Source organism: Paractinoplanes atraurantiacus (assembly GCF_900215205.1).
In the GTDB taxonomy this organism is placed as follows: Bacteria; Actinomycetota; Actinomycetes; order Mycobacteriales; family Micromonosporaceae; genus Actinoplanes; species Actinoplanes atraurantiacus.
Genome location: NZ_OBDY01000027.1, coordinates 1 through 111228 on the forward strand (window position 1 = coordinate 1; position 111228 = coordinate 111228).

Here is a 111228-nt window from a genome sequence, read left to right on the forward strand (position 1 = left end):
CTGCGCGCCCGCAACACCGCCCGCCGCTCCGTGTCCCGGATAACGGCGGATTTTCCCCCCTCACCACCTGCAACAAGCCCGTGAACACGCCTGGCACGAACTCGGCCGCCGCGTCCACGACCGACCCGGCAGATCAAGCCCCCGCGCCACCAAGCGCTACAGCCGCCGCTACCCCTCCCGCGGCGACCGACCCCCAGCCCGCCACGTCGAACACACCATCACCCTCCACCGGGTGAAACCCCTACCAGCCCAAACACCTTAAAGAAGCGCCATTGCATTTGAGTCCCCACCGCCGCCGCTCCACATGATCGCGCCGGAACTCCACCATCTCCGGCGAATGACTCGGCACTCCAGACCAATCCCGCATGCCAGCAATTTCAGACCTGGAAAAGAACCCTCGCTGCGCCATGAACCATTCTCCCGCACCGCGGAGATCGAGAACAATAAGACGATCATGCCACTCGCAGAAGAATATCCATCGCGAATGCGGCACGAGTGCGACAGTATATGAACATTCTCATGGCACGCCTCTGTGTCAGCAGAGGGTTGGGATCGGTGTTCCAGGCTGGGGTCGGCGGGTCCGGGAAACCGCGCCGGATCGCAGAGTCGCCCCCGATTGTCCTCCCCGATGGCGCCGCGCGTCGCGCTGAAGGAGCTCGAAGGTGATGCGGAGCGCGGGGCTGTGGTCGTACCGGATAGTAGCCGCGTCCGCCTCCGGGCGGGGGAGGTCGGCGTGCGTGTCAGGCCTGGTCGCCCGGCTACCATCCACCGGTGTTCGACGATGGTGAAGGCGGCGGGGGCTGACATGGCTGGTTACTCGGGCACGCCGCTGTATCGCAAGCTCGGCATCAAGCCGGGGCACCGGGTCGCGCTGCTCGACGCGCCTGCCGGGTTCGCGGCCACTCTGGAAGGGCTGCCCGAGGGGGTCGTCATCCTGCCTGGGCTGGCCCTCGATGCGCCGACGGACGTGGTCGTGTTGTTCGTGATCGAACGCCATGAGCTGCAGGCCCGGCTCGATGAGGTCAGAGGGGGCATGGCCCAGGACGGTGGCTTCTGGGTTGCCTGGCCGAAGCGGGCGTCGAAGGTACCCACCGACGTCACCGAGGACGTCATCCGCGAGGTCGCTCTGCCGACCGGGCTGGTCGACAACAAGGTCTGTGCGATCGACGAGGTCTGGTCGGGCTTGCGGCTGGTCATCCGCCGTGAGAACCGCCGGACTCGGACAAGGCCCAGGCCAGGTACGGATGGTCGGGCTTCTTGACGAAGTGGAAGCCGCCGAGTGCGGTGCTCGGTGGGGGCGGCAGCACGACCTGGCCGGCTCGCAGGGCGTCGTCGATCTGGCGGTAGTGGTCGAGGATCTTCTCGATCTGGGGCAGGATCCGGGCCGGCAGCGCCGCCGCGAGCAGGTCACCGCATCTCTTCGCCGCCTTGGGTGAGGTGAGCCGCCAGGTGTCCCGGCCGATGGGGAAGCCGGGTACCACGGCGTCGACGAAGTCGGGGGCGGCGTCGAGGCGGTTCCACCATTGGGACGGCATCGTCCGGGGCAGCCGGGGCGCCTCCACGAAGCCGCGTGTCGCCTGCCAGCGGAGGAAGCCGCCGGTGGAGGCCGCCATGTTGAGGTAGAAGAGGGACAGGTCGCCGCCGCTGCTGCCCGAGCCCTGGAACTCCAGCACGATCGCGTCGCCGTCGCCGGACCGCAGGCGGAACGTGCCGGACGAGCGTTTGAAGCCGGCGGCCTTGAGCGCGGGCCCGACCTGCTTGGAGATCATGTCGAGGTACGCGCGACGTACGGGCCGGTCCACGCCGAGATCATAGGCGGCGCCCAGGGTGGCCCCGCGAGACCCAGGATCGGCGGGGGACTCACTCCGCCGGCCGCCCGGAGCGAGATTCGTCGTATGGACATCACGCATCGCACCGTTCTCATCGTCGGGGGCAGCACGGGTATCGGGGCCGGGCTGGGCCGGCGCTTCGCCGCGGCCGGCAGCACCGTGGTCACCGCGGCTCGCAAGAACGCGGAAGTGGAGGTCGACGTCACCGATCCCGGGTCGGTTCTGAAGGCCCGCGACGCCGTGCTGGCGAGCCACCCGGAGCTCGACGTGGTCGTCGTCTCGGCCGGTCTCATGGCGACCGAGGATCTGCGCGACCCCGGGCACTTCGACACCGCCCGGACGACCGTCGAGACCAACCTGCTCGGCACGATCCGGGTCATCGACGCCTTCACCCCGCACCTGATCGGGCGGGGCGAAGGCGCCTTCGTCACGGTCACCTCGGGCATCGGGTTTCTGCCGTTCCCGCTCATGCCCACCTACGCCGCGTCCAAGGCCGGCGTGCACGCCTACTCGGAGGCGCTGCGGGCGCAGCTCGACGGCACCGGGGTCGAGGTGGCCGAGCTGGTCCCGCCGGCGGTCGCCACCGTGCCCGAGGCCAAGAGGATGAACCCGCACGCGCTCGACCTGGAGCCGTTCCTGGACGAGGTCATGGAGCAGCTCGGCCAGAGCCCGACCCCGCGCGAGATCCTGGTGAAGGGCGTGCTCATGCACCGGTGGGCCGAGCGCGACGGCACGTACGACGACCTGGTGCGGCAGCGGTCGGCCGCCCTCGCGATGCTGCCCGGCCGATCTTAGGGACGGGCCAACAGCTCGGCGTGGTTGGCCTTCACGAGACGCAGGCCCAGCCGGCGGAAGAGGAAGCGGCGCAGGACGCCGGGCAGGTTGCGGGCGTTGTCGCGGCGGCGGTTCTGCTCCAGCACGAACCGCACGCGCGGCGCCCGCCGCGAACGGTAGCGGCCGAGGTCGCCCAGTTCCTCGGCCAGCACGAGGGCGTCCTCGAGGGCCATCGCGCCGCCCTGGGTCATGCTGGGGGAGCAGGCGTGCGCGGCGTCGCCCCGCGGTAGCGGGCCAGCCGGACGGCGTTGCCGGGGAAGGTGGGTGGGCCGGCCGCGTCCAGCAGCAGCCCGTGCAGCGCGCCGCGGGAGATGGCCCGGCTCTCGCCGACATCGCCCCAGACTTAGTCGAGGCCGTGCGAGGTGAGCAGGCCGCCCGTACGGTCGCGGATGTCCAGCGGCCCGGCCAGGCCGAGATCACCCAGCGCCCGCACCGCGTTGGCCGGCAGATAGAGCCCGGTGCCGCCGTCGCGGGGCGCCGGGTCCCGCTCGGCCAGGCCGGCGTGGATGCCGCGGGCGGCCAGCGCGATCCGCGTGGCCAGTCCGGCAACCCCGGCGCCGGCGATGAGGACGCGGGTCACTTGCCGTCCTCGAAGGCCCGTGCGCCGTACTCCCACTCCACTATGGATCGGAACGCCGCCCGCACCGACCGGTCGTCGTCGAGGTCGACCAGGAAGCGGCGGTCGCGCTCCCTCTCGTAATCGGCCACGTTGGCCTCGCCGAGCGCGGCCAGCGCCTGCCACAGGTACATCGTCCAGCGGCCCATGTCGGTTCTCCCTCCGCACCGCGACTGCCTCACACCCGCTTGAACGCGCCCGCCGCGGCCCTGTTCAGTGGTGTGACGGGCGCCCCTGAAGACCCAGCTCGATGGCGCGCCGGGTCAGCTCGGCCTTGTTGCCGGCCTGCAACTTGGCCCGGATCCGCTTCACGTAGGTGTTGACGGTCGACTCGGTCAGGCCCATGCGGCGCCCGATCTGGCTGTGGGTCAGGCCCTGCGCCACCCAGCGGAGGGTCTCCACCTCGCGTTCGGTCAGCCGCGGCTCCTGAGCCGGTGCGGGCAGCGTGGCCAGCAGCTCGGCCGCCACGTAGGCGCCGCCGCGGCGCACCGCCTCCACGGCCAGCGGCAGGTCGCCGGCCACACCGCGCCGGGTGATCAGGCCGATCGCTCCGCCGCGCAGCACGGCCGGCAGGTCGGGCGGGTTCTGCGGCCGCACCAGGGCGACCACCCTCAGCTGGTGCCACGGCTCGGACGGCGTCCGGTCGTAGAGGTCGAGCACCACCAGCGACGGCGGCGAAACGGCGCGCAGGGCGGCCAGCTCGGCCAGATCGGCCAGCTCGTGGCGCACGGTCAGGCCGGGCGACGCGGTGAGCATGCGGGTCAGGCCGGCGCGGACGATCGGATCGGCCGCGACGACGGCGACTGTCTCTATGTGACTCACCTTCCACTGTGCAATCTGCTCTGCACTTCCCGGACGGCCGGGAGTCGCAGTTCGGCCAGGATCTCCAGGGCCGCCCGCCAGGCCGGGAGGGCGTCGCGGCCGGTGAGGGCGTCGCCGAGCGCGATCAGCGCCTCGGCCTCCTCGCCCCGGTGGCCGGCCTCGCGGTAGAGCTCGACCGAGCGGCGCAGCAGGTCGGCCGCGACCGCCCGCTCGCCGCGCCGGTGCCGCAGCCGGCCCAGGCCGAGCAGGCAGCTGCCGACGCCGCGCGGGTCGCCGAGGCGCAGATAGCCGGCCATGGCGCGCTCGTAGAGGTCGATCGCCGGCCGGTCGCGGCCCTGCGCGGCGTGCGAGAGCGCGAGGCCCTCGGTCGCGGCGACCGTGCCCCGGTCGTAGCCGGCCCGTTCGTACAACTCGAAAGCCTTGGTGAACGAGGCCTCGCCGGGCGGGCGCACCAGGCCCAGGTTGAGGTGGACGTGGGCCTGCTCGGCGAGGGCGCCGAGCTCGGTGAACAGGCGCAGCGCCCCGGTCAGACGGTCGCGCGCCTCGTCCCGATCGCCCAGCGCATGAAAGGCGCCGGCCAGGCACCGCTGCATGTGCGCCTCGCCGAGCCGGTCGGCGCCGCGCTCGGCCGAGGCCAGCGCCGCCCGCATCGTCGCCAGCCACTCGTGCCGCCGCCCGGTCCACTGGTAGAACGGCACCATCGTGGTGGCGAGCTGCCACACGCCCGGCCCGTCGCTCCGCTCGATCAGCGCCCGCAGCACGCGATGCTCGGCGCGGAACCACTGAAACGCTTCGCAGTAGTCGCCGAACTCCTCGACGGTCACCCCCTCCGGGCGTACACCCGGATCAAGGGGTTTGAGCAAAGGGCGCAGAAGCCGGTTCGCCTCGTACGCCGTGTGGCGGTAATGCCCGAACAGCCGCGCTCGCGCCGCGTCCGGCTCATCGTGCTCGTTCACAAGCTCTTGGGCGTACGCCTTCAGCAGCACATGCATGGTGAGCCGTTGCGACGGCGCGGCGCCGAGCAGGTGCTCGCCGGTGAGACGGGCCAGCAGCGGCGCGGTCTCCCGTTCGGGCCGCCCGATCAGGCTCGCCGCCGCGGCCGGCGTCAGATCGGGCCCCGGGTGCAGCGACAGCAGGCGGAACAGGCGGGCGGCGGGCTCGGGCAGCGCCTCGTACGACCCGGCGAAGGCCGTCCGCAGGCCGCCGAGCGCGTCCAGCCCGTCCAGGCGCCCGCCGGACTCGGTGGCGACCGCGGTCAGCGCGGCCGGCAGCCGCCCGCACGCCCCGACGATCGCGTCCAGCACCTCCCGTGCCGGTAGAGCACGGTCGCCGAGCGTGGCCGCCAGCCGCCGGGTCAGCAGCTGCCGCGCCTCGGCCGCGTCCGGCAGACCGAGGGTCACCAGGTGGGCGCCCTCGGCCGCGGCCAGCGCGGTGAGCCGCCGCCGGCTGGTGACCACGGTCAGGCACCCGGCCGCGCCCGGCAGCAGCGGGCGGGCCTGCTCGGCGCTCTCCGCGTTGTCCAGCAGCACCAGCATGCGCCGGCCGGCCAGATGGCTGCGGTAGAGGGCGGCCTTGGCGTTCAGGCTCGACGGCACGGCCGCCTCGGGCACCCCCAGCGTGCTCAGCAACGCCGTCAGCGCGGCCCCGGGGTCCTCGCCGCGCAGATCCAGGTAGATCTGCCCGTCCGGGAAGTGGGCCGCCACTTCGTGCGCCCAGTGCACCGCGAAGGTGGACTTGCCGGCGCCGGGCATGCCGTCGATCGCGACGATCGGCATGCCGCCGTCCCGTTCGCCCGCGCGGTGCAGGGCCGAGACCCGGTCCAGGTCGGCCCGGCGGCCGGTGAACAGCGGCAGATCGCGCGGCAGCTGGGCCGGGCTGACCCGCTCGATGCGGGCCGGGCTCGGCACCGCCAGCGGCCGCGGATGGAGCACTTCGTCGTACGCCGCCCGTAGCTCCGCCCCCGGATCCACGCCCAGCTCCCGGGCGAGCGCGTCGCGCACGGACTGGAACAGTGCGAACGCGTCGGCCTGCCGGCCGTCGGCGGCCAGCATCAGCATCAGGCGGGCCTGCAGCGACTCGTCGAGGGGGTTCATCTCGGCCGCCCGGCGCACGGCGGGCAGGAGGTCGCCGAGCCGGTCGAACGTCACGGCGGCGCGGGCCGCGTCCCGGGCCACCGTCGCGTATTCGGCGTCGATGGAGAGGAAGACGGCATAGCGGTGGGCGTCGCCGGCCCCGTCGTCGGCGCAGCGGCCGCTCGACCGGCGCAGCGCCTCGGCGTACCGGGCGACGGCCACGTCGCGCAGGCCCATGCTCTCCGCCTCCCGGGCCTCGTCGGCCAGCCGCCGGAACTCCATCAGGTCGATCGCGCCCTGCGGGGCCACCAGGCGGTAGGAGGCGTCGCGGCGCAGCAGCCAGCGGCCCTGCGACCGGGCCGGCAGATCGGGCTCGAGGATGCGCCGCAGGGCGCCGATGAACCGGTGCAGGCTGTTGACCGCGCTGGCGGGCGCCGCGTGCCCCCAGAGCATTTCGGCGAACTGGTGCACGGGGATGTCGCGCCCGGCGCGGATCAACAGGAGTCCGAGTACTTGCCGCTGCTGCCGGGGGCCGAGATTGAGCTCGCGATCCCCGCTGAACGCCCGCACCGGCCCGAGCACGGTGAATCGGATCGGGTTCTGGCTCACAACGGCGCCAAAGATAGCGCCACCACCAGGCGCTCCGAACTCTTCTGAGAGATAGTCGGCGCCCGGTGAACCCAGGGGGCTCGCGGGCCGTCGTGAGAGGTCTACCCGCGATCCGAAGGAGTTCTTCCCATGCGACACGCCCGGATAGCGCCGCTCGCGATCATCGCTAGCTTCGGCCTCGCCTTCGCGTCGGCCTGCGGCGGGGAGCGGACCGCGGCCGACGCGGCCGCCGTCACCGCGCCCGGCCCGGACAGCAAGCCGGCCCCCGACCGGCCCACCGTCCACCTTTACCGGCGCGGCGACTGAACTTTCGCCACCGCGCCCCGTCGGATGCTGCGACGGCCGCGGCGGCCGCCGTGGGTGCCGACCGCCTCTCCCCCCGACCGGCGGGGCGCGCCTCGCGCCGCCGCGGCCGTCCCCACTCGTACCCCACTGATTCTCCATCGCCGCGGCCTAGCTTTCGCCTCGTGGCCAACGAGAACAGTTCCCGGCTCAGCGCGCTGCACGCCGAGTACGGCGACGCCCTGCTGAGCTATCTGCGCGGCTTCACCCGGGGCGACCGGGAGTTCGCCGAGGACCTGCTGCAGGAGACGATGCTGCGGACCTGGCGCCGGATGGACGCCATGCCGGAGTGCGGCGAGCCGGCCCGGCGGTGGCTCTACACCGTCGCCCGCAACACCGCGATCGACGCCCTGCGCATGCGCAAGGCCCGCCCGGCCGAGGTGGACAGCCTCGACCTGGCCGCGATGCCGACGGCCGAGGACACGGCGGAGACGGCGGTCGCGGTCCAGCAGCTGCGGTACGGGCTGCGCGCGCTCAGCGAGGCGCACCGGACGATCCTCAACGAGCTGTACGTGAAGGGCCGTTCGGTGGCCGACATCGCCCGCAGCCTGGGCGTTCCGGCCGGAACGGTGAAGTCGCGGGCGCACTACGCCCTGCGGTCGCTGCGCGAGTCACTCGCCTGATGCCTCGGAGATCACATCGGCTCGGAGATCACATCGGTGAGCCGGGCCCCGGGCCGCCGCGTTGTACCGGGCATGGCCATTCACACCGTCGACGTCAACGGCGTCGAGCAGCGATATCACGTCTACGGGCAGGGTGCGGCGATCGTCGTGGCGATGCCCGGCGGCCCCGGCGTCTTCTGGGACTACCTGCGGATGCCCGCCCTCGAGGAGCACGTCCGGGTCGCGTACGTCGAGGCGCTGGGCACCGGCGAGTCGGGCCGGCTGCCGGCCCACCCCGACGGCTACACCCGCGAGCTCTACGCGACCGCCATCGACCGGATCGCCGACGACCTCGGCGCCGGCAAGGTCTTCCTGCTCGGGCACTCGTACGGCGGTTTCGTCGCCCAGTACTACGCGGCGACCCGCCCGCAGCGCCTGGCCGGCGTGATCCTCTACGACAGCGCCCCGGTCACCGGGGCCGAGCAGGGCGCCGAGGTGGCCCGTCAGGTCGAGCTGTTCGTCAAGCGCAACGAGGGCAACCCCGAGGTGCCGGCGGTGCTCCAGTCGCTGCAGGCGGTGGGCTCGATCACCGACGACGACCAGCTCACCCTGGCCCTGCGCGGACTGCTGCCGTCGTACCTGGCCGACTACTGGGGCCGCGAGGCCGAGTTCAAGCCGTTCCGCGAGCACATCCGGGTCAACTACATCTCGGGCCGCGACGCCGGCGGCCACGCCGAGCCGATCGACGACCGGGAGCTGCTGGCCGGCATCACCGTGCCCGCGCTGGTCATCGCCGGCCACTACGACATCATCTGCGGCGAGCGCTGGGCCCGCGAGATCCACGAGCTGATTCCGGGCTCGCGCCTGCTCATCCTCGAGCACAGCGGCCACCTGGGCAATGTCGAGGAGCCGGAGCGCTTCCAGGACAGCGTGCTGCGGTTCATCGCCGCCCAGCCGAGGTAGTGCGGAGCGCCGCCGGCCCGGCCGGCGGCGCGCTCCTCACGCCACGCGCATGAAGGACGGCTTGCGGTCCGGCAGGTTGGCCAGGACGCGGGCAACGCTGGTCAGCGCCGGCAGGTCGCGGCGGTCGAGCTGGTCGAGGACGTGGCGGTGCACGCTGGCCGCGTACGCCCGGTCGCCGCGCCGCAGCCACTCGATGCCGGCCTCGGTCAGCACCGCGTTCCAGCCGCGCCGGTCGTCCGGCACCTGTTCGCGGGTGACCAGGCCCTGCTGCTCGAGCTTTTCGACGATGCGGCTCATCCGGCTCAGCGACAGGAAGGCGGTCGCCGCCAGCTCGTTGATCCGCATCCGGCGGTCCGGCGCGTCACCCAGGCGGCGCAGCGTGATGTATTCGCTGAGGGTGCGGTTCTGCTCGCATTTGAGATCGGAGTCGAGGTTGCGCTGCACGGTCACCGCGGCGCTGAGGAAAGCGTCGAGGAACGCGATCTCCTCCGCCGACAGAGCCGGCGCCGCGGCCCTCGGTCCCTGGCGTTGCGGAAGCCAATTATCGGCCATTGTCCCGGTCCTTTCATTTGCGCGAGTCACCCATACGACGGCGGCTTTCCCGTGCCGGTTCAGGAAACGGGGTTGTTAAGGTGCGGACCGTGGCATGGGACACGCGGGAGCGCATCATCCGGGCGGCCGGGCGGCTTCTGGCCGAGCAGGGACGCGACGCGGTGACGACCCGGTCGGTGGCGTCGGCCGCCGGCGTGCAGCCGCCGGCCATCTACCGGCTGTTCGGCGACAAGGACAGCCTGCTCGACGCCGTGGCCGTGCACGGCATGCGCGACTATCTGGCCGACAAGGGCGCGCTGGGCGAGACCGATGACCCGGTGCACGACCTGGCCCGCGCCTGGGATTTGCACATCCGGTTCGGCCTGGCCGAGCCCGCCTGCTACCTGCTCGCGTTCGGCGAGCCCCGCCCGGGCCGGGCCGGCTCCGCCCGCCGGGAGGCCATCGCCCGCCTGCGCCACCTGGTCGAGCGGATCGCGGCGGCCGGCCGGCTGCGCACCAGCGTCGAGCGGGCCACCGAGATGCTGCACAGCGGCGGCGTGGGCGTGGTCGTCTCTCAGCTCGCGATCGAGCCGGACGAGCGCGATCCCGGTGTGCCGCAGGCGATGTGGGAGACCGTGCGGGCCGCGATCGTCACCGGGCGTCCCGCCCGGACCGGCAAAACGCTTTCGCAGTACGCCGGTGCGCTGCGCCAGGCGCTGCCCGGTGCCCCGGGCGGCGCTCTGACCGAGGCCGAGCGCCTTCTGCTCGTCGAGTGGCTGGGCCGTCTCTCCGACGCACGCTGACCCCTGAGGGTTCACTCCCGTGACGTTGTCGGCGTCAGCGGCATTCGGCCGCCCTCGTCGCTAACGTCGATACCAGATATACGTTTCCAATGGAAACAACACTGGGGAGGCGACATGAACACCTACGACGTGGTCCTGGTCGGCGGCGGAACGGCCGGTTCCGTCCTCGCGGCCCGGTTGTCCGAGCGCGACGACCTGCGCGTGCTGCTGCTGGAGGCGGGCGACGGCGTGCCGCTGCCGGCCATGTCCGACCCGCCGGCCTGGCCCACCCTGGTGCGCACCGTCGCCAACTGGGGCGAGCTGATCGTGCCGCAGGGCGCCGTGGGCGCGGTCACCCCGCTGCCGCGCGGCAAGGGCCTGGGCGGCGGCTCGTCCATCAACGCGATGCTGTTCACCCGCGGCCACCACACCAGCTACGAGCGCTGGGTGCAGGCGGGCGCCAAGAACTGGGGCTACTACGACCTGCTGCCCTACTTCAAGCGCAGCGAGAACGCGCCCGGCCGCGACCCGGTGCTGCGCGGCCGCGGCGGTCCGCTCACCGTGGCGCCGCCCGACCCGGTCAACCCGGTGCTGGCGGCCGCGCTCGGCGCCGCCGTCGAGGCCGGCCAGCGCCGCGCCGGCGACATCAGCGGCGGCCTCGAGGAGGGCTTCGCCCCGGTCGACGTGAACATTGTGGACGGACGCCGGCAGAGCGCCGCCGACGCCTACCTGAACCCGGTGCGCGAGCGCCCCAACCTGACCGTCGTCACCGGCGCGCTGGCCCACCGCCTCGTCATCGACAACGGCCGCTGCACCGGCGTCGTCTACAGCGCCGGCTCCGAGGTGGTGACGGTCTCGGCCGGCGAGGTGATCCTGACCGCCGGCACCATCGGCTCGGCCCAGCTGATGATGCTCAGCGGCCTCGGCCCCGCCGCCCACCTGCGCGAGCACGGCATCGAGGTGGTGGCCGACCTGCCCGGCGTGGGCTCCGGCCTGCAGGACCACCCGATCGCCAACGTGGTCTACCGCTCGTCGCGCCCGGTGCCCACCCCGCGCCACAACCACGGCGAGGTCATCGGCCTGGTCCGCAGCCGGGCCGATCTGCCCGGCCCCGACCTCCAGCTCATCTTCGTCGACCTGCCCCGGCCGGTGAACGGCCACGCCGGCCCCGATCAGGGCTACACGATCGGCGTCTCGTTGATGATGCCGCACAGCCGGGGCACCGTGCGGCTGGCCGGCGCCGCGCCCGGCAGCCACCCGCTGCTCGACCCGAACTACTACGGCGACCCGCGCGACCTCGACGCCGTCGTCGCCGGGATACGCCTGGCCCGCCGGATCGGGCGCGGCGCCGCGCTCGACGACTGGCGCGACACCGAGGTGATCCCCGGCCCGGCCACCGACGACGAGGACGCGCTGCGGGACTACGCCCGGCGGGCGGTCGCGTCCTACTGCCATCCGGTCGGCACCCTCGCCATGGGCGACGGCCCGGCCGCGGTGGTCGACACCGGCCTGCGCGTGCGTGGCTTCGCCGGGCTGTGGGTGGCCGACGCGTCGGTCATGCCGGCCATCCCGTCGGGCAACACCAACGCCACCGTCTACGCGATCGCCGAGCGGGCGGCCGAGCTGCTCCTCGACGGTCGCTGATCGACCCAGCCCAGGTGTTCGTAGAGCCGGGACGCGGCCGCGTCTCGGCTCTGCTGTGCGTCCTCGGTCTCGCTCAGGCCGGCCGCGTACGCGCGCAGCAGGTCGTGCAGCTGGTGGCGCCCGCCGCGCACCTGGGTCAGCATCTGCTGGGCCAGCTCGGCCAGCAGCGACCGGGCGGTCCGCTCGTCGGTGCCGGCGAGCGCGGCGGCCACGTCCACGGTGACCTCCGGGCCCGGATAGAGCGGCAGCAGCCGGAACAGGGCCGCCGCGGCGGGGGAGAGGGCCCGGTAGGACCACGAGAAGATGGCGGCCAGGTTGCCCTCGAAGCCGTCGAGGCGTTCCGGGCCGACGGCCAGGTCGGCCGCGATCTCGGTGAGCGGGGTGTCCGGCCGGGCCATCGCGCGGGCCGCCACCATGGCCAGGGCCAGCGGATGCCGGGCGCAGCGCTCGATCAGGGCCTGCACCGCTGTCGGCTCGGCGTCGACCCGGGCCCGGCCGAGGCGGCTGACCAGATTTTCCCGGGCCTCGGCGGTCGACGGCAGCTCGATCGGCAGCGGGTGGGCGCCGGCGGTGATCAGATCGGTGATCCGGGCCCGGCTGGTCAGCAGCACCAGGCTGCCCGGCGTGCCCGGCAGCAGGTGGCGCACCTGCTCGAAGTCGCGGACGTTGTCGAACACCAGCAGCATCCGGCGCCCGGCCAGCAGGCTGCGGAAAAGCCCGGCCGCGGCCTGGAGCTCGGCGGGCTGGTCGTCACCGCGTACACCCAAGGAGCTCAAGAGGCCCCGCAAGGCCTCGGCCGGAGTCATCGGGCCCTCCGTGGCGAAGCCGCGGAGATCGACGTAGAGCTGTCCGTCCGGATAGGACGGTGCGAGCCGGTGCGCGAGATGGACCGCGAAGGTGGTCTTGCCGACGCCGGGCATGCCGTCGAAGGCCAGGGCCACTGTCGGACGGCCCTGGCGGCGGTCGTCGGCCAGAATCGCCTCGGCCCGGGCGAGCACGTCGGCCCGGCCGGTGTAGTAGGGATGGTCGCCCGGCAACTGAGCGGGCACGAAGGCGCGCGGTGCCGGCGGCAGATCGTCCGGTGCCGGCGCGGCGGTGGATTGCTGGCGCAGCACGCGGTCACGGGCGTCGCGGAGCTCGGGACCGGGGTCGAGGCCCAGCTCGTCGGAGAGGCGGCGGCGGATCTCCTGGAAGGCGTCGAGGGCCTCGGCCTGACGGCCCTCAGCGGCCAGGGCCAGCATCACGCGGGTCTGCAGCGCCTCGTCGAACGGCCGCCACCCGCCGACGCGCCGCAGCGTGGGCAGGATCAGCTGGGCGTAGCCGGCGCGCAGGGCCACGTCACCCGCTTCGCGGACGGTCTGCGCCAGCTCCGCCTCGAGGGCGATGAAAGCCGGATGGGTACGGGAGACCGGCTCCAGCCCGGCCGCCGGCGGGCCCTGCCACAGCGACAGCGCCTCGGCGTAGTGATGCACCGCCTCGGCCTCGCCCGCCGCCTGCCGCGCGCGCCGCACGAGGGCCCGGAAGCGCAGCAGGTCGAGGGCGTCCTCGTCGACTTCGAGCCGGTAGCCGGCCGAATGCCGCACCAGGTGCTCGCCGACCGCCCGCACCGGCAGGTTGGGCTCGATCAGCCGGCGCAGCGTGCCGACCGCGCGGTGGATGCTGTTGACCGCGCTGACCGGCGGGTCGTCGCCCCAGATGGCGTCGACCAGCTCGCCCAGGCCGACCACCGTGCCGGCCCGGGCGAGCAGCAGCGCCAGCAGCAACCGCTGCTGGCGCCCGCCGAGCTCGAGGTCCACCGTGCCGTTGCGGACCCGCACCGGGCCCAGAACGCTGAACCGTAAAGTCGTCGCAGCCACGTTCGCCATTGAACCCCGGCTTGGCCTGACCAACCGGTTCAGGTGGTCTTTCTCCTTATTTACCGTACGGTCTCGCGCGCGGCCTTCTCGATGAACGAGGCCGTGGTGCCGGGGTGCGAGACGAAGACCGAGTGCGAGGCGCCCTTGACCGTCTCGACCTTGGCGCCGGCCCGCTTGGCCATCCACTGCTGGGCGGCCGGCGGGATGTTCCTGTCGGCGCCGCTGATCAGGTCATAGCTCGGGATGCTCTGCCAGGCCTGGGCGCCGGCGGCGTCCTCGGCCAGCGCGGCCTGGTCGATCGGGCGCTGCGAGACCGCGGACAGCTTGGCCTCGGAGAGCGGCACGTCGGCCGCGAACTGCTGCGGGTACTTGGCCTGGTCGATGTAGAGGTCGACGTGGCCGCCGGGCAGCGCGACCGACTTGAGGGTGTCGCCGAGGGTGCTGCCCGGGAACTTGCCGGACAGGTCGGCCGCGCTCTCGCCGGCCTTGGGCAGGAACGCCGCCACGTAGACGAGCGCCTTGACGTCCTTGTCGCCGGCCGCCGCCTTGGAGATCACGCTGCCGCCGTACGAGTGACCGACCAGCACGATCGGGCCGTCGATGCTGTCGAGCAGGGCGCGCACGGCGACGGCGTCGGAGGCGACGCCGCGCAGCGGGTTGGCCGCCGAGACGACCGGGTAGCCGTCCTTGCGCAGCCGCTGCACGACCGCGTTCCAGCCGCTCGAGTCGGCGAACGCGCCGTGGACGAGCACGACGGTCGGCTTCTTGGCGGTGTGGTGGTTGCCGCCGGCGTAGGCGGCGGTGCCGGTGAGGCCCGCGGCGAAGACCGCGCCGGCGCCGACGAGGCTGAGGACCTTCTTGTTCATCGCCTTCTCCTTCAGTGCTCACTGTGTTCCGGCCTGAAGCTAGGAATCGCCAGTGGACAGCGAGTGGCGAAAGAGTGCGTGGCCACGGCCACGTGTGCCCGCCCCCACATTCCGCGCAAGCGGACTCACAAGTCCGGTTACCGTTGCCGCCGTTGTCACCTCCGAAGGGACCTCGGCATGACCTCCATTCCGGACAACCTGGTCTGGGCCGCCCTCACGGGGCCGCAACGGGCGCACGCGGAGATCCGCGGCGGCGCCGCCCGCTACCTTTCCGGCTACTCGCCGCTGGCCGCGGTGCGCGACTGGGACGACGAGCGGGCGTGGGACGACCTCGCGGCGCTCGCCGGCCCGGGAATCGTCACGCTGGCCGGTGTCGGCGCCCGCGTCCCCGCCGGCTGGGAGCTGCTCGGCAGCGGCGACGGCTATCAGATGACGGCGCGCGACGTCGCCGCCGGAAGCCTCGACGGGGTCGAACGGCTCGGGCCCGGCGACGTGCCGGAGATGCTCGACCTCGTGGAGCGCACCAAACCCGGGCCGCTCGCCCCGCGCGCGGTCGAACTGGGCACGTTCCTGGGGGTCCGGCGCGGCGGCAAGCTCGCCGCGATGGCGGGGGAGCGGATCCGGGTACCGGGCTGGACCGAGATCGGCACGGTGTGCACCGACGACTCGTACCGGGGTCAGGGGCTGGCCGGCACGCTCGTGCGCGCGCTGACCGGGGTCGTCCGCGGCCGCGGCGACGAGGTGTTCCTGCACGTCAACCAGGGCAACACCGGGGCTTTGCGGTTGTACGAGAAGCTCGGCTTCCTGACCCGCGCGACCACCGGGTTCCTGGCCGCCCGCGTACCGGGAGATCGGCGTGAGTCAGACTGAGGGCGTGCATGGGGGCCGTCGCAAGGACGCCGTTCGCAACCACGAGCGGGTCCTCGCCGCGGCCCGGGAGCTCTTCACCGAGCAGGGCCTCGGGGTGACCGTGCCCCAGGTGGCCGAGCGGGCCGGCGTCGGGAAAGCGACCGTCTACCGCAGCTACCCGGCCAAGCAGGACCTGATCGTGGCGGTCGCCCGCGAGCAGTTCCAGCAGTTGGCGGCGCGCACCGAGGCCGCGCTTCAGGGCGAGGACGCGTACGCCCAATTGTGCCTTTATGTTCCTGACCTGTTCGCCGCCCTGGCCGCCGATCGCGTCTTGGGCGACGCGCTCTTCGACGGCCGCATCCTCCCCGCCACGATGATCCTGGCCCAGGTCGGTGAGCTGCTCGAACGGGCCGCCGAGGACGGCCCGATCCGCCCCGGCGCCACCGAGGCCGACGTCCGGGTCATGCTGTGCGGCCCCGTTCGCCAGCTGATCGTGCTCGGCGAGCAGGACCCGGCGGTCTGGCAGCGCTACGCCGAGATGGTCCTGAACGCCTTCCGGGTCTGAGCTGTCGTTTTTCAGACGTCGCCCTAGGTAGATCTCCGGATCCGCGAGGTGGCATCGAGGGTTCACTCTGAGTACCTCAGCAGATGCCACTCCGTTAGGGATGATCGACATGCGAAGCCAATTGCTCGCCGCCCGGGCCGCCGCCCTGTTCTCCAGCGACCTGCCGTCCGGCACCCGCCCCACCCCGGGCGCGGTGGACGCCGCCATCGCCCGCGCGGTCCGCACGCGCGGCACGCGTGGCTGCGTCGCCGACCTCGCCGCCGCCTACGGCGACTACCCCGAGAACGCGGCCACGCGCATGCGCTGGGCGCGCGGCGTCGTCGTCACCGTCTACGAACCCGCACCGGCCCGGGAGGCGGTCGCGGCCTGATCGGCTACGGTTGCGGCCGTGAGCAACGACCTGGCCAAACTGATCGCCGACCGCCTGCACGAGACGCTCGACCAGAGGGTCGCCGCCGAGATCCACGCTCCGCACGTCGAGCGCGGCCTCGCCGCCGGCGGCCCCGACGAGCCGATCATCGCCATCACGGTCGAGGAGGTCGCCCGCATCGCGGCCCGGGTCGCCCGCGACGCTCAGACCTCGTAGACCTCCAGCACGCGGGTGCTCGGGGCGGCCGGGCCCAGCTTCTCCCGTAAGGCGAGCCGCTCGGGGTCGACCATGAAGGCGTCGTAGCCCTCCCGCCCCGCGAAGCGGATCACGTGCACCTCGGCCGCGCCGTCGCCCTGGCGGAAGCGCCGCTCGATCACGCCGTCATGCCGCCCGAGCAGCGCCAGCACCGCGTCCTCGTACTGTTGGCCGGCCTCGGCCTGCCCATCGGCCATGTCCACGACGGCGATCAACAGAAGTCCCATGGTCACACCTCACCATCCTCGGCCCAGTCGTCCCACCGCAGTTCCCGCAATGCGGCCGGGGCCCGGTCGCCGGCCGGAAGCGACACCTCGTCCTGGAGCCACGCCACGACGAGCCGGGGAACGAGCGGCACCGGGTCGAGACCGACGCAGGTCACCGGTGCTAGGCGCTGGTGTGGGCCGAGCGGCCACCGCTCGCCGGGGTCGGCCTCGGTCTCCGTGCGGACCGGATTGATCACGTGGACGGGCCGCGGAAGAGGTGCTCGGCCCGGCGGGCCAGCCCGCCAACGATGTGGTCGTCGAGGCGAGGGCTGGGGGTGGATGCCGGACGAGTCGATGTCGCGGCCGGATGCAGGACCACGGTGGTCAAACTCATTTCAGGTGGCCCTCCGCGGCGAGGTGGGCGAAGAGGGTCTGGTTGTAGGGGTTCATGTCGGGCAGGTCGAGCGGGTCGAAGAACCTGAGGTCGGTGGTCTCCGGGTCGGTGAGGTCGAGGGTGCCCGACCATGAGTCGGCGCGGTAGGTCAGGGAGATGACCTGGCACTGGTCGCCGTTGGGATAGACCACGAAGCAGTCGGGGCCGGACCGGGCCGCGAGCAGGGTCAGGGCGCCGGCGATCAGGCCGGTCTCCTCGCGGAGCTCTCGGCGCGCGGCGTCCTCGAGGTGCTCGCCCGGCTCCACGGTGCCGCCCGGGATGCTCCAGGTGCCGTCGTCGGAGCGTTGCTGGAGGAGGACTCGCCGCCGGTCGTCCCACACCAGCACGCCGGCGCCCGCGAGCACCAGCGGCTCCCGGCCGACCAGCGCCCGCATGCGCTCCACATAGGTCATGGACCGCAGGATAGGCGAGGCTCAGCCGGTCCACCCGAGCCATTTCTCGCCGGCGGTCAGGGCCGCGTACCAGAAGGTGTAGGCCAGCAGCGCGACCGCCGGCACCCAGAGCGGCCGGCCGCCGCGCATCAGCCTGATGACCAGCACGAGCATGGCGAGCCAGGCGACCAGGAGCGGCACGATGGCCCAGGCGGGGGCGAGCAGTCCGCTCGCGGCGTAGAGCACCAGGGTGCCGAGGAACGCGGCGACGCCGATCCAGCCGATCAGCCAATGCCACCACGGGCGCGTCATGGGGTCACCGTACGGGTCTTGTAAAGGTCCCGAAACATGGTCTTGACACAGAGGACCCCGGACCGTTCGATGACAACGTTGTCATCGTCTCCTGGAGTCATCATGGTCGATTCACCGTCCGTGTCCCGCCGGGCGTTCCTCGGCGCGAGCAGTGGGCTGCTCGCCTCGGTCGCACTGCCCCCGGGCGCCGCCGGCGCCGCTTCCAGCGAAAGGACCCTCGCCATCACCAGCGAGAAGGCACCCGGCGGCAAGGGCGAGCTCGCCCTGCACCGGCCGGTCACCGCGTCGTCCACCGCGTACGGGCCGGCCCAGCCCTCGTTCGCCGTCGACCGGCTGGCGCAGACCGGCGTCAAAGGGTCCGGCTGGCGGGCCGCGGCGGGCGACCCGCAGTGGATCGCCGTGGATCTCCAGGGTCCCTGCGAGATCGAGCGGATCACGCTGACCTTCGAGGCGACGCTCGACGACAAGCCGTTCGACGGCAAGTACAACGCGACCGACGGTGACGAGATCCGGTCGAGCGCCGCCACCGCGTACAAAATCGAAGTCAGCTCGGACGGCACGACCTGGACCCTGGCTCATGCGACGGCCGAGGGCGCCGGCGGCGTCCAGCAGATCGCCCTGGCCAAGCCGGTGCGGGCGCGGCACGTCCGGCTCACCGTGCTCGAGCGGCACAACACCAACCCGGCGGGACTCAACGGCTTTCAGGTGTACGGGCGGACCCTCGGCCCCCGGCCCGAGGCGCGAGGGTGGACCGACTGGGCCGGCGGGAACACCAAGCCGGCGCCCGCGCTCGGCGTGGCCCCGGACGGCACGGTGCCGCTGGAGTCCGGGTGGGCGCTGACCATGGACGACTTCGCCGACTCGGCCCTTCGCGACTGGGTGCCGGCCACCGTCCCCGGCACGGTCCTGGCCAGCCTGGTCGAGCAGGGCCACCTGCCCGACCCGGTCGGCGGCTTCGAGAACCTGCGCATCCCCGAGGCGCTGTCGCGGCACGCGTGGTGGTACCGCCGCGAGTTCACGCTGCCGCGCGGCTTCGACACCTCACGCCGGGTCTGGCTCGAGTTCGACGGCGTCAACCACGCCGCCACCACCTGGGTCAACGGCGCCGAGGTGGGCACGCTGACCCACCCGTTCGCGCGGGCCGCGTACGACATCACCGAGGCGCTGAAGGCCCACTCCCGGCACACCGTCTCGGTGAAGATCACGCCGATGCCGCATCCGGGCACGCCCGGCGACAAGTCGCTGACCAGCTGGACGTTCCTGCACGGCGGCTCGATGTACAAGGACTCGCCGACCTACCTGGCGGTCTCCGGCTGGGATTGGATGCCGGCCGTGCGCGACCGCGTCTCCGGCATCTGGAACCACGTCCGGCTGCGCGGCACCGGCGACATCGTCATCGGCGACCCGCACATCGCGACCAAGGTGCCCGACCTCCGTACGGCCGAAGTCACTGTGACCGTCCCGGTCCGCAACGCCGCCGCCACCGCGACCACCGTGACCCTCAAGTCGTCGCTGGGCGGATCGAAAACGGTCACCGTGGCCGCCGGCGCGACCACCGACGTCGTGTTCGACACCGTCAAGGTGCGTAACCCCAAGCTCTGGTGGCCCAACGGGTACGGCGAGCCGCATCTGCACGACCTCATCGTGACGGCGACCGTCGGCCGTACGGTCAGTGACTCCCGCAAGGTCCGCCACGGCCTGCGTGAGTTCTCGTACGACACGTTCCAGCCGGTCGTGATCAGCCCGCCGGCCAAGCCGCCGCTGGAGTTCCAGAACGGCAAGGCGACCCAGACCGTCACCTTCGACCGGCAGCACAAGCGGTTCGTACGCCTGCAGATGGGCGCCCGGGCCACGGGCTGGGGCGTGTCGCTGTGGTCCCTTTCGGTCTCTGACGGCGACGGTGCCGACCTCGCCCTGCACCAGACGGCCACCGCGTCGTCGGCCGCCGACGGGACCGATCCGGGCGAGGTGACCGACGGCGACGCCGGCACCCGGTGGAGCTCGGACTACCGCGACAACGAGTGGATCCAGGTCGACCTCGGCGCGGCGGCCGATTTCGATCGGGTGACCGTGCAGTGGGAGCAGGCGTTCGCGCTCGACTACCGGGTGCAGGTGTCCGGCGACGGCGACGCCTGGGACGACGTCAAGGCCGTGAACAACGAGACGCCGCTGGGCAACTACGGCCCGCAGACCGTCGACGTGCCGTCGACCACCGCCCGCTACGTGCGCCTCCAGACCGGCCGCCGGGCCACGAGCTGGGGCGTGTCCCTCTGGACGCTTTCGGTCCTCGGCGGCGGCACCGATCTCGCCCTGAACAAGCCGGCGACCGCCTCGTCGAGCGAGTCGTCAAACCCGCCGGCCAACGTCACCGACGGCAACCCGCGTACCCGCTGGGCCTCCTCGGAGTACGCCGACGGCCAGTGGATCCAGGTCGACCTCGGCACGGCCGTCACCTTTGACCAGGTGAAGGTCGCGTGGGAGACCGCGTACGCCAAAGACTTTGTGATCCAAGCGTCCGCCGACGGCGAAAGCTGGACCGACGTCAAGGCCGTGGACAACACCGTGGTCGAGCTGAAGATCAGCGTGAACGGCGTGCCGGTGTTCTGCCGCGGCGGCAACTGGGGCTGGGACGAGCTGCTGCGGCGCACCCAGCCGCACCTGCTGCGCGAGGCGGTGGCGATGCACCGCGACATGAACTTCACGATGATCCGCAACTGGATCGGCAGCAGCACCCGCGAGGAGCTCTACGCGGCCTGCGACGAGTACGGCATCCTGGTGTGGAACGACTTCTGGGAGGCCGGCCCGTTCATCGACGCGTCCGAGACGTACGACGCGATCGTGGCCGACACCATCCGGCGCTACCGGCACCACCCCAGCATCGCCGTGTGGTGCGGGGCGAACGAGCAGTTCCCGCCGCCCGCGATCGACGCCGGCCTGCGCAAAGCCGTGGCCGAGCTCGACCCGGAGATCGCCTACGTGCCGTCGTCGAACGCCGGCATCGTCAGCGGCAACGGGCCGTGGCACTGGATCGATCCGGCGACGTACGCCGACCCGGACATCTACGTGGCCGGCGCGCTGGGCTTCCACACCGAGATCGGCATGCCGGTCATCCCGCACGCCGAGACGATGCGCAACCTGGCCGGCGGCGAGCCGGCCTGGCCGATCGGCGAGGTGTGGGGCTATCACGACTGGGCGACCAGCGGGAACCAGCACGTCGACGGCTACCAGCAGGCCATCGAGGACCGCCTCGGGGTGGCGTCGACGCTGGAGGAGTTCACCGCCCGCGCCCAGTTCGTCAACTACGAGAGCCACCGCGCGATGTTCGAGGCGTGGAACTCGCGGCTGTTCGACAACGCGTCCGGCCTGCTGCTGTGGATGTCGCATCCGGCCTGGTACAGCACGGTCTGGCAGACCTACGACTACGACCTGGACGTCAACGGCGCGTACTACGGCGCCCGCAAGAGCTGCGCGCCGCGTCACGTCCAGGCCGACCCGGGCACGTGGCGTGTCCGGGCGGTCAACCACACGCCGTCGGCATTGACCGGTGTCGTGGTCACGGCGCGTGCCTACGACCTGGCCGGCAAGCCGCTGGGAGCGGAACAGAAGCAGACACTGTCGGTGGCGCCGTCGGCGACGACGCCGGCCTTCACGGTGGCGGCCGTTTCCGGTCAACCGCTTCATCTCGTACGCCTGGAGATGCGCACCTCCAAGGGTGAGCTGCTGGCGGAGAACACGTATTGGAGATACGACAAGCCGTCCGACATGCGGGCCCTGTCGACGATGGCCCGCACGTCGCTCGACGTCCGCACCACACCGGCCGGGCCGGGCGTCACGGCGACGATCAGCAACCGCGGCCGGACGGTGGCGGCGCTGGTCCGGGTCGCGCTGCGCGACGGCGAGGGGGAACGGGTGCTGCCGGCCGAGTACACCGACAACTACTTCTGGCTGCTCCCCGGCGAAACCCGCAAGGTCGGCATCACGTGGCCGTCCCGGCTGGGCCGCCCGCACGGCCTGAAAGTCACGGCCGAGGCGTACAACTCCTGAAAGCCCCGCGGCCGGCGCCAAGCCCCCGAGCGCCGGCCGCGGCCCTACCCTCGTGCGGGTGACGATCGAGCTGATTCACCGGTTCCCCGTTGACGACCACGAGCTCAGCGCCTTGCACGCGCGCGCGTTCGGCGGCCCTGACCTCGTGCAGCCGTGGGCCCAGCGCCTGGAACGGCACGCCCTCACCTGGATCGGCGCCTTCGACGCGGGCGCCCTGATCGGTTTCGTGCAGGTCGGCTGGGACGGCGGCCGCCACGCGTTCCTGCTGGACACCGCCGTCGACTCCGCCCACCAGCACCGGGGGATCGGGGTCGCCCTGGTCGAAGCGGCCACCGCGGAGTCCCGCGCCGCCGGGTGCGAGTGGCTCCACGTCGACTTCGAGCCCCACCTGGCCCACTTCTACCTCGACCGCTGCGGCTTCCGCCCCACCCAGGCGGGCCTCATTCCCCTGCGATGATCTCGGCACCGTTACGGTCGTCCGGTGACTTCCGCCGCTCGCCCGCCGCTGCCGCCCGACGTCGATCCCGATCTGTGGTTCGACATCGAATGCGGGCGGCACTACCTGCTCGACGGCAACCCGCACACGCATCCCGGCCGGATGGACGCCTACTGTCCCGAACACGGCATCCGCACCCGGGTGTCGAAGGCGGAGATCGGCGCATGCTCCGAGCAGACCCGGTATTTCATCCGCGGCTTCCTCTCCGGCAGCGAGCCGGCCCCACCGGACTCCGCCGACGGCACCGACCCGGCCTGTCGGGCCTGGAGCGAGGCCGCCGCCCGCTTCCGCGACACCGGAGTTTGGCGCGACGAGACCCCGGAACCCGACGAGGACGAGCTTCCCGAAGAGCTGCTGGCTGAGATCCGGGAACAGCAGACGGCGCGGGTCTCCCTCGTCGTCGACCTGCCCACCAGCGACACGGACCGCGCGGTCGAGGTGGCCACCAAGCTCGCCCAGCGGGTCGGCCGCCGGGCCTGCGACGCCCCCGGCCCGGTCGAGGTCAGCGCCCCGATGTCGTTCACCCGGGTGTACGCGCTGGTCGGCGTTACCGGACACCGCCCCTGGGTCGCGGTGCACACCGCCATGACAGCGCTCGGCCGCAGCGGCTGGTCGCCCGCCACCGCGGTCGAGGGCGAGCAGTACGTGACGGCCGACTTCAAGGCCAACCGCGCCCTCAACCGGGGCCTCGACGCCCTGGGCGTGACCGCCCTGGAGATCCACGCCGCCTACGGCCTGGGCCACGACCCCTCCCGCACACCGGGCAGCCGCCCGCACGGCGGCTGACCCGGCACCACGCCAGCTGTGCGGGGTAGCCGATGTGGACCGGTGTCCAGGCGCCGCACCAGGCCTGGAGTGAGCGGCGACGAGGCGAAGACCCCTCGGACGGCACCGGCGCCGTCGGGGTGGGACCGGGCAGGGAACTTGATGGCGCCCGCGTGCCATCGGTCGTCGCCGGCGCGCTGCCGTAGCTGAACGCCGGCTTTGCGGCAAGCCGGCGCTTTCCCGGTCGTCAGGGTCGCTCTGGTCGGGGCAACGCCTGGGCCAGGCCGGTCAGGGCCTGGAGAGGGTCGGGCTCGGCGGGGATCATGATGACGCTTCCGGCGCCCGCGGCGTGGCGGGCGGCGATCTGGGCTCGCACCTCGGCGGGGGTTCCGGCCAGGGACAGCTCTCGCACCCAGGCGTCCGGCATCGTGGCTGCGAACTCCGCCGGGCCGGCCGCGGCCCGGCGGTGGGCGGCCAGGTCGGCGGCGAACGGCAGCGGGGCCAGGTGTGGCGCCCAGTCGGGTTCGCCGATCCCGGCCAGGCCGGGGCGGACCAGGTCGCGGGCCTTGTCGCCGTCGTCGTGGACGGCCGCGGCGTCGTAGGTGATGACCAGCGGGGATGATGACTCCAGGCGGGCGGCCGCCTCGGCGATGTAGGGCGGGGCGGCCGGCTCGGCCAGCAGCAGGCCGTCGGCGACCTGGCCGGCGACCGCTATCGACTTGGGGCCGCGGACGCCGAGCACGACCGGTGGCACCGTCTGCGGTGTCTCGCCGATGACGACGCCTTCGACGTCGACGTAGCGTCCGGCGGCCGGGCCGGGCTCCCCGCGGAGCAATGTGCGCACCGCCGTCGTGTATTCGCGGAGCAGGGTGAGCGGGCTGGCGGGCCAGGCGCCGACCGAGCGCATCCAGTCGGGCATGCCGTGTCCGATGCCGGCGATCAGGCGGCCGGGGAACAGCTGGGCGAGGGTGGCGAGCTCCATCGCCGTGAAGGCCGCGTTGCGGGCTCCGGCGGGCAGGATGCCGATGCCGACCATGATGTGGTCGGTGGCGGCGAGGACGGCACCGGCCTGGGCCACGCCGCCGCGGAATCCGAGGTCCTCGACCACCCACAGTTCGTCGAAGCCGAGCTGCTCGGCCCGGCGGGCGTAGGCGAGGACCTGGTTCGCGGGAAGGTCCCGCGGCAGCATCACTCCGACGTGCGTCATGTCGTGACTCCCTTGAGTCGAGCCGGGCCGGTGAACAGATGGGTGCGCATGCCGAGCCGTCCGGCGACGGCGATGTTCTCGGCGCGGTCGTCGATGAACAGGATGTGGCCGGGGTCGGCGCCGAGCTCGCGCGCGCACCACCGGAAGGCCTCGGGGTCGGGCTTGGCCCGGCCGATGCGGCAGGAGAAGGCGACGAGCTCGAAGTGCCGCATCCATCGGCGGTGGTGCTGCTCGTAATGGGCGGCGAGCTCTTCGGGGATGTTGGAGAGCAGGGCCAGCCGTACGCCGGAGGCCGCGGCCCGCTCGATCAGCGTGACCATGTCGTCGTCGACGGCGCCCCAGCTGTCGGTGTCGGCGGCGATCAGGTTGGCGATCCGGCTTGTGTCGAAGGTCGTGCCGAGATCGAGCGCGACCCGCTGCCAGTATGCGGTGGCCGTGCACTGCCCGCGGTCGTACGGGGGCCGGTGGCGCCAGTAGGCGTCCAGGAAGGCGGGCGCGGCGGCCCCGGCGATCTCGGTGAGGGCGTGCACGGCCTCGGGGGCCTGGTTGCGGGCGATGACGCCGAACAGGTCGAACAGCACGACCTCGGGCATGGCGTTCACACCGTCCGCACGATGGTGCCGGCGGCGGTCAGGGCGCCGAGGTGTTCGGGGCCGGCGTCGCCGGTGGTCACGATCATGTCGAGGGCGGAGACGGGCGCGACGAACGCGAGCGCGGTGCGGGTGAACTTGGCCGGGTCGGCGACGGCGACGACGCGGTGGGCCGAGGCGATGATCGCGCGCTTGACGGCGGCGTCGGCCAGGTCGTACGCGGTCAGGCCGTCGGCGGTGAGCCCGCAGCAGCCGAGGACCGCGGTGTCGAAGCGCAACGCGGCCAGGGAGGCCTCGGCCAGCGGCCCGGTGAGCGCCAGCTCGTTGGCCCGCAGCTCGCCGCCGGGCAGCAGCAGTCGCAGCTGGGGCGCGCCGGCCATGGCGTTGGCAGCGTGCATCGACAGCGGCATGACCGTGAGCCGGCGGCCGGTGAGCGCTCGGGCGACCTCGAGGCAGGTGGTGCCGCTGTCGACGACGACGGCCTCGCCGTCGGCGATCAGATCGGCGACCGCGGCGGCGATGCGGCGCTTGGCGCCGAGGTCGTCCTGGGTGCGCAGGGCGAAGGGCGGTTCCTCACCGCGCAGGACGAGGCTGCGGGCGCCGCCGCGGTAGCGCTCCAGCATGCCCTGCTCGGCCAGTTGCTCCAGGTCGCGGCGCACGGTCATCTCGGATGTGCCGGTCAGCGCGGCCAGCTCGGCGACGCCGGCCTGACCGGCGTGCTGCACGGCGTCGAGGATGCGCCGATGGCGTTCGCTGATCGTCACGACCGCTATTGAACACCATCGGCGTTAGAAATACCTAACTTCGAACACCAATCACGAGCAGAGGCGCAGGAGTTCGGCGCGGCCGGGGCCGGGCAGCGGGTACTGCGGGGCCGACACCCCCAAGGCCAGCACACGGTCGCGCACGCCGGGCTTGGCGAAGACCTCGTCCGGGGTCTCCAGGAAACCCGCCACCGTCAGGTAGGCGCGCAGCATGTCCGGGTCGCGCAGGGCCGCCGCGTACAAGGCCTTGGCGCCGATCCAGCGCAGGTCGTCGGTCCGGTAAGGAACGGCGGTCACGTCGCTGTCGATCTCGGCCAGGCGGTGTTTGTCGAAGCCGTTCGTGGCCCGGTACAGGGGCAGCACCGTGCGGGCCGTGGCCTCGTGGAAGCGGCGGGCCACCTTCTCGTGATCGGCCGGGTCGGTGTCGCGCAGGGTGTCGCGCAGCAGCCGGGCGTGGATCAGGGTGAAGGCGGCGCCGCGGCCCAGTGACGGATTGGTGCAGGCCCACGCGTCGCCGACCGGGACCATGCCGGTGACCAACGGGGTGCCGTCGGGGGCGTAGTGCCGCAGCCGGTCCTCGATGCCGGCCAGCGCGTCCACGCCGGTGATCGGGGTGGCGTCGATCCACGGCGCCACGAGCGGATACCGGCGAAGCACGTCCGTCCACACTGATGGGTCGCGCAGGACGCGCAAGGCGTGGTCGCGGGTGCTGGCCACCACCACGACGCTCCACGTGCCGTCGTCGCCGGGCAGGGTCAGCACCGACACCGACGCGTACTGCTGCTGCACCATCACTTGCAGGTCGGGCCGGTCACCGCGGAAGTGCCGGGAGTAGTACACGAAGCCGGCGTCGTCCTTCTCCTCGGCCGGCCGCGGGGCTCCGGCCGCCGCCAGCCAGTCCGGCATCGCCGAGCGGCGCCCCAGGCAGTCGATCACCAGGTCGGCCCGCACCGGGCCTTCGGCGGTGGTCACTCCGGTCACCCGGCCGCTTTCCAGGTGTACGCCGGTGAGCCGCACCCCGCGGCGCAGCACGACCCCGCTCGCCTCCGCGGCCCGGGCCAGGGCCGCCTCGATGACCGGCCGCCGGGCGGTGACCGTGTCGAAGAGCGCGTCGCCCTCCCGGTGCGGCGGCGGCACCAAGCTGAACCGGCTCCCACCGGCCGCCAGCACCTCGGACGCGGCGGTGGGCAGCTCCGTCGACAGCACCTGCCACCACCGGGGCAGCATGAAATGCGGCAGCCGGAACTGGTTGACCCCCGGCCGCTGCCAGGTCTCCCACGGCTCGGCGCCGGGCGGCGCGGGGTCTCGTTCGAGGACGGTCACGTCGTGGCCGTCGTTGCGCAGCATCATCGCGGTGCTCAGGCCGGCCAGGCCGGCACCCAGGATCGTCATGTTCGCCATGCCCGCAGCGTGCGCCGCCGGACTGTTCACTCTCCAGGTCGTTCGCTGCCCAATCGCTGCCCGGTCTCGGCCCGCCACAGCCGCTCGGTCAGCGCCTCGACCGCCTTGGCCAGGTGACGGCGATAGGTGCTGAACGGCAACCCCAGCGCCTCGGCGGCGGCTTCCTGCGAGGCCGCCGGTTTGAGGTACGTCCGGTAGAGCACCGCCCGCAGGCGCTCGCCCCGCGGCTCCTCGCCCAGCGCGTCCACCGCCCGCGCCACGGCGGCCCGGACCGCGGCCGGGTCACCGCCCAGCGACGTGCCGGCCAGGGCTGCGCCGCTGTCCGGGCGGTGCAGCACCGCCCGTACGGCCGAAGCGAATTGGTCCTTGCCCATCGGCGCCGGACGGGTCAGCTCGTGCGGCGGCGGGCCACTGCCCCCGGTCTGCTCGCGCTCGTTCATCATCTCGAGCCACGCCTCGACCGGGAAACGCCGCCAGTCGTTGCCGTAGACCACGTGCCGCCGCCCGTCGCAATCCACCGACAGCAGCTCGCGGAAGCCCAGGTAGTCGAAGAACGGCCCCCAGAACACGTGATCGGTGGTGGCCACGAACGCCCACGCCAGGGGCCGCCCGCACCATTCGACGATCGACGACACCGAGCCGGCGAAGACCGCGTTGCGGTCGCTCTGCGAGCCGTCCTCGCCGAGCAGGAACCGCGCGATGTCGACCTGCTCGCCCGGCCGCAGCGGAGCGGTGCGGCCGACGTGATCGAGGATCGCCCGTACGACCGGATCCTCCCGCTCCAGAGCCAGACCCGCCGGGCAGAGCGCGTGGTACGCGAAGCCGGACCCACCCGTCACCGTGCTCGCCCCCTCCGGGCGGGCCGCGAACCATTGGCGGGCCAGCGCCTCCGAGCGCGGGCCGAGCTGCCGCCCGATCTGCGCGGCCACCGCCGCCAGCTCCTCGGGCCGCGACGGCACCACCGCGATGGAGCCGTGCGCCCGTACGGCCCGGAACTCCGCACTGAAAGGCCCGCGCCGATGCAGATAGCCCAGCTGCTGGGCCAGCAGTTGCCGGTGCATGCCGGTCGCCGACCGCAGCCCGGCCACCACATAGTCGTGGATGATCCGGTGCAGCTCGCGGTAGCGGTCGGGGGAGCGGCGCTCGAACTCGGCGTCGAGCACCTCGCGGGTCAGGTCGTGCGGGAAGAGCCCCTGCGGCCGGGCGGCGACGAACGGCCGGTCGCCCAGCCACTGCCACACCGCGGGCGCGTCGGCGTCACCGACCGTGCGGCGCAACAGATCCTCGGTCGTCACCTGGGCCTTGGCGCAGGTGGCGAGACCGAGCAGATGCGCGTCGGACGGGGCGTCACGCATCACCGAGGCGGTCAGCGCCGAGATCAGATCGGGCGCCTCGGCCAGGCTCCCCGGCACCTCGCCGCCGGACGACACCACATCGGCCAGCAGCGCCAGCGCCAGCGGATGCCCCCGCCCCAGCCGCATGATCGCCTCGCGGTCCCCGGCGGCGACACCGGCCCGCTCGAGCAGAGCGTCACTGGCTTGGAGATCAAGAGCCGGCAATTGATGTACGGCGACGACGCCGCGCCAGCCCGGATCACACCGCCACGCCGCCACCGGCGGGTCGCGCCCGGCCAGCACCACGACCGCTTCCTCGGGCAGGGCCGGCATCAGGTCGCGCCGCAGCCAGCCGTCGAGCACGCCGAGATGCTCGTAGCCGTCGACGAGCAGGACCTGCGGCTCGGCCCCGCCGACGGCACCCACGAAGTCCTCGGCGGTGGGCCGCAGATCCTGCCCGTCGACCAGCACCACCCGGCGCCCGGCCCGGCGGCCCCGCTCCCGCAGATGCAGCAGCAGCGTGGTCTTGCCGATGCCGCCGGGCCCGTGCACGAACAGCACCCGCCGGGGCGTCCGGCCGGCCAGCGCCTCGTCGAACGAGGCCACCTCCGCGGCCCGCCCGGCGAAGCTCCGCCACCGCACGTCCTCGACCACATCGCCGAGCTTCGGCATCCCGCCAGTCTGCGGCCGGAGCCCGCCCGGCGCCGTCACCCAGCCGACAGGACCTTGGCCATGGTGCGGCCGGTCTCGGCGAAGCCCAGCTGCTCGTAGAGCGCCCGGGCCCCGGTGTTGTGGGCGAAGACGTGCAGGCCGATCCTGCTCAGCCCGCTGTCACGGCACCAGCGCTCGGCGGCCAGCATGATCGCGCGCCCGTACCCGCGCCGCCGCACCTCGGCCTCGACCGCCACGTTGTGGACCATCGCGGCGTCCCGCTCCACCTTGATCCAGAGGAAGCCGACCCGCCGGTCACCGTCATAGGCGTACCAGAAATGGTTGCCGGCGGTGGCGTACTCATCGGGCAGCAGCCGCGCATAGGTGTCGGCGGCGGCCCGTCTCGCGCCCGCCGCCGACTGCCCCGACGCTTCCGAACTGCGCGCGTAATGCGCCTCAGCCTCGGCCCGCCACGGCTTGTACTCGTCCTCGGTCATCGGCTCCAGCCGCACGTCCACCATGCGGCCAAGTTACCTAGAACGAGAAGGTGCACATCACCTTGACCCCACCGGTGAACTCGGTCGTCCGATCCGGCGCCGGGCCGATCCGGTAGATGAAGTTGAGCTTCTTGCTGATGATCCCGCAGTCGTCGGCGTACGAGGCGTCCTCGATCCACACCGACTGGCCGTTCTGCCCGAGGTAGGCGGTGTAGACGGCCGCACCGAGGAACTGCCAGACCCCCTTGCAGGCACCCTTGGTGTCGGCGATCTTCGCGCTGATCTCCCCCGACAGGGCGGCCACACCGGCCAGGCCACCCGCCTTCTTGGCCTTCTTCACCTTCTTGACGGCATCCGACACGAGGCAGTGCATCTTCGCCGCCGCCGAAGCGTTGGCGAAGTTCTCCACGATCTGATCGACATCACTCCCGCTGTAGTACCGGGCCGTACCGGCCTGAGCCGGCACCGCCAGGGCCAGCACCATCACCACGGCGGCCACCGCGGCCACGCCAACTTTCCTGAGCATTCGCGCTCCTCCGACAAGGGGTTTCACTGACCGCCTCACCGTAGAAACATCCGCCCTTCTCCGGCCATCACCGTAAATGCCCGACAAAACCACCACACCGGCCGATCCCGTACGGGGTCGTCAAACCGGCGACCGCTTCCGTGCGCCAAGGCCACATTCCGGCCACCGCGTTGGCTGAGGGACTGTCAAGAAAACGGCTCTGGCGCAGAAACGGTGGTGGTCGAGTTACGCGAGCAGAATTCGTTGGCGCAGGAGGGCGAAGCCAGCGCGGCCGTACATCTGCCGCTTCAGGTATTTAACCTTGGTGTTGGCGCCTTCGATCGGGCCGTTGCTGTAGGGCAGGGTCAGCCCGGCGACGACGGCGGGGAGGTCCATGCGCAGGCCGTGGACGAAGCCGTGCAGGGCAGGTAGATCGTCGGCTTCGACGCGGGTGGTCCAGGCGTCGAGGTCCTGGCCGCGGCGGGCGGTGAGCAGGCCTGCGAAGGTCCGGATGTGGCCGGCCAGGACCCGGAGGTAGGGGTAAGTCTCGAGAAGCGCGTCGAGATGATCTTCGTGGTGAGCGGGCAGTTTCTCCGGGCGGCTCATGAGCCAGGCGACCAGCCGCCGCGGGGACGGCGGGATGCGTTCGGTTTCGGCGCGTCCTTGGTTGAGGTAGCGGACCAGCAGGTTGGCGCTGCCGGTGTAGCCCTGTTCCCGGATCTCAGCCAGTAGTCGGGTCACCGCGACGCCGGGTTCTTCAGCGCGGCGGCGGCGCAGGTGATCACGGAACGCATCGACCAGCGTTTCGCGGTAACGGGGCGGTCGCTGCAACTGCTCGGCGCTCGCGGCGCGGGCATAGCGCTGGACCGTGTTCAACGCCCAGCCGAGCCGGCGAGCGCAGTCCATCAGGCCTACCCCTTGATCGAGCAGAGCGTGCACGGCGGTATGCCGCTCGCGGGTTCGTTCATCCAGCAGACACCGCGCCGAGGCGGAATCGGGCCGCCAGCAGCCGGAATGCGCGACCACTGTCTTCTCGACGGCCTTACCCAGGTTCGCCCACAGATGCCAGCGGTCGCTGACCTGCACCGCCTGCGGCGCACCGTCACGGATCGCCTCGGCATAGGTCGCTGAGCCGTCGCGGCAGATCACCGTGACGTCGGGGTGCTCCCGCAAACCAGGCTGCGAGCGTCTCGGCCTTGCGGTCGGGCAGGACATCGACCCGCCGATGGGTGACCGCGTCGAGCAGCAAGGTCGCATACCGGCGGCCGCGGCGCAGCGCGAAGTCATCCACGCTCAGCACGGCCGGCACCGGCAGCTGCGGGACTGGGGCTGCCATCAACACCCGCAGCACCGTGCTGCGCGAGATGCGCGCGCCGAGGCGTGCCAGCACCGCAGCACCGGCGCGGCCGGCGGTGACCACGGCCAGATCGGTGACCAGAGCGGTCAACTGCCGGGTCCGCCGAGCCCACCGCTGCGTCACGGCGGGCACCTGCTCCCGGAAGGTCCGCCGCGCGCAGGCCACCGCCAGGCAGACCAGCCGACGAACCCGCACCCGCACGACAACGGCCCGTCCACCGACCGGAAGATCGGCCAGCTGCCGCTGGTGATAGGCATGCACCCGTTCACTGAGCTGCCCACACTCGGGGCACGCCGCTGCGCCCGCCGCTGTCCGAGCCAAAACTCGCACGACGGTCCCGTGATCGAGGACCTGGTCAATGACCAGCGCGGAAAGGCCAGGGAACACCGTTTTAATCACGTCGCACGAGAGTCATGATCCACCGTCACAGTCCACAAAGGATGCCCGGGGTCGACCACCGTTTCTGTGCCAGAGCCGCTTTTCTTACAGTCCCTTGGCTGACGGTGGCGGCTTATCTCCTGCACGCCATGGGCCGCTGCGGCCAGTGCACGCTTTCGCGAGAGCGATGCTCGTGCCCGTCACCGAGCCGATCGAGGCCGTACGGTCGGAGGCGGTCGGTGCCTGAGTTGAGCGCAGTCTGCCACCGGTGCGGCGCACCCATGTCTGGCGGAAGTTGCTTCTGGTGCGATCTGGCCGACCGCTATCCCGGTGTTCCCGCGGGAGGCACCTATGAGTGGGACCCGATGTGGATATGCGACCGAGCAGTTTGGGGTACAAGGCTACGACGCTTGTCATCGCTGTGCTCGGCAGCGGCAGCATCGGTCTCGGCTGGTACATCCCGGGCGTTCTCTTGAGCACCATCGCGGTTGCTGCGGCAGCCGTGTACCTCACGGTCGTCGGGTATCGAGCGGCTATCGCGAACGGGCCTGACTTGTGGACAGCCTGGTTTCCGGTTTGAGGATGCTCAAGCGCCACGCCGGTGGCCGTGCCGGCGCGAAAAGAGTACTTTCCGACGCTGTCCTTCGAGGAAGCCTGCCTTGTCGCGATGGAGATTGACCTGCCCGGCTCGGAGCGGGCTGGGCAGGTCGCCGTCCCTGACCGTCGGAAGCGATGATCAGTCTGCGGACAAGGCGCGGTTCCAACGGTTCTCGTGGCGGGCCAGGTGCAGGGGGCGGCGGGTTCGCCAGCCGTGGCGTTCCAGGTCGGGGGTCTGCTCCACGTGGGTTACCGGGCCCAGGCAGAGCCAGGCGACCGGGCGGATGCCGGGCGGGATGCCGAGCAGGGCGCTCAGGAAGTCCTCGCGGTAGAAGGAGACCCAGCCCACGCCCAGGTTTTCGGCGGTGGCGGCCAGCCACAGGTTCTGGATGGCCAGGCAGACCGAGTACAGGCCGGCGTCGGCGATCGCATGGCGGCCCAGGACTGTGGGGCCGCCCCGGGACGGGTCGTAGGTGACCGCGATGGAGAGTGTGGACTCCAGGATGCCGTCGATTTTGATGCGGGCGAAGCGGGCGGCGGCGTCGGGATCGCCGGCGAGGGTGGCCGCGAAGACGTCGCGCTCCTGCTGGACGTGCCGGTGGAACGCCGTCCGCACATCAGGGTCGCGGATGACGATGAAGTCCCACGGCTGGGTCAGGCCGACGCTGGGGGCGGCGTGCGCGGCCGCCAGCACACGGTCGAGGGTGTCGTCCTCGACGGGTGCACCGGTGAACTGGCCGCGCACGTCGCGGCGGGTGTGTATGGCGTCGTACAGATTCATGGGCAGGCTCCCGCTGTGGTGGTCAGCGCGAGGCCGGTCTTCGGACTCCCGGATCGTCACCTCACCGCCCGCCTTCCCAGCCGTACGGCCAGTGGCTACGCGTCATGCGTGTGGGCGGCGGCTCCCCGGTCACCGCGGCCCCTCGCTCCTTGTTGCCACCGGGCACGCTACCGGCTACTTCTTGAGCGATCCCGTGGTGGTCCCGCTTCGTTGATGGGCGAAGCACAGGACGCCCGGGTCGCCGGTCTCGCCGATCTCCTCCATGCGGGCGGTGAACAGGATGTACTTGGCGTCGGCCGGGCGCTTGGCACCGGCGTACGAGACGAATTGCTTCTCGCAGGCCGCGTCGGCCTGTTCGGAGGTGGCCTTGGGCAGGTCGAACTTGGCGAACAGCTCGCTGCTGTGCGGGGACGAGCAGGGCAGCGCGTCGAGGTAGTCGCCGGTGTCGTTGATCAGGTCCTTGACGCAGTCGCCGGGGCGCATGTTGTCGATGCTCAGGGAGCGCTCGCCGCGCAGGACCCCGGTGGCGTCGCGGTCGGGGCCGTCGGCGACGTCACGGGCGATGGCGATGCCCGCGACCACCGCGATGGCCGAGATCCACAGGCCGCAGACGCACAGGGCGATGATGGCGAAGACCTTGCCGCGCTTGTCGCCGTTGCGCCGGCTCTGCCGCAGGCCGACGATGGCCAGGATGATGCTGATCAGGCCCACGCAGCCGAACAGCGACAGGGTCAGGGCGGCGATGGAGAAGCCGTTGGTCTTGCCGTTCCACGCGGGTTTGTACGGTGGCGCCGGATAGCTTTGAAGATCCACCGGCGCCACCGTACTGGTCATCGACGTGCGGCGCTGCCCCGCCAGAGCAGCCAGACGAAATAGGGTGCGCCGATCAGCGCGGTCACCAGTCCCGCCGCCAGTTGCGAGGGCGCGATGACCGTACGCCCGATGGTGTCGGCCACGCTCACCAGCACGGCACCCAGGCCCACGGCGACCGGGACGGCCCGGGCGCTGCGGGAGCCGACCAGGGCGCGGGCCGCGTGCGGCGCGACCAGGCCGACGAAGCCGAGCGCGCCCACCGCCGTGGCCGCGGCCGCGGTCAGCACCGCCGCCACCGTCAGCAGGCCGAGCCGGGACCGGTTGAGCGGCACGCCGAGCAGCCGCGGCACGTCCTCGTCGAGGGAGACCAGGTCGAGCGTACGGCTGGAGAGCAGGGTCAGCGGAAGCGCGACCAGCAGCACCAGCGCGACCGGGATCACCTGGCCGATGCTGCGGCCGTAGGTCGATCCGGAGAGCCAGGTCAGCGCGACGCTGACATTCCACGGCGAGATCACCACGACGATCAGCGTCGTGATGGCCGTGGCGGCCGCGCTGACGCCGACGCCGACCAGCACGATCCGGTCGGAGGCCAGGCCGCGGGCGGCGGCCAGCCAGTAGACCAGCGCGAACGTGGCCAGCGCGAAGACCGTGGCCACGGCCATCACCGGCCAGGCGCCGACGCCGGGGAAGAGCAGCACCACCGCGACCGCGCCGACGCTGGCGCCGGGCGTCACGCCGAGCAGGCTCGGCTCGGCCAGGGGGTTGCGGCAGACGGCCTGCACGATGGCGCCGGCCAGGGCGAGCGCGGCCCCGCCGAGCAGGGCCGCCAGCACGCGCGGCCAGCGCTGGTCGAGCACGAAGCCGACCTGTCGCCCGGCGTTGCCGCTGATCCAGTTCATGACGTCGCCGAGCAGCACGATCCGGTCGCCCAGCAGCAGACCGGCGATCACCGCGGCGACCAGCAGCACCCCGATCAGCACAGAGATGGTGATCACCCAGGTGCGGGAGTGGACCGTGCCGTGCGCGCCGCGGGCCGGGGCCGCGGCCGGGCCGCCGTCGCGCAGCTTGCGGGCCAGCCAGACCAGCACGATCGCGCCGGCCAGGGTGGTGACGATGCCGGTGGGCACCGAGATGGCCACGTCGGCCGGCAGGACGAGCCGCAGGAGCACGTCGGCCCCGACCACGATCAGCGCCCCGCACAGGCCGGTGAACGGCAGCAGCAGCAGGTGTTTGCCGAGGCCGGGCACGCGCCGGGCGACCAGGCGGGCAATCACCGGCGCGGACAGGCCGACGAAGCCGATCGGGCCGGCCACCGTCACCGCGATCGCGGCCAGCAGCACCGCCGTGACGACCGAGAGGACCCGGGTGCGGCGCACGTCGACGCCGAGCACGCGGGCCGAGTCGTCGCCGAGGCCGAGCACGTCGAGCCGGTGGGCCAGCAGCAGCGCGGCCAGCACGCCGATCGCGACCACCGGGGCCGTCAGCTTGACGTTCTCGCTGCCCGACTGGACGGTCGTGCCGCTGCCCCAGGCGAACAGGCCGACGGTGTTCTGCTGGAACAGCAGCAGGAGTACGGAGGTGAGCGCGTTCAGCGCGAGCGCGACGGCCGAGCCGGCCAGCACCAGCCGGGTCGGTCCCGAGGCGCCGCCGCGCGAGACGAGCAGGACGACACCGGCCGCGAGCAGGCCGCCCACGAAGGCGACCAGCCCGCCGACCACGAACGGCACCGCGATGCCGAAGGCGGCCACGGCCACCACGGCCACGTAGGCGCCGGCGTTGACGGCGAGCGTGTCGGGGGAGGCCAGCGGGTTGCGGGCCACCGATTGCAGGATCGCGCCGGCGATGCCGACCGCGATGCCGACGAGCAGGGCCGCGGCGAGCCGGGGCAGACGGCTGGCGACGAGCACCGCCACCGCCTCGTCGTTCTCGGCGGCCCACGGGTTGATCGCCTTGAGCAGTTCGCCGGCGCCCATGGCCGCGGTGCCCTGCGTGAGGTGCACCGCGGCCAGGACGGCGAGCAGCACGACCGCCACGGCGAAGACCGCTACCACGCCGTACACCTTTTTGAGCGGCGCCGCCGAGACCGGCGTCATCGTGCTGGTCATCGGTGGATCAGGCGGTCAGGGCGCTGGTGAGGGCGTCGATGTAGGCGTTGGCCGAGGCCGGGCCGCCGAACATCCAGATGCCGTCCGGGACGCGCTTGACGTTGTTGGCGGTGACGAACGGAAGCTGCTTCCACACCGCGTTGGTCTTCAGCGAGTCGGTGAAGTCGCCGCCGTCGGCGTCGTTCGCGACGTAGATGAAGGTGGTCGACGCGTCCTTGAGCTTGGTCAGCCCCTCGACGTCGGTCTGCGCCAGGCCGTAGTCCTTGTCGCCGCCGGTGGTCCACTGGTTCTTCAGGCCGAGCTCGCCGGCGATGGCGCCGAAGAACGAGGTGGGTGTGTAGAAGCGCAGCGACACGGTGCCGGCGTCGACCCAGCCGTCGGCCATGGCGAACGCGGCGCCCGACTTGTTGGCCTTGGCCAGCGCGTCCTTGCCCGCGGTGACCTTGGCGTCGAAGCCGGCGAGCAGCTCGGTGGCCTTGGCCTGGGTGCCGGTGGCCTTGGCGAGGGTGTCGACCGTCTTGCGCATGTAGCCGATCGGGTCGGCGCCGTCCGAGCCGCGCAGGGTCAGGACCGGCACCTGCTTGGCGATCGAGGCGATCACGTTCTCGGGCAGGTCCTTGGTGGTGACGACCAGGTCGGGCTTGAGCGCCACGATGGAGTCGAGGCTGGGCTCGCCGCGCTGGCCGACGTCCGGGGTGGAGGCGTCGATCGGGGCGCTCTTGTCCCAGTTGTTGTAGCCCTTGACGTCGGCCTGGCCGACCGGCTTCACGCCGAGCGCGACCAGGTTCTCGGTGAGGCCCCACTCCAGCGACACGACGTTCTTGGCCGGCGCGTCGAGGTGGACGGCGCCGCGCTCGTCGGTCAGGTCGACCGGGCCGCTCGAGACGGCGGGGGCCGCGGCGGCCTCGTCGGCCGGGTCCTCGGTGGTGCCGCAGGCCCCGGTGAGAAGAACCGCGGCCACGCCAACGGCGAAAGCTCGGCGAGTGAGAGCCATGAGAAAAATGTCCCTTTCCGAAGGAGCGAATCAGATGAGTGACCGGCTGGTGTGCCGGCCGATGGGGCGTGTGCGGACGTGGCCGTCGTCGCCGACGGACACCTCGATGCGCAGGCCGTAGATGTCGCTGAGCAGGTCGGCGGTGAGCACCTCGGCCGGACGGCCGTCGGCGCGCACGACGCCCTGACACATGAGCACGACCCGGTCGGCGACCGCGGCCGCCTGGTCGAGGTCGTGCAGCACCACGCCGACCGCCACGCCGTGCTCGTCGGCGAGCTCGCGCACGATGTCGAGGATCTCGACCTGGTAGCGCAGGTCGAGGAAGGTGGTGGGCTCGTCGAGCAGGATCACGCCGGTGTCCTGGGCCAGGCAGGTGGCCAGCCAGACGCGCTGGAGCTCGCCGCCGGACAGCTCGTCCACGGCGCGGTCGGCCATGGCGTCCACACCGGTCATGGCCATCGCCTTGTCCACGTGGGCCGGTCCGTCCGCGTCACCCGAGCCGAACCGCCCCCGGTAGGGGTGCCGGCCGTAGGCGACCACATCGCGTACGGAAACGCCTCCCGGGGTGGGCCTCGACTGGGTCAGCAGGGTGACCTTCCGCGCGAAGTCCTTCGGCCGCAGGCCGGAGGTGTCGTCACCGTCGAGCAGCACCGTGCCCGACTTCGGGGTGTGCAGCCGCGCGAGCGAGCGCAGCAGCGTCGACTTGCCGGAACCGTTGGGGCCCACGAGGGCCACGACGGTGCCCGCACGCAACTCGATGCCCGCGCCGTGCACGACGGTCCGGCCGTCGTAGGCGAGCGTCAGATCGGCTCCGGTGAGCGCCGCGTCCCTGGTCATGAAGGTGAGGCTAACCTAAATCCGAGCGCGGCTCGAATCACGGGTCATAACGAATCAAGATCATGTATGTGTTTAGGGTGAGGTCATGATCGCGCACCCCGGGCTCCGCTTCACCGACCACACCGTGACCGTGCCGCTCGACCACAGCGACGCCGGCCAGGGAACGATCGAGGTCTTCGCCCGCGAGGTCGTGGCCTCCGACAAGGCCGGCGACGACCTGCCCTGGCTGCTCTACCTGCAGGGCGGGCCGGGCGGCAAGTCGCCGCGGCCGCTGCGCTCGGGCAGCTGGATCGCCCGCGCGGTCAAGACCCACCGGGTGCTGCTGCTCGACCAGCGCGGCACGGGCCGCAGCACGCCGCTCGGCGCGCACCCCGTGAAGCACTTCCGGGCCGACAGCATCGTGGCCGACTGCGAGATCCTGCGGGCCCGGCTGGCCGGTGGGCAGCGCTGGGACACGCTCGGGCAGAGCTATGGCGGCTTCGTCACCATGACCTATCTGTCGCACGCGCCGCACGGTGTCCGCACGGCCTACGTGACCGGCGGCCTGCCGGGTCTGACCGCCACCGCCGACGAGGTCTACGCCCGTACGTATCCGCGCGTGGCCGCCAAGAACGCCGAGTACTACCGCGCGTTCCCGGACGACCGGGCCAAGGTCCGCGCGATCGCCGACCGGCTGGCCGCCGAGGACGTCCGGCTGCCCGACGGCGACCGGCTCACCGTCGAGCGTTTCCGGACGCTGGGCATGGCGTTCGGCATGAGCTACGGCTACGCCCAGGTGCACTGGCTGCTCGACGAGGCCTTCACCGACTCTTTCCGGTACGAGGTCATGCAGCTCACCGGCTTCGTCGACCAGCCGCTGTACGCGCTGCAGGAGTACATCTACGGCCAGGGCCCCGGCGCCACGAACTGGGCCGCCGACCGCGCCCTGTCCGCACGGCCGGAGTTCGCCGCGGACGCCGACCCGCTGCTGTTCACCGGCGAGATGATGTACCCCTGGATGTTCGAGCAGATCCGCTCGCTGAAGCCGTACGCCGCGGCCGCCGGGGAGCTGGCCGCCGCCGGCGACTGGCCCCTGCTGTACGACACCACGATCCTGGCCGCCAACGAGGTGCCGGTCTACGCGGCCGTCTACGCCGACGACATGTACGTCGACATGGGCCTGTCCTTGGAGACGGCGGCCGCGGTCGGCAACGTCCGCACCTGGATCACCAACGAGCACGAGCACGACGGCCTGCGCACCTCGGGCGAGGACGTGCTCGGCCATCTCATGGACATGGCCGCCTTCACCAGGTGAAACGGCCCGGATAGCTCACCTCGGCCAGCCGCGCCTGGCCCTCGGTGCTCGGGTGGAAATAGTCGATACGGTTGACCAGCTCGAGGTCGAAGCGCACGTTGTGCACCTCTCCGGAGTCCCAACGGCATTTCTTCCCGTACGCCCGGCACGCGTCCGCGAGCGCGTCGTTGTAGGCATCGATGCGCCGGTCGACCTGGCGGCGACGGTCCTCGTCGGCCTCCGCCGTGGAGGTGGGCCGGGCCAGCAGCGACGGGCAGATGCCCCGGCCCCACGCCCGGACGGCCTTCTCGTCGGAGTGCCCGACCTCCCACAGCCGGTAGAGGTCGGGGATGCTCACCATCAGCACACGGGTCTTGGGCAGGCCCTTCTTGAGCCGGGCCAGGCCGGAGTCGACCCGCTGGCGGAACGTGGCGACCGGGGTCATGCCCCGGGTGCTGGGCGCGCAGGCGTCGTTCGAGCCGATCAGGATCGTCACGTACTGGACCTTGGTGTTGACCGCCTTGCGGGCCTGCGCGGCGAGGTCGGCCGAGTCTGCCCCCGGCTCGGCGAAGTTGTAGGCCTTGCCCTTGATCGCCGCGTTGCTGTCCCGGATGCGCCGGTAGTGACTGTCCACCGCGGAGTCGCTGCCGGTCGCCCAGGAGCGTCGCTCGCAGGCGACCAGCGCGAAGCAACTGGCGAAGCCCGCGGTGATCGAGTCACCGAGCGCCGCCATCGACGACGGATAGGACTTCGGCGAGCCGGTCGGCTTCGGGTCGGCCGCTCCGGTGCCCTCCTCGCAGGCCAGCGCGAACACGCCGAGCAGGGCGAGTACGGCGAGGTGCCAGCGACGCATCCCATCCCCAAGATTCACCGAGAGTGACGACGTGGCCACTCTACAGTGCCGGGACATTCCTCCCGGCCCATGACCCACGCGCACCGGGACACCGTTCGGGTGGTCTTGGCGGCATGACACTCCTGCGCCGCCTGGGCGCCCTCAGCCTGATCCTCTGGCCCGCCGTTCACTTCGCCGGCTTCGTCACCGGACCACCCGGAAAGACCCACGACCCGGAGATTTTCCGTACGCATGCCACGTCCGTCCAGGTCAGCGCGGTGCTCCTGCACTGGGGGGCCATCCTCATCGTCCCGGTGACGATCACGCTGGCTTCCCTGGTGTACGACCGCCTGCCCCGCTTCGCCGTGGTGGCCGGCATCGTCGGGGCGGTCGCCGCGATCAACGGCTCGGGCCTGCTCCTGTCCGACTTCTACGACCTGGCCCTCGCCCAGTCCCTCCCGGACGCCCAGGCCGCGGCGATCACCGACCTGGCGTACGGCTATCCGGGTGTGGTCTTCGGCTTCCTGCTGCCCGGTTTCCTGCTGCATCCGGCGCTGATCGCGCTGGTCGCCGCCCTGGCCACGCTGGGCCGGGCCGCCTGGTGGCAGCTCGGCCTGCTCATCGCCGGCCTGGCCTGGCCGTTCCTGGCCAACGACCAGCCGCCGGTCGTCCAGTCGATCGGCCCGCTGCTGATCGCGGGCGCGCTGGTGCCGATCGGCGCCCGGATGCTGCGGCCTACAGCCCCGCTTCCCGTGCCCGCATGATGGCCTGAGCCCGGTCGGCAACCCGCAGCTTGGTGAAGATGCTGGACACGTGATTGCGGACGGTCTTGTCGCTCAGCCCCAGCCGCGCGGCGATCTGCGGGTTGGTCAGATGCTGCGCGACCAGGCCCAGGATCTGCCGCTCGCGCTCGCTGAGCTCCGGGAACACCTCCGGCCGCCGGTCGAGTCCCGAGAAGTAGCCCATCAGCCGCACGGCCAGGGCCGCCCCGAAGATCGCCTCGCCGGCGGCCACCGCCCGTACGGCCCGCAGAAGCTCCGCCTTGCGGGCGCCCTTGAGCACATAGCCGCGGGCGCCCGCCTGCATCGCCGCGAAGACCGAGTCGTCGTCGTCGGCCATGCTCAGCACCAGCACCCGCACGTGCGGCATGGCCTGCAGCAACCGCTCGGTGGCGGCGATGCCGCCCATCCCCGGCATGGCCAGATCGATCAGCACCACGTCCGGTTGCAGCCGCGGCGCCATGACGAGGGCCTGCTCACCGCTGGCGGCGTCGTCGGCCACCTCGATGTCCTCGGAGGTCTCCAGCAGCGCCCGCAGCCCCTCCCGGAAGGCCGCGTGGTCGTCCACGATCAGCGTGCGGATCGGCTCCATCAGCGTCGTCCCTCGTGCGTAGGCAAGGTCGCCCGGACCCGGGTGCCTTCGGTACCCGAGGTCACCTCGAGCGTTCCCCCGAGCTCCTCGGCTCTCTCGCGCATGGAAGTCAAACCCACTCCCGGCCGTACGCAATGGGTCCGCCCATGTCCGTCGTCACTCACCTCGACCACCAGCCGGTCCTCATCGACCGACAGCCGCACAACGGCCGATCGGGCACCCGAGTGACGGCACACATTGGTCACCGCCTCCACCGCGATCCGGTAGGCCGCCACCTCGGTGGCCGCGGGCAGGTTCGTCATCTCGTCGTCCGCGACGAGCCGCATGCTCGTGGTGGTGGGGAGCGCCGACAGATGGGCCGCCAGCGCCCCGGCCAGCCCGAGCGTGTCCAGCGCGGCCGGCCGCAGCCCCTCCACCAGCCGGCGTACGTCCCGCATGGCCGCCTCCGCGTCGTCGGCCACCTTCTCCAGGAGCTTCCTGGCCGCCTCCGGCTCCGCGTCCTGCGCCGCCTCGGCCCGCATGGTCAGCGCGGCCAGGGTGGGCCCCAGCCCGTCGTGCAGGTCGCGCCGCAGCCGCCGCCGCTCCTCCTCACGGGCCATGACGAGCCGCTCCCGCGACCGTTGCAGGTCTTCGGAGAGCCGCACTGCGTGCACCGCCACCCCCACTTGCCGAGTCAGGTCTTCGAGCAGTCTCTCGCCGATCGCTGGCCACAGCGTCAGCGTGCCCACCGGTTCCCCTTGATACGCCAACGGCAGCACCACCGGAACCACCCCGACGGGAAGCGGACCGAACGCGGTCTCGCCCCCCTCGCGCACCTTCACCGTCACATGCCTGACCCTCATCGTCTCGGCGACCGCCTTGGCGATCAGCGGCAGCACGGCCGCCTCCTGCAGCCGCCGCCCCAGCACCGCGTGCGGCTCCTCCTTCTGCCCGTGCCAGAGGACGTCGATCCCTCGTTGCAGCCGATCACGCAGGGGAGCGAAGGCCACCGCCACCGCCGCCGTGGCCGGGAGGGCGACGTCTTTGCCGAGCAGCGCACCCAGGTAGCCCGCGATCAGCGCGTACCCGGCGATCAGGCAGGCCGAGAGCGATCCGTAGAGCAGTGTCCTGGTGATCAGGACGTCGATGTCGTACAGCCGGTGCCGCAGCACGGCCACGGTCAGCGCGGCCGGCAGCAAGCTGATCGCGACGGCTCCCGCCCCCTCCCAGAAGAGGCTGGCCCGCGGCCACGGCGACCCCGGATCGCCGTCCATCAGCCCCGCGGCGAGCCGGGCCAGCACGACCACGGCTGCGATCGCGCCCGCCCAGGCCACCCACTTGACCTGCGGGTCTCGCCATCGCCTGAGAACCACCACACCACCGGCGACAAAGGTCAGCGCGGCACCGACCGTGAAGGCGACACCCACCGCGTCCGCGACCGGCGCCAGCCCGTCCACACCGAACGGATTCGGCACTGTGGCATCCGCCCGCACCTGCCCCGACGCCCCCGGCCGCATCGCACCGAGCACGGCCGCGGCCAGGGCCAGCGCCCCCACCGGCCCGAGCAGCCACCACCAGCGCCGCGAGGGCGGCCGCCCGTCCGGGAAGAGCAGCGGAACCAGAGCCACCCCGAGATTCGCCGGCACCCACAGCCAGTTCTCCGGCCACGCCGCCAGTCCCGCGCCCCGGACCGCGTACTCGCCGAACGCCTCCAGCAGGGCGAACGACGCCGCGCTGACCAGCAGGGCCCACCCCAGCGCGTTCCTCGGCCGCGACCCCGCGACCAGCGCCCCCGCGACGGCGCAGGTCACCACGAAGACCAGATGACTCTTGCCGAGCGGATCCGCCCCGTTGGCGACCCCGAGCGCCACCGCCAGCGCGATGGCCAGCACGGTCACCGCACACGCCACCCATGCGACCCGCCTCACCGCCCGACCATAGCGGGGCCCGGTCCCAGCAGGACCGGGACAATGTCCCGGCCGCTATCTTGTCCAGATGAGTCAGCTCGAAGACGTGGCCGCCCGCGACGGCTGGCGCTGCTGGGTGTGCGACGAGCCGGTCGACCGCGACATGTCGGTGAACGACCCGCGAGGCCCCAGCGTCGACGCCCGCACAGCCGACCGCAAGGACAAGATCCCCGAGCGCCTGGCCCACCGCTCCTGCAACACCCGCAAGGGCGCGGTCAAGGTGACCATCGCCTGGCCCGACCGCCTCCAGGTGTCCGAGCCGGCCCCACTGATCACCGTCGCCGAACGCCTCGAACGCAAGGGCGGCCGCGAGCTGGTGGCCCGCTGCCCGAGCAAGAAGGACGCCCAGGAGGCCGCCGACTGGCTGGCCGACCGCTTCTCCCGCCTGCTGCCCACCGTCCCGGTGACCGCCACCGTCGACGCCGGCGGCGGCCAGTTCCTGGTCGCCCTGTCCACCGTCGCTGCCCGCGGGCGGCGCTGAGGACATGGCGGGCCGGCGCTACAACTGCTCCTGCGGCAAGAAGCGCTACCGCGACGAGGAGTCGGCGCTGGCCGCCGCGGCCGGCGACGCCCGGACGTACGACGAGAATGTGACCGTCTACCGCTGTCCCGGCGGCCTCGCCTGGCACCTGACCGCGCACGGCTTCGTTCCGGAGGCTCTGCGCTCGGCCGGCCGCCGCGTGGCCTACGCGCTGCTGTCCCGCGAGTCGCTGGACTGGACATCGATCGACACCCGCGACGTGCGGGCCGCGCACCGCATCGTCGCCCTCGGCCTCGCCTCCGGCCGGCCGCCCGGCCCCCTGCGCGCGACCGACCGCGCCGGCCTCACCCGCGTCGTCCAGATCGGCCTCGACGCCTACGCGCAACCGCGCCCCGGTCACTCGTAGCAGCCGGGGCGGTCGCTCTCCACCTGCACGTAGACGACCTTGCTCTTCTGCACGTTGATCCGGTAGTGGGCGCCGTCGCCCTTCACAGCGTCGACCAGTGCGTCGCCGCTCGTCCGCTTGGCGGCGGGCGTCTCGTCCCCGTCGACGCGCCACGTGAGCTGCGGGTAGGCCTTGCGCACCGAGGCCAGCGAACTGCCCGGCTTGATGCCTTCCGGTGTCTTCTGGCCGCCGAACGAGTCGATCGCCCGCAGCCCGTGCTTGCCGTTGAAGATCATCCAGTCCTCGTCCGACTGCCCTTTCCAGTGCGCCGAGACGCAAGCCTCGGGCCCGGCGGTGTCCTGCCCGTCGTTGACGACGATGAGGCCGGTCGCCTTGGCCGCCTTCAGACTCATCCCGATCTTCAGAGGTCCGATGTGGTCGGGCTTGATGGTGAACCCGGCCGGGTCGGTGTGCGCCGCCTCGGCCGGCGGGGCCGCCGGCGACGCGCTGGAGGACGCCGATGCCGTCGGAGTGGCCGAAGTCGCGGGCGCGGTCGTGGGCGCGGTCGTGGGCGCCGAGGTGGCCTGAGCGCCCGGCGTCGTCGTGTTGCTGCAGGCAGCAGCGAGAACAACCAGCGTGGTGGCACCAAAGATCTGAGCGAGACGGTGCATCGGAACTTCCTTCCCCCGTTTGTTTCTTCCGGCACGACTCAGCTTTCCGCCTCCGCCACATCGGCAAATCACGGAAACGTGCCAACGCGACCACTGAGCGATGACAATGGTCGGATGCCCTCGATCGCCGATGCCCGTGTAGCCGACCGGATCGACGCCGTCTCGCTTGCCGGCGACACGGACTGGGCCGGCGGCGTTCCCTGACCAGTGGCGTCGTCAACTCGTGGCCCGGTGCTGCCGTCCTGGTCGAGGTCGCGTTCTGCTTCGACTACCGGAACGTCATGATCCTGCATCCGGAGGAGGATTCTCGACCGCCAGGTTGGTTCACCTTCGATCCCGAGAGCCGCCCCGCCCAGGACCTCAGTCGTTGCAATAATCTCCGCAAGCGGGAGACCAATTCTTGACCCACCTCCCGCTGTTATCGGTGGCATACCAGTCCTCCTCTTCGGAGGTTGGTTCAAATCCCACCCATCTCAGTAATGTATTGTCTGTGCCGATGTAAAAATTCCGGTCGGCTCCGTTGACGGTGGAAGCGACGGCGACTTTTCCTGAATAGGCATGATCAAGTTTGGACAAGACTGTGATTCTGATGTCAGCTACCGACTTGCTGCCCAGGGCTACGCTCGCTGGCGGCATCGGCTTCGCTGGACCTTCAAACACCTCGGCGCAATTCTTGGGGGCCGAGGGATCATCGCAACTGACTATCTCGGTCAGGGTGTTCTTGAGGGTCTGGCTCTCGATGCGGAGTTCGTAGCTGTATGTAATCCCGCCGCCGCCGAAGATGCATTTGATCCAGGTGCCGTCGCTCGCGCTCCGCGGCTGACGAGAAGAGATGATAAGGTTAGCTCCAGTGAGGACGACCAAGTCTGGGTCTCCGGCTGTCAGAACGACGTCCTTCTCGATGCCTGTGAGATAGAGGCGATCTGTCGACCTGGCCCAGGTCATAAACTCCGGATCCCTGCATGAATTCGAGCCGGCGAATTTCGAGGGTATTTTGGGCAGCTCATGAGGTGGTCCGTCAAACCAGAGTAAGCCTGCCTGTTGGGCGGATTCCACTACTGCCACGTTCGCCATGGAGGGGCCTTGTTGTGCGCACGTGATCGTATTGTTCACGCCGTTCGCGCTGCAAGAGCCTGAAACCTTGCCGTTTATATTCGTTTTACTTCCAGAGCCGTTCGACTCGCGTTGTTCCACGATCACTAATGCGGCGCCAACAAGGGATCCGCTGACGCAAAGCGCCAGGGCTATGGAGCCTGCGGCGAGGAGGCCGAAGTGCTTGCCGATCATGTCCCTGATATTCGAGCCGATTCTGTGCGGCCCCGCCGACGAATGCATTGCAGGTCTCGGCCTCTCGGATGCTGACGATTACTGACAGTCCACTTTGTTTCCGGAGCCGACCGCATTGCAGTTTCCGGAAATGTCGCCCGAAATCTCCTGAGCGGGACTCGGCGAGGGCTCAACTCGCTCCGCAGTAAGCTGAATGACCGCTACGATCAGTGCAATGATAGCGACGATCGCGCCGACGCATTGCCATGCGCTGTCGCGCACAAACTTCCATAGTCGTTGATGAGATGAAGGTGCGCCGGCGCCGGCTGAATGGCTGGTAGGTATCGACGGACCTTCATCTTGCTCGGGCGTCATTGCGTAAAATCCTCCCGTGTCGCATTGGAGACGTCCAGTCTCAGGCACCTAATCCATGATCGCCATGATGTCTGTCCGGCAAGGTCGTAGGCGTGGCTTGTACGGCCAAGGGTGTGGGACTGTTGGCCACCCATACAAGACGAACGGCCGACTCTTGCCGCCTATCTCGCACCAGATGGTTGTTCGGGCAAGCCGCCGCTCAGCTGTATTCGGCGCTGGCTACCCGACGCTTGTTACTGGATGGGCCAGATGGTGCGATCGGCGCTTCTCGAGTTCGGGTATCGGTGCCGGTAAATGGAGCCCCGATCGTTGATGCGAAGTCGAGGTTGGATGTGAGCCGTGGGAGGATGCGGCGATCTTGAAAGGGGCCGGGGGCTCCCGGACATGTGTGAGGGTGGACCCTGTGGACTTGGAGGGGCGCCGGCGGCGGTTCGAGGCGCTGGCCCCCGCGGTGATCGAGGCGGTGCGGCGCTATCTCGTGCGGCGCACCGATCCGGCCACCGCGGACGACGTGCTGTCCGAGACTCTGCTCGTGTGCTGGCGGCGGCTCGAGGAGATTCCTGAGGACCACCTTCCTTGGGCGTACGGGGTAGCCCGTAACTGCCTCGCCAACGCCGACCGCAGCCGGCGCCGGCAGGCGCGGCTGTTCGCGCGGATCGCCACCATCGACCCGCCGCCGCCCGCGATAGCGGGGCCCGAGCCCCGAGACGGCGAACTGGAAGCGGCGATGGCGAACCTGCGCGCCGCCGACGCCGAGCTGCTGCGGCTGTGGGCCTGGGAAGACCTCTCCCCGCCGCAGATCGCCGTCGTTCTCGGCATCTCGGCCAACGCCGCCTCCATCCGGCTGCACCGGGCCAAGGAGAAACTCCGCGAAGAGTTGCGAAAGGCCGGGGCCGCGGCCGGACATGAGGGGGAGACAGAGGGGAGCCGGCCATGACCGACGACGACCTGCGGGCGCTACTGCGCCGCGCCGATCCGGCCCGGGACCTGCCGGCCTCCCCGCAGCGCTTCCCGCTGGAGGACATCATGACCACCGCCACGCCCGCGCCACCCGCGCCGCGTAAGAAGATCGCCCTGGCCGCGGCGGCCCTCGTGCTGGTGGCCGCCGGCATCGGCTGGCTCACGCTTCGACCCGAGGAGACGACACCGACCGTGACCACCCAGGAGCTCCGGACCGTCCAGTTGACCGCTCCGGGCGTACAGGCGAAATGTGTTGAACCGACGGCCGAAGTCCTGGCCGAACGCGCCGATTTCGCCTTCGCCGGCACCGTGACCGCGGTCGAGGGCGCCACCGTCACCCTCGACGTCACCCGCGTCTACCGGGGCGACGCCGCCGGTCAGGTGCGGATCGCCCAGGCCGGCGACTCCTCCGAGCAGATGATGGGCAGCGGCAAGTTCGAGAACGGCAAGAAGTACCTGGTCGCGTCCTCGCAGGGCAGCATGCTGATCTGCGGTTACAGCGGCGAGGCGGACGCCGAGGGCCTCCAGGGCCTGTACGACCGGGCGTTCGCATAGGTTGGAGGCATGCCGCGCCGAGCCGTCTCGTTCCTGATCGCCCTGTCGACCGTCCTGCTGGTGGCGCCGCCTGCCCTCGCCGAGGCGCCGCAGCGGCTCGACATGCAGGTCACCGACGCCTCCGGCTGGATCGACAACCGGGCGCCGGTCGACAACGCGCTGCAGGACCTGCAGGACAAGACCGGCATTCAGCTCTGGGTGGTGCTCGTCGACTCGTTCGACGGCACACCGGCCCAGAGCTGGACCGACGAGACGGCCCGGCTCAGCGACCTGGGCGACCGTGACGCGCTTCTGGCCATCGCGGTGGAGGACCGGTCGTACGCGTACTCGTTCCCCGACGACTCCCGCATCTCCGAGCAGGAGCTGGCCGAGGTCGCCGAGAAGGACATCGAGCCCGCCCTGAAGGAGGGCGACTGGTCGGGCGCCGTCGTGGCCGCCGCCGAGGGTTACCAGGACGCGGCCTCCTCCAGCAGCGGCCTCGTCTGGGCCGTCCTCATCGTCCTGCTCGTCGTGGTGGCCGGCCTGGCCTGGGTGTTCCTGCGCCGCCGTCACCGTCAGGCCGCGCCGCCGGCCCCGTCCGGCCCGTCCGTCGCCGACCTTTCCAGCCGGGCCAACGCCCTGCTGATCGAGCTCGACGACGACCTGCGCGCCAGCGAACGCGAGCTGGAGCTGGCCACCGCGCAGTACGGCGCCGCCGCCACCGAGCAGTTCCGGTCTGCCCTGGACGAGGCCCGCCGCAACGTCGGCGAGGCCTTCCAGCTGCGGATGACGCTCGACGAGACGCCCACCCCCGACGAGCGGGCCACGCTGACCCGCATCATCGAGCTGTGCGAGGCCGCCGACAAGCGCCTCGACGCCGAGTCCGACGCCTTCGACCGCCTGCGCGACCTGGAGTCCCGGGCCGCCGAGGCCGCCGACGAGGTCGATCGCCGCCGCGCCCAGGTCGAGGCCGCGCTGCCCGGCGCCGCGGCGACCGTCCAGGACCTCCTGTCCCGCTTCTCCGGCGGCGCGGTCACCGCCATCACCGGCAACGCCGACCAGATCCGCGAGCGTCTCACCTACGCCGCCGACTCGCTGCGCCAGGCCCGCGAGGCGATCTCCACAGGCAGAAAGCCCGAGGCGGCGCTTGCCGTACGGGGTTCGGAACAGGCCGTGGATCAGGCGGCTCAGCTGGTGAGCGCGATCGAGCGTGCCGCCACCGAGCTTCCCGCCGCCCGTTCCGCCGCCGACGGCCTGCTGGCCGAGGTGACCGCCGAGACCGCCGCCGGCCGCACCGCGCTGACCAGCGGGGGAGCGGTCCCACCGGGCCTGGCCGCCGCGGTCACCGGCGGCGAACAGGCGCTGGCCGAGGTCCGCGCCGCCCTGGCCACCGAACGCCCCGACCCGGTGGACGCCGTGGCCCGCCTGCAGGCGGCCGACGCCACCTTGGACGCCGCGCTGGCCGCCGCCCGCGACGCCGCGGAACGAAGCGCCCACGCCCGCAGCATGCTGGCCCAGGCCCTGCCGGTGGTCCGGGCCGAGGTCTTCGCCGCCAACGACTTCATCACCACCCGCCGGGGCGCCGTCGACTACAACGCCCGGGCCGCCCTGTCCGAGGCCCAGCGCCACCTGTCCCTGGCCGAAAGCCTGGCCGCCTCCGACCCGGTGACGGCCCTGGCCGAGGCCCAGCAGGCCCACCAGCTGGCGTCCCGGGCCGGCCAGTCGGCCCGCGTCGACGTGCAGACCTGGGGTGGCGGTGGCGGCTACCGCCAGCCCGGCGGCTTCGACGCGGGCGCCTTCGCCGGCGCCGTCCTGGGCGGCATCCTGGCCGGCGGCGGCCGCTCCCACGGCGGCTTCGGAGGCAGCAACCGCCGCGGCGGCGGAGGCCACTCGGGCGGCGGTGGCCGCCGTGGTGGTGGCGGCCGTTTCTGAATTCGCTGGCGGGTGTTCCGGGATTGCTGGGATCATCCGCCGGTTGCGCGGGTTCGCGCGCCGGAGAGGATGATCCATGGCTCCACCTGCCGCGAGCCGACGGGCCTGGGCTGCCGTCGTCGCGTTGTCGCTGGCCGCGCTCGCGTTCGTCACCACCGAGCTGCTGCCGATCGGGCTGCTCACGCTGATGGCCGACGACCTGGACCGCTCGCGGTCCCAGGTCGGGCAGCTGGTCACCTGGTACGCGGCGGTGGTGGTGCTGTTCTCGGTGCCGCTGACCCGGCTCACCCGCCGGATTCCGCGCCGGACCCTGCTCGGTGTCACCCTCGGGTTGTTCGCCGCGGCCAACCTGCTCGTCGCGCTCGCGCCGTCGTTCACCGTGCTGGCCGGCGCGCGGCTGCTGATCGGGCTGTGCCAGGCGCTGTTCTGGTCGATCGCGGCGGCCGCCGTCAACGATCCGTTCCCGCCGTCGGCCCGGGGCCGGGTGGTGGCGGTGTTCTCGGTCGGGACGGCGCTCGCCCCGGTCCTCGGCGTCCCGGCGGGCACCTGGCTGGGACAGCAGGCCGGGTGGCGGGCGGCGTTCCTGGCGGTGGCGGTGGTCGGCGTGGCGGTCGCGGTGGCCGTGGTCCTGCTGGTGCCGTCCTATCCGCCGCAGGCCGGGGGCGCGGCGCGCGGCAGCGCACCCGACCGGTCGGCCTTCCGGTGGCTGGTGGTGGCGACCACGCTCGGGGTGTGCGGATATCTGACGTTCACCACGTACGTCGGCCCGTTCCTGCTCGATGTCACCGGCCTGGAGCAGGGCGCGCTGGCGCCGGTGCTGTTCGCCTCCGGCCTGGCCGGGGTGGCCGGCACGATGATCGTCGGACAGTTCCTGGACCGCCGTCCGGTGGCGGCCCGGCTGACGCCGCTGGCGGTGGTGGCGTTCGCCCTGCTGGCGCTCTATCCGCTGGGCGCGATTCCGGTGGCCGCGGTGGCGTTGATCGCGCTCACCGGCGGCGGCTATTCGGCCTATCCGGCCGCCGCGCAGCACCGCATGCTCCAGGTGGCGCCGGCCAGCACCGACATGGCCTCGGCCTGGCTGAGCACAGCGTTCAACGTGGGCATCGCCGGCGGCTCTCTGCTCGGCGCGGCCCTGCTGCCCGGCGCGGGCGCACGACCCCTGGCCCTGATCGGCGGTGCACTGGTGCTGGCCGCCCTGACCGTCCTGACCGTTTCGGCCCGCCGCACCCCACACGGCGAGTCACCGCGCACCTTGGCCGAGACCGCCCCCCGCGATTCACGATGACCACGCGCGCGGCTTCGGCACTCATTGCGGTTCTGCTGGACGGCAACGCGAGGGAGGACGAGCGAGACGACGCCGCAATGGGTCTCTCGGCCTTCGACGAGCCGGCGGTTCATGCCGCCCTGGCCCAGGTCGCCACCGATGCGGCCGAGAGCGAGTTGGTGGCCGCGGGCGCGGGGGAGTCACTCGCGGAGTTGTGGATCGTTCGAGGAGTCGTCGATCGTACTGTCTTCGAGCGGCTGGTTCCCGCGGCTCGTGCGGAGGTGGTCGGCCTCGTGGGCCATCGGGCGCCCATGTTGCTGCCCGAAGAATAGGTGAGGCCCGAGTCTGGGAGGTGCCCGGGCGCGGCCGGCCGGTGCTCCTGATCGTCCCGGCCGACGTTCAGGGCGCGCTGCGCCGGATGCGGACGTGGTTGCACCACGAAGGCCGGTCGGGCATCGCCCGCTACGGCACCCCGCTCGTCATCTCGCAGGACGTGACGGACCGGACTCACGCCGAGATCCTGTCCGCCGTGGCCTACTTCCGCCCCGCCTTGGCGACCGCGCCGCTCACATACGCGGCCGCCGCGGCCACCTAACGCCTCGTGCGCCGTCTCACTCGGGGCGGCTGACCACGACCGTCTTGCCGACGGCGGAGCCGGCCTCCACGATGGCGTGCGCCTCGCGCAGGCCGGCGGCGTCGATGCCCTCGATGCGCCTGGTCAGGGTGGTGTGCAGGACGCCCTTGTCGACCAGGGCGGCCACCTGGCTCAGGATGTCGTGCTGGGCCTGGCTCGCCGGGTCGTACAGGGCGCGCGTGAACATCAGCTCCCAGTGCCAGGCGATGCTCTTCGATTTCAGGGGGAGAAGGTCCAGGCCGTCGGGCTCGTCGATGGCGACGATTTCGCCGTACGGGTGGACGATGTCGGCGAACGTCTCGATCATGCCGGCGGAGTGCGGGCTGAAGACGTAGTCGACGCCGTCCGGCAGCGCCCGGCGCAGGTCGCCGTGGTGGTCGACCACCCGGTGGGCGCCGCGGTCGAGCACGTACTGCCGCGATTCGGGCCGGGACGCCGTACCGATGACCTCGAGGTTCGTCAGCTGCCGGGCCAGTTGCACCAGGATCGAGCCGACCCCGCCGGCCGCGCCCAGCACCAGGATGGAGCCGGTGCTGTCCGGGGTCAGGCGCAGCCGGTCGAACAGGGTCTCCCACGCGGTCAGGGCCGTCAGCGGCAGCGCCGCCGCCTCGGCGAAGTCGAGCGACGCCGGCTTCGGGCCCACGATCCGCTCGTCGACGACATGGAACTGCGCGTTTGTGCCTGGGCGGGCGATCGAACCGGCGTACCACACCTGGTCTCCGGGCTTGAAGAGCGTGACCGCCGCGCCCACCTCGACCACGACGCCGGCCGCGTCGAAGCCGAGGACACCGGAGCCGTTGCGGCGCACCTTGACGTCGACCGGGTTGACCGAGACGGCCTCGATCCGCACCAGCAGGTCGTGCTCGCCGGGCTCGGGAACGGGCAGGGTGATGTCTTCCAGGACGTTGTCGCGGTAACCGACCGCGCGCATCGTTTCGCTCATGACCAGGACAGTATTGCGATGGCCCTAGTTACCGGCAAGGGATCTTAGTTCCCTTTGGGTACTACGATGGGCCGGTGACGACCGACTCCTGCTCCCGGCAGCACGACGTCTACGACGCCTCGTGCCCGTGCCGGCAACTGCTGGATCTGCTGGCCAACAAGTGGAGCGCCCTCGCGCTGGGCGCCCTCGAGGACGGCCCGCGGCGCTTCGGCGCGCTGCGCGACCGCCTCGACGGCGTGAGCCCCAAAGTGCTCACCGCCACACTGCGAAGACTCGAAGAGCAAGGCCTCATCGACCGTACGGTCTACCCGTCCGTCCCCTTGCACGTCGAGTACCAGCTCACCGCGCTCGGCCGGGACGCGTGCGCGCCGCTGGCCGCCCTGCGGCAGTGGGCGGTGGCCAACATCGACCGCTTCCCGGCGCTCACCGGAGCAGCGTGACCCGCCCGGTGTCCAGGTCGTAGCGGGCGCCCACGACCCGCAGCTCGCCCGCCGCCACGTGCCCGGCGATCAGCTCGCTGCGCGCGGTCAGCGCCGCGACCTGCGCGACCACGTTGGCCCGGACGCCGTGCTCGACGACGTCGCCGGGACCGCCGGCGAGCGGCTCGACGATCGGGCGCAGCGCCTCGACGATGGCGCCGATGTGGCCGGGCGCCGTGCCGCCGCTCTCGATCGCGTCGACAGTGGCGCTGATCGCGCCGCAGCGCTCGTGACCGAGGACCACGACGAGCGGGCAGCCGAACTCCTCGACCGCGAACTCGATGCTGCCCAGCAGCAGGTCGTCCACGATGTTGCCGGCCACCCGGTTGTCGAAGACGTCGCCCAGCCCCTGGTCGAAGAGCACCTCGGGCGGTACGCGGGAGTCGGCGCAGCCGATCGTGACCGCGAACGGGTGCTGCCCGGCCGCCACCTCGTGCAGGCGGTCGAGGCTCTGGTGCAGGTGGTGGGCGCGGCCGGCGACGAAGCGGCGGTTGCCGGCGAGCAGGCGCTCGAGCGGGTCGTTGGGGTGGGTGGCGGCCGAGGCGGGCACGGCGGCCGCGCCGACCAGGCCGGCGACGGCTCCCGAGATGAGCAGGGAGCGGCGAGAAAGATCCATGAGCCTCGACATTAGTCAGCGGCGGTGATCGATGCCGCCCCTCGTCAGGTGTCCGACACGAAGCTGCGCACGATCCGCTGGACGGCCCGGAACAGATCACCGACGGCCGCGGCCTCCTCGGCCGTGCCCAGCTGCCAGCCCCGGAACGGCAGGTGGCCGTCGGTGGAGCGGAAGGTGAGCTGGCTGTTCTGCACGCCGATGTCGCCGAGGGTGCCGAGCTCGCGGTAGCCGACGGGGGTCGCGGCCGGGTCCCAGTGCCGTGCCTCGGACGTGGTGAAGACGATCTGGTCCCGTTTCGCGAACAGGTTCCAGCGCAGCATCATCAGGCAGGTCTCGCCCGGTTGCAGCTGCCCGAGCCGGGCGAGCTCGTCCAGCAGCTCCGGGCCGAGGGGATAGGTGGCGTGCAGGCCGTGGCCGAACGTAATCCCGTGCAGGTGCTCGGCGATCGCCGTGGCGACCGGATCGCCGGCTTCCTCGATCGGCAGGAAGAGGTGCCCCTCCAGCGCCAGCCGGGCCTCGCCGGGGTGGCCGGCCCGCCGGAGGAGCGCACCGAGCCGGAAGATCCGGTGCTTGTTGGACACCTCCCGGAAGGCGGTGATGAGCCTGGCCCGGTGATGCGACGGCAGCTCGTCCAGTGCCGCGGAGATCAGCTCGACGTCGCCGGCAGATCGCAGGACGAGCTGAACCGCCGCCGGGGCGCCGTGCTGGATCACGGCCACGAGGACGCGGCGGAGGTCTTCGGCGGGCAGCGAGGCCAGATGGGTCTGAAGGATGACGGAGTTGTCGACGATGGCGGGGAACGCCGAGACGACGGCGCCGATCGAAGGCGCGGGAAGGCTCGTGATCGTCCACGGCGGCGTGTCGCCTGCGGCGAGCTCGGTGGACACCACCAGAACCAGGCAATCGGCCAGAGCCGGAATCCGCGTCAGCACGGGGATGAGGGCGCGCCGCAGCACCGGGTCGGTCCGGAAGCCCGACTTCGCGACCAGGGTGGCGCTGTCGTCGCGCGCGCCGAGCCACTCCGCGGCCAGTTCCACCTTGCCGCGGGCCGACAGCTGAGCGACGAAGCCCACGAAGTCGTCGTTCGGGCGGCGCCGGATCTCGTCTTCGACCGCCGCCGGAAGGTCGCCGCCCTCCCCGCAGGCGATGAGGTAGAAGCCGGGTAGGACCTTCCCAGGGAGGCGCTCCAGCAGCTCGGGCAGCAGACCCGCACGGTACGGCTCGGTCAGGCCGGCCGCCAACTGGGCAAGATCATGATCGCCGCGGAATTTCGCGGCCTCGCGGATCATGGTGAGCGCGTCTTCCAGGCGCCCATGGTCGAGCAGGTGTCCGACGAGGCGGATCAGCCGCGCGGCCGGGCCGGCCGCCGCCGCGGCGAGGTAGAGGTGCTCGGCCTCACCGCGGCCGTCCCGCCAGAGGTCGACGGCGATCGGCTCCAGTTCGTCCTCGGGGAGCCCGGCCAGCTCGCCGACCAGGGCCGGCCAGGCCGGCGACCACACGTCGCCGGAGAAAGCGCGCAGCAGGCGGGCGCGGGCCGGCGCTGACCCGGCCCGTCGGGCGGCCCGCACGGCCAGATCGCCGGCCGGCCCGTCGAGGTGCTGGCGGACCATGTGGCGGGCGATCTCGGCGAGCTGTTCCGGTTCCCGGCCGGCGATGGACGGGATCGCGGCCGCGTAGAGCCGGGCCGCCTCGTCGTCGCGGCCCGCCTGCCGCAGGCTGTCGGCGACCCTGGCCGCGTCCTCTCCCTGGAGAAGGCCGATGGCCTGATCGAGGGCCCGGTCGGCGACCTCCGGCAACCCGCGGACCGACAGGCCGGACACCAGGTCGATGAAGCGCTTGGGGTGGCCCTCGGCGGCGAGGGTGACGGCGTGACGAAGCAACTGGTCGCTCCGCGATCCGCGCAGTTCGGCGAGGACCTCCACGGTTCGTTCCGCGGGACCGTCGGCGATCTCCCGCAGGAGAGCGTCGGCGACACTCTCCGCCTTCATCTGCCCGAGCAGCTTCAGGATGCCGCGGATGTCGGCCGCCGGGCGCGTCGCCGCCCCACGCAGGACGATCCGCGTGTCCCGGGGGTCGGCCGACCGCAGAAGCAGGCCGGCGACCTCCTGGGCGGGCCGCTGCCGTGCCGCCCGTTCCAGCAATTGGTCCCCGAGCTCCGGGCGCTCGCCGGCGCGGAGCTTGCCGGCGGTGCCGGCCAGATCGGGCAGCGGCACGTCGTCCAGCTCAGGGGGGAAATCCGCCGGAGCCCGCACCACAGCCGGCGACGGGCCGGGGGCGGCGGCCCGCCACCGGTTGCGGCTGAGGACGATGTGAGCGCCGGCGTTGCGGGCTCGTTGCTGCGGTAACGGCCGGCCCTTCGCGCGGAGCTCGGTCTTCATGCTCCAGTAGACCTGCTCGGCCGCGATGAGCTCCGGCGCGTCCTCGATGCCCTCTTCGAGGATCTTGATCAGCTCGCCGGTGAACGCCGTGTAGCTCTCGCCGGGTGGTGCCAGCGCCGTTTTCGTCTCGGCCGCCGCGACCAGCAGATAGCTGCCCTCGACGGCGGCCTGGTCGGCCAGATCGCCGGCCGCCGGCCCGGGTGCCTTCATCCCGCCGGCCATGGCGCGGGCGCTGTAGCAGCAGTCCAGGATCAGCACCGTGGACGGGCGCTTGCGGTTGCGCTGCACCTGACGGCGTACGTCATCGAATCGAATCGCGGTGAAGGGCTTGGCTTTGTCCGTGCCGGGCAGCGCGAGCAGCAGTTCGTCGCCGCCGTCGAGGAGGCCGTGCCCGGCGTAGTAGACCAGCAGCGTGTCGCTCGCGGCGGCCGCCGCCCCGTGGATCACCTCGAGAGCGTCGTTGGGTGACGCCGGGTCGGCGACCGTCACGATGTTGTGCGCTGGCAGGCCCCACACCTGCTGGTCGCCGAGCAGTTCGGCCAGGCGGGTCAGGTTGTTGGTGACGGCCGGGAGGTCCTCCATGGAGGTGAAGCGCGACGCGCCGATCAGCACCGCCCGGGAGTGGGCGGGGTCGGGAAGTCTCACTGCTGCCCGTCGCGCAGGGCCTTCAGGACGCGCTCGATGGTCTCCTCGTCGGCGTCCTCGGCGGTGACCTCGACATCACCGCGCTTGAAGGTGATCTTCGGGGCCTCGTCGTGGTCCTTGGCGGAACGCCACTGCTTGTACGAGACCAGCAGCGCGGCGATCGCCGTCGCGTTGCTGAGGATCACGTCGATCAGGTCGAGCGGGCTCTGCGCCCCCGGCCGGGTGCCGGAAGCGCCGAGCGACGCCTCGTAGTCGTCGGCCTCGAGCCACTCGGCCAGGCTGTGCAGGCTCGGGTCGTCGCTGGAGGTGATCTGGATCAGCATGGGATCAATGGTGCGCCCGGCCGGCAACCGCCACACTCGACCGAGCGGTCATCTCACGCCGCTGGGCGCGACCGTCCGGTTGGCCGCGGCGAGCTGGCACTCCTCGTTGACGATCGCGATGAAGCGGCGTTCACGCCGATTCGCCTTGGTCGACCAGCCGTCGCTGACGTCGGTCCACCACTTCTGGGCCTCGGGCTTGCGGAACAGGTCGGCGAGGTTGAACCTCAAACCTTTCTCGTCCATCTGTCCCATGTGCCACAGCGTGTTCCAGTGCGCGACCCAGATGCTCATGCCGATGGCCGTCATCCGATCGTCGCCGGCCACCCGGCCGGTCGCGTTGTAGTCCAGCTCGGGATGATCCAGCATCAGTTTGATCAGTTCGAAGTGCCGTTCGCGGATGTCGGTCATCTGCGTGGCGCGGGTCTGCTGTTGCTGGGCCGCGAGGAAGATCGCCACGGCCAGCAGTGCGGCGATCGACGCGATTGTCGGTAGATCGATCATCTCGACTCTCTGTTCGTTCGGGCGCCGTGTGGCCCCGTCGTCCGGGTCTCCGGCTGACGCGAACGGCGAGTCACGACTGGGGGGCCTCGACGGAAACTCTCACGTGATCGAGGTCGCCACAAGGCGTTGTCGCACACGCTGTCCGTCGCATGCGGCCTGGCTAGCCTTCGGCAGTCAAGTGCTTGATTGTGTACGGAGCGTGCGCGCACCGGACACTGTCGGGTGAACGACACCCAGCTCATGCTCCCGCGCCTGCGGCTCCACAGTAGACAGACCGGACACCTTTCACCCGGCCGGAACGCACCGGAGGTCTGTTCCGGTAACCGTAAGCCGGGGATAATGGCGAAGTGCGCTTACCGCCCTTATGGGACTTCCGAGGCGTAGCCTTCGAGGCTAGTTAACCTCACCGATCGTAATCCTGTAAACACATTGGGTGAATGGCTTATGGGAACGGGCACGGACGGGCAGAATCCGGGCATGACCGCCACGAAGATCCTCCTGTCCGAATCGGAGATGCCGAGGAACTGGTACAACCTCGTGCCCGATCTGCCCAGCCCGCCGCCGCCGGTCCTGCACCCCGGAACGCTCCAGCCCGTCGGCCCCGGCGACCTGGCCCCGCTGTTCCCGATGGCCCTCATCGAGCAGGAGGTGACGACCGAGCGCTACGTGCCGATCCCCGACGAGGTCCTCGACGTCTACCGGCTGTGGCGGCCCTCCCCGCTGTTTCGCGCCCACCGGCTGGAGAAGGCCCTCGGAACCCCAGCGAAGATCTATTACAAGTACGAGGGTGTGTCGCCGGCCGGCTCGCACAAGCCCAACACGGCGGTGCCGCAGGCCTTCTACAACGCCGCCGCCGGCATCCGCCGCCTGACCACGGAGACCGGCGCCGGCCAGTGGGGCACGGCCCTCGCCTTCGCCAGCGCGCAGTTCGGCCTCGAATGCGAGATCTGGCAGGTGCGGGCGTCGTACGACCAGAAGCCGTACCGCAAAATGATGATCGAGACCTTCGGCGGGACCATCCACCCCTCGCCGTCCGATCTGACCTCCTCGGGCCGCGCCGTGCTGGCGGCGGACCCGGATTCGCCGGGCTCGCTGGGCATCGCCATCAGCGAGGCGGTCGAGGTGGCCGCGCAGAACGACGACACCAACTACGCGCTGGGCAGCGTGCTCAACCACGTGCTTCTGCACCAGACGGTCATCGGCGAGGAGGCTCTGCTCCAGCTGGCCAAGGTCGGCGAGGTCCCCGACGTGATCGTCGGCTGCACGGGCGGCGGCTCCAACTTCGCCGGCCTGGCCTTCCCGTTCCTGCGCGAGAAACTGGCCGGCCGCATCGACCCGGTGATCCGCGCGGTCGAGCCGGCCGCCTGCCCGTCGCTGACGAAGGGCGTCTACGCCTACGACTTCGGCGACACGGCCGGCATGACCCCGCTGATGAAGATGCACACCCTGGGCCACGACTTCATCCCCGACCCGATCCACGCCGGCGGCCTGCGATACCACGGCATGTCCCCGCTGATCAGCCACGTCTACGAGCTGGGCCTCATCGAGGCGGTGGCCAAGGATCAGCGCGAATGCTTCGAGGCCGGCGTGGCTTTCGCCCGCAGCGAGGGCATCATCCCGGCCCCCGAGCCCACGCACGCCCTGGCCGCCTGCGTCGAGGAGGCGTTGCGCTGCAAGGAGACCGGAGAGGAGAAGGTCATCCTGACCGCCCTGTGCGGCCACGGCCACCTCGACCTCCCGGCGTACGGGCGCTACCTGGCCGGCGAGATGGTCGACCACGAGCTCTCCAGCGACGCCGTCAAGCAGGCCATGGCCAAGCTCCCGGCGATCCCGGCCTGACCGGGTGGCTCAGCTGTCGATTCGGCAGCTGAGCTCCATCCCGTCCTCGACGGGGAAGTTGACGCTCAGGTAACCGTTCGCCGGGTCCCGGACGTAGTCGAGGTAGGGCTGAACGGTCGCGAAGCTGCTGTCGTCGCCGATGACCAGTGCGCCGGGGGCCAACCGCGGCTCGAGCAGCCGCAGTACCGGTAGGTACAGGTCTTTCCACCCGTCGAGCAGCACCAGGCCGATGCGCTCGTCGATCGTGCTCAGGGTCTGCCGCGCGTCGCCGGCGAGGACGTCGACCAGTGGGGCGACGCCCGCCTCGGCGAGGTTGGCCCGGGCGGCGGCGACCTTGGCCGCGCTGAGCTCGGTGGTCACCACCCGGCCTGCGCCGTTGTCGAGCACGGCGGCGGCCAGGTAGAGCGTGGAGATCCCGTACGAGGTGCCGAACTCGACGATCGTCTGTGGCCGGGCGGACCGCGCGAGGCTGTAGAGCAGGCGGCCGCCCTGTGTGGAGACCGGCATGTAGGCCGACGCCAGGGCGTCGGCTCGTTGCTGGGCGGAGGCGCCGGACGGGAGCGGCGCGATGTCCAGATCGTCGTCGCGCAGGGAAGCGGTGTGGAGCCGATCGAGGATGCCGTTGATCGGCTCGGTGAGAAGTGCTGTCATGGGAACGAACCGTAGACGCAACGTTGCGTCTAGGCAAGGTAGGATGTGCCCATGCATCGCGGAAATCGTCACGGGCGCAGCGAGCAGGCACGCCTCGCGGTCCTGCAAGCGGCGGACGACCTCCTGGTGGAGAACGGCTTCGCCCGCCTCACCGTCGAGGGCATCGCTCAGCGGGCCGGCGTGGCCAAACAGACCATCTACCGGTGGTGGCCGTCCAAGACCGACATCCTGTTCGAGGCGCTCGTGACCGATGCGGCCGAGGAGATCACGCCACCGGACACGGGAGACCCGACCCGGGATCTGGTCACGCATCTTTGCGCGCTCGCCCGCTTCCTGACCGCCTCGGACGCCGGAGCGGTGTTCCGGGCGCTGACCGCGGAGGGTCAGCACGACCCGGCCCTGGCCGCCCGGCTGCGCGAAGAGCACCTGACCGGCCAGCGCACACGCGACCGGCAGTTGCTCGAGCGTGCCGTCCAGCGCGGCGACCTGCCGGTCACGGCCGACCTCGACACGATCGTCGACCGGCTGGTGGGACCGCTCTATTACCGGGCTCTGATCACCGGTCAGGAAATCACCACCGAGTTCGTGACCGATCTGGTCAGCGCAACCCTCAAAAGCGCCTGACCGCATTAATGGTCGTCTCAGATTCGCTCGATACGAATCGTGCCTCAGAAATTGATGCGATTCGTATGCGGGAGGCAATGAGATGGCAGTCGACGCAGCGCCGGCCGGTCGTTTGGCCGGCCGGTGGGTGCCGTGGTTGGTGATCGGCTTGTGGTTGGCCCTGGCGGCGGTCATGGTGCCACTGAGCGGAAAGTTGAGCTCGGTGACCACCGACAGCGCCGTGGACACCCTGCCCGCCGGCGCGGAGTCCACCAAGGTCGCGGTACTTCAGGACAGTCTCCCCGGCGGTGAGGACAACACGTTCGTCTTCGTCTACCACCGTGCCGGCGGCCTGACCGGCGCCGACCGCGCGACGGTCGAGCGCCACTACGACACTCTCACCAAGCGGTATCCGCCGAAGGTGACGGCGGCGGCCGGCGGCGAGGACGAGGGCCCGGCGACCAGACCCTCCACCGACGGCAAGGCGATGATGTTCACTCTGCAGGTGAGCACGGCCTACGGCGCACCGGAGGCCATCGTCGGCCCGTTGCGTGACGCCGCGAGGGACCGCCCGGCCGGCCTGGAACTCGAGGTGACCGGCCCGGCCGCGGTCGACGGTGACATGGACGCCATCTTCGACGGCATCGACCTGCAGGTCTTCCTCACCACCGTGGTCGTCGTCACGCTTCTGCTCGTCCTCACCTACCGCAGCCCGGTGTTGTGGTTCATCCCGCTGGTGGTCGTGGGCGCGGCCGCACTGACCGCGATGGCGACCGTCTACCTGCTCGTCAAGGGCTTCGGCATCGTGGTCAACGACCAGAACTCGGCGCTGCTGACGATCCTGGTGTTCGGCGTCGGCACCGACTACGCGCTGTTGCTCATCGCCCGGTACCGGGAGGCCCTGCACCACCACGAGAACGTCCGGGTCGCGATGGTCCACGCTCTGCGCGGCGCGGCGCCGGCCATCGTCGCGTCCGCGGCCACCGTCGTGGCCGGCCTGCTCTGCCTGCTCGCCGCCGACCTGAACAGCACCAGCGGGCTGGGCCCGATCGGTGCCGCCGGCATCCTGTGCGCGCTGGTGGCGATGCTGACGCTGTTCCCGGCGGTGCTCGTGGTGCTGGGCCGGCGGATCTTCTGGCCGGCCATCCCGCGGTTCAGCACCGCCGTGGCGGAGAAGCCCGGGCTGTGGGGACGGCTCGGCTCCGCCATCAGCCGCCGCCGGTGGGTGGCGACGCTGGGCTCGCTCGGTGTCCTCGGCGTGCTCGCCGTCGGGCTGGCGGGCAACACCGGTGCCCTGCGGGAGCAGGATCAGTTCCTGTCCGCGCCGGAGTCGGTCACCGGCTTCTCCGTTCTCCGCCAGCACTTCCCGGAGCTCGGCGGCCAGCCGATGACGGTCTTCGCGCGGCCGGCCTACCAGGAGCGGGTGCTTGACGTCGTCGAGGGCACGCGCGGTGTGGCCACGGTCATCCCGGAAGAGAGCAGCGGCGGCTGGGCCACCATCTCCGTGTTCCCGGTGGACGCGCCGGACACCGTCGCCGAGTACGACACGATCAAGCGGGTACGCACCGCCGTGCACGCGGTGAGCGGGGCCGAGGCGATCGTCGGCGGCCCGAGCGCCGAGAACCTCGACACCGAGGTGACCACACGGCGCGACGAGAAGCTGGTGATCCCGCTGGTGCTCGCCGTCGTCCTGATCGTCCTCGGGCTGCTGCTGCGCGCGATCGTGGCCCCGCTGATCCTGATGGCCACCGTGATCGTCTCGTTCGCGGCGGCCTTCGGCGGCAGCGTGTTCGTCTTCGACACGATCCTCGGGTTCCAGGGCGTCGACTATTCGGTGCCGCTGCTGGCCTTCATGTTCCTGGTGGCGCTCGGCGTCGACTACAACATCTTCCTGGCCAGCCGGGCCCGGGAGGAGACCGTACGCCTCGGCACCCGCGAGGGCGTGCTCAAAGCCCTCTCGGCCACCGGTGGCGTCATCACGTCGGCGGGCCTGGTCCTGGCGGCCACGTTCGCCGTACTCGCCACGCTTCCGCTGGTGATGCTGATCGAGGTCGGGTTCCTGGTCGCCTTCGGTGTGCTGCTCGACGCCCTGCTGGTGCGGTCGGTCCTGGTACCCGCCCTCACCCTGCTGGCCGGACGGCGGATGTGGTGGCCGAGCCGGCTGTCCCGTCCAGCGGCCGAGCCGCCGAGCCGGCACCAGCCGCTCCCGGACGACGAAGGGCTCGCGTTGCAACGGTGAGTGCGGCGCCACGGACGAGATCCGGGACGAGGCTCAGCCGAGTCCCGGATCTCTTCCCGGACCCGGTCGGGACACCGCGGGCGGGGCCGCGGCCGGAAGGCCGACCCGGAGCAGCGCGCCACCGCGCGCGGAGCGGGCGACGGTGACCCGGCCGCCGTGGGCGTCGACGACCCGCTGCACGATGGACAGACCCAGACCGGATCCCGGCAACGCCCGGGCGCTGTCGGCACGGTAGAACCTGTCGAACACCCGCGGTACGTCGGCGGCGTCGATGCCCGGCCCGGCGTCGTCGACCTCGAGCACCGCCGAGGCGCGCTCGGCACGGAGCCGGACCTGGACCGGCTGGTCCGCGGGGGACCACTTGCCGGCATTGTCGACGAGATTGAGCACCGCCCGCTGCAGCGCCGCGGGACGCCCGCTCACCCACACGGAGGTCACGTCGAGCGCGACCTCGATGTCGGGCATGCGGGAACGGGCCCGGGTCGCGGCCGCCACCACGACGTCGGCGAGGTCGAGCAGCTCGGTGTTCTCGTCGCTGACGTCACCGCGGGCCACCTCGGTCAGCTCAGCGGCGAGGGTGCTCAACTCGGCCACCTGGGAGCCGAGATCGTTGAGCAGACGGGTCCGGCTCTCCGCCGGCAGCGCGATGTCCAATGTGCCCCGCCGATCGAGCCGGATCAGCAGCTCGACGTTGAGGCGCAGGCTGGTGAGCGGGGTCTTGAGCTCGTGGGCGGCGTCCTCGGCGAGCAGCCGCTGAGCCGTCCGGGAGTCCCGGAGCGCGGCGAGCATGTCGTTCATCGACTGGATCAGCCGCCGGATCTCCCCACCGCCCTCGTCCGGGATGCCGGCGTCGAGATCCCGGGTGCGCGCGACACGCACCGCGGCCGCGGTCAACCGGTCGATCGGTGCCAGCCCGGTCCGCGCCACGGTCCGACCGACCAGGGCGCCGCCGGCCACGCAGCACAGCCCGATCAGCAGCATGCCGAACCCGAACCGGTTGACCGGGCTGTCGTCGGCGAGGCGGGCCACCTGGACCGCGCCGTCGCCGGCCCGCAGCGTGTAGACGACGTAGCCCTCTTCGCTGTCGCTGGACTCCATCAGGTCGGCCGGCGCGCCTCGCGCCACCCGCGCGGCCTGCTCGCTGACCGGAGGCAGCGCGGGCTGGCCGGCCGGCGTCCGGGTCGAGCCGTCGGGCAGGATGACCCGCACCAGCCGACCGGATCCGGGATACGACGGTAGCGGGACCCGCGCCAGACCGGCGCGCTCCGCGTCCGCCGCCAGGACGCGGGAGTCGGCGCGCAGCTGTTTCTTCCAGCTGTCGCGTAGTTCCCCGTCGAGCAGCTCACTGGCCACCTGGAAGGCCACGAACACGCTGACCGCGATGGCCGTCGCCGCGATCACCGTCATCCTGGTCCGCAGGGACCGCCGGCGCCACCACCGGGTCAGCCGGCGCGGTTCCCGGCCGGTGGGCCCGCTCACGGTGGAGTCTCCCGCAGCGTGTATCCCAGGCCGCGCAGCGTGTAGATCAGCCGCGGCTCACCCTCGGCCTCCATCTTGCGGCGCAGATAACTCACGTACACCTGAAGGTTGTTGGCTGTGGTGCTCATGTCGAAGCCCCAGATCGCCTCGAACAGCGCGTCGCGGGTCAGGACCCGTGTCGCGTTGCGCACGAGGACCTGCAGGAGGGAGAACTCGGTGCGGGTCAGGTGCAACGGCCGTTCGCCCCGCCACGCCTCGAACCGGTCGGGATCGAGCCGGACGTCGGCGAACGACAGGATCTGCGACTCCTCGCCGGCCGGCGCGCGCCGGCGCAGTAGGGCCCGCACGCGGGCCAGCAGCTCCTCGGTGGCGAACGGCTTGGGCAGGTAGTCGTCGGCGCCCGCGTCCAGCCCCGCGACGCGGTCGGAGACCTGATCGCGGGCGGTCAGCATCAGCACCGGCAGATCGCGGCCCGCGGCCCGCAGCCGCCGGCACGTCTCCAACCCGCCGAGGCGGGGCATCATCACGTCGAGGATCAGCAGATCGAGCGTGTCACCGCCGGGCCCGGCGACCCCGTCGAGCACGGCGAGACCGTTGGCGACGGTGCTGGTGTCGTAACCCTCGACCTGGAGCACCCGTTCCAGGGAGTCACGGATGGCCGCCTCGTCATCCGCGATCATGATCCGCACGCCGGCCCGCCCTCTGTCGTCGATGGTTTTGCCGCTCATGCTCCCCGGCCAACCTGAGGCCAACATTAGAGCCGCGGGCGGCTCTCAGCGGCGGCACAGGCCACCGGGCCGACGATGCGAGGCATGACGCTGTTGTCGCACCGCCCGGCCGCGCTGCTCGTCGCCGTGTCCCGGCCCTGGTTCTGGCCGGTCTCCTGGGTGCCGGCCTACCTCGGCACCGTCCTGGCCGGACACGCCTGGCGGCCGGAGCGGGCCGACACCGGCCGGGCCGTCGTGGCGCTGCTCATCCTCGGACCGCTCGTCTGGCTCGCCGTCCTGGCCCAGAACGACCTGGAGGACCTGCGCAGCGACCGGGCCAACCCGCGCAAGGCGACGGCGCCGCTGGTGACCGGGGCGGTGTCGGCCCGGCGCCTGCGCACCTGGTACCGGGCGGCGGCGCTGGCGTCGGTCGGCGCCGCGTTCCTCGTCGGCCCGCTGTTCGTGCTGGGGGTGGGCGGCGTGCTGCTGCTGGGCCGCGCCTACAGCGTGCCGCCGCTGCGGCTGAAGACCCGGCCGGGCTGGGACGTGGCGGTGAACGCGCTCGTGGTCGGCCTCGTCTCCCCGGCCGCGGGCTGGTCGATCACCCGCGAGCCGTGGCTCTTCCCGTGGCCGATCGCCGTGATCGGCGTGCTGTTCGCGGCGGCCCTGTACGTGCCGACCACGGTCACCGACCTGGCCGCCGACACCGAAGCCGGCGACACCACGTTCGCCGTGCGCTTCGGCGCGGTCTTCGCCCACCGGCTCGGCGTCGCGCTGTGGGGCGCGGCGCTCGCGGTCTCGCTCGTCTGCGCCGCGTTCGACCTGGTCGTCCCTCGCTCCACGCTGACGCCGCAGCTGTTCATGGTGCCGGTGCTGCTGATCGCGTACGCCGTCCTGACCCGCCGCCCCACCATCGGCAAGCTCGCGGCCGTCTCGGTCTTGTTCGCGATCCCGACAGTGGGTTTCACGCTGGCTTACATCGCCGCTGGCTGAGGCCGTATACGAAGCGTTTACACTAGGCTGGTGGAGGAGGATTACCAGTTCGACGACGACAGCTACACCGCCCTGGGTGCCGCCGGGGTGGCGTGGCAGGACGCGGTGTTCCTGCTGCGGCAGAGCCGGCCCGTGGTGCGCAGGCACCTCGGGGCGGTGCTGAACATCGCGGGCCGTGACCGGCAAGGGCGCTGGCTGGCCGTGGCGTTGATCGAAGTCGCTCCACAGCGCGCCGACCAGTACACCGTCGCCGGAGCGCGCTACCTCGACGACGTCGAGGTGGCCGCTATCGAGCGGATGCTGAAGGGATAGCCATGATTGACAACAGCGAGGTCCGGGCCGCACTCGAGAGCCGCGACTGGAGCGGGGCCGAGGTCGTCACCGAGAGGCCCCGAGCGAAGATCGTGCATTCCGTACGCCTGCCCGCCGAGTGGTCCGAGGCCCTCGAGGCCGAAGCCGACCGGCGCGGAATAACCCCGTCCCGCCTCATGCAGGACTACATCCTGGCCGGCTTGCAGCAGGACTCCGCGGCCCCCGAGGGAACCGTCACGATCAGCCGCGCCGCTTTGCACCGCGCCATCGACGCGGCCCTGACAAGCGCCGCCTGACTTCGGCCGTCGGCAGCGCTGGATACGCTGACCCCGCTCGGAACACGATCCGGGTCGGCGGCAGAACGAGGGGATGTCAGGTGTACATCAAAGAGATCAGGCTGCAGAACGTGCGGGGATTCCACGACGCCCGCGACGTGACGCTTGATCTCACCCGGCCGGACGGATCGCTGGCCGGCTGGACAGTGCTCGCGGGCCGCAACGGGTCCGGTAAGACGTCGCTGTTGCGTGCGGTGGCTCTCGCCATCGGCGGACCGGGCGTGGCCCGCAACCTCGTCAGCGACTTCGCCAACTGGGTGTCGGTCGGCGAGTCTCAGGCCGTCGCTGCCGTCCAACTCGCTTACGATGAGGAGGTCGACTGGTTCGGAATCGGGGAACCGGCACCTCATGGACCGTTCTGGGCGGGTCTGGGCTGGGATGTTCCGCAGGACAATCTTCCTGGTGGACGAGACCGCCAGCCGGCGATCAGCGAGCAGATTCCCGGGTCGGGTGACAAGGCGACCCCTCGTCGGGGTCCTTGGGACGACAATCCGATCGGGTGGTTCTGTGCCGCGTACGGCCCGTTCCGCCGTCTCGCGGGTGGCTCGGGCGATGTTCAGCGGCTGATGCTGGGCATGGGGCCGGCGGCAAGGATGGCGAGCTTGTTCCACGAGGACGCCTCCCTCGCGGAAGGCGTTAGCTGGCTCATCGAACAGCATCTGCGGTCGCTCGAACAGCGGCCGGGAGCCGAGGAGCTCAAGGAAGCGGCGTTGGCGGTCTTGGGCGATGGCCTGCTCCCGGACGGTTACGCGATTCAAGCGGTCAACTCGGACGGGCTGTGGGTGGAGCGAGGCGGTCACCGCTTTCCCTTGCGTGAGATGAGCGACGGCTATCGAACTGTCGCCGCTCTGGTAGTGGATCTGCTGAAACAGGTTCACGAGGCCTACGGACGTCTCGACATCGACATGCTCGACGGGGTGATGACGGTCTTCGCCCCCGGCGTGGTCATCATCGACGAAGTCGACGCGCACCTGCATGTGTCGTGGCAGAAGCGGATCGGGGGATGGCTGAAGCGGCATTTCCCGCAGACGCAGTTCATCGTCACGACGCACAGTCCTTACATCTGCCAGGCCGCCGACGAGAACGGGCTGATCCGCCTTCCCGGCCCCGACGAGAACAGGCCTCCGCAGGTCGTCGAGCAGGATCTCTACGAACGGATCGTCTACGGCAGCGGCGACGACGCCGTCATGTCCGAGCTGTTCGGCCTTGACACCCCCTACTCGGAGCGGGCCGTCACGCTTCGGCGGGAACTCGTCGAACTCGAGACCCATGTCGTCTCGGGGAACGCTGACGAACGCGAAGTGCGGCGCTACGAAGAACTTCGGGATCTGCTCACCAGTTCACCACCGACCAGGGTCGACGAGCTCTCCGCACGGCTGGCCGCGAGTGGAGAACAACAGCGACCGTGATACCCATCCGCCGCCTGCCGCTGACAGCCGACGTCACCACACGCATGGCCACCCTGACTGATCAGATCCGCGCCTCGGTTCCGGCGCAACGCGGGACGGCGGCGCGGGATCTGTGGCGGCTGAAGAGCACTCGAACGAACGTCACTGATCCGATCCGCGAAGTCTTGCAACGGATGGCTCCGGGTGCCGGGCGGTGCATGTATTGCGGCGACAGCTTCGGCACCGACATTGATCACCACGAACCGATCGCGCGGACCCCGCTGCGCACCTTCGACTGGCTCAATCACCTTCTCGCGTGCTCGCACTGCAACAGTCACGACAAGCGGGACCGCTTCCCACTGGATGACCACGGCCGTCCCTTGCTGATCGATCCCTCGGCCGAGGATCCCTTCGATCATCTGGTGCTGTCGCTGTCCGTGGGCGAATATCGCCATCTGACGGAGAAAGGCCGGCGGACCATCGAGATCTGCGGTCTGAACCGTTTCGTGCTGTCCCGGGCGCGGCAGAACGTCTACCGCCTGGTGATTCTCTGCCTGCGGGCGTGGCCGGGCGCCGTTCGGGGAGAGAACGGCTATGAGCCCGCCGAACTGCTGCACATGATCCGTGAGCAACCGTGCGCCGACGTCTGCCAGGCGATGCTCCGGCAGGTGCGGCAACCAGGGGCGGCAACGGTGTTCGCTGACGTGCCCGACATCGTCGACCTTCTCCTCGACCGTCAGGTGCGGACCGCGCTCCTGGTGGAGCACGGGGTCTCAGGCTCGGGAGCGGCGCAGGAGCCAGACGAAGTACGGGGCTCCGATCAGGGCCATCATCAAGCCGGCCGGGATCTGTGACGGGGCGATCAGGGTGCGGCCCAGGGTGTCGGCCGTGCTGACGAGCAGGGCGCCCAGCAGCATGGCGACCGGGAGGGCCCGGGCGTGGCGGACGCCGACCAAGCCGCGGGCCATGTGCGGAGCGACCAGGCCGACGAAGCCGACCACGCCGATCGCTGTGACGGACACCGCGGCGGCGACGGCGGCGATGGTGAGCAGGGTCAGGCGTACGCGGTCGCGGCGGACGCCGACGATGCGCGGGGTGTCCTCGTCGAGGGTCAGCAGGTCCAGTTCGCGGCGCATGGTCAGGACGGCGGGGGTGGCCAGGAGCAGGACCACGGCGACCGGTAGCACGTCGGCGAAGGTTCGGCCGTAGGTCGTGCCCGAGAGCCAGGTGAGAAGGCGCGGCGTGTCCCACGGGTCGGCGCGCAGCAGCAGGAACGTGCTGATGTCGCTGAGCGCGTAACCGCAGCCGATGCCGATGAGCAGGAAACGGTCGGGGCGCAGGCCGCCCCGCCAGGCCAGCACGGCGATCAGCGCGAACGCGGCCAGGCCCAGCGTCACCGCCATGGCGACCAGGGCGGGGTGGCCGCCGGACAGGCCCGAGGTCACCACGATCACGGCGCCCAGGCCGGCGCCGGCGGTGATGCCGAGGACGCCGGGCTCGGCCAGCGGGTTGCGGACGGTGCCCTGCACGACGGTTCCGGCCAGGGCCAGCGCCGCGCCGGCGACGACGGCCGCCGCGACCCTCGGGGCCCGGTCGTCGAGGGCCAGGCCGATCAGATCCGGGGCGGTTCCTTCGAGCCAAAGGATTATGTCGCCGGTACGCAGCCACAGGCTGCCCGCGAGCAAGCCGGTCAGCGCCGCCGCGACGAGCAGCACGGCCGCCGCGACCAGGACCGTGACGAAACGGCGGCGGGTGCGGATCGCCACGTGCGCGCCGGGCGCCTCCCGGGCCGCGCTCACGTCGCGCAGCCGGAGCGCGAGGATCACGATGACCACGGCGCCGAGCAGCGACGTCGGGATGCCGGTCGGGATCGAGGCGGCCGCCTGCGGGCCCATGACGGCCCGGAGCACCGAGTCGGCCAGCAGGACGAGCAGCGCCCCGGCCAGGCCGCAGGCCGGGATCAGGAAGGCGTGCTTGCCGAGGGCGCCGAAACGTTTGGCGGCCAGCCGTACGGCGACCGGCGCGGCCAGGCCGACGAAGGCGAGCGGGCCCGCCAGCGTCACCGAGATGCTGGTCAGCAGCACCGCGCAGAGCACGGCCAGGATGCGGGTCGCGCGGACCCGTACACCCAAGGAAGTCGCCGCGTCGTCGCCCAGGCCGAGCACGTCGAGACGCCGGGCCAGCAGCAGGGCGACGGCGAGCACGGTCACGATGACCGGGGCGGCGCGTTCCGCGGCGTCCAGGTTCAACTGGGCCAGGGAGCCGCTGCCCCAGGCGTACAACCCGGTCGTGCTCTCCTTGAACAGGATCAGCAGCATGGCCGTGGCCGCGTCGAGGGCCATCGCGACGGCCGAGCCGGCCAGGATCAGCCGGGTCGAGGCGATGCCGGACGCGCTGCCGGCGAGGCCGAGCACGACACCGGCGGCGAGCAGGCCACCACCGAAGGCCACGGCGCCCGAGGCCCACAGCGGCACGGCGAGGCCGAACGCGGCGACCGCGCACAGCGCGAAGTAGGAGCCGGCGGTGACGGCCAGGGTGTCCGGCGCGGCCAGCGTGTTGCGGGTGACCGACTGCAGCAGCGCCCCGGCCGAGCCGAGCGCCACCCCGACCGCGACCCCGGCCAGCACGCGCGGCAGGCGCGAGCCGGTCAGCACGTCGGTGATCGGCACGCCGCCGACGTCCTCGCGCGCCCCGGACAGATAGCGCAGCAGGCCGGCGAAGCCGACGCCGGAGGTGCCCTGGGTGATGTGCCACAGGCCGGTGACCACGACCGCGCCGAGCAGGACGGCGAGGATCACCGGCCCGCTCGCGACGCGGCCCTTCACTCCTTGGTCAGGATCTTGACGTACGCGTCGATCGCCTGCTCGTTCGAGAGCGGGCCGCCGGCGCCCCACACGCCCGCCGGGAAGGCGTGCGCGCGTCCCTCTTTCACGGCGGGCAGAGCCGTCCAGATCGGGCTCTTGCGCAGCTCCTTGACGTAGCTGTCCGGGGTGTCGTCGTCGGAGTAGAACAGGGTGGCGCCGCCGACGGCGGTGAGCCCCTCGATGTCGGTCTGCGCGAGCCCGTACGCCGGGTCGACGCCCCCACTTCCGTACGCCGAATTGATCTTGTCGGTCCAGGCCGGCGTCAGGCCGAGCTGCTCGCCGAGCTCGGTGAACAGGGCGCCCTTGCCGTAGGGGCGGATGACGAGGTTGCCGCCCTCCATCCAGCCGTCGAAGAACAGAAAGTCCTTCGCCTGTACGTCGGTGCCGGCGACCTTCTGCTTGGCGGCGGCCAGATGCTCGTCGAACTGCTTCAGCACCAGGTCGGCGCGCTCGGTGCGGCCGGTGGCCGTACCGATCATCGAGAAGACCTTCTTCATGTTGGCGATCTGCCCGGAGGCGTCGGCCCCGACCGTGGCCAGCACGGGGACGCCACGCTTCTCGAGCTTGGTGATGATCTCGTCGTTGGCCTTGAACGCCTCGACGACGATCAGGTCGGGCTTCGTGGCGTACAGGGCGTCGAGGTCGGGCTCGCCGCGCTCGCCGGCGTCGGCGACGGTCGCGGGAAGCTTCTCCGCCTTGACGTACGTCCCGTAGCCCTTGGGGTCGGCGACCGCGACCGGGGTCAGGCACAGCGTGAGCAGGTCCTCGGTCTGCTGCCACTCCAGCACCGCGACCCGCTGGGCGGGCTTGGCCAGCTCCACCTTGCGGCCGACGCCGTCGGTCATCGACACCGGCTCGGTGGAGGTCGTGGTGGTGTCGTCGGCGCAGGTCTGCGACGTGGGGGCGGCCGAGCCGGCGGCGGACGGCTCGTCCACCTTCGTGGTGCCGCAGGCGGCGACCAGGCCGAGCAGCGCCGCGGCGGCCGCGAGGCGGTAGGGCAGATTCATGCGACGGTCTTTCCTCGGTGAAGCAAGTAAGGGTTGCCTTGCCTTACGGAGGCTAGGTGATGATCTTGATGTCAGCAATCCCGTACTCAGGACAGCTGATACGGGATTTGGGACACCTGACCCGGCGTCATTCGCATGACCCGCCGGAACGCGGCGATGAACGTGCTCGGCTGCGCATAGCCGAGCCGCTCGGACACGTCACGAACCTCGGCGCCCCCGGACAACAGCGCCAGCGCCTCGTGGACGCGCAGCGCCTGCCGCCACTGCGCGAACGACAACCCGGTCGCCTCGCGGAAGGCCCGCGTGATCGTCCGGTCGCTGACGCCCAGCTCGGCCGCCCACTCCTGCAGGCCACGGTCGTCGGCCGGGTCGTCGAGCAGCGCCTCGGCGATCGGGTCGATCCGGCTGTCGCCGGGCAGCTCCAGCGCGAAATGCCGCTCCGCGGGCTCGAGCACGTCGAAGACGACCGCCTCGGTCCGCGCCCGCTCCGCGGCGCCGAGATCGTCGCGGGCCAGCCGCACCAGCAGCGACTCCAGCAACGGGGACATGGTGATCGGCGTCGGCGCCGGGAACTCGACCGGCGTGCGGCCCGGAGCGAAGAAGGCGTCGTGGAACTCGGCGCCGGCGGTCAGCCGGCCGCCGTGCGTCACCCCGGCCGGAAGCCACAGGGCGAGGCCGGGCGGCACGGTGAAGACCCGCTTGCCGACCCGGGACGTCAGCGTCCCGCCCCGTACCCACACCAGCTCGTGCATCGGATGCGCGTGCGGCGACCACTCGGTCGGAACGTCCAGCACTTCGGACTCGGCCAGGATGGCGAACGGTGCCGGCTCCTCCGGTGGCATGGACGGGGCCCGCCGGATGATCGTGCCTGGATCGCGCCGCCAGGTGCCCAGACTGGGATCGTCCGCGGGCGCGATCATGCCGCCGAGCCTACGCTGTCCGTCAGATAACGGCGTGAGCGCAGAAATGGGAGTCGTGGTCGCCGCGCCGGCCCTGGTCGCCGCCGGTCTCGTCGCCGGCGCCGGCTATCTGGCCGTGCGCGGCATCGGCGTGCTGGCCGGCGCGGCCGGCGACCGTCTCGCCGAACGCCAGTCCCGCGGCTGGCAGGCCGCCGACCGGATCGCCCGGGCGGTCGCCGAGCACCGGCTGCTGCACGACCAGATCGCGAGGGGACAGGCGCAGTTCGGCGCCCTGATCACCCCGCCGCCGGCCCTCGGCGAGGTGCCGTCGCCCGGCGGCCGGGTCGAGCGGGCCGAGCAGTGGGCGGCCCAGGTCGACGCCGTGCTCGCCGCCGCCGACCAGCGGTTCCGGGCCGAGATGGCCGCGGCCCGCACCCGCTGGGTCATGAACGAGGTGGCGGCGGCCCTCGACCGGCTGCCCAAGCCCGCGCCCGTGCCGGGACGTCCCCGGGCGGCCACCGCCGCTCCCGCGCCCAGCACCCGCGTCGCCGAGTCGCTGCGCCGCGTCATCGGCCGGATGGACGGCGGTGTCCCGCCGCACCTGGCCGAGCTGCTGCAGAAACGGGCCGCCGACGCGCTGGCCGCCACCTCGGAGGACACCCAGCTGCTCCTGCTCGACGACCTGCGCTACTCCGTCGACCAGGCCAACGAGAAGGTCCGCCGCCGGCGGGCCACGCTGCGGGAGCTGACCGCGCGGCTTGCCGGATACGCCGGCCCCGCCGTCGACGACGCGCTCGCCGCGATCAGCGCCGCCGACGCCGACCCCGAGCCCGACATGCCCGGGCTGGGCCGCCGGGTCGACGCCGCGATCGCGGCCACCCTGGCCCCGATGGTCCGCGACTACACCCGGCAGGCGCTGCGCGAGTCGCTCGAGGAGATCGGCTGCACGGTCGAGGAGGGCTTCGAGGTCGCCCTCGGCCGCACCGGCCTGGCCCATCTTCAGCGCGACGGCTGGGACGACCTCGCCGTGCGGGTCCGCAGCCGGGGCACGGACGCCGGGGCCTTCCACTTCAACATGGTCGCACCGGCCGACGGCGAGACGGCCGAGGCCGAAGCCGTCGAGCACCAGTGGTGCTCGGCCGTCGACCAGCTGCTGCCCGCGCTCGCCGAGCGCGGCCTTCAGGTCACCACCACCCACCGCAGCCAGGAGGGCGATCCCGAGGTGCAATCCGTCGATCCGGCCCGCTATCCGTTCGACCGCCGCCGGCGCGACCAGCACCGGCGGCGTGACCAGCGGCGGCACGAGCGGGAGCTGCCGCGATGAGCGACGGATATCCGGCCTGGCTGCGCGAGGTCCGCACCGCGCTGTCGATCAACTCGCAGGTCGTCCTCTACGGCAACGTCCGCGACGTCTTCCTGCTGCCGGCCCCGCACGGCTGGGAGCCGTGCGACCTGCAGACCGGCCTGCACCGGGTGCTGGCCGACGAGGGCTACCGGCATCTGGTCGTGGCCGACGCGGTCGCCGGTCTCGGCGTGCTGCCGGCCGACCCGGTCACCGCCAAGGCGGCCGCCGAGGTGGTCCAGCACGACAACAAGCCGGCGTGGGGGCCGTGGAAGGACAAGGACGGGCCGCTCGGCCCCCTCTCCGACGTGATCGAGCGGGTGGCGGCGGCCGACGGACAGCGCAGCGCCGTCCTCATCGACTTCGCCTCCCGGCTGATGCTCGACCCGGCCCACCTCGACCCGTCCGAGCACGCGTTCTTCGCCCGCTGCGACCGGCTGTCCCGGGTCGCCTATCCCAAGCCGGTGCCCGAGGACCCGCGGCCGCTCTACAACCCGGTGATCTGGGCCGTCAACAACGAGCGCGACCTGCCGGTCTGGCTCACCGCGGGCAACGACGACGTCCGGAAGATCGCCGTGCCGTTGCCCGAGTTCGGCGTACGGGAGACCGCGGCCCGCTGGCTGGCCAACGCGCTGGCCGGCTATCGCGAGGCCGATGAGGACGGCCGGCGCGAGCTGGAGCGCCGGCTGGCCGAGCAGACCCAGGGCATGACGCTGCGCGGCATGATGGCCATCGCCCGGCTGGCGGCGCGGATGCGCACCCCGATCGGCGAGATCGACGAGGCGGTCCGCTGCTACCGGGTCGGCGTGCACGACAACCCGTGGCGGGCCTCGCACCTGCGCGACCGGATGCGCGACGCGGCGGGCACGATCTCGTCGCGGGTCAAGGGGCAGCGCGAGGCCATCCAGCGCTCGGTCGACATTCTCGTCCGGGCCGTGCTCGGTCTGTCCGGCGCGCAGGCCGGCGGCAACGCCTCCCGGCCGCGGGGCGTGCTGTTCTTCGCCGGGCCGACCGGGGTGGGTAAGACCGAGCTGGCCAAGGAGCTCACCCAGCAGATCTTCGGCGACGCCCGCGCCTACACCCGGTTCGACATGAGCGAGTTCTCGGCCGAGCACTCGGCCGACCGGCTGATCGGCGCCCCGCCCGGCTACGTGGGGCACGACGCCGGCGGCGAGCTGACCAACGCCGTACGGCAGAGGCCCTTCAGTCTGTTGCTCTTCGACGAGATCGAGAAGGCGAACCCGCGGATCCTCGACAAGTTCCTGCAGATCCTCGACGACGGGCGGCTGACCGACGCCAGCGGCTCGACCGTCTACTTCTCCGAGACGGTGCTGGTCTTCACCTCCAACCTGGGCGTGACCGCCGAGGAGTACGCGATCCAGGCCGAGGCCGACCCGTTGCAGCCGCCGTTCACCCGCGAGGAGCTGGAGAAACGGGTGCGGCACGCGGTCGAGCACCACTTCGTCAGCGTGCTCAACCGGCCCGAGCTGCTCAACCGGCTCGGCGACAACATCGTGGTGTTCAACTTCATCGACGCCACGACCGCCGAGGAGATCTTCGACGTGCTGGTCGCGCACGTCCGGGAGCGGCTGCGTGCGGAGCACGGTGTCGATCTGAGGCTTGCTGACGCCGTACGCCTGCAATTGCTCGAAGGCGCGACACGCAACCTCGGCATGGGTGGTCGCGGCATCGGCTCGCACCTGGAGAGTGCCCTGGTCAACCCGCTCGCCCGCGAGCTGTTCCGCCGCGACGGCGCGGCCGGCGGCGAGATCACCGTCACCGGGCTGCGGCACGCCGACGGCATCTGGCAGGTGAGCCTGGCATGAGGATCAGGATCAACCGGGTCCACCATCCCGTGCTGGTGCTCGGATACGGGCGCCGGGCCGGTGTGTGGACGCAGGGCTGCGGCATCGGCTGCGCGGGCTGCGTCTCCCGCGACACCTGGGACGCCGACCCGGACACCGAGGTCGACGTGACCGAGGTCGTGCGGTGGTGCGCGAGCCGGCCCGGCGACCTGGACGGGGTGACGATCAGCGGCGGCGAGCCGTTCGACCAGCCGGACGCGTTCCTCGAGCTGCTCGACGGGCTGAACGCCTGGCGGGCCGGGCTGTCCCGGCCGGTCGACCTGCTCGCGTACAGCGGCCGTTCGCTCGCGGTGCTGCGGGCCCGCTTCGGCGAGCACCTGGCCCGGCTCGACGCGGTCATCCCGGGCCCGTTCGTCGAGGCGAGGGCGCCCGGCAACCGCTGGCGCGGCTCGGCCAACCAGGAGCTGGTGCCGCTGACGCCGCTCGGGCACGAACGCTACGACGCCGAGGTGGACCGGCCGGCCGGGCCGACCCGCCTCCAGCTGGGCAGCGACGGCGAACGGGTCTACCACATCGGCGTACCGGCGCCCGGTGATCTGAATGCGCTCGAGGCGGCCCTGGCCCGCCGCGGGCTGGCCTACGAGGAGGCGTCATGGCGGAGTTGATGTGTCCCGGCTGCAAGGCCGACATGCCGGCGGGCACGCAGTACTGCCAGTCGTGCTTCCTCACGCCGGTGACGAAGCCTTCGGTTGCCGAGAATGCCTGCGGCGATCCCGACTGTCCGACCGGGGGACAGCCGCCGGCGGCCGGATGCCGTCCCTGCGGGCTTTCGGGGGCCTCTGCTCCCACTCTTTCGTTCGCCTGGGGGACGGTCGCCGTGCCCGCCGATCAGCCGCTGGTGGTGGGCCGGGAGAACTCGCCGATCGCTTCGCAGCTGGGCGACTACTCGAACATCTCCCGCCGGCACGCCGAGGTGCGCTCGGACGGCCGCGCGCTGACCGTGGTCGACCTCGACTCGATGAACGGCACCTTCGTCAACGACCAGCGCCTGGCGCCGAACCAGGAGACGCCGGTACGGGCCGGCGACAAGATCCGTTTCGCGGCCCGGCTCGAGGCGACCGTGACGGGAGAGGCGTCGTGACGCACATCGACGTGGTGGCGGTGACCCATCGGGGCCGCAAGCGTGACCACAACGAGGACACCGTCTCGGTGGCGGGCTTTCAGTCCGGGGCGGTCGAGGGGCAGCCGGTGCGGTTCGCGGTCGACCCCATCCGGCCGGTTACGTGCCTGGTCGCGGACGGGCTGGGCGGGCAGGCGGAGGGCGGCCGGGCGAGCCGGCTGGCCGCGACCGCGATGGGCGACTTCTTCTTCCACGACCGGGAGGCGGTGGTCAAGGCCGTCCGGGCGGCCAACGAGGTGGTGTACGCCGAGATGGCGCTCAACCCGGCGTGGAGCGGCATGGGCTCGACGGTGGTGGTGCTGGTGCTCGCCGGTGACCGGGCGATCTGCGTGAACGTGGGGGACAGCCGGTGCTTCCTGCTGCGTGACTCGCACATGGTGCAGCTGTCCCAGGACGACTCGGTGACGCCGGCGCCGGGCGAGGCCACGGTGGCGACGGTGGTGACACAGACGCTGGGGGGCCGGGCCCGGATGACCGGGGTCGAGCCGCACGCCATCGAGGTCGGGGTGCGCCCGGGCGACCAGTTCCTGCTGTGCAGCGACGGGCTCACCGACGAACTGCCGCCGGAGCGGATCGAGGCCGAGCTGGCGGGGGCGGCCGATCCGCGGACGGCGGTCGAGCGCCTGCTGCGGGCCACGCTCGACGCGGGCGCCCGCGACAACGTCTCCATCGTGCTGGCCGCCGTGCCATGTGCCGAGGAAGGAAGAGACCAATGACCGACGAGGGTCCCGTCCGGGGAATGGCCAGCGTGCCCGGTACGGTCCGCGACCAGATCGCCGCTCCCGGCACGACGCGTGACGCCGCGGGTGCTCCGGGCACGACGCGTGACGCCGCGGGTGCGCCGGGCACGACACGCGACGGCTCGGGTGCTCCGGGCACGACCCGCGATGGCGCGCCGGGCACCACTCGCGACGGCGGCCCTGACCCCGAGCCGTTTGCCCGGGTCAACCTCCCGCCGACGCTGCGCCGCCGCTACGAATACGTCCGTGAGCTCGGCGCCGGCGGCGAGGCCGATCTGCTGCTGGTCCGCGACCTTTCGAGTGGCGAGGAATGCGTCGTCCGGCTCTACCGCCGCCAGGATCTGCCCCTCGACGAGGAGAAGCTGAACCGGCTGCGTACGGCCGATCCCCGGCACCTGATCGCGCTGCGCGACTACGGCCGCGGCGACGGCTACGTCTGGGAGATCCTCGAGTACGCCCCGTACGGCTCGCTCGAGCAGCTGATGGGCCGCTACCCGGCGCCGTGGCCGGCGGACAAGGTCCTCGACGTCTTCGACCAGCTCGCCCCGGCCATCACCTACGCCAACTCGCTCGGCATGGTGCACCGCGACATCAAGCCCGGCAACGTGCTGATCCGGTCGATGAACCCGGCCGACCTGGTGCTGGCCGATTTCGGCCTCACCAAGTTCATCGAGGCCACCCACGCCCACGGCACCAACTCGCGCACCTCGGCTTATGCGCCGCCCGAGGCGATCGCCGGCCACACCTCCAAGTGGAGCGACTGGTGGTCGCTCGGCATCATCATGTTCGAGCTGCTGACCGGCCGGAATCCGTTCCAGAACCCGGACGGCAGCTGGTTCAACGAGCAGGTCATCACCTCCATCCTGATCAGCCGCGAGATCTCGGTGTCCGGCATCGCCGACGATCATTGGCGCCTGCTCGTGCGCGGCCTGCTGACCCGGGTGCCGGAGAAGCGGTGGGGCCCGGAGCAGACGGCGGCGTGGCGTGCCGGCGGCAAGCCGCCGGTCGCCGACCCCGAGCCGGTGCGCGACCCGGGCCGCCCGATCACGCGAAGCAACGCGACCTTCGTGTTCGAGGGCGTCGGCTACAACGATCCGCTGGCCCTGGCCGCCGCGCTGCGCCACGACTGGGGTGGCGGCCGCCGGCTGCTGGCCGGCCGGGCGGTCAAGGCGCCGACCTATCTGGCCCTCAAGGACTGGATGACCAAGCACGAGCGGGCCGAGGCGGTGCAGGCGCTCAACGACGGCGTCGACGAGCGCCCGGAGCGCGGCCTGATGCAGGTCATCATGGCCCTCGACCCGCAGGCGCCGCCGGAGTTCAACGGCCGCCGTCTCGACGACGAGAACCTGCGGGCCCTCACCCGTGACGCCATCGCCAACCAGCCGGCCGCCCGGCAGATCCTCGGCCAGATCTACGAGGACGGCATCCTCACGATCTGCGACGACACCCCCGGCTGCGCCGGTTACGCGCTGCTCGACGACCGCTGGCACCGCAACGTCGAGGCCGCGCAGGCCCGCCTCCAGCAGGTCGGCGTGACCATCTCGCAGGGCGACCTCCAGACCCTGCGGATGCAACTGCTGGTCGCCTCGTACGCCGGTCAGGACCATCTGTTCGCCGAACCGGCCGCCGAGGCGGCGCGAAATCCCGAGGCCTTGTCGCAGCCCTGGTTCCGCACCCTGGTCGCCGACCGCCCGGCGCCGGAGCACGAGGCCCCGTGGCACGCCGCGCTCATGCTGACCGCCCCGGTCGCCGCCCAGCAGACCCGTGACCAGCACGTCGCGGCCGAGCGCCGCCGCCTGGAGGAGGAGCAGCGCCGCATAGCGCAGAGCCGCGCGAACATGGACCGCATCAGCGTCCCGCTGGGCCTGGTCTGCGGTGTCATCGCGTTCTGCGCTCCGCCGGCCGGCGCTATCGCCGGCCCGGCCGCGGTCTATTTCGGCGTCCGTGCCCGGCGTACCCGTCACAAGGCCGCGTCCACCTGGGCGATCGGACTCGGCGGCGTCGGCTTCGTCTTCGCCGCTATCACGATCATGGTCTATCTCAACAACCTCGTGAACGGCTCATAGGACCGACAGGGCGTGTGCGGTGCCGGAGCCCGGCTCGGCGGTGTAGACGAGCATGGTCAGGGCCGGGTCGTCGTTGACCCGGAACGACTCGTAGTCGAAGGTCAGCTCGCCGGCCACGGGGTGGCGGTAGCGTTTGGCGCCGCGCCGGTAGCGCAGCACGTCGTGGGAGGCCCAGAGGGTGCGGAAATATTCGCTGCGGCCGGACAACTCGTCGACGAGCCGGGCGATGTCCGGGTCGCCGGGGTCGCGCCCGGCCGAGGCGCGCAGCACCGCGACGCCGTTGTGGGTGGCGCCCTCCCAGTCGAGGTAGAAGTCGCGGGCCCGCGGGTCGAGCAGCTGGAACCGCAGGGTGTTGAAGGTTTCGCCGGGAGCCGGTTCGTCGGTCGACAGGGAGAAAACGGCCCGGCCGAGCCGATTGGCGTAAAGGAAGTCCAGGCGGTCGTTCTGGATGAACGCCGGCGTGCTCAGGGCGTCCAGGACGCGGCGAAGCTCCGGCCGGACACCGGGCTTTCCGGCCGGGCGCCCGGGCCTGGTCTGCTGGATGGCGGCGACCAGGCTGAGGAAATGGTCGTGCTCGTCCTCGCCGAGCCGTAGCGCGCGGGCGACGGCCTCGAGGACCTCGCGGGAGGCGCCGGCGACCCGTCCGCGTTCCAGGCGGGTGTAGTAGTCGACGCTGACGCCCGCGAGGTGGGCGACCTCCTCGCGGCGCAGCCCGGGCACCCGCCGCACGCCGGGGAACTGGGGCACGCCGGCCTGGTCGGGGGTGAGGCGGGCGCGCCGGGTGGTGAGGAAGCCGCGCAGCTCGGCCGGGAACTCCATGCGCCCGACCCTAGCCAGGGTCTGGCAGACCCTCCCGCGCGGCGCCCGGATGCGCTTTGCTGGGCTCATGATGGAACATCGTCCGCTCGGACGGACCGGCGTCTCGGTCAGCAAGCTGTGCCTCGGCACCATGATGTTCGGCGACTGGGGCAACAAGGACCACGACGAGAGCATCAAGGTCATTCATCGGGCGCTCGACGCCGGGATCAACTTCGTCGACACGGCCGACGTGTACTCGGCGGGGGAATGCGAGGAGATCGTCGGCAAGGCCCTCAAGGGCCGCCGCGACGACGTCGTCCTCGCCTCCAAGGCCAACATGCCGATGAGCGACGACCCGAATCATCGGGGCAACTCCCGCCGTTGGATCATCCGCGCGGCCGAGGACTCGCTGCGCCGGCTGGGCACCGACTGGCTCGACCTCTACCAGGTGCACCGCTGGGACCCGGCGGTCGATCTGGACGAGACGCTGGGTGCGCTGACCGATCTCGTACGGGCCGGGAAGGTCCGCTACATCGGTCATACGACCTTCCCGGCGTCGACGATCGTGGAGGCGCAGTGGGTGGCCGAGCGGCGGGGCCGCGAACGTTTCGTGACCGAGCAGCCCCCGTACTCGATCCTGGTCCGCAATGCCGAGAACGAGGTCCTGCCGGTGGCTCAGCGCTACGGGATGGGCGTCATCTCGTACAGCCCCCTGGCCGGGGGTTGGCTGTCCGGCCGGTACAGCCGCCAGGCGCAGGACCTGCCGTCGTCGGAGGCCCGGCGCCGGCTGGCCAACCGCTTCGACATGTCCCTGGCCGAGAACCAGCGCAAGCTCGCCGCCGTCGAGCAGCTCACCGACCTCGCCGACCAGGCCGGCCTGACGCTCATCGAGCTGGCCGTCGCCTTCGTGCTGCGCCACCCCGCGATCACCGCCCCGATCATCGGCCCGCGCACGATCGAGCACCTGGAGTCCCAGCTGGCCGCGGCCGACGTAGTGCTGTCCACCGACGTGCTGGACCGCATCGACGAGATCGTCCCGCCCGGCCTGACCCTCAACCCGGCCGACAACAGCTGGCTCAACCCCCTGCTGGACCCCGCCGCCCGCCGCCGCTAGCCACGGTCGGCGACCATGACGTGGCTCTGGCCGAGGGAGGCCCGGTGGTGGATCGGGACGCCCAGGGCCGCGGCGGTGTCGGTGAGCGGCTCGTGGCGGGTGACGGTGAAGCCGTGCTCGCCCAGGAGCGCGGTCATGGCGTCCGGGGTCCAGGTCGACCGCCAGGGTTCCCTGGCCCAGATGCTGCGCCGCCCGGTGGACGCCATCAGCAGGCGAACCACCAGCCGGCCCAGCTTGGCCTTGGCCGCCGGCACCTGGAAGTTGACGACCAGGCGGCTGCCCGAGCCGGACCGGGCAGCCACCGCGGCGACGGTCGAGGCCACCTCGGCCTCGGTCAGGTACGGCACGACCCCCTCCCAGATCCATGTCGTGGCCGGCTCGGTCCGGTGCCCGGCCGCGTCGAGCGCGTCGCCCAGCCGGTCACGCCCGAAGTCGACGGGGACGAAGGTCGGCGGCGGCCCGGACAGTTCGGCCGCCCGCCGGCGTTTGTCAGCCTGCGACGCCGGTTGGTCGACCTCGAAGACGGCCGCACCGGCCAGCTCGGCCATCCGCCAGGCCCGCCCGTCCAGACCGGCCCCGAGGATCACGACCTGCGGGTTGAGGCGCTCCCGGACGGCATCGTCGATGAAGACCGTGCGCGGCGCCATCAGGCCGGTGGTGGCACGGATCGTCTCGTAGTCGATCCGGTCCCGCCAGCCCTTCGGCACCTCCTGCTCCCGCACCCGGCGAACAACCTCCCGCTCGCCGGGCAACAAAAGCGCCATCGCCGTGGGATCGGCGAACCGTCCCGGCGCGATCAGCCCGTCGGCCGCCGCGCGCCCCTGGCAGACCTGGACCGCGGTGCGGCTCGCTTGCAGTGTCTCCGGCACGGGTCAGCTTCTGAGGGACTCGAGGTCGGCGAAGAAGCCGGGGTACGTCTTGGCCACGCAACCCGGGTCGAGGACCTCGATGCCGGGCGCGCGAAGACCCAGCAGCGACAGGCTCATCGCCATGCGGTGATCCTCGTAGGTGTCGAACGCGGTGGGGCGGGGCAGGCCCGGGTGGATGGTGAAGCCGTCCTCGTCCTCGACGGCGTCGATGCCGGCCCGGCGGAGCTCGGTGACCACGGCCGCGATGCGGTCGGTCTCCTTGCCGCGGATGAAGCCGATGCCCCGCACCCGGGTGGGCGAGCCGGCGAAGACCGCGACGGCGGCCAGCGTCTGGGCGGTGTCGGAGATGTCGGCCATGTCGACGTCGACACCCCGCAGCGCGCCGGAGGAACTCACGGTCAACGAGTTCGGCGTCCGGGTGACGGTGGCACCCATGCGCTCGAGGACGTCGGCGAACCGCACGTCACCCTGCAGGCTGGCCGTGCCGAGCCCGCTCACCGTGACCCGGCCGCCGGCGATCGCGGCCGCGCCGAGGAAATACGAGGCGGCGCTGGCGTCGGGCTCGATGTCGTAGGTGCGAGGCGTGTACGACCCCGGGTGGACGCTCAGGTCCTCCACCGTCGCCCCGAAGGCGGCCATCACGGCCTTCGTCATCTCCACATACGGCACCGAGACCAGCTCCGAGGTGAGCGACACCCGCAGGCCGTCACGCATCAGCGGACCGGCCATCAGCAGGCCGGACAGGAACTGGCTGGAGATGTGACCGCTCACGTGGACCGGCCCGCCGTGCATCGGGCCGCTCACCGCGGCCGGCAGGAAGCCGGGCTCGCCCAGCTCCTCGACCTTGGCGCCGACCTGGCGCAGCGCGTCGAGCACCGGCCCGAACGGGCGGGCCCGCAGCTGCGGCGTGCCGTCGACGATCGTCCGGCGGCCGAACAGGGCCGCCGCCGGAAGGATGAAGCGCGACGTCGTGCCCGACTGACGGGCGTCGACGGCCGCTCCCTCGGCGGGCGATCCGCCGCCGGTGACCGACGCCGTACGGGAAAGGGGGTCGATCGAGACGGACGCGCCCAGCGCGGCCACCGCCTCCATCATCGCCCGGGTGTCGTCGGCGAACAGGGCGCCCGTGAGGAGGGACTCGCCCGGCGCGAGGGCGGCGCAGAGCAGAGCGCGGTTGGTGATGCTCTTGGAGCCCGGCGGGCGGACGACGGCATCGAGGGGGCGGCTGAGCGGCGCGATCACGCGGGATTCGGTCACGCGCCCATTCTTCCGGGATCGCCCACGGCCGCGCCGAACGAATTTCCAACCTGTGGATAACCGCCCCGCTGTGGACAACTCAAACGATCTCCGCGGAGCGGCCACAATGGCGCGATGCGAATCAGGACAGCACTTCCGGCCGACCTTCCGGCACTGCGCGAGATCGAGCGTGCGGCGGGTGAGAGCTTCCGCGCCATCGGCATGGCCGCGATCGCCGACGACGAGCCGCCCTCGCTCGAGGTGCTCACCCACTACGAGCGAGCGGGGCGGGCCTGGGTCGCGGTCGACGAGTCCGACGCGCCCGTGGGCTATCTGCTCGCGCGTCTCGTCGACGGCGACGTCCACGTGGAACAGGTGTCGGTCCATCCCCGCATGCAGGGCCGGGGCGCGGGCTCGGCCCTGCTCACCCGCGCGGAGGAGTATGCGGTGGAGGTCGGCGCTCCGGCGTTGACGCTCACCACGTTCGCCGAGGTGCCGTGGAACGCTCCCTACTACCGCCGGCGGGGCTTCACCGAGGCCGAGCTCACCCCAGGTCTGAGGGCCGTGCGGGAGCACGAGGCCGCGATCGGGCTCGACCGCTGGCCCCGCGTCGCCATGCGGCGGCCGGTCGGCCCGGGTCAGTCCCAGTCGCGGTCGGCGGCCAGATAGAAGCTCGGGTAGGACGGCTGGTTGTAGGTGGTCTGCTGGCGGGCGACCTCGGCCCGGTACTGCGGATCGTGCATGAGGGTGGTGAGCTTGTGAGTGGTGACTTCCGTGCTCAGGTAAACGCGGATGGCGGAGCTGTCGGCCGTCCGTACGAGAAGCTCCTCGCGCCAGTCGCCGAAGATGTCGGCGACCAGGCTCGGGTTGCCCTTCGTGCCGTTGTTGGCCAGGGTGCCGTCGGCGGTCAGCAAGCGGCCGCGCTGCCAGTCGTCGATCGTCGGTGTGACATCGAGGGCGCCGTTGACGATCTGGGTCGAGCCGTCGGCGGCCCAGTGGATGCTCTGGTTCGTGCCGGGGATCGTACCGGGGACCACCTGGCCGGTCGCGGTGTGCACGCCCAGCGCCTCCGAGCCGCCGGGCATGCTCGCCCACGACTCGAGGCCGCGGGTGCCGGGCAGCACGTCGCCGACCATGCCGCGGCCGGTGTCCCGCCCGGAGTAGGTGCCGAACAGGACCTGGCCGGTCGCGGCGTCGCGCATGGCCATGCCGTACGGGGCGAGGGTCGCGTTCTCGTGCACGGTGAAGATCTCGAGCCCGGGGCGGTCCGGGTCGATGTCGGTCACGTGCATGGCGTCGCCGTGCCCGAGCCGCACCCGCTGACCCGGAGCGGCGCTGCCCTCGGGGAGCACGCCGAACGACGAATAGAGCAGGCTGCCGTCGTCGTCGATGGTCGCCGAGCCGTAGACGATCTCGTGCCGGCCGTCGCCGTCCACGTCGGCCGCGCTGAGCGAGTGGAAGCCCTGGGTGGTGAGCGTGGCGAACTCGGGATCGGTGCCGTCGCGGCCGTGCGGGGTGTCGTTGAACGGGTTGGTCATGGGGGTCCAGCCGCTGTCGACGTGCCAGTTCTCGGTGAGCCGCCGCCCGTCCCAGCGATAGGCGACCAGCGTCGAGCGGGTGTAGTAGCCGCGGGCGAAGACGGCGGAGGGGTGACGGCCGTCCAGATAGGCCACTCCGGAGAGGAAGCGGTCGACGCGGTTGCCGGGCTCGATGCGCGGCATGGCGTAATCGCCCCACATCAGGCCGTCGTCGTGCCGGCCCGGGCGGTACGGGATGGTCTGGAGCTTGCGGCCGGTGGCGCCCTCGAAGACGGTCAGATATTCGGGACCGTCGACGATGAAGCCCTCGAACGCCCGCAGCGCGTTGCGGGCGCTGCGGGCGGGGGCGTAGACGTCGATGAAGTAGTCGACCAGGGCGGCGGCGTCGGCCCGGCTCAGCGGGTAGGTGTATCGCGGGGCGATGCCGAACGCCTGCTCCAGGGTCGCGGGCCACCGGCCGGCGACCACCTCGGGGTGGGCGTGCCAGCCCTGGAAGACGCCGACCAGGTGCTCGTGGTATCCGGCGGCGCTGAGCCGGTAGTCGTCGGCGTGCGAGTAACCGGCCCGGATGTCGGCGCGCGGCATCGTGATGTAGCGCTGCGAGAGGACGCGGCCGTCCGGCGCGTAACGGATGATCTTCGTGCCGGGTGCGGTCTTGAACATCATCTCGGAGCGGCCGTCGCCGTCGAAGTCGTAGACCAGGAACTGGGTGTAATGCGCGCCGGCGCGGATGTTGACGCCCAGGTCGATGCGGTGCAGGAGGGTGCCGTCGAGCTCGTACGTGTCGATGTAGACCGGGCCGGTGTATCCGACCTGCGAGACGTCCTTGCTGTTGGAGGGATCCCATTTGACGACGTATTCGTACTGCCCGTCGCCGTCCACGTCGCCGACGCTCATGTCGTTGGCGGAGTAGGTGTAGGTGTCACCGTCCGCCGGCTTCTTCAGGGGGAGGTCGTAGTAGGCGGCATCCCACGCGGTGGCCGCGGCGGCGGGGCCGTGGCCGGCCGGGGCGACCCGGTAGCGGGCGCCGGGTGAGCCCTCGCGGTCCAGGTAGTTGGTGCTGTCGGAGACCGTCGCGATGCGGTGGCCGTCGCGGTAGACGTGGAAGGGGGTGTGCTCACCGCGGAGCAGCCGCCAGCTCAGGAAGTGCCCCTCGCCGGTCGTGGCCACCACGAGCCCGCGATCGAGCCGCTCCATCGCGGGCGCGGCGTGCGCGGGCGCGGCGGGCGTGGGCGCGGCGTTCGCGGGCGTGGGCGCGGCGGAGGCGGGGGCCGGCGCCGTGGCTGTCAGGAGGAGGGCTGCGACGTACGCCAAGCGTGAGGTCATGGCGGTCTCCGGGGCTAGGTAAGCGCTTTCCCCGGAGAGTGTGCATCGATGGACGCCGATGGGTCAACCGTCAGAGCACGTGCTGGCCGTACATCTCGCCCAGCGGGTCGGCGATCAGTTCGATGCGGGCGCCGTCGGGGTCGCGGAAGTAGACCGAGACGCCGCTGTGCACCTCGTGCTCGATGTCGGCCGCGGTCAGGCGGCCGACCAGCGCGTGCCACTTGGCCGGCTCGACGCTGATCGCCATGTGGTGCAGGCCGCCGAGGACCTCCGCGTACGGGCCCACGTCGAGGCCGGGGAAGTCGAAGAAAGCGAGCAGGTTGCCGTGGCCGATGTCGAAGAAGAAGTGCGAGGAGCCGGGGTAGTCCCTGTTCTCGATGAGCTCGGTCAGGGGGAAGCCCAGGACGTCCTGATAGAACCGGATCGTGCGCTCCACGTCGCTGCTGATCAGCGCGGTGTGGTGCAGCCCGCGCGCGGTCGAGGCGGCCCGCGCGCCGGGCGGCTTGAGATGGGCCTCGCGCAGGCGGGCGCGCTCGGCCTCGCGGGCGGCGGGATCGAGGGTCGTCATGGCTCGACCTTAAAGGCTGGGGTCAGCGGGAAAGGCTGGGGTCAGCGGATGCCCTCGGCTCGCAGGCGGGTGGCCAGGGCGGCGGCCTGGTCGAGCATGACCTCGGCGACCCGGTCGATCTCCTCGTCGGTCAACTCGGCGATCGGGATGGAGCAGCTGATCGCGTCGGTGGCGGGGATCCGGTAGGGGACGGCCACCGAGACGCAGCCCAGGCCCAGCGTGTTCTGCTCGCGCTCCAAGGCGTAACCCCTGGCTCTGGTCTCCTCCAGGTCGCGGCGCAGGGCCTCGTGGTCGACGATCGTGTGATCGGTCAGACCCGTCAGGTGGCCGGGGAGCAGCTCGCCCGCCTCGCGCGGGGTCAGCTCGGCCAGCAGGGCCTTGCCCAGGGCGGTCGCGTGAGCCGGGAGCTGACGGCCCACGCGCGACGTGGCCCGGCGGGGCTCGATGGTTTCGCGGGTGGCCAGGTAGATGACGTTCGGGCCGTCCAGGCGGGCGTAGTGGACCGTGTAGCCGAGCTTGTCGCCGATCAGCTCCAGCGCCCGGGTGGCGAACGGCAGCGCCGGGTCGCGATCCAGGTAGGCCGTGCCGCAGAGCAGGGCGTGCGGGCCCACGCCGACCGCCGTGCCGTCGGCGGTGCTCTCGATCCACCGCATGGCGATCAGCGTGTGCAGCAGTTGGTGCAGGCTCGAGCGGGGGAAGCCGGTGCGGCGGTGCAGCTCGGTCACCGTCATGGGGCCGCGGGCGGCGCCCAGCAGCTCCATGATCTGGATGGTGCGCTGCGCCGACTTGACCAGCTTCGGCTCTTCCTCGGTCATCGATCGACCTCCCTCGAACTCGAAAGGATAGCCAGCACCGCGGCGGGCACGTCCTGGAATGTCACCGGGCGCAGGAAACGCTCGATCGCCGCCGGCCCGACCGATGTGTGCAGCGGGGCGGTGGTCGCCGGGTAGGGTCCGCCGTGGTGCATGGCGGCGGAGACCGTCACGCCGGTCGGCCAGCCGTTCCAGATCACCCGGCCCGCCACGCCGGCCAGGCTGCGCACCAGCGCGGGCGCCACCTCGTCATCGTCCTCGGCGTGCACGGTCGCGGTGAGCTGGCCTCCGATGATCTCCGCCAGAGCTTCAAGAGACGATTCTTCGTCGTACGCGACCAGGAGCGCACTGGGCCCGAAGCGTTCCTCCAGCAGGCCCTGGGGATCGTCCCGCAGCGCGCCCGCCGTGGTGGCGAACAGTGCGGGCGCGGCGAAGCGGCCCTCGCCCGGCGGGCCCTCGAAGATCGCACGCGCGGACGGGCGGGGACGGTGTGCCCGGAAGCCGTCCGCGATCTTCTCGGTCAGCAGATCACCTCCGGCGTGTCCGTCCAGGGCCTGGGCCACGGCGGACGCGGCGGCGTCGAGCGCCGAGCTCGGCAGGATCAGCACGCCGGGCTTGGTGCAGAACTGACCGAGGCCCAGGGTGTACGAATCGGCGAAGCCGGCCCAGATCGACGGCCCGCGCCGCGCGGCCGCGGCCCGGGTCACGAAGACCGGGTTGACGCTGCCCAGCTCGCCGTAGAACGGGATCGGCTCCGGCCGGGAGGCGGCGAGGTCGAACAGCGCCCGCCCGCCGGCCGGCGACCCGGTGAAGGCGGCCGCCTTGATCCGGGGATCGAGCAGCACCTCGCGGCCCTCCTGCTCGCCGTGCACGAGGCCGAGGGTGCCCGGCGGAAACAGCGGGGCGGCGATCTCGTGGACCCGGTCGGAGAGCCGGGGGTGTCCCGGGTGCGTCTTGACGACGACCGGGCAGCCGGCGGCCAGGGCGGCGGCCGTGTCCGTGCCCAGCACCGAGAACGCGAACGGGAAGTTGCTCGCCGCGAAGACCACGACCGGCCCGATCGGGACCGCGGTGCGGAAGAGGTCGGGCGACGACTCGGCCTGATCGTGCCGCTCGCGCAGCGGCCGCCCGGAGGCGATCTCGTCGGCGTACAGCCGCAGCTGAAACGTGGTGCGGCCCAGCTCGCCGGTGAGCCGCACGGCCGGCAGCCGGGTCTCCTCGGCGGCCAGTGGCACCAGCTCGCCGGCCGCGGCGTCGAGGGCCCCGGCGACCCGGTGCATCAGCGCGGCGCGCTCCACCACCGGCATGCGAGCGAAAGCGGGCGCGGCGGCCGAAGCGGCCATGGCCGCCGAAACCGCCGCCGTGGGCTGCAAAGTCGCCGTGGGCGCCGAGAGCGCCGTTGTGGCTTGCGAAGTCGCTGTGGGCGCCGAAGCCGCTGCCGTGGGCGAGGAAGCGGCCGTCGTGTCAGCGGTCACCATGATCCGCCTACCTTCCAGTCGGGGCCGCCCCAGACGCCGCCGACGCGGGCGTCCGGGGGGAGTGCGGTCGTGGGGAACGCGCCGGCGTACACCTCGGCGTCGTCCTGGGGTCGGAATCCGATCGCCTCGCCGGCCGTGAGCGAGAACCAGCCGCGCGTGTTGCGCGAGACGCCCCAGACGATGTGATGTCCCGGCGCCTCCAGCGCCAGCACCGCCTCGACGAGCCGGACCGCGTCGGCCGGGGAGAGCCACGTCGACAGGGCGCGCTCGTGGATGGGGGTGGCGTCGACGGTGCCGATCCGCGCGGTCACGATCGTCATGCCGTACGCGTCGGCGTAAAGACTGCCCAGCGCCTCGGCCGCCGCCTTGCTCACCCCGTAGTACGTGTCCGGGCGGGGCGCCGGCATCGCCTCGCCGCCCACCTCGGCGATCGGCGTCATGCCCACCACGTGCGTGCTCCCGGCGAGCAGCACCCGCCGTACACCCTGGAGATGGGCCTTTTCCAGGACCGTCCGGGTGCCGTCGATGTTGACGTCGAGCATCTGCTCCCAGGGGCGCTCACTCGCGTAGCCACCCAGATGAACCACCAGGTCGACGCCGGCGCACGCCTTCTCGACCAGCGCGGCGTCGGTCACCGAACCGGTCAGGACCACCTCGCCCGGATGGGCCGGACCGGGTGGCGCGGCGACGTCGAGCAACCGGATCTCGCGGCCCTCGCGGGCCAGCAACGGCCGGATCAAGCTGCCTATTCGGCCGGAAGCACCGGTGATGAGCAGGGAAGGCAACAAGATCTCCTTAGAGCCGTAACGGTCTTGACATCTGCCGTGAGTGATCCATAGCGTACCGCCATGTTCACCCACACGGAAGCTTTCACATATGTGAAAGAGCGCCAAGGGTGTGAAGGGGTATGCCAGTGGTCGCAACAGAGTTGAGCCGGGCGCCGGCCACCACTCCGGTGGGCGAGGGCGGTACCGGTAAGCGCAAGCGCGTCGGAGTGCGGGCGCCGTGGTGGTTCCTCGTCCCGGCGGTCGGGATGTACCTGTTCATCGTCGTGGTGCCCAGCCTCAACGGCGCGTTCTACTCGTTCACCGACTGGAACGGGCTCGGCGAGGGCTGGTCGCTGGTCGGGCTGGACAACTTCACCGCGGTCTTCACCGACCGCGGGGCGCGGGCCGCGCTGGTCAACACGGTCGTGCTGGCCGCCGTGATCGTCGTCTTCCAGAACGTGGTCGGGCTGCTGCTCGCCCTGGGCGTCAACAGCATGGTCAAGAGCCGGTACGTGCTGCGGGTCATCTACTTCGCGCCGGTCGTGCTCACGCCGCTGGTCGCCGGCTACGTGTGGAGCTTCCTGCTCTCGCCCAACGGCGCGGTCAACGGCTTCCTCAACGGGGTCGGGCTCGACTTCCTGGCCCGCGACTGGCTCGGCGACCCGTCGACCGCGCTCTACGCGATCGCCGTGGAGATCGTCTGGCAGTTCTCCGGCTACTCGATGGTGATCTACCTGGCCGGGCTCCAGTCGATCCCGGCCGAGGTCCTCGAGGCGGCCACGATCGACGGGGCCGGGCCCTGGCAGCGCTTCCGCCGGGTCGTCCTCCCGCTCCTCAACGGCGCAGTGGTGATCAACGTGATGCTCTGCCTGATCGGCGGGCTCAAGCAGTTCGACCAGGTCGTCGCGATGACCGGCGGCGGGCCGGGCACGGCCACCGAGACGATCTCCACCACGATCTACAAGAGCGCCTTCAACCTGGGCGACTTCCCGTTCTCGATCGCGCTGGCGGTCGTCATGACCATCGTCATCGCGGTCTGCGCCGGCGTGCAGTACCGCCTCACGCTGAGGACGAAGTGATGCACACGCGATACACCTGGTGGACGTTCGCCCGCGAGGGCGTGCTGATCGTCGTCGGCCTGCTCTTCCTCGTGCCGCTGGTGGGACTAGTCAACGTCTCGCTCAAGCCGCAGGACAGCCAGACGAGCGCCCTGTCGTTCGCGTGGCCGCCGACCCTCGACAACTACACGACCGCCTGGCGTGAGGCCCACCTCGGGCCGGCGCTCGGCAACAGTTTCCTGATCACCCTGGTCAGCGTCGCGCTGATCGTGGTGATCGCGGCCCTCGCCGCGTACCCCCTGGCGCGGGTCACCCGCGCCTGGTCGCGGTGGACCTTCTACGGCATCATCGGCGGCCTGCTCATTCCCGGGCAGCTCGCCATGCTCCCGCTCTACGCCACCATGCGGGACCTGGGGCTGCTGGGGACGCTCTGGTCGGTGATCCTGATCAACGTCGGCCAGCAACTACCTTTCTCGGTCTTCCTCTACACGATGTTCCTGCGGGAACTGCCGCTCGACTACGAGGAGGCGGCCCTGCTCGACGGGGCGGGCCCGCTGCGCTCCTTCCTCACCGTCGTCTTCCCGCTGTTGCGCCCGGTCACCGGAACCGTGGTCATCCTCAACGCGGTCGGCATCTGGAACGAGTTCTTCCTGCCGCTGCTCTATCTGGGCGGCAGCGACAACACCACCGCGCCGGTGGCCATCTACGGATTCGTGAGCCAGTTCGTCTCGCTCTGGCCACTGATCTTCGCCGGCCTGGTGATCAGTGTGATTCCCATTCTGGTCGTCTACTTCGCCCTGCAGAAATACATCATCAAGGGTTTCGCCGGCGGCCTGAAGGGCTGAGATCCCCCTTATTCGGAGGAATGAATGAAACGCTTCACTGTGGCCACCGCGGCCCTTGTGCTCACCTTGGCCGGCTGTTCGACCGGTGGCGGGGACGCCGCGGGGAACGACAGCGTGCTGACCCTGGCCGCGGCCGGCTCGGCGCCCGCCCAGGCGGTGATCGACGCCTTCAAGGCGGCCAACCCCGGCATCGAGGTCAAGACCACCTTCACCGAGGACGACGCCTCGTACCAGCAGCAATTGCGCACCCAGCTCGCCTCCGGCACCGCGCCCGACGTCTTCCGGATCTGGCCCGGCGCCGGCAACTCGACCTCCGTGCTCGACCTGAGCAAGGACGGGCTGCTGGCCGATCTGTCCGGCGAGGCCTGGGCGGCCAAGGTCAACGAGGCCGAGAAGACGGTCAGCTCGGACGCGAACGGCAAGCTCGTCGCGCTGCCGGTCACCATCGGGGCCATCGGCGCGGTCTGGAACGACCAGGCCGTCTCGAAAAGCGGGCTGGCCAAACCGGCGACGTTCCCGCAGGTGCTCGAATTCTGCAAGGCGGCGCGCGGCAAGAATACGTACGCCTTCGCCCTGGGCCTGAAATCGGCGTGGGTCACCCAGCTCATTCCGTACGCCCTGACGTCCTCACTGGTCTATGGCCCGAACCCGGAGTTCACGGCCGATCAGCTGGCCGGCAAGACCACGTTCGCCGCGTCGGCCTGGAAGGACGCGATGGACAAGTACGTGCAGATGAAGGACGCGCAGTGCTTCAACCCGAGCCCCAACGGGGTCGGTTACGACGAGCAGATGCAGATGCTCGGCCAGGGCAAAGCGCTCGGTGCGGTGCACGTGCTCTCCGCCGTCGCCAACGCCAAGAAGTACGCCACCGCCGACACCACCTTCTCGATGACGCCGTTCCCGGCCACCGACAAGGCGGCCGACACGTTCGTGCCGGTCTCGGTCGGCATCGCCTACGCGGTGAACGCCAAGGCCAAGAACCCCGAGCTGGCCAAGAAGTTCCTCGACTTCGTCGCCGGTGACCAGGGCCAGGAGGTCTATGCGACCAAGGCCGCGGCCGCGCCCGCCCTGCCGACCACCGCGTTCAAGGCCGACGCCCTGCAGCAGCCCGTCCTCGACGCGCAGACCGGCGGCAGGTCGACGGTCTACCCGGACCAGCGCTGGCCCGGCCCGAAGGTCCAGTCCGAGCACTTGATCGCCATCCAGGAGCTGTTCAACGGCGACATCGACGTCCCGACCGTCCTCAAGCGACTCGATGAGGCCTTCGCCGCCGAGAAGTGACACCCCCGGCCGGCGGGCCCGCGCCCGCCGGCCGACCCCCATACGAGAGGACGCGCATGTTGTTCGAAGGGGTTCTGTTCTTCCCCGTCACCCCGTTCGGCCCCGACGGCGAACTGGACGAGGCCACCCTGGCCAAGCACGTCGACCGGGGCGTCACGGCCGGCGCCGGCGGCGTCTTCGTGGCCTGCGGCACCGGCGAGTTCCACGCCCTGTCCCCGGCCGAGATCGAGCGGTGCGCCCGGGTCGCGGCCACCGCCGCCGCCGGGCGCGTCCCCGTCCTCGCGGCGGCCGGCGGACCGCTGCCGGTCGCGCTCGACCACGCCACCCGGCTGGCCGGGGCCGGCGCCGACGGGATCCTGCTCTTCCCGCCGTACCTGGTCAACGGCTCCCAGCAGGGAATCCTCGACTACGCCGGCGCGGTGACCGAGGCGGCCGGGCTGCCGACCGTCTACTACCAGCGGGGCAACGCCGTGCCGACCCCGTCGACGGCGGCCGAGCTGGCCCGGCTGCCGCACCTGATCGGGATCAAGGACGGCGTCGGCAACGTCGAGCTCATGCATCGCACGGTCCGTGCCGTGCGGCAGGTGGCGGGCGACGACTTCCAGTTCTTCAACGGCCTGCCCACCGCCGAGGTCACCGTGCCCGCCTACCGCGGGATCGGGGTGCCGCTGTACTCCTCGGCGGTCTTCGCCTTCGCGCCGGAGATCGCTCTCGCCTTCTACCGGGCGATCAGCACCAGCGACACGGCCGCCGCCGGGGCGCTGCTCGACGGCTTCTACCACCCGCTGGTCGAGTTGCGCGACCGGGCACCGGGCCACGCGGTCTCGCTGATCAAGGCCGGGCTGCGGCTGCGCGGGCTCGACGCCGGTGGTGTGCGGCCGCCGCTGACCGGCGCCGCACCGGAGCACGTCGACCGGCTCGCCGCGCTGCTCGAGACCGGCCTGCGACTGGCCGAGCGCTCATGAGGATCCGCGACCTCGAGATCACGCCGATCGCGTTCGCCGATCCGCCGCTGCTGAACTCGTGGGGCGTGCACGAGCCGCTCGCCCTGCGCTGCGTCCTCCAGCTGCACACCGAGGAGGAAGGCCTGGTCGGCCTGGGCGAGTGCCCGGGCGACCGGCCCGCCCTGGATCGCCTGCGGGCGGTCCGGTCGGCGATCCGCGGGCTCAGCGTCTATGCGACGAGCCGCATCGAGCGGGCGGTGCAGGAGGCGCTGGGGGAGGGGATCCGGCCGATCGACCGGCGCAGCACGTTCTCGGCCATCGAGGTCGCCTGCCTCGACGTGCAGGGCAAGCTGGCCGGGCAACCGGTCAGCGAGCTGCTCGGCGGCGCCGTGCGCGACGCGGTCCCGTACAGCGCCTATCTGTTCTACAAATGGGCGGGTCACCCCGGGCAGCAGCCCGACGACTGGGGCGCCGCCCTCGACCCGGCCGGGATCGTCGAGCAGGCGCGGCAGCTCATCGACCGCTACGGGTTCGCCTCGATCAAGCTCAAGGGCGGCGTCTTCCCGCCGGACGAGGAGATCGCGGCGATCCACGCGCTGCGGGAGGCCTTTCCGGGCCACCCGTTGCGGATCGACCCGAACACCGCGTGGACCGTGCCGACGTCGGCTTCGGTGGCGGCGGCCCTGGACGGGGTTCTGGAATACCTGGAGGATCCGGTCGCCGGGGTCGCGGAAATGGCCGAAGTGGCGCGGGGCGCGGGAATGCCGCTGGCGACCAACATGTGCGTGGTCTCGTTCGACACGATCGCGCCGGCCGTCTCCGCCGGCGCCGTGCAGGTCGTGCTCTCCGACCACCACTATTGGGGCGGGCTGGCGCGGACGCGGCAGCTCGGAGCGGTCTGCGAGACGCTCGGGCTCGGGCTGTCGATGCATTCCAATTCGCATCTCGGCATCAGCCTCGCGGCGATGACCCATCTGGCGGCGGCCACACCGAATTTGACGTACGCCTGCGACACGCACTATCCGTGGAACGCCGCCGACGACGTGGTCGTGCCGGGCGTCCTGCGGTTCGAGAACGGCAGCGTGCCGGTACCCACCGGGCCCGGGCTCGGCGTGACCCTCGACCACGATGTGCTCGACCGGCTGCACCGGCAATATGCCGACTCGGGGCGCCAGGTGCGCGACGACACGGGATATCTGCGCACGGTGCAGCCGGACTTCGATCCGCGGTTGCCGCGATGGTGACCTGGTATCTGTATCCGTGGGACGTGCTGGGCGATCCGGCGGCGGTGGAACGGCTTCTGGCGTACGGCGTGACCGATGTCGCGCTGGCCGCCGCCTACCATTCCGTGCGGGCGGCTACGCCGCGGCATCCGCGGCATCGGGTCGTCGACGCGTCCCATGCCGCGCTTTATCTGCCGGTGCGGGAAACGGCGTGGCGCGACACGGCGCTGCGGCCTCTCGCGCCGGGGGACTGGGCCGCCCCGGACGCCTATCTCCAGGCCCGGGATCTGCTTGCCGCCCACGGCATCGGTGTCCGGGCGTGGGTGGTGCTCACCCACAATTCCGCACTCGGCGAGCGGCACCCGGATCTGGTGGTGCGTAACGCTTTCGGGGACCGGTATCGCTATGCGCTCTGCCCTTCGCAGCCTTCGGTGCGGGATTACTGCGCCCGGTTGGTCAATGAGGTCGCCCGGCAAGACCAGTTGATCGTCGAGGCGTGCGGGCCGCTAGGGATCGGGCACCAGAGCACCCACGAGAAGACCGCGGGCGCCGATTGGTCGCCGACGGATGCGGCGCTTCTCTCGATCTGTTTCTGCGACGCCTGCCGGGCCGGCTATCCGCCGTCGTTGGCTTCGAGGATCCGCGGTGCCGTCGGGGCCGGGCACGGCGACATCGCGTTGGCTCTCGGCCCGTTCACCGAGGACGTACGGGCGGTGCGCGCGTCCGCGATCGCCGCGCTGCGGGCGGTCGTGCCCGAAACGGCCACCTTCCACGCGAGCGCCGATCCGTGGGCGACCGGTCCGGCGGCGGCGGTGATCGACCGGCCGGGGTCGTACGTGATACCGGCCTGGGAGAACGGAGCCGAGGCGCTCGCGGCGGCCCGTGCGGCCGCCGGCCCCGGCTCGTCGCTGGCCGCCTACGTCACGATCCTCGGATCGAGCCCGGCCTTTCGCGGCGCCGACGACCTGCACGTCTACCACTTCGGGCTCGCGTCGGACGCGCGACTCGCGGCCTTTCTCGAATGAGGGACATCGCCTTGGAAGCCCTGCTCTGGCTCACGCCGAAGATCTTCGACGACCTCGCCGACCCGGAACCGGGGGTGGAGGCGTTCTTCGACCACCACGCCGAATGGCTGGCCGGGCGGCCGGTCACCATCGCGTTCTGCGCCGGCAACGGCGACCACATCCTGAACTATTCCGGCGAGAAGTCGGCGACCTTCGACTGGGCCCGCTACAACTGCTACGCCGCCGGCGACGGCGTCATCCGGCGGCACAATCTCGACTGGCTCTCGCGGGTTCGCGAGGGCGGTGAGCGCTCGGACAACCCCTATTCGGCCGGGCCGATGTTCGTGCTCTCCGAGCAGGAGATGGATTACCACCTGCTGGCCGGAATCTACGCGGCGATCCGGGCGGCGGCGGCCCGGCGCGGCCTTTCCGTGCGGCTGCTGGAATATCTGGAGCCCGGGCCCGAGTTCTGCCGCAGCGAATGGAAGACGCAACGGCACCCGGAGGTGGCCGCGGCGACGGCCGACGCCGGCGGGCACATCGTGCCGGGCGTCATCGACGTGACGTTGCCCCTCGCCGCGGATCCGCGGGCGTACGCGGCCTATCCCGACGGCATTCCGGAAGGGCTCGCCGCCGGGGATTTCGTGGCGGCGCAGACCGGCGCCTTCGTCCGCGACTTCGACCTCGACGGGGTGCTGCTCGGCAATCAGTTCGGGCTGGTGGGATTCTGGCGGCCGTCGAACGCGCCGCCCCTGACCGCGGCGCGGATCGAGGGGATCACACGGTTCTTCGCGCAGATGCGGGCCGAACTCGGCGTGGGGCTCATCTACTGGATGGACACATATTGGCCCGCGGACGTGGAGCGGTCCGCGTGGGGGATGAGCGACGAGGCGTACGCCAATCTCGATGCCGTTCTGGTGTCGACCTTCGCGGTGATCGTCGAGCGGACGCAGATCGTGCCGAACGTACGCAGCAAGGCGGCGCTCAACGGGCCGCGGGTCATCTTCGGGCTCGATTTCGTCGACCCCTGGTATTGGTACCGGACGCACCTCGACGATCGGCGGACCTACCGCTACCAGCGTGAGGTGCTGGCGGCGGAGGCCGGCTCGATCGACGGGGTGTCCTATTTCGCGAACGACACGTTCGGCCATTTCGTGCCTCGCCGGTGGCTGGACGAGACGCTCACCGTGGTCCGCTCATTTGACAATGCGAAGGTGTGAACGCTTCCGCGGCGCCGGCTTCTCGTCCTCTTGGAAGACCTCGTCGAGGCGGTGGCGCAAGGTCTCGCGGTAGTTCTCGTCGGGCGCCTCGCGGTTGTCGCGCGGCTTCGAGGCGTACCTCAATTTGATTTCCCGAATGACCACGACCGTCAGTGCGACGGCGAGGAAATCGCGGACGACGGCCCAGCCGGCCGTGCCGAAGGTGAAATCGGACGGGAACAGGACGCCCGTCAGGACCGCGCCGGCCACCGCGGCGACGGCGGACGCGCCGGCGAGACGGGCGAGCTCGCCCTTGACGCCGTGCCAGTAGAGCGGCAGCCAGCGGTCCAGCAGCCAGGCGAACAGCAGCGCCGGGACCACCTGCGGGATCGCCTGAGTGGCGGCCGACAGCAGGTCGTCCGTCGTCGGGACCAGCGCGGCCAGCACCAGCATGAACAGCGCGTCGAAGCGGCGCGGGCCGTGCGCGCCCTGCGCCACCAGCCAGAGCGCGCCGACGGCGGCGGGCGGCCAGAGCGCGCCGTCGAGCGCGTGCCCGGCGAACAGGGCCAACAGGTAGAGCAGGGCGAACCCGGCCGAGCGGGCGCCGTAACGGGCGAGGCTCACGGCTTGTACCTCCGAGACCGGTCCGGGGGAGGGACCGTTCCGTGAGGATCGGCCGCTCGCCGGCCGAGTTGAGCCTGGTGGCGAAGTTTTGTCGGACCCATCCGATAGAACTACCGCACCTGTTCGTGAGGAGGATCGGTTGTGACAAGCGAGGGCGCCGCGTTCGAGCGGCGCAGCACAGCCCCGGTCATGGCGCCCGTGCGGGCGCGCAAGCTGGCCAAGGTGCCGTTCGTGGAGCTCGCCGAGGGGCGGCTGCAGGGAGTGGTGTCGAGCGGGTCGGACGTCGAGAGGGTCTACGTCTCGTCGATCACCGCGGCCGAGCACGGGCTGAGCTGCAACACCAACAACAACCGTCCGTGCGGGGGCCTCGGCGGCGGCTCCCGCCCCTGCAACCATCTCAAGGCGCTGCTCGAGGCGGCCCTGGCGCAGTACGGGGTGCAGCGCGTGGCCCGCTACCTCAAGGTCGAGCCGCCGTCCGGCGAGACCGACCTGTGGCCCGCCCTGCACCCGGTGGCCGCGCCCCAGCGGGCGGCCGAGGTGTTCAGCAGCTTCCTGCGCCACCTGGCCTATCTCGAGGTGCCGCCCACCACCGATCCGCTGCCCGACCTGCAGTGGTTCCCGGCGACGAGTCAGGCGGTGCGCTGATGCTGGCCGACGCGCTGCGGTCGCGCCCGGCCGGGTTCGGCGAGGTGCTCGCCGTGGCCGACGGGCTCGACGACGCCCTCGTGCACGGCCTGGCCCGGCTCGACGACGACCGGGCGGCCGCCCTCGAGGCCGTGGCCGCCGCCTTCGGCTCCTCGCCGCTGGCCGGGCGGGCCGCCGACGCGATCGGCAAGATCGTCGCGGGCACGGTGACCGACGAGCATCTGGCCGCCCTGGCCGGCTGCCGGGTGGCGCTGCTCGGCGCCGCCCACGACGCGCTGATCGCCCAGTTCGACGCCGCGGCCGGCCGTGCCCGCGACCCCCGGCCGGCGCCGCCCGGCCCGGCCGAGCCGGGTCACCTGACCGCGGGCAGTCGGTCCTGGCTGCGCGAGCTGGCCCTCGCGGGCTGGCGCGGCGTCGACCACGAGCTCGCCGCGGGTGGCGCCCCGGCGGTGCGGGCGCTGCTGGCCGAGCCGACCGGCCGCCGCCTGGCGGTGCTGCTCGACGGCTTCGGGGCCGAGCTGCGGTCGGCCGCGCCGGTCGCCACCCTGCCGCGGGTGCCGGTCCGCCGCTGGGCCGACCTCTGGACCAGGGCGCTGGTGCTCTCGCAGGACGGCCTGCCCGCCGAGCCGTCGGCCCCGGCCGAGGGGCGGCTGCTGATCCTCGGCGCCGACCTGCACGAGCATCCGACAGTGTTCCGGTGCCAGGTGCACGCCCTGCTCGAGACCGGAGCGGGCGTCCGCCTGGTCCGCACGAGCGTGGCCGCGGCCAAGGTCGACACGATCAGCGGGCCGTCGGCGTGGCGCATGCTCAGCGCCTTCCCGATCCTGCTGGGCGCGCTCGCGGAGCACCGCTCGGTTGAGGTGGCGGGCATGACGCTCACCGCCGCCGGCGACCTGATCTGGGACGAGAGCCGTGCGCGGCCGGGCGAGCCGGCCGACCCGTTCACCACGGCCCGGGTCCTGCTGGCCGAGGCCGTGGCGTCGTCGACGGCCCCGCTCGACCGGCACCCGGCGGCGATCGCCGAGCCGGTGCTGCTCGAGGGCGGCGGCTTCGAGGTGGACACCGAGCGGCTGCCGGCCGCCGGGCCGCTCACCCCCGAGCTGGTCGCCGCGGCCGACGCCGTGCTGGGGCTGCTGCGCTTCGACGGCGAGCGCTGGGTCGTGCAGCCGCTCGCCGTGCGGGCGACCGTGCGCAAGAAGCCGGTCGTGGCGCACGCCGGCGACTGGGCGCTCGGCCCCACCGACGCCAAGGCGGCCAAGGCCGAGGCGGCGGCCGGCGGCGCCGTCGAGGTCCTCCGGGAGCGAGCGGGAAGGCTGCTGCGCAAATGACCGCGGAAAACCGGCGACAGGTGCTCTACTGGCGGCTTCTGGCCCGCCTGTTCGACCCCGAGGAGCAGGCCGCGCTCGAGTCGGCCAGCGTCGCCATCGTCGGCGACGAGGGGCTTCCGGAGGCGCTGCTCGACCCGGGCGCCTCGATCGACAACCTGGTGCAGCGCCACCCGCACCTGGCGGCCGAGCTCGACGGCCTCATGACGCCCGGCGACGACGACCGTGAGGGTGAGGTGCGCCGGGCCGCGCTCGCCTCCAAGCTGCTGCTCAACGTCTTCGACACCGGCAGCGGCGATGTCAGCGCCGGGCAGCTCGGCCGGTGGCAGGCCGACGCCGGCTGGTTCGAGCGTGCCCTCGGCCACGAGCCGGGCCAGTTGCGCGGCCGGCCCGAGGGCAAGGTCCTGGCCGGCATCGAGGGCGACCTGATCAAGCGGATGCGGCTGCGCGAGGTTCTGGCCGACCCGCGCCTGGCCGCGCGGCTCACGCCGAGCATGTCGCTGATCGACCAGTTGCTGCGCGACAAGAACAACCTCGACGGCGTCGCGCTGGCCAACGCCAAGCGGCTGATCCGCCAGTTCATCGACGAGGTGGCCGCGGTGCTGCGCACCCAGGTCGCGCAGGCCAGCGCGGGCACGATCGACCGCTCGGTGCCGCCGAAACGCGTGTTCCGCAACCTCGACCTCGACCGCACGATCTGGAAGAACCTGCCCAACTACAACCCCGAGGACGAGCGGCTCTACGTCGACCGGCTCTTCTACCGGCAGACCGCCAAGCGAGTCACTCCGGCCCGGATGATCGTGGTGGTCGACCAGTCCGGCTCGATGGTCGACTCGATGGTCAACTGCACGATCCTGGCCTCCATCTTCGCGGGCCTGCCCAAGGTCGACGTGCACCTGATCGCCTACGACACGCGGGCGCTCGACCTGACCCCGTGGGTGCACGACCCGTTCGAGGTGCTGCTGCGCACCAAGCTGGGCGGCGGCAACGACGGCCCGGTCGCGATGGCCATGGCCCGCCCCAAGATCGCCGACCCGCGCAACACGGTGATGGTGTGGATCTCGGATTTCTACGAGTTCGACCGGTCCCAGCCGCTGTTCGACGGCATCGAGGCGGTGCACCGCTCCGGGGTGCGCTTCATCCCGGTCGGCTCGGTCAACAGCTCCGGCACCCAGAGCGTCAACCCGTGGTTCCGCCAGCGCTTCAAAGATCTCGGCACGCCCGTGATCTCCGGCAAGATCCAGAAGCTCGTCGCCGAGCTCAAGAACTTCGTGGCATAGGGAGACATTCAATGAGCGAGATGCTGCGGCCCCCGGCCGAGATCAAGTATGCCGACGAGCTGGACTGGCTCGAGTCGATCGACGACGGCCCCAAACCGTTCTCCTGGCGCCTGAGCCCCAAGATGGTGCGGCTGTTCATCCTCGGCTCCGAGCGGGCCGACGGCCTCGACCGCGAGATCGGCCAGAAATGGTACGGCGACCGCAGTTTCGTCGAGCGGTCCATCGTGACCCTCGCCTCCGACCGCGGGCTGCTGCTCATCGGCGACCCGGGCACCGGCAAGAGCTGGCTGGCCGAGCTGCTGGCGGCGGCCATCAGCCGCAACTCGACGCTGGTCGTGCAGGGCACCGCCGGCACCACGGAAGACCACATCAAATACTCGTGGAACGTCTCCATGGTCATCGCCAAGGGCCAGTCCCGGGCCTCGATGATCCCGTCGCCGATCATGACCGCGATGGAGGGCGGCGTCATCGGCCGCTTCGAGGAGCTGACCCGCTCGACCAGCGACGTGCAGGACGCGCTGATCTCGATCCTGTCCGAGAAATACGTCTCCATCCCCGAGCTCGACGAGGACAACATCGTCTTCGCCCAGCCCGGCTTCTCGATCATCGCCACCGCCAACAGCCGCGACCGCGGCGTCAACGACCTCTCCTCGGCCCTCAAACGCCGCTTCAACTTCGTCCGCATCCCGGTGGTGACAAACAAGAAGAGCGAAGCCGAGATCGTCCGATTCCGTACGGAGGAGTTGCTGCGCCGCCACAACATCGAGCTCGAGGTGCCGCCCACCCTGCTCGACGTGCTCCTGCAGAGCTTCGCCGACCTGCGCGCGGCCGCGAGCTCGGCCAGCAGCGACGACGAGAAGCTCGAGTCGGCGCTGTCCACGGCCGAGCAGATCGGCGTGCTGGAAGACGCGATCCTGCACAGCAACTTCTTCGGCGCCTCCGCCCTGACCGCCGAGACCCTGGCCGGCTCGCTGGTCGGGTCGCTGGCCCGGCGCAGCCCCGAGGACCTCGCGATCCTCAACAAGTACTGGCACGGCGTGATCGAGCCCCGCAGCAAGGAGGACGGCGGCGAGTGGGCCGGGTTCCTCGAGGGCGGCCGTCGGGCGATCGCGACGTTGTCATGAGCGGCCCGTTCGACCCGCTGCGCGCTCAGCTGCTGGGCGCGGCCGAGGCGCTGTCCGGCGGGCCGGCCGCCCTGCCTGAGATCCTCACCGGCATGGTCGACGACGTCGAGCACGCCCTGCGCGAGCCGCTGGAGATCTTCCCGGTCTGCCACCACTCGCCGGCCTCGGCGCTGGCCATGGTGCGGCGGCTCCGCGAGAAACAGCCGAAGGTGATCTACCTGGAGCTGTGCGAGGACATGGCGCCGATCCTCACCGAGCTGCGCAACTGCCGGCTGCCGGTGGCGGTGCAGGCGTTCGCCTCCGAGCTCGACGGCTTCCCGGTCGAGTCGGCGCCGCTCAGCGTCATCGCCCCGATCACCGAGAGCTCGGCCGAGTACCAGGCCATCTCGTACGCGCTGGAGACGCCCGGCGTGGAGCTCGTGCTGGTCGACCGCTCCACCGATCACCTCTTCCAGTGGGCGCCCCGCGACGACGGGGCCGAGCCGGAGCAGAAGCAGGAGGAGGACCTGCACGGCGACGCGGTCGGCGTCGAGATCGGCGATCTGCGCCCGCGCTTCGCCGAGCTGGAGGAGCACCTGCTGCACCACGGCCGGGTCCGGCACTGGTCGGAGTGGTGGGACCAATACGTCGAGCAGCCGCTGGCCGGGGCCGACCACGACACGTACCGCCAAGTCATGATCCTCATCGGCAGCCTGTTCCGCCGGCTGGCGCCGCACGACGGCGCCCGCTGGCGCAGCGACGAGGACCGCGAGCGCTACATGTGGACGCGCATCCGGAAGCACCTGGCCGCCGGCGGCGCCGACCCGGCCGACTGCCTCTACATCTGCGGGGCGTTCCACGCGGCGAGCCGGCTGCCCGAGGTCGGCTCGGCCGCCGGCACGCCGGACTTCGCGATCAGCCCGCGGACCGGCACGACCTGGCTCTACGGCCTCATCCCGTCGAGCCACTCGGCGATCGAGGCGCAGTTCGGGCTCGCGCCCGGCTCGGTCTCGATCGCGGCCGCCACCTGGCAGAAAGGGCTGGCCAAGTCGCGTCTCACGCCGTTCGAGCTGGAGGGGCAGAAAGGCGGGCGCAACAAGAAGACCCGCAAGGCGCTGCCCCCGCCACAGGCCGACGAGCCGGCGGCCGACCAGCTCACCGGCTATCTGTCCGGGCCGCCCGCGCTCGACGGGCTCGACGAGGCCGAGCTGCGCGACTGGTGCGTCGACATCGTCCGGCTGGCCCGCCGCAACGGATACCTGGCCAGCACGGCCGACGCGATCGCCGTCTTCGAGACGTCGATCCTGCTGGCCGGGATGCGGGGGCGGGCCCGGCCCACCCCGTACGACTTCGCCGACGCCGCCGTGACCTGCATCGAGAAAGACGTCGTGCCCGGGCGGCGCGACGTGCGGCGGCTCTGCGAGATCCTGCTCGGCGGCGACCGGATCGGCCAGGTCGGCTACGACGCCCTGCCGCCGCTGGCCCGCGACGTGTTCGACCGGCTGGCCCCGCTCGGGCTGAACCTCGAACAGCGCACGATCCAGCGGGCGCTGCTCGACCTGACCGCCCGGCCCGACCTGGCGGCCTGCTCCCAGCTGCTGTGGATGCTGCGCTACCTGCTGCCCGACCACGCGGTCCGCCCGATCATGGGATCCCGCCGGCTGGGCGAGAAACACTTCCAGGAGAGCTGGGACCTCGACCTCGGCCGCCACCAACGGACGATCATCGAGCTGGGGTACGAGGGTGTCACCGTCGAACAGGTGCTGGAGCAGCGCCTGCGCCGCGCGGCCTGGGACTCCTCGGCCACCGCGGCGATCGCGCTCAAGGCGGTCGAGGACTCGCTGCTGTTCCTGTCCAGCCCGCGGCTCACCGACGAGCTCGGCGCCCGCGCGGTCGAGCTGCTGAAAGCCGAGCGCACGGTCGACGAGGCCCCGGTCGTGCTGCGCCGGGTCCGGCGGCTGCTCGGGCACTACCGGAGCACAGCCCCGGCGCTGCCGGCCTGGTGCGAGCGGTTCGTCACCGAGGGGTACGCGCACTACTGCACCCTGCTGCCGACCGCGTTCGTCGACGACGAGATCGGGGTGCGGCAGGTCGGAGCGATGCTCGGCTTCCTGTTCAGCATGGAGAGCCTGGCCCTGTCGCTGGGCTGCGACCGCGCGCAGCTCGAGCTGGCGGTCCGCCAGTCCCACCCCGAGTCGCCGGCCAAGCTGGCCCTGCTGTGGGCGGCCCGCCACCAGCTCGGCGCCCTGCCCCTGGCCGACCTGCGCACGAGGGTGGAGGGGCTGCTCGGCAACCCGCTGGTGGTGCCCTCGGTCCCGCAGTACGTGAGCGGTTTCGTGCAGGCGCTGGAGCCGGTGCCGCGCCTGGCCCCGTTCGTGGTCGAGACCCTGTCCAAAGCCTTCGGCCGCCTGCCCGACCCGGTCCTGCTGCCCTGGCTGCCCACCCTGATCACCACCTTGCGCGCCCAGGCGGCCGAGCTGGTCCCGGTCCTGACCCGGGAGGCCGGCCGCACCTTCCCGGCCACCCTGGAGGCCCTCGACGCCTGGACCCCGCCATGGGACCGTCAGCCGGCACCGAGGCGACATGCCGCACACCCCGGCGCCGGCCCGGCCGGCGCTCACCCGGCCGCCGCTTTCCTGGCCGCCCACCCGGCCGCGGCCGACGCGGTGGCCGGCCTGCTTGGTTGCCTGGGGGAGTGGGCGGCGCCCGCCCCGGAGAGACCAGCCCTGCTAGCCACCTTCCCCGAGGCGATGACCGCGGTGGGGGCGCTTATCGGCGAAGGCTAGTCCGATTGCGCGCGCCCCCTCCGTGGTCCCGGCATGCCGCCGCCGGTCTGCCGCCGCGGCCGCACTGTCGCGGCCGCTCTCCTCGTCCGGGGCGTGCTGCTGCGGGCTGCTCAACGTGTGCCTCGTCCGGGGCGTGCTGCTGCGGGCTGCTCAACGTGTGCCTCGTCCGGGGCGTGCTGCTGCGGGCTGCTCAACGTGTGCCTCGTCTGGGGCGTGCTGCCGTGGGCTGCTCAGCGCGTGACGAGCCTGGCGGTGCGGGTGGCCACGACGGCCCATGCCGCCAAGAGGCCCGCGTAGAGGAGGACGGCGGCGGCCGCGAGCATCGCCGAGCCGGTGTGGGTGGCCAGCGCCGATGTGCCGGTCACGCACGTGCCTACCGGGAAGGTGAACGACCACCAGGTCAGCGTGAACGGCAGGCGCTCGCGGGCCGCGCGGACGGTGATCGCCGTGGCCAGTGCCATCCACAGCAGGGCGAAACCCCACACGGGTACGCCGAAGACGACGCCCAGCAGGCGCAGCGCGTCCGCGGCCGGCGGTGGCAGCACGTGGGCCGCGGCGCCGCCGAGCAGGTTGGCCGCGGTGATCGACTGGCCGAGCGGGCCGAGCACGATCCACAGCGTCGGCACCATGCGGGCCGGGCCCACCTTGTGCACGGCCAGGCGCTGCCAGATCTGCGGGATGACGGCGAACGAGGCGATCAGGCTCAGCCCGAACATCGCGTAGCAGGCCACCAGCATCGTGAGCCGGGGTTGCCCGGCCGGAAGGTACGGGATGAGCAGGGCCCCGGTCGAGGCGGACACCATCGGCGGCACCACCGGCATCAGCCAGCCGCCGAACGCCGCCCGCTCGTCGACGTCATGCCGGGTGAACTGGAGGTACGGCACGGCGACGGCCGTGATCAGCCCGCCGACCGTGCCGGCCGTCCAGAGCACCGCGTCGACGGCGAGCGCGGCCGTCCCGCCGATGACCTCACGCCCGGCCAGCAACGTCGCGGCGCCCACGGTCATCAGCGCCATCGGCGGCGCGCCGTAGAAGTGGGCCATCACCGGGTCGAGATGGTGACCGCGCGCCGTGCCCGGATACCGCCGCCAGTGCAGCACCGTCGCCGCCGTCACCGCCACCAGCAGGACCGCCGCGAGTGCCCACACGGCCACCGCGAACGGGCGCAACCCGGGCAGGTGGACGGGGAGCGAGACGGCCGCCGTGGCGACGATGCCGGTGCCCATGACCGACGCGAACCAGTTCGGCCCGAAGTTTCCGGTCTGGGGTAGGCGGGGCGGAGCGGTCGTGATCGTCGCGGTCATACGTCCCACGATCGTGCGGCCCAGGCCCGGCCGGTAGGTGGCCCGATCTTGTGGAGTCACAAGCGTGGGTTGTACCCGGTTACCATGTCTCGTTGTGGCCCTCAGCGCGCGCATGCCCGACCTGGCAGCCCTCGAAGTGTTCCTCGCCGTCGCCCGGACCGGCAGCCTCAGCGCGGCCGCGCGCGAGGTCGGCGTGTCGCAGCAGGCCGCGTCGGCGCGGCTGGCGGCGCTGGAGTCGCAGACCGGGATCCGGCTCGCCACCCGCACCACCCGCGGCGCCGAGCTGACACCGGCCGGGGTGGTGGTGGCCCAGTGGGCCGACCGGCTGATCACGCTCGCCCACGAGGTCGACACCGGGCTGGCGTCGCTGCGGGACGACAGCCGCAGCCGGATCCGGGTCAGCGCCAGCCTCACCGTCGCCGAGCAGCTGCTGCCGAGCTGGCTGGTCAGCCTCCAGGCCGACGCCGAGCGCCGCGGCGACACTCCCGTGCAGGTCGTGCTGACCGCCACCAACAGCGACACCGTCATCGAGCAGGTCCGCGCCGGCGCGGCCGACCTGGGCTTCATCGAAGGCCCGACCGCCCCGCGCGGCCTGCGCAGCCGGGTGGTCGCCCACGACGACCTGGTCCTGGTCGTCCCGCCCGCCCACCGCTGGTCCCGCCGCCCCGGCGGCGTCGGCGCGGCCGAGCTGGGGGAGACGCCGCTGGTCACCCGCGAGGCGGGCTCGGGCACCCGCGACTTCCTGACGGCCGCCCTGCGCAAGACCCTGGGCAAGGACTACGTCCCCGCCCAACCCGCCCTGGAGCTGTCCACTGCCGCCGCGGTCCGCGCCGCCGTCCTGGCCGGCGCCGGCCCCGCCGCCCTGAGCCGCCTGGCCGTCGCCGACGACCTCCGAGCCGGCAGCCTACGCCACATCCCCGTCACCGGCCTGGACCTGCACCGCCCCCTGCGAGCCATCTGGTCCGGCGCCCGAGTCCCGCCGTCTGGCGGCGCCCGCACCCTGCTGGCCCACATCGGCGCCCTGCCGTAGAAGCGGTGCCCGGAGACGAGGCCGCGCGGCGGTTGAGGTCACGTGGTGGTGTGGGCGCGGTGGCGTTGGATCAGAAGGCTCCATAAAAGTGGGGAACTCAATGCGCCCGACGCCCTCGGCGTGTCTGGCGGCCTCACGGCCCTGATCATTCGGCCTGCTGCGCCCATCCAGCGATCATCACCCTGAGCGCAGCGGCCACTGGGCCTCTATCCGGCTTCGTAGGCCGGTGTGTGCCCATCGCCGGTCCCTAAACGTGACGCACACGCCGAGCCGGCTCGATGATCGAGGCGGGGTGGTTACCTGCTGCAGAGGGCGAGAACGATCTCGTTGTCGCCGATGATCAGTTGTTGGCCGCCGTCCGCGAGAGATTTGACAGCGAGGTCCATATCTTCGCCTTCGCGGTATTGATTGAATTCCCGGGTGAACGCCAGTTGCGGCTGATCGTCTGCTGTCCGTGTCTGCAGGTATACGACAGTGGTAGTGGTGCCGTCCGAGATTTGGCCGGCGTACTGCTTTTGATCGATGGATAGCGTGGGCTGGCCATTCGGGCAGTTGCCCGCCCACTCGCCGACGAACGGGTCCAACGCGGGGTATTGGCCATGGACTTGGGCCACTGCCGGCGCCGCCGACTCGTCGCTGGAGTCGTTGGAGCAGGCATTAAGACTGGTGGCGAGGGCCAGGGCCGATGATGTGACGGCCAGTGCCCGGTAAGTGTGTCGCAAGGTAGTCCCTTTCTGGGCAACGAAGGTACGGATCGAACGTCACGGCACGCAGTCAGCCATCCGGAGACCGTCACCGATAGGCGGGGGCGGCGCTCTGCGATCGGAGATCGTGCACGCGGCGACGATCCGCAGGTCGTGGACGTGGACGTGGACGTGGACGTGGACGTGGTTCATTTAGCCGACGGTTTGTTCGAGCTCGCCGCGGGTCGCGGCCAGGGCCTTGCCGGCCTGGGCGGCGTCGGAGTTATAGAAGACGATCTCGCCTACGGTTCCACGGTCGACCCACACGCACACGCCGAGGTTCATTCCAGATGCGATGTAGCCGCCGCACTTGGCTGACCCGCCGAACCGTCCCGGATCCACCGAGTGGTAAGCGCCAAGCCCGTGGCCCTCCACCGCATCCACCACGTAGTCCACGGTGCGGGAGAAGTCGGTGTAAGTGCCGACTGCCGCTCCGACGATGATGAGGTCGTCGTTCGACGTGCCGTAGACGCGACTGAAAACGCTCGTCGTGCCGCCGATCCCGGACAACCGGGTCTCGGTCAGGTTATTGCCATGGTCGAACTGACTGTCGGTGTTCAGCGGCCGGCCCTGCAACGTGGCCGGAGCGACAACGGCGAGCGTCCCGGCGGGCGTCGGTGCCGAGTTGTCGCTGAAGAGTTGCCTGCCGCCGAAGACGACCACGATGACGAGGCAGGCGAGCGCGACGCCGACGATTCCGCCGGGGAAGCTGATCCAGCGGCCGCCGGGGCCTTGGCCGGGCGAGCCCACCGGCCGTAGCATCTCTCTCTGGTTCTGCTCACGCTGTTCCCGCGTGTGCTGTTCGAGACGGGCCCAGTGCATCCAGTCGGGTTCGGGCATGCGACCACTGAGCCATGTGGCCCGTAGCCGACGCAAGCGCACACACGGCTTTCTTGCCGAACCGATCGGTTGATGGTGAGAGAGCCGCAGCGCCCGTGGCCGATTGAATGCCGTCCGTCTACAGGTGCTGGAAATGGTCTGGACTCACGTCCGGCGTTCCGCGTACGGTCTGGCCCCGCCATGCCGCTGGCAACAGTGCGATCACGACGAGGTCCGGTTGCACTCGATCGGGTGACCGCCCGCTCAAGTCCTGCCCAGTAATGGATGCTCCGGGTCTGCCCGAGACGGGTCACCGGAAGCTCGTCTGGCCTATTGACGCCGGCCTCGTCACGCATATCGCCGCCGAAGCAGAACGACTGTTAGAAGCGCACTTGGAAAGCCGGGCGGCCAATGCGGATCCGCATCAAGAATAACGCAGTTCCGTAGATTCCGGCGAACGACTCAAGCGAGCAACCTCAATCAAGCTTGCGAGATCAGTAGCTCGGCTCGACTCGTTGATACCGGTAGCGACGCCCTTCGTGGCTGAGAAGGGTCGAGGCTGAGAGGACACCAAGCCCTTATCGAGATCACCGAAAGAGAACTGGTACACGTGCCGTAGCTCAGTTGAACATCAACGGGCGCGTCTGAGATTCAGTAGTCGGGGATCTTCGGCTGGGCGAACTGCGCCAGAGGGCGCTCGTATGTCGTAGCTTCGCGTGTAGCTAGCTTGAACGCCAAGCGTTCCAGGAGGATCAGTGCGTCCAAACGGCTGAAGCGGTCCTCCGGACGCCCGTGCGGCCATCAGATCTGATCATTCCGCCACCAAAACTGTCGTACCCCCGCCGTAACCTCCCTTCATGAACTCTTCCAAGATGACTGAATCGCTCGCGAGCACAGCCCAACTGATTACCGAGTCGAACGAACGACTCTGCGCGCTGGATGATTGCTCCAGACCTCGGCTGGCACTTGGACTGTGCCGCAAACACTATGATCGTTATCAGCGGTGCGGGGACCCGCTGTGGCCTGAACCCGAGCGCAAGCCGGGGCGACCGATCGGTCCTCCGAAGGACCCCTGCCGCATGGACGGCTGCGACAGTCCGGAGCGCTCGTTCGGGCTCTGCGGAACTCACTACATGCGCTACCGCCGGTACGGCGACCCATTTTGGGAAGGCACCCGCACCCGAGTCGCCGTCAAGACCCCTTATTGTGCCGTCGAGTCATGCGGCGAACCATCGAAGGCTCTCGGCCTTTGTGGTAAGCACTACAACAGTGGCAGTATCGAGGGCACGCCATCGGGAACGTTCCCGCGCGAGAGCCGAAACCTGCGCGCCGGAGGCCGAACAAGCGCTGCGCCGTCACGGAATGCAGAAAGGAGATACCCGCGA

The 111228-nt window shown here is 71.5% G+C and carries 108 protein-coding genes, 1 pseudogene and 1 riboswitch; of the genes and pseudogenes, 54 read left to right on the forward strand and 55 right to left on the reverse strand.

The genetic code is table 11. The features are described 5' to 3' along the window. Positions 1-781 precede the first annotated feature (781 nt). Entirely contained in the window at positions 782-1261 is a 480-nt protein-coding gene (locus CRP55_RS39600) for a DUF3052 family protein (protein WP_245923666.1), read from the forward strand. On the opposite strand, the gene CRP55_RS39605 is transcribed toward CRP55_RS39600, so the two are convergent. Next, on the reverse strand, positions 1194-1802 hold the full coding sequence (locus tag CRP55_RS39605) for a DUF4304 domain-containing protein (protein ID WP_097327139.1): 609 nt from the start codon (positions 1800-1802) through the stop codon (positions 1194-1196). The genes CRP55_RS39600 and CRP55_RS39605 overlap by 68 nt on opposite strands. A gap of 93 nt (positions 1803-1895) precedes the next feature. Between CRP55_RS39605 and CRP55_RS39610 the strand changes: the two genes are divergently transcribed. Further along, on the forward strand, positions 1896-2624 hold the full coding sequence (locus tag CRP55_RS39610; RefSeq protein ID WP_097327140.1) for an SDR family oxidoreductase: 729 nt from the start codon (positions 1896-1898) through the stop codon (positions 2622-2624). On the opposite strand, the gene CRP55_RS39615 is transcribed toward CRP55_RS39610, so the two are convergent. From CRP55_RS39615 to CRP55_RS39635, 5 genes are all read right to left on the reverse strand, one after another. Further along, on the reverse strand, positions 2621-2854 hold the full coding sequence (locus CRP55_RS39615) for a hypothetical protein (RefSeq protein WP_097327141.1): 234 nt from the start codon (positions 2852-2854) through the stop codon (positions 2621-2623). The genes CRP55_RS39610 and CRP55_RS39615 overlap by 4 nt on opposite strands. A 152-nt stretch (positions 2855-3006) precedes the next feature. Further along, the gene (locus tag CRP55_RS39620; protein WP_097327142.1) at positions 3007-3243 is read right to left on the reverse strand and encodes a hypothetical protein; all 237 of its coding nucleotides are present in this window, start codon (positions 3241-3243) and stop codon (positions 3007-3009) included. Then, positions 3240-3428: a hypothetical protein gene (locus tag CRP55_RS39625; RefSeq protein ID WP_097327143.1), complete on the reverse strand. Its 189-nt coding sequence runs from the start codon at positions 3426-3428 to the stop codon at positions 3240-3242. The genes CRP55_RS39620 and CRP55_RS39625 overlap by 4 nt, the downstream gene beginning before the upstream one ends. A 64-nt stretch (positions 3429-3492) precedes the next feature. Beyond that, entirely contained in the window at positions 3493-4101 is a 609-nt protein-coding gene (locus CRP55_RS39630) for a response regulator transcription factor (protein WP_097327144.1), read from the reverse strand. Then, on the reverse strand, positions 4098-6782 hold the full coding sequence (locus tag CRP55_RS39635) for an AfsR/SARP family transcriptional regulator (protein ID WP_101536238.1): 2685 nt from the start codon (positions 6780-6782) through the stop codon (positions 4098-4100). The genes CRP55_RS39630 and CRP55_RS39635 overlap by 4 nt, the downstream gene beginning before the upstream one ends. Positions 6783-6911: 129 nt before the next feature. Here CRP55_RS39635 and CRP55_RS53545 point away from each other — a divergent pair, with 129 nt between their 5' ends. From CRP55_RS53545 to CRP55_RS39645, 3 genes are all read left to right on the forward strand, one after another. Further along, positions 6912-7088 (forward strand): hypothetical protein, encoded by a 177-nt coding sequence (locus CRP55_RS53545; RefSeq protein ID WP_179855530.1) that lies wholly within the window; start codon positions 6912-6914, stop codon positions 7086-7088. Between the two features lie 161 nt (positions 7089-7249). Next, positions 7250-7747, forward strand: coding sequence for a sigma-70 family RNA polymerase sigma factor (locus CRP55_RS39640; RefSeq protein WP_097327146.1), 498 nt, complete (start codon positions 7250-7252; stop codon positions 7745-7747). Positions 7748-7819: 72 nt separating this feature from the next. Then, positions 7820-8689, forward strand: coding sequence for an alpha/beta fold hydrolase (locus tag CRP55_RS39645; RefSeq protein ID WP_179855531.1), 870 nt, complete (start codon positions 7820-7822; stop codon positions 8687-8689). A 36-nt stretch (positions 8690-8725) separates the two neighbouring features. Here the strand turns inward: CRP55_RS39645 and CRP55_RS39650 are convergent, their stop codons facing one another. After that, a complete protein-coding gene (locus CRP55_RS39650; protein ID WP_097327147.1) occupies positions 8726-9241 on the reverse strand; it encodes a MarR family winged helix-turn-helix transcriptional regulator in 516 nt (171 codons plus the stop codon). Positions 9242-9330: 89 nt separating this feature from the next. On the opposite strand from CRP55_RS39650, the gene CRP55_RS39655 reads away from it, so the two are divergent. Together CRP55_RS39655 and CRP55_RS39660 are read left to right on the forward strand one after the other, a co-directional pair. Further along, positions 9331-10023 carry a TetR/AcrR family transcriptional regulator gene (locus tag CRP55_RS39655; RefSeq protein ID WP_097327148.1) on the forward strand — a complete coding sequence of 231 codons (693 nt, stop codon included), beginning with the start codon at positions 9331-9333 and terminating at the stop codon, positions 10021-10023. Between the two features lie 114 nt (positions 10024-10137). After that, positions 10138-11646, forward strand: a complete 1509-nt coding sequence (locus CRP55_RS39660) for a GMC family oxidoreductase (protein WP_097327149.1) — start codon at positions 10138-10140, stop codon at positions 11644-11646. On the opposite strand, the gene CRP55_RS39665 is transcribed toward CRP55_RS39660, so the two are convergent. Further along, a complete protein-coding gene (locus tag CRP55_RS39665; RefSeq protein WP_179855532.1) occupies positions 11598-13502 on the reverse strand; it encodes an AfsR/SARP family transcriptional regulator in 1905 nt (634 codons plus the stop codon). The genes CRP55_RS39660 and CRP55_RS39665 overlap by 49 nt on opposite strands. A gap of 59 nt (positions 13503-13561) precedes the next feature. Continuing rightward, complete coding sequence (locus CRP55_RS39670; RefSeq protein WP_097327151.1) at positions 13562-14368, reverse strand: alpha/beta hydrolase; 807 nt, start codon at positions 14366-14368, stop codon at positions 13562-13564. A gap of 177 nt (positions 14369-14545) precedes the next feature. On the opposite strand from CRP55_RS39670, the gene CRP55_RS39675 reads away from it, so the two are divergent. The 4 genes from CRP55_RS39675 (at position 14546) to CRP55_RS39690 (ending at position 16368) form a co-directional block, all read left to right on the forward strand. After that, positions 14546-15238, forward strand: a complete 693-nt coding sequence (locus tag CRP55_RS39675) for a GNAT family N-acetyltransferase (RefSeq protein WP_097327152.1) — start codon at positions 14546-14548, stop codon at positions 15236-15238. Continuing rightward, entirely contained in the window at positions 15225-15782 is a 558-nt protein-coding gene (locus CRP55_RS39680; RefSeq protein WP_218854831.1) for a TetR/AcrR family transcriptional regulator, read from the forward strand. The genes CRP55_RS39675 and CRP55_RS39680 overlap by 14 nt, the downstream gene beginning before the upstream one ends. A 109-nt stretch (positions 15783-15891) precedes the next feature. Then, positions 15892-16152 (forward strand): hypothetical protein, encoded by a 261-nt coding sequence (locus CRP55_RS39685; RefSeq protein WP_097327262.1) that lies wholly within the window; start codon positions 15892-15894, stop codon positions 16150-16152. An 18-nt stretch (positions 16153-16170) separates the two neighbouring features. Next, positions 16171-16368, forward strand: a complete 198-nt coding sequence (locus CRP55_RS39690; protein ID WP_097327154.1) for a hypothetical protein — start codon at positions 16171-16173, stop codon at positions 16366-16368. On the opposite strand, the gene CRP55_RS39695 is transcribed toward CRP55_RS39690, so the two are convergent. From CRP55_RS39695 to CRP55_RS39710, 5 genes are read right to left on the reverse strand one after another with little or no spacing between them, the layout of a single operon-like run. Continuing rightward, a complete protein-coding gene (locus CRP55_RS39695) occupies positions 16356-16634 on the reverse strand; it encodes a hypothetical protein (protein ID WP_097327155.1) in 279 nt (92 codons plus the stop codon). The genes CRP55_RS39690 and CRP55_RS39695 overlap by 13 nt on opposite strands. 2 nt (positions 16635-16636) lie before the next feature. Continuing rightward, on the reverse strand, positions 16637-16870 hold the full coding sequence (locus CRP55_RS39700; protein ID WP_097327156.1) for a hypothetical protein: 234 nt from the start codon (positions 16868-16870) through the stop codon (positions 16637-16639). Then, entirely contained in the window at positions 16867-17007 is a 141-nt protein-coding gene (locus tag CRP55_RS53550; RefSeq protein WP_179855533.1) for a hypothetical protein, read from the reverse strand. Before CRP55_RS53550 ends, CRP55_RS39700 begins: the two co-directional genes overlap by 4 nt. Continuing rightward, positions 17004-17459, reverse strand: a complete 456-nt coding sequence (locus CRP55_RS39705) for an NUDIX hydrolase (protein ID WP_097327157.1) — start codon at positions 17457-17459, stop codon at positions 17004-17006. Before CRP55_RS39705 ends, CRP55_RS53550 begins: the two co-directional genes overlap by 4 nt. A gap of 21 nt (positions 17460-17480) precedes the next feature. Then, positions 17481-17750 (reverse strand): hypothetical protein, encoded by a 270-nt coding sequence (locus tag CRP55_RS39710; protein ID WP_097327158.1) that lies wholly within the window; start codon positions 17748-17750, stop codon positions 17481-17483. A gap of 102 nt (positions 17751-17852) precedes the next feature. Here CRP55_RS39710 and CRP55_RS39715 point away from each other — a divergent pair, with 102 nt between their 5' ends. Genes CRP55_RS39715 through CRP55_RS39725 form a run of 3 tightly spaced genes read left to right on the forward strand, consistent with a single transcriptional unit; the run spans position 17853 to position 23076 of the window. Then, complete coding sequence (locus CRP55_RS39715; RefSeq protein WP_097327159.1) at positions 17853-21794, forward strand: discoidin domain-containing protein; 3942 nt, start codon at positions 17853-17855, stop codon at positions 21792-21794. Between the two features lie 58 nt (positions 21795-21852). After that, positions 21853-22251 carry a GNAT family N-acetyltransferase gene (locus tag CRP55_RS39720; RefSeq protein ID WP_097327263.1) on the forward strand — a complete coding sequence of 133 codons (399 nt, stop codon included), beginning with the start codon at positions 21853-21855 and terminating at the stop codon, positions 22249-22251. A 24-nt stretch (positions 22252-22275) separates the two neighbouring features. After that, complete coding sequence (locus CRP55_RS39725; RefSeq protein ID WP_097327160.1) at positions 22276-23076, forward strand: hypothetical protein; 801 nt, start codon at positions 22276-22278, stop codon at positions 23074-23076. 226 nt (positions 23077-23302) lie between these two features. On the opposite strand, the gene CRP55_RS39730 is transcribed toward CRP55_RS39725, so the two are convergent. From CRP55_RS39730 to CRP55_RS39795, 13 genes and pseudogenes are all read right to left on the reverse strand, one after another. Further along, a complete protein-coding gene (locus tag CRP55_RS39730) occupies positions 23303-24262 on the reverse strand; it encodes an LLM class flavin-dependent oxidoreductase (RefSeq protein WP_097327161.1) in 960 nt (319 codons plus the stop codon). Further along, positions 24259-24855, reverse strand: a complete 597-nt coding sequence (locus CRP55_RS39735) for an HAD family hydrolase (RefSeq protein WP_097327264.1) — start codon at positions 24853-24855, stop codon at positions 24259-24261. Before CRP55_RS39735 ends, CRP55_RS39730 begins: the two co-directional genes overlap by 4 nt. A 5-nt stretch (positions 24856-24860) precedes the next feature. Further along, positions 24861-25616: a DeoR/GlpR family DNA-binding transcription regulator gene (locus CRP55_RS39740; protein ID WP_097327162.1), complete on the reverse strand. Its 756-nt coding sequence runs from the start codon at positions 25614-25616 to the stop codon at positions 24861-24863. Between the two features lie 51 nt (positions 25617-25667). Next, positions 25668-27017 (reverse strand): NAD(P)/FAD-dependent oxidoreductase, encoded by a 1350-nt coding sequence (locus CRP55_RS39745; RefSeq protein WP_097327163.1) that lies wholly within the window; start codon positions 27015-27017, stop codon positions 25668-25670. Between the two features lie 26 nt (positions 27018-27043). Next, positions 27044-29023 (reverse strand): ATP-binding protein, encoded by a 1980-nt coding sequence (locus CRP55_RS39750; protein ID WP_097327265.1) that lies wholly within the window; start codon positions 29021-29023, stop codon positions 27044-27046. 35 nt (positions 29024-29058) lie between these two features. Beyond that, positions 29059-29523 carry a GNAT family N-acetyltransferase gene (locus CRP55_RS39755; protein ID WP_097327164.1) on the reverse strand — a complete coding sequence of 155 codons (465 nt, stop codon included), beginning with the start codon at positions 29521-29523 and terminating at the stop codon, positions 29059-29061. A 13-nt stretch (positions 29524-29536) separates the two neighbouring features. Next, positions 29537-30025, reverse strand: a complete 489-nt coding sequence (locus CRP55_RS39760) for a hypothetical protein (RefSeq protein ID WP_143235253.1) — start codon at positions 30023-30025, stop codon at positions 29537-29539. Between the two features lie 225 nt (positions 30026-30250). Then, a pseudogene (locus tag CRP55_RS39765) lies at positions 30251-31760 on the reverse strand (ISL3 family transposase). Positions 31761-32475: 715 nt separating this feature from the next. Beyond that, positions 32476-33117, reverse strand: coding sequence for a 5,6-dimethylbenzimidazole synthase (gene bluB / locus CRP55_RS39775; RefSeq protein WP_097327167.1), 642 nt, complete (start codon positions 33115-33117; stop codon positions 32476-32478). Between the two features lie 40 nt (positions 33118-33157). Continuing rightward, positions 33158-33253, reverse strand: a riboswitch (cobalamin riboswitch). A 38-nt stretch (positions 33254-33291) separates the two neighbouring features. Next, positions 33292-33930, reverse strand: coding sequence for a DUF4190 domain-containing protein (locus CRP55_RS39780; RefSeq protein ID WP_143235254.1), 639 nt, complete (start codon positions 33928-33930; stop codon positions 33292-33294). Positions 33931-33947: 17 nt separating this feature from the next. After that, entirely contained in the window at positions 33948-36035 is a 2088-nt protein-coding gene (locus CRP55_RS39785; protein ID WP_097327169.1) for an iron ABC transporter permease, read from the reverse strand. Between the two features lie 7 nt (positions 36036-36042). Next, a complete protein-coding gene (locus CRP55_RS39790; RefSeq protein WP_097327170.1) occupies positions 36043-37029 on the reverse strand; it encodes an ABC transporter substrate-binding protein in 987 nt (328 codons plus the stop codon). 30 nt (positions 37030-37059) lie between these two features. After that, positions 37060-37866 (reverse strand): ABC transporter ATP-binding protein, encoded by an 807-nt coding sequence (locus CRP55_RS39795; protein ID WP_097327171.1) that lies wholly within the window; start codon positions 37864-37866, stop codon positions 37060-37062. A gap of 85 nt (positions 37867-37951) precedes the next feature. Here CRP55_RS39795 and CRP55_RS39800 point away from each other — a divergent pair, with 85 nt between their 5' ends. Continuing rightward, complete coding sequence (locus tag CRP55_RS39800; protein WP_097327172.1) at positions 37952-39160, forward strand: alpha/beta fold hydrolase; 1209 nt, start codon at positions 37952-37954, stop codon at positions 39158-39160. Here CRP55_RS39800 and CRP55_RS39805 read toward each other — a convergent pair. Continuing rightward, entirely contained in the window at positions 39150-39992 is an 843-nt protein-coding gene (locus CRP55_RS39805; protein WP_097327173.1) for a GDSL-type esterase/lipase family protein, read from the reverse strand. The two genes, CRP55_RS39800 and CRP55_RS39805, sit on opposite strands and share 11 nt — an antisense overlap. A gap of 113 nt (positions 39993-40105) precedes the next feature. Between CRP55_RS39805 and CRP55_RS39810 the strand changes: the two genes are divergently transcribed. Further along, positions 40106-40735 (forward strand): hypothetical protein, encoded by a 630-nt coding sequence (locus CRP55_RS39810; RefSeq protein WP_097327174.1) that lies wholly within the window; start codon positions 40106-40108, stop codon positions 40733-40735. Here CRP55_RS39810 and CRP55_RS39815 read toward each other — a convergent pair. Continuing rightward, positions 40707-41342: a response regulator gene (locus CRP55_RS39815; protein WP_179855534.1), complete on the reverse strand. Its 636-nt coding sequence runs from the start codon at positions 41340-41342 to the stop codon at positions 40707-40709. The two genes, CRP55_RS39810 and CRP55_RS39815, sit on opposite strands and share 29 nt — an antisense overlap. After that, positions 41342-43249: a sensor histidine kinase gene (locus CRP55_RS39820; RefSeq protein WP_143235256.1), complete on the reverse strand. Its 1908-nt coding sequence runs from the start codon at positions 43247-43249 to the stop codon at positions 41342-41344. The genes CRP55_RS39815 and CRP55_RS39820 overlap by 1 nt, the downstream gene beginning before the upstream one ends. A 67-nt stretch (positions 43250-43316) precedes the next feature. Here CRP55_RS39820 and CRP55_RS39825 point away from each other — a divergent pair, with 67 nt between their 5' ends. After that, positions 43317-43769, forward strand: a complete 453-nt coding sequence (locus CRP55_RS39825; protein ID WP_097327176.1) for a hypothetical protein — start codon at positions 43317-43319, stop codon at positions 43767-43769. 4 nt (positions 43770-43773) lie between these two features. Continuing rightward, positions 43774-44175, forward strand: coding sequence for a hypothetical protein (locus CRP55_RS39830; RefSeq protein WP_097327177.1), 402 nt, complete (start codon positions 43774-43776; stop codon positions 44173-44175). Here the strand turns inward: CRP55_RS39830 and CRP55_RS52490 are convergent. Together CRP55_RS52490 and CRP55_RS52495 are read right to left on the reverse strand one after the other, a co-directional pair. Beyond that, complete coding sequence (locus tag CRP55_RS52490) at positions 44166-44825, reverse strand: hypothetical protein (RefSeq protein WP_143235258.1); 660 nt, start codon at positions 44823-44825, stop codon at positions 44166-44168. The two genes, CRP55_RS39830 and CRP55_RS52490, sit on opposite strands and share 10 nt — an antisense overlap. Positions 44826-45185: 360 nt before the next feature. After that, positions 45186-46112 carry a hypothetical protein gene (locus tag CRP55_RS52495; protein ID WP_143235260.1) on the reverse strand — a complete coding sequence of 309 codons (927 nt, stop codon included), beginning with the start codon at positions 46110-46112 and terminating at the stop codon, positions 45186-45188. A 757-nt stretch (positions 46113-46869) separates the two neighbouring features. On the opposite strand from CRP55_RS52495, the gene CRP55_RS39840 reads away from it, so the two are divergent. From CRP55_RS39840 to CRP55_RS39865, 6 genes are all read left to right on the forward strand, one after another. Further along, positions 46870-47403, forward strand: coding sequence for an RNA polymerase sigma factor (locus CRP55_RS39840; protein WP_097327179.1), 534 nt, complete (start codon positions 46870-46872; stop codon positions 47401-47403). Then, positions 47400-47981 (forward strand): hypothetical protein, encoded by a 582-nt coding sequence (locus CRP55_RS39845; protein ID WP_097327180.1) that lies wholly within the window; start codon positions 47400-47402, stop codon positions 47979-47981. The genes CRP55_RS39840 and CRP55_RS39845 overlap by 4 nt, the downstream gene beginning before the upstream one ends. A 9-nt stretch (positions 47982-47990) precedes the next feature. After that, complete coding sequence (locus tag CRP55_RS39850) at positions 47991-49892, forward strand: TPM domain-containing protein (protein ID WP_097327181.1); 1902 nt, start codon at positions 47991-47993, stop codon at positions 49890-49892. A gap of 76 nt (positions 49893-49968) precedes the next feature. Continuing rightward, positions 49969-51177, forward strand: coding sequence for an MFS transporter (locus CRP55_RS39855; RefSeq protein WP_097327182.1), 1209 nt, complete (start codon positions 49969-49971; stop codon positions 51175-51177). Continuing rightward, positions 51174-51488, forward strand: coding sequence for a hypothetical protein (locus CRP55_RS39860; protein WP_097327183.1), 315 nt, complete (start codon positions 51174-51176; stop codon positions 51486-51488). The genes CRP55_RS39855 and CRP55_RS39860 overlap by 4 nt, the downstream gene beginning before the upstream one ends. A gap of 20 nt (positions 51489-51508) precedes the next feature. After that, positions 51509-51751, forward strand: coding sequence for a hypothetical protein (locus CRP55_RS39865; protein WP_097327184.1), 243 nt, complete (start codon positions 51509-51511; stop codon positions 51749-51751). A gap of 16 nt (positions 51752-51767) precedes the next feature. On the opposite strand, the gene CRP55_RS39870 is transcribed toward CRP55_RS39865, so the two are convergent. Continuing rightward, positions 51768-52733 carry a zinc-binding alcohol dehydrogenase family protein gene (locus tag CRP55_RS39870; protein WP_245923667.1) on the reverse strand — a complete coding sequence of 322 codons (966 nt, stop codon included), beginning with the start codon at positions 52731-52733 and terminating at the stop codon, positions 51768-51770. 74 nt (positions 52734-52807) lie between these two features. Between CRP55_RS39870 and CRP55_RS39875 the strand changes: the two genes are divergently transcribed. Beyond that, positions 52808-53173: a winged helix-turn-helix transcriptional regulator gene (locus CRP55_RS39875; protein WP_218854832.1), complete on the forward strand. Its 366-nt coding sequence runs from the start codon at positions 52808-52810 to the stop codon at positions 53171-53173. Here the strand turns inward: CRP55_RS39875 and CRP55_RS39880 are convergent. The 4 genes from CRP55_RS39880 to CRP55_RS39895 are packed head-to-tail and all read right to left on the reverse strand — an operon-like array spanning position 53157 to position 57675. Continuing rightward, positions 53157-53828, reverse strand: a complete 672-nt coding sequence (locus tag CRP55_RS39880) for a carbonic anhydrase (RefSeq protein WP_245923668.1) — start codon at positions 53826-53828, stop codon at positions 53157-53159. The two genes, CRP55_RS39875 and CRP55_RS39880, sit on opposite strands and share 17 nt — an antisense overlap. A gap of 44 nt (positions 53829-53872) precedes the next feature. After that, on the reverse strand, positions 53873-56851 hold the full coding sequence (locus tag CRP55_RS39885) for a caspase, EACC1-associated type (protein ID WP_097327187.1): 2979 nt from the start codon (positions 56849-56851) through the stop codon (positions 53873-53875). Beyond that, a complete protein-coding gene (locus CRP55_RS39890) occupies positions 56848-57174 on the reverse strand; it encodes an effector-associated constant component EACC1 (protein WP_097327188.1) in 327 nt (108 codons plus the stop codon). Before CRP55_RS39890 ends, CRP55_RS39885 begins: the two co-directional genes overlap by 4 nt. Positions 57175-57222: 48 nt before the next feature. Then, entirely contained in the window at positions 57223-57675 is a 453-nt protein-coding gene (locus tag CRP55_RS39895) for a DUF6082 family protein (RefSeq protein ID WP_097327189.1), read from the reverse strand. A gap of 477 nt (positions 57676-58152) precedes the next feature. Here CRP55_RS39895 and CRP55_RS39900 point away from each other — a divergent pair, with 477 nt between their 5' ends. Next, positions 58153-59514, forward strand: a complete 1362-nt coding sequence (locus tag CRP55_RS39900) for a TrpB-like pyridoxal phosphate-dependent enzyme (protein ID WP_097327268.1) — start codon at positions 58153-58155, stop codon at positions 59512-59514. A 9-nt stretch (positions 59515-59523) separates the two neighbouring features. On the opposite strand, the gene CRP55_RS39905 is transcribed toward CRP55_RS39900, so the two are convergent. Next, entirely contained in the window at positions 59524-60165 is a 642-nt protein-coding gene (locus CRP55_RS39905) for an O-methyltransferase (RefSeq protein WP_097327190.1), read from the reverse strand. A 51-nt stretch (positions 60166-60216) separates the two neighbouring features. Between CRP55_RS39905 and CRP55_RS39910 the strand changes: the two genes are divergently transcribed. After that, the gene (locus tag CRP55_RS39910; protein WP_097327191.1) at positions 60217-60789 is read left to right on the forward strand and encodes a TetR/AcrR family transcriptional regulator; all 573 of its coding nucleotides are present in this window, start codon (positions 60217-60219) and stop codon (positions 60787-60789) included. 202 nt (positions 60790-60991) lie between these two features. Further along, positions 60992-63007: an MMPL family transporter gene (locus tag CRP55_RS39915; RefSeq protein WP_245923669.1), complete on the forward strand. Its 2016-nt coding sequence runs from the start codon at positions 60992-60994 to the stop codon at positions 63005-63007. A 33-nt stretch (positions 63008-63040) separates the two neighbouring features. On the opposite strand, the gene CRP55_RS39920 is transcribed toward CRP55_RS39915, so the two are convergent. After that, positions 63041-64486 carry a HAMP domain-containing sensor histidine kinase gene (locus CRP55_RS39920; protein ID WP_097327193.1) on the reverse strand — a complete coding sequence of 482 codons (1446 nt, stop codon included), beginning with the start codon at positions 64484-64486 and terminating at the stop codon, positions 63041-63043. Further along, on the reverse strand, positions 64483-65214 hold the full coding sequence (locus tag CRP55_RS39925; RefSeq protein ID WP_179855535.1) for a response regulator transcription factor: 732 nt from the start codon (positions 65212-65214) through the stop codon (positions 64483-64485). Before CRP55_RS39925 ends, CRP55_RS39920 begins: the two co-directional genes overlap by 4 nt. 84 nt (positions 65215-65298) lie before the next feature. Here CRP55_RS39925 and CRP55_RS39930 point away from each other — a divergent pair, with 84 nt between their 5' ends. The 5 genes from CRP55_RS39930 (at position 65299) to CRP55_RS39950 (ending at position 69075) form a co-directional block, all read left to right on the forward strand. Next, positions 65299-66186, forward strand: a complete 888-nt coding sequence (locus CRP55_RS39930; protein WP_179855536.1) for a UbiA prenyltransferase family protein — start codon at positions 65299-65301, stop codon at positions 66184-66186. Between the two features lie 30 nt (positions 66187-66216). After that, complete coding sequence (locus CRP55_RS39935; RefSeq protein ID WP_245923670.1) at positions 66217-66498, forward strand: hypothetical protein; 282 nt, start codon at positions 66217-66219, stop codon at positions 66496-66498. A gap of 2 nt (positions 66499-66500) precedes the next feature. Continuing rightward, positions 66501-66794 (forward strand): hypothetical protein, encoded by a 294-nt coding sequence (locus CRP55_RS39940; protein WP_097327196.1) that lies wholly within the window; start codon positions 66501-66503, stop codon positions 66792-66794. An 80-nt stretch (positions 66795-66874) separates the two neighbouring features. Next, the gene (locus CRP55_RS39945; RefSeq protein ID WP_097327197.1) at positions 66875-68242 is read left to right on the forward strand and encodes an AAA family ATPase; all 1368 of its coding nucleotides are present in this window, start codon (positions 66875-66877) and stop codon (positions 68240-68242) included. Next, a complete protein-coding gene (locus tag CRP55_RS39950) occupies positions 68239-69075 on the forward strand; it encodes an HNH endonuclease family protein (RefSeq protein ID WP_097327198.1) in 837 nt (278 codons plus the stop codon). The genes CRP55_RS39945 and CRP55_RS39950 overlap by 4 nt, the downstream gene beginning before the upstream one ends. Here CRP55_RS39950 and CRP55_RS39955 read toward each other — a convergent pair. The 3 genes from CRP55_RS39955 to CRP55_RS39965 all read right to left on the reverse strand — a co-directional run bounded on the left by CRP55_RS39955 (position 68995) and on the right by CRP55_RS39965 (position 73012). Beyond that, entirely contained in the window at positions 68995-71046 is a 2052-nt protein-coding gene (locus CRP55_RS39955) for an iron ABC transporter permease (protein ID WP_097327199.1), read from the reverse strand. The two genes, CRP55_RS39950 and CRP55_RS39955, sit on opposite strands and share 81 nt — an antisense overlap. Beyond that, entirely contained in the window at positions 71043-72092 is a 1050-nt protein-coding gene (locus CRP55_RS39960; protein ID WP_097327200.1) for an iron-siderophore ABC transporter substrate-binding protein, read from the reverse strand. Before CRP55_RS39960 ends, CRP55_RS39955 begins: the two co-directional genes overlap by 4 nt. Before the next feature lie 86 nt (positions 72093-72178). Further along, positions 72179-73012 carry a helix-turn-helix domain-containing protein gene (locus CRP55_RS39965; protein ID WP_097327201.1) on the reverse strand — a complete coding sequence of 278 codons (834 nt, stop codon included), beginning with the start codon at positions 73010-73012 and terminating at the stop codon, positions 72179-72181. Positions 73013-73046: 34 nt separating this feature from the next. Between CRP55_RS39965 and CRP55_RS39970 the strand changes: the two genes are divergently transcribed. From CRP55_RS39970 to CRP55_RS39995, 6 genes are all read left to right on the forward strand, one after another. Then, positions 73047-74315 carry a hypothetical protein gene (locus CRP55_RS39970; RefSeq protein ID WP_143235261.1) on the forward strand — a complete coding sequence of 423 codons (1269 nt, stop codon included), beginning with the start codon at positions 73047-73049 and terminating at the stop codon, positions 74313-74315. After that, positions 74312-76159, forward strand: coding sequence for an AAA family ATPase (locus CRP55_RS39975; RefSeq protein WP_097327203.1), 1848 nt, complete (start codon positions 74312-74314; stop codon positions 76157-76159). The genes CRP55_RS39970 and CRP55_RS39975 overlap by 4 nt, the downstream gene beginning before the upstream one ends. After that, positions 76156-76803: a 4Fe-4S cluster-binding domain-containing protein gene (locus CRP55_RS39980; RefSeq protein ID WP_097327204.1), complete on the forward strand. Its 648-nt coding sequence runs from the start codon at positions 76156-76158 to the stop codon at positions 76801-76803. The genes CRP55_RS39975 and CRP55_RS39980 overlap by 4 nt, the downstream gene beginning before the upstream one ends. A 212-nt stretch (positions 76804-77015) precedes the next feature. Then, positions 77016-77279: an FHA domain-containing protein gene (locus tag CRP55_RS53555; RefSeq protein ID WP_179855537.1), complete on the forward strand. Its 264-nt coding sequence runs from the start codon at positions 77016-77018 to the stop codon at positions 77277-77279. After that, a complete protein-coding gene (locus CRP55_RS39990; protein WP_097327206.1) occupies positions 77276-78034 on the forward strand; it encodes a PP2C family protein-serine/threonine phosphatase in 759 nt (252 codons plus the stop codon). The genes CRP55_RS53555 and CRP55_RS39990 overlap by 4 nt, the downstream gene beginning before the upstream one ends. Further along, positions 78031-80124, forward strand: a complete 2094-nt coding sequence (locus tag CRP55_RS39995; protein ID WP_179855538.1) for a protein kinase domain-containing protein — start codon at positions 78031-78033, stop codon at positions 80122-80124. Before CRP55_RS39990 ends, CRP55_RS39995 begins: the two co-directional genes overlap by 4 nt. Here the strand turns inward: CRP55_RS39995 and CRP55_RS40000 are convergent. Beyond that, complete coding sequence (locus CRP55_RS40000; protein ID WP_097327208.1) at positions 80119-80943, reverse strand: helix-turn-helix transcriptional regulator; 825 nt, start codon at positions 80941-80943, stop codon at positions 80119-80121. The two genes, CRP55_RS39995 and CRP55_RS40000, sit on opposite strands and share 6 nt — an antisense overlap. Before the next feature lie 70 nt (positions 80944-81013). Here CRP55_RS40000 and CRP55_RS40005 point away from each other — a divergent pair, with 70 nt between their 5' ends. Further along, positions 81014-82036, forward strand: coding sequence for an aldo/keto reductase (locus CRP55_RS40005; RefSeq protein ID WP_097327270.1), 1023 nt, complete (start codon positions 81014-81016; stop codon positions 82034-82036). Here the strand turns inward: CRP55_RS40005 and CRP55_RS40010 are convergent. Next, a complete protein-coding gene (locus CRP55_RS40010; protein ID WP_097327209.1) occupies positions 82033-82905 on the reverse strand; it encodes a class I SAM-dependent methyltransferase in 873 nt (290 codons plus the stop codon). The two genes, CRP55_RS40005 and CRP55_RS40010, sit on opposite strands and share 4 nt — an antisense overlap. A gap of 3 nt (positions 82906-82908) precedes the next feature. Continuing rightward, a complete protein-coding gene (gene aroA, locus CRP55_RS40015) occupies positions 82909-84162 on the reverse strand; it encodes a 3-phosphoshikimate 1-carboxyvinyltransferase (protein ID WP_245923671.1) in 1254 nt (417 codons plus the stop codon). A 114-nt stretch (positions 84163-84276) separates the two neighbouring features. On the opposite strand from aroA, the gene CRP55_RS40020 reads away from it, so the two are divergent. Further along, positions 84277-84810 (forward strand): GNAT family N-acetyltransferase, encoded by a 534-nt coding sequence (locus tag CRP55_RS40020; protein WP_097327210.1) that lies wholly within the window; start codon positions 84277-84279, stop codon positions 84808-84810. Here the strand turns inward: CRP55_RS40020 and CRP55_RS55880 are convergent. From CRP55_RS55880 to CRP55_RS40045, 5 genes are all read right to left on the reverse strand, one after another. After that, positions 84780-87005: a rhamnogalacturonan lyase gene (locus CRP55_RS55880; protein WP_097327211.1), complete on the reverse strand. Its 2226-nt coding sequence runs from the start codon at positions 87003-87005 to the stop codon at positions 84780-84782. The genes CRP55_RS40020 and CRP55_RS55880 overlap by 31 nt on opposite strands. 70 nt (positions 87006-87075) lie before the next feature. Continuing rightward, the gene (locus CRP55_RS40030) at positions 87076-87573 is read right to left on the reverse strand and encodes a VOC family protein (protein WP_097327212.1); all 498 of its coding nucleotides are present in this window, start codon (positions 87571-87573) and stop codon (positions 87076-87078) included. Positions 87574-87614: 41 nt separating this feature from the next. Continuing rightward, positions 87615-88388, reverse strand: a complete 774-nt coding sequence (locus CRP55_RS40035; protein WP_097327213.1) for an IclR family transcriptional regulator — start codon at positions 88386-88388, stop codon at positions 87615-87617. Further along, positions 88385-89863: an aldehyde dehydrogenase family protein gene (locus CRP55_RS40040; RefSeq protein ID WP_097327214.1), complete on the reverse strand. Its 1479-nt coding sequence runs from the start codon at positions 89861-89863 to the stop codon at positions 88385-88387. Before CRP55_RS40040 ends, CRP55_RS40035 begins: the two co-directional genes overlap by 4 nt. Beyond that, complete coding sequence (locus tag CRP55_RS40045; protein WP_245923672.1) at positions 89857-90648, reverse strand: NAD-dependent epimerase/dehydratase family protein; 792 nt, start codon at positions 90646-90648, stop codon at positions 89857-89859. Before CRP55_RS40045 ends, CRP55_RS40040 begins: the two co-directional genes overlap by 7 nt. A gap of 122 nt (positions 90649-90770) precedes the next feature. On the opposite strand from CRP55_RS40045, the gene CRP55_RS40050 reads away from it, so the two are divergent. From CRP55_RS40050 to CRP55_RS40080, 7 genes are read left to right on the forward strand one after another with little or no spacing between them, the layout of a single operon-like run. Then, positions 90771-91709 carry a carbohydrate ABC transporter permease gene (locus CRP55_RS40050; protein WP_097327215.1) on the forward strand — a complete coding sequence of 313 codons (939 nt, stop codon included), beginning with the start codon at positions 90771-90773 and terminating at the stop codon, positions 91707-91709. Beyond that, positions 91709-92533: a carbohydrate ABC transporter permease gene (locus CRP55_RS40055; protein WP_097327216.1), complete on the forward strand. Its 825-nt coding sequence runs from the start codon at positions 91709-91711 to the stop codon at positions 92531-92533. The genes CRP55_RS40050 and CRP55_RS40055 overlap by 1 nt, the downstream gene beginning before the upstream one ends. A 24-nt stretch (positions 92534-92557) precedes the next feature. After that, the gene (locus tag CRP55_RS40060) at positions 92558-93814 is read left to right on the forward strand and encodes an ABC transporter substrate-binding protein (RefSeq protein WP_097327217.1); all 1257 of its coding nucleotides are present in this window, start codon (positions 92558-92560) and stop codon (positions 93812-93814) included. A gap of 56 nt (positions 93815-93870) precedes the next feature. Further along, positions 93871-94779 (forward strand): 5-dehydro-4-deoxyglucarate dehydratase, encoded by a 909-nt coding sequence (locus tag CRP55_RS40065; RefSeq protein WP_097327218.1) that lies wholly within the window; start codon positions 93871-93873, stop codon positions 94777-94779. Continuing rightward, on the forward strand, positions 94776-96002 hold the full coding sequence (locus tag CRP55_RS40070) for a glucarate dehydratase family protein (RefSeq protein WP_097327219.1): 1227 nt from the start codon (positions 94776-94778) through the stop codon (positions 96000-96002). The genes CRP55_RS40065 and CRP55_RS40070 overlap by 4 nt, the downstream gene beginning before the upstream one ends. Beyond that, entirely contained in the window at positions 95996-97006 is a 1011-nt protein-coding gene (locus CRP55_RS40075; protein WP_097327220.1) for a hypothetical protein, read from the forward strand. Before CRP55_RS40070 ends, CRP55_RS40075 begins: the two co-directional genes overlap by 7 nt. Then, a complete protein-coding gene (locus CRP55_RS40080) occupies positions 97003-98205 on the forward strand; it encodes a hypothetical protein (protein WP_143235263.1) in 1203 nt (400 codons plus the stop codon). The genes CRP55_RS40075 and CRP55_RS40080 overlap by 4 nt, the downstream gene beginning before the upstream one ends. On the opposite strand, the gene CRP55_RS40085 is transcribed toward CRP55_RS40080, so the two are convergent. Further along, a complete protein-coding gene (locus CRP55_RS40085) occupies positions 98182-98808 on the reverse strand; it encodes a hypothetical protein (protein WP_097327222.1) in 627 nt (208 codons plus the stop codon). The two genes, CRP55_RS40080 and CRP55_RS40085, sit on opposite strands and share 24 nt — an antisense overlap. Positions 98809-98997: 189 nt before the next feature. Between CRP55_RS40085 and CRP55_RS40090 the strand changes: the two genes are divergently transcribed. The 5 genes from CRP55_RS40090 to CRP55_RS40110 are packed head-to-tail and all read left to right on the forward strand — an operon-like array spanning position 98998 to position 105947. After that, positions 98998-99453 (forward strand): hypothetical protein, encoded by a 456-nt coding sequence (locus CRP55_RS40090; protein WP_179855543.1) that lies wholly within the window; start codon positions 98998-99000, stop codon positions 99451-99453. Beyond that, positions 99453-100781, forward strand: coding sequence for a hypothetical protein (locus tag CRP55_RS40095; protein ID WP_097327273.1), 1329 nt, complete (start codon positions 99453-99455; stop codon positions 100779-100781). The genes CRP55_RS40090 and CRP55_RS40095 overlap by 1 nt, the downstream gene beginning before the upstream one ends. After that, positions 100778-102058, forward strand: a complete 1281-nt coding sequence (locus CRP55_RS40100) for a vWA domain-containing protein (RefSeq protein WP_097327224.1) — start codon at positions 100778-100780, stop codon at positions 102056-102058. Before CRP55_RS40095 ends, CRP55_RS40100 begins: the two co-directional genes overlap by 4 nt. Before the next feature lie 11 nt (positions 102059-102069). Further along, positions 102070-103182: an ATP-binding protein gene (locus CRP55_RS40105; protein ID WP_097327225.1), complete on the forward strand. Its 1113-nt coding sequence runs from the start codon at positions 102070-102072 to the stop codon at positions 103180-103182. Further along, positions 103179-105947 carry a DUF5682 family protein gene (locus CRP55_RS40110; RefSeq protein WP_097327226.1) on the forward strand — a complete coding sequence of 923 codons (2769 nt, stop codon included), beginning with the start codon at positions 103179-103181 and terminating at the stop codon, positions 105945-105947. Before CRP55_RS40105 ends, CRP55_RS40110 begins: the two co-directional genes overlap by 4 nt. A 230-nt stretch (positions 105948-106177) precedes the next feature. Here the strand turns inward: CRP55_RS40110 and CRP55_RS40115 are convergent, their stop codons facing one another. Further along, a complete protein-coding gene (locus tag CRP55_RS40115) occupies positions 106178-107251 on the reverse strand; it encodes a TDT family transporter (protein ID WP_097327227.1) in 1074 nt (357 codons plus the stop codon). A gap of 94 nt (positions 107252-107345) precedes the next feature. Here CRP55_RS40115 and CRP55_RS40120 point away from each other — a divergent pair, with 94 nt between their 5' ends. Next, positions 107346-108281 carry a LysR family transcriptional regulator gene (locus tag CRP55_RS40120; RefSeq protein ID WP_097327228.1) on the forward strand — a complete coding sequence of 312 codons (936 nt, stop codon included), beginning with the start codon at positions 107346-107348 and terminating at the stop codon, positions 108279-108281. Positions 108282-108577: 296 nt separating this feature from the next. On the opposite strand, the gene CRP55_RS40125 is transcribed toward CRP55_RS40120, so the two are convergent. Continuing rightward, positions 108578-109003, reverse strand: a complete 426-nt coding sequence (locus tag CRP55_RS40125; RefSeq protein ID WP_143235265.1) for a hypothetical protein — start codon at positions 109001-109003, stop codon at positions 108578-108580. A gap of 174 nt (positions 109004-109177) precedes the next feature. Beyond that, entirely contained in the window at positions 109178-109864 is a 687-nt protein-coding gene (locus CRP55_RS40130; protein WP_097327230.1) for a hypothetical protein, read from the reverse strand. Positions 109865-111228 lie beyond the last annotated feature (1364 nt).

Excerpts from the sequence above, each read along its gene's own strand:
- CRP55_RS39600 (WP_245923666.1), top strand. The coding sequence starts at position 782 with ATGGTGAAGGCGGCGGGGGCTGACATGGCTGGTTACTCGGGCACGCCG.
- CRP55_RS39610 (WP_097327140.1), top strand. The coding sequence starts at position 1,896 with ATGGACATCACGCATCGCACCGTTCTCATCGTCGGGGGCAGCACGGGT.
- CRP55_RS39615 (WP_097327141.1), bottom strand. The coding sequence starts at position 2,854 with ATGACCCAGGGCGGCGCGATGGCCCTCGAGGACGCCCTCGTGCTGGCC.
- CRP55_RS39625 (WP_097327143.1), bottom strand. The coding sequence starts at position 3,428 with ATGGGCCGCTGGACGATGTACCTGTGGCAGGCGCTGGCCGCGCTCGGC.
- CRP55_RS53545 (WP_179855530.1), top strand. The coding sequence starts at position 6,912 with ATGCGACACGCCCGGATAGCGCCGCTCGCGATCATCGCTAGCTTCGGC.
- CRP55_RS39645 (WP_179855531.1), top strand. The coding sequence starts at position 7,820 with ATGGCCATTCACACCGTCGACGTCAACGGCGTCGAGCAGCGATATCAC.
- CRP55_RS39650 (WP_097327147.1), bottom strand. The coding sequence starts at position 9,241 with ATGGCCGATAATTGGCTTCCGCAACGCCAGGGACCGAGGGCCGCGGCG.
- CRP55_RS39660 (WP_097327149.1), top strand. The coding sequence starts at position 10,138 with ATGAACACCTACGACGTGGTCCTGGTCGGCGGCGGAACGGCCGGTTCC.
- CRP55_RS39670 (WP_097327151.1), bottom strand. The coding sequence starts at position 14,368 with ATGAACAAGAAGGTCCTCAGCCTCGTCGGCGCCGGCGCGGTCTTCGCC.
- CRP55_RS39675 (WP_097327152.1), top strand. The coding sequence starts at position 14,546 with ATGACCTCCATTCCGGACAACCTGGTCTGGGCCGCCCTCACGGGGCCG.
- CRP55_RS39685 (WP_097327262.1), top strand. The coding sequence starts at position 15,892 with ATGCGAAGCCAATTGCTCGCCGCCCGGGCCGCCGCCCTGTTCTCCAGC.
- CRP55_RS39695 (WP_097327155.1), bottom strand. The coding sequence starts at position 16,634 with ATGGGACTTCTGTTGATCGCCGTCGTGGACATGGCCGATGGGCAGGCC.
- CRP55_RS53550 (WP_179855533.1), bottom strand. The coding sequence starts at position 17,007 with ATGAGTTTGACCACCGTGGTCCTGCATCCGGCCGCGACATCGACTCGT.
- CRP55_RS39705 (WP_097327157.1), bottom strand. The coding sequence starts at position 17,459 with ATGACCTATGTGGAGCGCATGCGGGCGCTGGTCGGCCGGGAGCCGCTG.
- CRP55_RS39710 (WP_097327158.1), bottom strand. The coding sequence starts at position 17,750 with ATGACGCGCCCGTGGTGGCATTGGCTGATCGGCTGGATCGGCGTCGCC.
- CRP55_RS39715 (WP_097327159.1), top strand. The coding sequence starts at position 17,853 with ATGGTCGATTCACCGTCCGTGTCCCGCCGGGCGTTCCTCGGCGCGAGC.
- CRP55_RS39730 (WP_097327161.1), bottom strand. The coding sequence starts at position 24,262 with ATGACGCACGTCGGAGTGATGCTGCCGCGGGACCTTCCCGCGAACCAG.
- CRP55_RS39735 (WP_097327264.1), bottom strand. The coding sequence starts at position 24,855 with ATGCCCGAGGTCGTGCTGTTCGACCTGTTCGGCGTCATCGCCCGCAAC.
- CRP55_RS39745 (WP_097327163.1), bottom strand. The coding sequence starts at position 27,017 with ATGGCGAACATGACGATCCTGGGTGCCGGCCTGGCCGGCCTGAGCACC.
- CRP55_RS39750 (WP_097327265.1), bottom strand. The coding sequence starts at position 29,023 with ATGCCGAAGCTCGGCGATGTGGTCGAGGACGTGCGGTGGCGGAGCTTC.
- CRP55_RS39755 (WP_097327164.1), bottom strand. The coding sequence starts at position 29,523 with ATGGTGGACGTGCGGCTGGAGCCGATGACCGAGGACGAGTACAAGCCG.
- CRP55_RS39760 (WP_143235253.1), bottom strand. The coding sequence starts at position 30,025 with ATGCTCAGGAAAGTTGGCGTGGCCGCGGTGGCCGCCGTGGTGATGGTG.
- bluB (WP_097327167.1), bottom strand. The coding sequence starts at position 33,117 with ATGAATCTGTACGACGCCATACACACCCGCCGCGACGTGCGCGGCCAG.
- CRP55_RS39785 (WP_097327169.1), bottom strand. The coding sequence starts at position 36,035 with ATGACCAGCACGATGACGCCGGTCTCGGCGGCGCCGCTCAAAAAGGTG.
- CRP55_RS39790 (WP_097327170.1), bottom strand. The coding sequence starts at position 37,029 with ATGGCTCTCACTCGCCGAGCTTTCGCCGTTGGCGTGGCCGCGGTTCTT.
- CRP55_RS39795 (WP_097327171.1), bottom strand. The coding sequence starts at position 37,866 with ATGACCAGGGACGCGGCGCTCACCGGAGCCGATCTGACGCTCGCCTAC.
- CRP55_RS39800 (WP_097327172.1), top strand. The coding sequence starts at position 37,952 with ATGATCGCGCACCCCGGGCTCCGCTTCACCGACCACACCGTGACCGTG.
- CRP55_RS39805 (WP_097327173.1), bottom strand. The coding sequence starts at position 39,992 with ATGCGTCGCTGGCACCTCGCCGTACTCGCCCTGCTCGGCGTGTTCGCG.
- CRP55_RS39810 (WP_097327174.1), top strand. The coding sequence starts at position 40,106 with ATGACACTCCTGCGCCGCCTGGGCGCCCTCAGCCTGATCCTCTGGCCC.
- CRP55_RS39815 (WP_179855534.1), bottom strand. The coding sequence starts at position 41,342 with ATGGAGCCGATCCGCACGCTGATCGTGGACGACCACGCGGCCTTCCGG.
- CRP55_RS39825 (WP_097327176.1), top strand. The coding sequence starts at position 43,317 with ATGAGTCAGCTCGAAGACGTGGCCGCCCGCGACGGCTGGCGCTGCTGG.
- CRP55_RS39830 (WP_097327177.1), top strand. The coding sequence starts at position 43,774 with ATGGCGGGCCGGCGCTACAACTGCTCCTGCGGCAAGAAGCGCTACCGC.
- CRP55_RS52490 (WP_143235258.1), bottom strand. The coding sequence starts at position 44,825 with ATGCACCGTCTCGCTCAGATCTTTGGTGCCACCACGCTGGTTGTTCTC.
- CRP55_RS52495 (WP_143235260.1), bottom strand. The coding sequence starts at position 46,112 with ATGATCGGCAAGCACTTCGGCCTCCTCGCCGCAGGCTCCATAGCCCTG.
- CRP55_RS39845 (WP_097327180.1), top strand. The coding sequence starts at position 47,400 with ATGACCGACGACGACCTGCGGGCGCTACTGCGCCGCGCCGATCCGGCC.
- CRP55_RS39850 (WP_097327181.1), top strand. The coding sequence starts at position 47,991 with ATGCCGCGCCGAGCCGTCTCGTTCCTGATCGCCCTGTCGACCGTCCTG.
- CRP55_RS39855 (WP_097327182.1), top strand. The coding sequence starts at position 49,969 with ATGGCTCCACCTGCCGCGAGCCGACGGGCCTGGGCTGCCGTCGTCGCG.
- CRP55_RS39860 (WP_097327183.1), top strand. The coding sequence starts at position 51,174 with ATGACCACGCGCGCGGCTTCGGCACTCATTGCGGTTCTGCTGGACGGC.
- CRP55_RS39870 (WP_245923667.1), bottom strand. The coding sequence starts at position 52,733 with ATGAGCGAAACGATGCGCGCGGTCGGTTACCGCGACAACGTCCTGGAA.
- CRP55_RS39880 (WP_245923668.1), bottom strand. The coding sequence starts at position 53,828 with ATGGATCTTTCTCGCCGCTCCCTGCTCATCTCGGGAGCCGTCGCCGGC.
- CRP55_RS39890 (WP_097327188.1), bottom strand. The coding sequence starts at position 57,174 with ATGCTGATCCAGATCACCTCCAGCGACGACCCGAGCCTGCACAGCCTG.
- CRP55_RS39895 (WP_097327189.1), bottom strand. The coding sequence starts at position 57,675 with ATGATCGATCTACCGACAATCGCGTCGATCGCCGCACTGCTGGCCGTG.
- CRP55_RS39900 (WP_097327268.1), top strand. The coding sequence starts at position 58,153 with ATGACCGCCACGAAGATCCTCCTGTCCGAATCGGAGATGCCGAGGAAC.
- CRP55_RS39905 (WP_097327190.1), bottom strand. The coding sequence starts at position 60,165 with ATGACAGCACTTCTCACCGAGCCGATCAACGGCATCCTCGATCGGCTC.
- CRP55_RS39910 (WP_097327191.1), top strand. The coding sequence starts at position 60,217 with ATGCATCGCGGAAATCGTCACGGGCGCAGCGAGCAGGCACGCCTCGCG.
- CRP55_RS39925 (WP_179855535.1), bottom strand. The coding sequence starts at position 65,214 with ATGAGCGGCAAAACCATCGACGACAGAGGGCGGGCCGGCGTGCGGATC.
- CRP55_RS39930 (WP_179855536.1), top strand. The coding sequence starts at position 65,299 with ATGACGCTGTTGTCGCACCGCCCGGCCGCGCTGCTCGTCGCCGTGTCC.
- CRP55_RS39940 (WP_097327196.1), top strand. The coding sequence starts at position 66,501 with ATGATTGACAACAGCGAGGTCCGGGCCGCACTCGAGAGCCGCGACTGG.
- CRP55_RS39960 (WP_097327200.1), bottom strand. The coding sequence starts at position 72,092 with ATGAATCTGCCCTACCGCCTCGCGGCCGCCGCGGCGCTGCTCGGCCTG.
- CRP55_RS39965 (WP_097327201.1), bottom strand. The coding sequence starts at position 73,012 with ATGATCGCGCCCGCGGACGATCCCAGTCTGGGCACCTGGCGGCGCGAT.
- CRP55_RS39975 (WP_097327203.1), top strand. The coding sequence starts at position 74,312 with ATGAGCGACGGATATCCGGCCTGGCTGCGCGAGGTCCGCACCGCGCTG.
- CRP55_RS39980 (WP_097327204.1), top strand. The coding sequence starts at position 76,156 with ATGAGGATCAGGATCAACCGGGTCCACCATCCCGTGCTGGTGCTCGGA.
- CRP55_RS39995 (WP_179855538.1), top strand. The coding sequence starts at position 78,031 with ATGACCGACGAGGGTCCCGTCCGGGGAATGGCCAGCGTGCCCGGTACG.
- CRP55_RS40000 (WP_097327208.1), bottom strand. The coding sequence starts at position 80,943 with ATGGAGTTCCCGGCCGAGCTGCGCGGCTTCCTCACCACCCGGCGCGCC.
- CRP55_RS40005 (WP_097327270.1), top strand. The coding sequence starts at position 81,014 with ATGGAACATCGTCCGCTCGGACGGACCGGCGTCTCGGTCAGCAAGCTG.
- CRP55_RS40020 (WP_097327210.1), top strand. The coding sequence starts at position 84,277 with ATGCGAATCAGGACAGCACTTCCGGCCGACCTTCCGGCACTGCGCGAG.
- CRP55_RS55880 (WP_097327211.1), bottom strand. The coding sequence starts at position 87,005 with ATGACCTCACGCTTGGCGTACGTCGCAGCCCTCCTCCTGACAGCCACG.
- CRP55_RS40030 (WP_097327212.1), bottom strand. The coding sequence starts at position 87,573 with ATGACGACCCTCGATCCCGCCGCCCGCGAGGCCGAGCGCGCCCGCCTG.
- CRP55_RS40035 (WP_097327213.1), bottom strand. The coding sequence starts at position 88,388 with ATGACCGAGGAAGAGCCGAAGCTGGTCAAGTCGGCGCAGCGCACCATC.
- CRP55_RS40040 (WP_097327214.1), bottom strand. The coding sequence starts at position 89,863 with ATGGTGACCGCTGACACGACGGCCGCTTCCTCGCCCACGGCAGCGGCT.
- CRP55_RS40050 (WP_097327215.1), top strand. The coding sequence starts at position 90,771 with ATGCCAGTGGTCGCAACAGAGTTGAGCCGGGCGCCGGCCACCACTCCG.
- CRP55_RS40055 (WP_097327216.1), top strand. The coding sequence starts at position 91,709 with ATGCACACGCGATACACCTGGTGGACGTTCGCCCGCGAGGGCGTGCTG.
- CRP55_RS40060 (WP_097327217.1), top strand. The coding sequence starts at position 92,558 with ATGAAACGCTTCACTGTGGCCACCGCGGCCCTTGTGCTCACCTTGGCC.
- CRP55_RS40065 (WP_097327218.1), top strand. The coding sequence starts at position 93,871 with ATGTTGTTCGAAGGGGTTCTGTTCTTCCCCGTCACCCCGTTCGGCCCC.
- CRP55_RS40070 (WP_097327219.1), top strand. The coding sequence starts at position 94,776 with ATGAGGATCCGCGACCTCGAGATCACGCCGATCGCGTTCGCCGATCCG.
- CRP55_RS40075 (WP_097327220.1), top strand. The coding sequence starts at position 95,996 with ATGGTGACCTGGTATCTGTATCCGTGGGACGTGCTGGGCGATCCGGCG.
- CRP55_RS40080 (WP_143235263.1), top strand. The coding sequence starts at position 97,003 with ATGAGGGACATCGCCTTGGAAGCCCTGCTCTGGCTCACGCCGAAGATC.
- CRP55_RS40090 (WP_179855543.1), top strand. The coding sequence starts at position 98,998 with ATGGCGCCCGTGCGGGCGCGCAAGCTGGCCAAGGTGCCGTTCGTGGAG.
- CRP55_RS40095 (WP_097327273.1), top strand. The coding sequence starts at position 99,453 with ATGCTGGCCGACGCGCTGCGGTCGCGCCCGGCCGGGTTCGGCGAGGTG.
- CRP55_RS40100 (WP_097327224.1), top strand. The coding sequence starts at position 100,778 with ATGACCGCGGAAAACCGGCGACAGGTGCTCTACTGGCGGCTTCTGGCC.
- CRP55_RS40105 (WP_097327225.1), top strand. The coding sequence starts at position 102,070 with ATGAGCGAGATGCTGCGGCCCCCGGCCGAGATCAAGTATGCCGACGAG.
- CRP55_RS40110 (WP_097327226.1), top strand. The coding sequence starts at position 103,179 with ATGAGCGGCCCGTTCGACCCGCTGCGCGCTCAGCTGCTGGGCGCGGCC.
- CRP55_RS40115 (WP_097327227.1), bottom strand. The coding sequence starts at position 107,251 with ATGACCGCGACGATCACGACCGCTCCGCCCCGCCTACCCCAGACCGGA.
- CRP55_RS40130 (WP_097327230.1), bottom strand. The coding sequence starts at position 109,864 with ATGCCCGAACCCGACTGGATGCACTGGGCCCGTCTCGAACAGCACACG.